Here is a 108,569-nt window from a genome sequence, read left to right as displayed (position 1 = left end):
GCGGGAAATCTGCTCGTACGGGTCTGTGGGGGAGCGGGGAGGTAACGAACCGCTCTACCCGGAAAGATCTTAATTAAGATACATGAAAATCAATTTTAGCTTCTAAACGTAACATAGGTTCGGGTGATGGCAATAAGACCTGAAAGTTTTGATCACTCTGAAATAAAATGTTAATAAGAGTTGACAGATTAACAATTTTAAACCTGCAACGATAGCTCCACTGCTAAATCGGATAGCGTTATGGGTTGGTTTTTAACGGATATTAGCATATTTTATGAATCTCAAGTGAGTTCCGGGGAGGATCTCGCTTTTTTTTGTAGTAACAGCCAAAGTTTTAATGAATAAAGACCCTTTGAAACGTATTGAAGAACTCGCGTTACCGCTTGTGGAGCAGGAAGATATGTTTCTCGTTGACATAGAACTTAAGCAGCAGGATATGAACGTTGTCTGGGTGTATGTTGACTCAGAAGAAGGTGGAGTTAACCTGAATGTATGCTCAAAAATTAGTCGCGAGCTCTCATTTCAGGTAGAAAGTGAGGATATTTTTCCGCGTTCGTATCGTCTGAATGTGTCATCGCCGGGTCTGAGTCGGCCACTGAGCGACAAACGTCAGTATGGTAAAAACAAAGGCCGGGCCGTGAAAATAAAGTATCAGCAGGATGACGAATACAAAAAAATTGAAGGAATTTTAAAAGATGTAACCGATGATTTCGTTACGATTGAAGATGAAAGCAGCCAAACAGTGACCATAGATTTTGATCAGTTAGTTGAGACAAAGATTATTCCAAAAATATAGCCGGTACCGAACACAATAAACCATCACTACCGATGCAAAACGACGTTTCTAAATTAATTATTCAGTCCTTCGCAGAGATCGCCAAAGACAAGGGGATCGACAAGGATCTGCTATTGTCAATACTGGAGGATGTATTCCGGTCGATGATTCGTAAAAAATACGACTCAGATGAAGCATTTGAGGTAATTCTTAATGCAGATCGTGGAGAGATACAAATCCTGCATATTCGTGAGGTTGTGCCGGAAGAAGAGCTGACTGATGAGGTGACAGAAATTTCTCTAAAAGAGGCTCAAAAGCAGGATCCTGACCTGGAGCTCTATGATGAGTACGCCCAGGAAATCTCGATTGCTGACTTCGGACGACGTGCAGTTACAATGGCGCGTCAGCAGCTTGCTCAAAGAATTCGTGAGATTGAAAAGGATAACATATTTGAAGATTATTCTGATCGTATTGGAGATATCGTTCTTGGAGACGTTTACCAGGTTCGCAATAACAAAGATATTTTGGTCAACCATAATGGTGTTGAGCTGTTGCTGCCAAGAAACGAGCAGATATATAAAGACCGGTACCGAAAAGGAGATACCATTCGGGCCGTCGTTGTGGAGGTGAAGCGGATTGGCGGAAATCCCACCGTAATTATTTCAAGAACATCTCCGATGTTTCTGGAACGTCTGTTCGAAAATGAAATTCCTGAAGTATTTGATGGCATCATCGAACTGATGCGGATTGCCCGTGAACCGGGTGACCGGTCAAAAGTTGCGGTTATGTCACACGATGAGCGCGTTGATCCCGTTGGTGCCTGTGTAGGAATGAAAGGAATCCGGATTCACGCTGTTGTGCGTGAGTTGCAGAACGAAAATATTGATGTAATTAACTGGACACCCGATAAGTTTGAATTTATAAAGCGGGCACTACAGCCAGCAAGGGTACTGAAAGTTGAGCTTCTTGATGACGGTAAACACGCTAATGTGCTTGTACCTGCAGATGAAGTTTCTAAGGCGATTGGGAAAGGCGGCGTAAATATTCGCCTAGCCTCAAAATTAACGGATTGCGAAATTGATGTATTCCGTGAAGTTGAAGAAGAGGATGATATCGATATCGATGAGTTTGAAGTCGATTTCGGCCCCGAAACAACCGCTTTACTGCATGAGATTGGCTGCGATACCGCCCGCGCAGTTTTAGAGCTTGATGAAGACGAGCTGGTGCGGCGGACAGAAGGTAAAATTGATAAAGAAGAGGCAGAACGTATCATTGATATCATTGCCTACGAATTTGAGGACGAACAAGATTGATCGTAACTTTCGGGATCTTTAATTTTCGAAAGCGGTTATCTGACACATTTCACTAATTATTTTTATGACGGACCAAAAGCCAAAAAAATTATTTAAAGTTGCATCAGAATTTAATGTTGCAACTCAATCTATCGTGGATTCATTGGGAGAGCATGATTTTGACGTTGCTAATCGTCCGAATACCAAGATTACTCCTGAGATGTACGAGGTGCTTTCGTCAATTTATGGCGACGACAAGGCCAAGCGAAGGGAGCATGCTGAAGCGCGGGAAGAGTACGAGAGCCGCAGAAGCCAAATAATGTCTAACCGGAATGAAAGCGTCACACTCGACAGCTTTTTAGAACCGATGGACGATCTGGAACCGGAAGAAGAGGAACCGGTTAAGGAGGAGAAAAAAGAGGAAGAGAAAAAGCCGGTAGAATCACCGGAAATGACACTCGAACCGCAGGAAACGCCTCCACCGGCTCCGAAGGAAGAAGTCGTTGAGGAGAAAGCTGAAGAGGAAGAAGCAAAAGAAATTAAAGAAGAACCTGAGGAAAAGGCTGAAGTAGAAAAAGAGCCAGAGCCTGAACCTGAGCCAGAGACAGAAGCAGAAGAAAAGCCTGTAGAAGCTGATGTAAAAGCGAAGAAGGAAGAGCCTGCTGCGGAAGAGCCTGAAAAAGAAAAAGAAGAAGCAGTTGCCGAAACGGAAGAGCCACAGAAAAAAGAGATTGTAGAAGAAGAACCTGAAGCTGAAGAAGAGATATCAGCTGCGGAAACCGAAAAAGAAGAAGATGTCTCTGCTTCTTCAACTGATGAGGAAGAAAAAGCGGAAGAGGAAGACGAGGATGAAGATGAAGATGAAGATGAGAAAGAAGAAGAAGAAATTATCCGTGGATCAGCGGGCCGGCTGAAAGGCACAAAAGTTGTAGGAAAAGTATCATTTACCTCTGATAAGTCTAAGAAAGTTAAAAAACGGAAACGACGAAAAGATCGAAAAGGTGATGAGGACGAAAAAACATCACGGAGCGGTAAATCTGATTCTAAAACTCCGGCGAAGAAGACCAAAAAATCTAAAAAACGATCGAAATCATCCAAAGTTGATGAAGAGGATGTAGAAAAGAAAATGCGCGAGACGATGCAGCGCATGAAAGAATCCGACACTGTTGGCAGCAAACGTCAAAAACGACGGAAACAACGTCGTGAGGAACGTGAGGAAGAGCAGCTGGCGCAGGACGAAATGTCAGAACTAGAAACAGAAGTTCTTGACGTTACTGAATTTATTACTGTTAGTGATCTCGCTGACCTTCTTGATGTGAAGCCAACAGACGTTATTACAACCTGTATGAATCTTGGTATGATGGTTTCCATCAACCAAAGGCTCGATGCGGCTACTATTGAGCTTGTAGCCGAAGAGTTCGGCTACGAGGTTAACTTTGTGGATGCTGATGAAGTCGTCGAAGAGATTATGGTGGAAGAGGAGGACGATCCGGAAGATCTTGAACCCCGTTCGCCCATTATTACTGTTATGGGTCACGTTGACCATGGTAAGACATCTCTTCTTGATTACATCAGGAAAGCAAAAGTTGCAGCCGGTGAGGCTGGCGGTATTACCCAGCACGTAGGTGCTTATGAGGTGAAGACCGAAGACGACAAAAAAATTACATTCCTGGATACCCCCGGTCACGAGGCGTTTACCGCAATGCGTAGCCGTGGTGCACAAGCAACTGATATTGTGATTCTTGTGGTAGCTGCAGATGATGCTGTGATGCCGCAGACTATCGAGGCAATTAATCACTCGAAAGCAGCCGGTGTTTCTATTGTTGTTGCGATTAACAAGATGGATAAGCCCGGAGCCAATCCAGATAAAATCAAGCAGCAGCTTTCCGAGCACCAGGTTATTGTTGAGGAATATGGCGGTGACACTCAGGTTGCCGAGGTATCGGCAGAAACGGGTGATGGAATTGATGATCTTCTAGATAAAGTGCTTATTGAGGCTGAGCTTCTGGAACTGAAAGCCAATCCTAATCGTAATGCACAGGGCATTGTTCTTGAATCCCGAATTGATAAAGGAAAAGGAACTGTCGCAAATATTCTTATTCAGAACGGGACGCTTAAAGTGGGTGACCCGTTTGTCGCAGGACCATGTTTCGGTCGTGTGAGGGCAATGGAGAATGAACATGGCGTACGGCTCAAAGAAGCCGGCCCATCAACCCCGGTACAGCTCACAGGTTTTGATACCGTGCCACAGGCAGGTGACCGTCTTGTTGTACCGATGGACGAGAAAACGGCAAAAGATGTGGCTAATCAGCGTCAGCAGATACGACGTGAGCAATCCCTAAGAAGGACCAAGCATCTTACGCTTGATGATCTCTCGCGCCGAATGGCCCTTGGTGAAGTATCCGAGCTTAACATTATTATAAAAGCGGATGTGGATGGCTCAATTGAAGCCCTTTCCGGTGCACTGCAGAAGTTGAGTACCGAAGAAGTATCCGTGAATATCATTCATACGGGATCGGGAGCCATCACGGAATCTGATGTCCTGCTGGCATCTGCTTCCGATGCAATTATTATCGGGTTCCAGGTAAGGCCTAGTGCAACAGCACGTAAACTTGCCGAAGCTGAAAGTATAGATATCCGACTCTTTAGTGTTATCTACGATGCTGTTGATGAAGTGCATGACGCACTCGAAGGCATGCTCAGTCCTGAGATCTCTGAAGAACTCAGAGGTATGGTTGAAGTTCGTGAAGTCTTTAAAGTATCGAAAGTGGGAACTATTGCCGGCTGTTACGTTACAGAAGGTAAAGTTCACCGCAATGATCCTATCCGGATTATTCGTGATGGTGTTGTGATCTGGGACGGAGAAATCGATTCACTCAAGCGTTTTAAAGACGATGTTAAGGAAGTTCAGTCTGGCTACGAATGTGGTATCAGCATCGTGAACTTCAATGATATCAAAGTGGGCGATGAGTTTGAAAGCTACACAATCAAAGAAGAGAAGCGGAAATTAGAAGACGCGCAATAGAGGTTTTATGAGCATTCGAACAAAAAGGCTCGCATCTGTAATACAGAAGGACCTTGGAAGAATTTTACAACAGAATTATCAGCCATCAGGTACATTTATCACCGTAACGCAAGTGCGTATGACTGACGATTTATCGATCGCAAAAGTGTACCTGAGTGTATTTACCCAGGATCGTGATCCACAGACTATTTATCAATATATTGATGATAATCAGGATCAGATCCGATACGAACTGGCAAGTAAAATAAAGAACCAGGTTCGCCGAATTCCCGAGCTGCTTTTCTTTGAAGACGACACGGCTGAATACGTCAATAAAATGGAACAGCTTTTCGCTAAAGTTCGCGAGCAACGCGGCGAAGGCGATAATTCTGACGATTAAACAGCATGGCAAAACAGGTCATACCACTTGTTGACCTGCCTGTCGTATCTAAAAATACGATAGTTGACTTTCCTGTTGATAAGTTTTCTTCCGGGGCTGCTATTCTCATCGATAAACCTTTGGAATGGTCGAGTTTTGATGCTGTACGTCACGTCAGAAATCGAATCCCCCCGAAAAAAGTGGGGCATGCAGGTACGCTCGATCCCCTTGCCACCGGCCTGCTCGTTATCTGCACGGGAAAAGCTACCCGAACAATAGCTCAGATTCAGGATGGCGAGAAGGAATACATCACCACGATAAGATTTGGTGAGTCAACTCCCAGCTATGATGCCGCTTTACCTGCGGACGATACCGCTCCCTGGAAACACATCACACCCGAACAACTGGAAGAGATAATCGATCAAAAGTTTTTGGGAACAATCACCCAATTACCTCCCATTTACTCAGCGATACGGGTGGAAGGCGAACGGCTTTATAAAAAGGCCCGTAGAGGCGAGAAGGTGAATTTACCACCCCGTCAAGTAACTGTAAATAGTATTGAGATACTGAATAGCCGTCTACCTGAACTGGATTTGAAAATCACGTGTGAGAAAGGAACCTATATCCGATCAATTGCTCACGAGCTGGGCCAGGCGGCCAACAGCTTGGCGCACGTAACCTCTCTTCGGAGAACGCGAATTGGGGGCTTTAGAGTTAAGGATGCAGTAACCCCCTCTGAATTTGATGATCAAATAAATTTTTAGAACGCTATGTCTAAACTAATCATGTTGGATGATGCCACGCGAAATTCAAATACTGTACTGACGGTAGGCACATTTGATGGTGTCCATGAGGGGCATAAAGTTTTGATAAAAGCAGTTGTAGACAGGGCAAATGAGCTTTCTGCCAGAAGTGTCATCGTTACATTTGATCCTCATCCAAGGGAAATTATCAATCCGGGATCTGACGGAATAAAACTTCTAAGCACGCTGCCCGAACGATGTGAGCTGCTCGCCGATCTTGGCATTGATGAAATGATTGTGATTCCGTTTGACCGCGATTTTTCCCTGCTGAGTTCTGAAGAGTTTATCCGGGATATCATTTATAAGAAAATTGGTGTCAGGGAGTTTATCATTGGTTACGATCACCAGTTCGGGAAAGATCGGGAGGGGACTATTGAGACGGTTAGAGCTCTTGGCGAGGAGCTAGGATTTACTGCTAACGTTATATCCCGGCAGGAAGTAGAAAACCAGACCGTGAGCAGTACATCAATCCGAAAGGCACTGCAGGAGGAGGGCGATGCAGAAAAAGCTGCGAAATTTTTGGGCCGCTATTATATTTTGCATGGCACGGTTGTTCATGGTGATAAAAGAGGTGGTAAAATTGGATTTCCCACGGCAAATATTCATACAGACCAGGCGAAGAAAATAATTCCTAAAATTGGTGTCTACGCCGTATGGATCAGGATAGATAAAACCTACCATCCGGCAATGATGAATATTGGAAAACGCCCGACATTTGATGGTGAAGACCTAACGATGGAGGTACACATCTTTGATTTTAACGACGATGTGTATGGTAAAGAAGTTCAAATACAGTTTGTAAGACGTCTGCGCGACGAAAAAAAATTCAGCGGAATTGAGGAGTTAAAAGAACAGTTAGAAAAAGACGAGGACAAGGCGAAAAAGATCTTGAAATCTAAACGCCCAAATATTGCAAAACAAGATAATTAAGCTTATTTTCTTAAGCTGTTAATTAATAGAACATTTTAGAATTCCCAAATGAGTATAAGTAAAGAAAAAATCGAAGAAGTCATCACCGAATTCGGTGGGTCTGCCGAGAATACAGGATCTACCGAAGCACAGATCGCACTGCTAACCGCGCGAATCAACCACCTGACAGAACATCTGAAGGAAAACATGCTGGATCACGCTTCCCGCCGAGGTCTTCTTAAGCTTGTAGGTAAACGCAAGAGACAGCTTACCTACCTTAAAAATACTGACATTGAAGGTTATCGTGAGCTGATTCAAAAGCTCGGTATCAGAAAATAAATTAATCAAGCACGCAGTCAACGGCGTGCTTTTTTTTTAGAACGAAGTTTGGCTATTCTCTTCGCTCTTCTAACCCTATCCATAGAATAGTTGTAAACCGAGAAAAGAACAGAAAAACATTTATGAATCCAATTAAGAAAAGTATAGAATTTGCTCCCGGAAAAACATTAACTGTAGAAACCGGTAAGCTTGCAAAGCTTGCCGATGGTGCAGTGATGGTTACAATGGGGGAAACAATGGTATTATGTACTGTTGTAAGTGCAAAAGAACCAAAACCCGGTCAGGGATTTTTCCCGATGGTAGTTGATTTAAGAGAAAGCTTTACAGCCGGTGGAAAGTTTCCCGGCGGTTTTATGAAAAGAGAAGGGCGTCCTTCGGATGGTGAAACACTTGCCAGCCGGTTGATTGATAGAAGTTTACGTCCGCTCTATCCAAGTGGTTACCTTAATGAAACCCAGTATATTTGCCAGGTATTTTCATCTGACGGGCAAAATCAGCCTGATGTTCTTGGCGCATTTGGCGCATCTGCCGCTACTCATATTTCAGAGATTCCGTTCGACGGCCCTATGTCTCAGGTAAAAGTTGGCCGCATTGATGGTGAATTCATCATCAATCCAACTATCGATGAGCTTGAAAAAAGTGACATCGACATGATTGTAGCCGGTACAGCCGACAGCGTTCTGATGATTGAAGGAGAAATGAAAGAGATCACTGAAGCTGAAATGCTTGAAGCGATTAAGGAAGGTCATAAAGCTATCGCCAAACTTTGCCAGTTCCAGGAAGAGCTTCGCGAGGAGTGCGGTGTAGAAAAACGAGAATTTGCACCTGAACCTATTGATGAACATCTCAAAGAGAAAGTTGAAGAGCATGCGGGTTCTAAACTAAAAGAGATCGTTGAAACAGGCCTCGGTAAAGAAGAATATAACGGCCGTCTCAGAGATCTGAAAAATGAAGTGATTGAAGCCATCACATCAGAAGAAGAATATGAAGATGCCGGAGGGCAAATTTCGGACTTCTTTGGCGACATGGAAAAACGAGAGTTGCGAAATATGATTCTCGAGAAAAAACGCCGGATTGATGGTCGTTCACCTGAAGATATTCGCGATATTTGGTCAGAAGTTGGTTACCTGCCGCGAGCACACGGATCAGCAATTTTTAGCCGCGGTGAAACACAGGCCCTGGTATCGGTTGCTCTCGGAACCAAACGTGATGCCCAAAGCGTAGATACTCTCTTTTATGAAGAGGACAAAACATTCATGCTTCACTATAATTTCCCACCTTATTGTGTGGGTGAAGCCGGATTCCTGCGGGGACCGGGACGTCGGGAAATTGGTCACGGACACCTTGCAGAACGTGCACTTAAAATGCTCATGCCTGAATGGGAAGAGTTTGGTTACGTTGTGAGAGTCCGTTCCGACATTACAGAATCTAACGGCTCATCTTCCATGGCTTCCGTTTGCGGTGGCTCAATGGCTATGATGGATGCCGGTGTACCATTGAAAAAACCTGTCGGGGGCATCGCAATGGGCATGATTGTCGGTGAAAACAATACCGTTGTTCTTTCCGACATCCGGGGCGAAGAAGATTTCATGGGAGACATGGACTTTAAAACGGCCGGAACTGCTGATGGAATCACTGCTACTCAAATGGATATGAAAGTAAAAGGTATCTCATTTGAGATCCTTGAAGAAGCACTTCAACAGGCACATGGCGGCAGAATGCACATACTCGAAGAAATGGCCAAAACTATTTCTGAGAAGCGTGATCAAATCTCCGAACATGCACCGCAATTTATTAACATGACGATTGATGGCGACAGTATTGGCGCCGTGATTGGACCTGGCGGTAAAGTGATTCAAACACTTCAGAAAGAAACAGATACAGAAATCTGGATAGAGGAAGATGAAGAAGGTAAGGGCCAAATAACCATTACCGCGGACTCTCTCGAAAAAGCTGAGGCAGCCAAGAAACGAATTCAGGCCGTTGCAGGTCAGCTTGATGAAGGAGCTACTTACCAGGGTACTGTGAAAGCGATCAAAGAATATGGCGCTTTTGTAGAGATTGTTCCCGGAAAGGAAGGCTTGCTTCACATTTCAGAACTCAATCACGGCCACGTGAAAAATGTTGAAGACGTATTGTCTGTTGGTGATGAGATTGAAGTGAAGCTTCTGAAAGTTGAGCACGGCGGGAAACTTCGTCTTTCAAGGAAAGCACTGCTTCCTAAACCGGAAGAAGATTAGAAGCTCGATTGCAACTTAATTTAGAAATAGCGCCTTTGAATAGAAGGCGCTATTTTTGTTTTTGTTATTAGCGATCATCACATTCTATCACCCTTGAAAATTATATTGTTTAATCGTCCAGAAGGGCATATAAAGAAAAATTATGAATAAAGTGAGCGAACTTGAGTCCGTATCAAAAACTGTACTGCCTAATGGTATGCAGATTGTATCAGAAAAAATTGAAAGTGTGAAAAGTGCAACCGTTGGCATTTGGGCAAAGACGGGCAGCAGGAATGAGTCCGATAGCCAGGCCGGAATTACCCATTTTCTTGAACATATGCTTTTCAAGGGAACTGAAAACCGATCATCCTACGATATTGCTCTTAGTATGGAATCTGTTGGTGGGTATCTTAACGCATTAACATCCACCGAATACACCTGTTACTATGCGCGCTGCCTTGATACAAAACTTCCTGTTGCGCTTGATGTACTTACCGATATGGTGAAAAATTCTACGTTCCCGGCAGAGGAACTTGAAAAAGAGAAAAAGGTGGTCATCGAGGAGATGAAAATGTACAGAGACAGTCCGGAAGACACGCTGTTTGAGGAGTTTAGCAAACAAGCGTTTGACAAACATCCGATTGGCCGTCCCGTTATTGGTTATGAAGAAGCGGTTTCCTCATTTACCAGGCAGGACCTGTTCGACTATATGGAAGAGCGCTACAAACCATCAAATCTGCTGGTTGCCGTAGCGGGAAATATAGATCATGAGGAAGTTGTGAAACTGGTCTCAAAAGTGATGGAGATTGATTCTACCGGTGCAGTAAAACCTATTGATCAGCCCCTGACAGATTATTCTCCATTTAAGAATGTAATTACCAAGCCTATTGAGCAGACTCATATGATAATGGGCCGGCGAGGCTTGTTTTATGATCATCCGGATAAATACTTACTATTGCTTGCAAATACGATTTTGGGTGGTGGGATGAGCTCAAGACTGCATCAAAATATCCGGGAAAAATATGGTTACTGCTACTCCATCGGAACCTTTAATCAGTCGTACACCGATTCAGGGCTGTTTGGTGTTTATATTGGAACAGACAAGGAGTATGTGGACCACGTAAGAGAGCTGATAACCCGTGAATTTGAACTGATAAGAGAGCAAAAAATACCGGATCAGGAGCTCGAAGAGGCCAAGGCACAGCTCAAAGGAAAACTGCTGCTTTCTCAGGAAAGTACAAGCAACAGAATGACCCGCCTCGCAAAGAGTGAGATTTACTTCGGCCGATTTGTGACACTTGATGAATTGGTTGCAAATATTAACTCTGTAACCACAGAGGATCTGCTCCAATTCAGTGAATCATTTTTTGATCCTACATTGTTTTCCGAAACAGTGTTGCTGCCTGAAAATAAGGCATAAGGCCGGGATCTATCCTCAGCCGGAGGTGATGGAATAACGCTTTATCCTCGAATAAAGAACGAATAATTAACGACCGACATTTAACAATTTTTTCATGACGACTATAAATAAGCTTTCTAACCACGAAGATGAGATTGTAACGTTAAAAGGCTGGATTTACAACAGCCGAAGCAGCAAAGGATTGCATTTTCTTGAACTCCGTGACGGCACCGGACTTTGCCAGTGTATTGTTTCGGAAGAAGAGGTCTCTGAAGACGTGTTTGAAGCTGCAGGAACACTCAAACAGGAAAGCTCACTCTCCATAACAGGGAAGGTAATAAAGGATGAGAGGAGTGTAGGCGGGTATGAACTTCACGCCACGGACCTGAAAGTTTACCAGGTGGCTGAGAATTACCCGATCACACCTAAAGATCACGGTGTAGAATTCCTGATGGAAAATAGGCATTTGTGGCTCCGGAGTCAGCGCCAGTGGGCAGCGATGCAGGTTCGAAATACGATTATCTTCTCTATTCATCAGTTTTTCCAGGAGGAAGGATTTATCCAGATGGATGCCCCAATTTTTACCGGGAATGCAGCGGAAGGAACGACTACACTTTTTGAAACTGACTATTTTGATGAGAAAGCGTATCTGACCCAATCCGGTCAGCTTTATGCCGAAGCAATGGCGATGGCCCACGGAAAAGTGTATACATTTGGTCCAACGTTTCGCGCAGAAAAAAGTAAAACCCGCCGCCATCTTACCGAATTCTGGATGATTGAACCTGAAATGGCGTTCTACGATCTTGATATGAACATGGAGCTTGCTGAAAAAATGCTGAAGTTCATTATTAAGTCTGTTCTCGAAAAGCATGAATCAGAGCTCGATATCCTTGAACGAGACAGGTCATTCCTGAAGAAAGCAGCATCGGAGCCATTCAAAAAGATTTCTTATACAGAGGCTGTCGAACAGTTAAAAAGTGATAGTACTGCAGACATGCTCGATCAGATGGAGAAGGATCGCGAGTCTGAGAAGAAAGAGATCAAACAGGAACTAGAAGAGATTAAGAAAGAACATGGTTCAGCGAAGAAATGGCGAAAAGCTCAAATCGACGAGCGAATAAAAGAGATTCACTCCCGGATTGATCAAATTGACGAGGATCTCAGGAATATTCCGGTCTGGAAAGAATCTGCTGCCAACTTTGAATGGGGCAACGATTTTGGCGGAAGCGATGAAACCATACTAACCATGCAATACGATACGCCCGTGATGGTTCACAGGTATCCGGCTGCAGTTAAAGCATTTTATATGAAGCGCGATCCCGAAGATGATAAGCTGGCACTTGCCCTTGATGTACTGGCTCCGGAAGGGTATGGCGAAATTATTGGCGGTAGCGAGCGTGAAGATAGCCTTGATGTGCTTCTTGAACGTATTGAAGCGCACGACTTACCGAAAGAAGCATTCGATTGGTATCTCGATCTTAGAAAATACGGATCTGTTCCTCACAGCGGGTACGGCCTGGGACTTGAGCGAACTGTATCATGGATTTGCGGGTTAACGCACGTGCGGGAGACAATTCCGTTTCCTCGAATGCTGGGACGTTTGCGCCCATGATACACGCTCGTATTCTTTTGTTTAGTGATTAAAGAATTGTTTTAAGTCTTCGAGTGACTTTGCTGAAGAATCTGTTGATAGCTTTACTACTAAATAGTCGTATAATTTTTCAATCGATTACTATCTGCCGATATATCACGATTTGCAAAACTCTAAGCGGATAACTAACTGTGAATGATACGTGATTCGCACGCTTAAAATAGTTATTTTACAAGGCTAATTTAAAAGTGTCTCAGACAATCCTAATGATCTTGTATCGTTTGAGAAGAGTTCCATTTTTTGAGTTTACAATTTTATTATGCCTACTTGGATACTAAATACAGAATTTAAGTTTGATGCAGCCCACTTTATCGAAGGATATAATGGTAAATGCGGGCGTATGCATGGCCACACCTATAAAGTACACATCAAAGCGAAATCTCATAAGCTGAACCCCTCTCAATATCTCGACTCACCTGACATGGTGTGCGATTTTAAAGAGCTTAAATGGGCCGCATCAGATTCAAAAAAAGGGGGGCTTGATCACTCTGTTTTAAATGATGAGCTTCCTGTGGCCACGACGGCAGAACGAATTGCAGAGTACATTCATAAAGAAACTAAACGACGAATACCTGACGGTATATCCCTGGTTGTTACGGTTTGGGAAACAGAAACAAGCTGGGTAGAATACACGGACGACGATGTATAAAATTGAACAAAAAGCAGCGCAGACAGAAACAGATATTCAGCGTTTAAATGATGTTAAATATCCGCTGGTGGAAGATTTTTACACTATTCAGGGCGAGGGTGCTCATACCGGACGACCTGCTTATTTTATCAGAACGGCAGGTTGCGATGTCAACTGCTGGTGGTGCGATGTAAAAGAGAGCTGGGATGAGGAAAAGCATCCTGATACCCGAACCGGAGACATTGTTCAGCGTGCCGTTAACAGCGGTGCGGAGTTCGCAGTGATAACAGGGGGTGAACCCTTGCTTCACAATCTTGAGGCCCTCTCAGTTCGTCTGAAACAGGAAGGTCTGGATGTCCACATCGAAACGAGTGGTTCATCACCGTTGTCGGGTCAGCTCGACTGGGTAACGCTTTCGCCTAAACGGTTCAAAAAGCCTTTAGATGAAAATTTTCCCTACGTGGATGAACTGAAAGTGGTAGTCCTGAAAAATAAAGACATTCAGTGGGCAGAAGAGAATGCAAAAAAATGTCCGTCAACCACGCGATTGCTTTTACAGCCGGAATGGGAAACGCCATCATCTATAAAATTGATTGTAGACTATGTTAAACAAAACCCCGAGTGGGGAATAAGCCTGCAGACTCACAAATTTATAGATGTACCCTGATGATTTACAAAGATTCATCTGTTCTGATAACCGGCGCCAGCCAGGGAATCGGGCGGAGCATTGCTATCACCTTTGCCGCAACAACTAATCGTCCACTTTTGCTTCTTGCCAGAAGCGAGGATAAACTCCGGGAAACGAAATACCTTTGTGAAAAAGCGGGAGCAACCCATGTTGCTTTTCTTTCCTGCGATGCAACAGATGAAGTTCAGCTTGATGCTCTTCAGATCCCGGATGAAATACCCATCCCGGGAATTATTGTAAATAACGCCGGCAGCTATCTTTACAAGAAAGTGACAGAAACATCTGCCACGGAATATCAGGAGCAGATTGATTTAAACCTGTTTACGGCGGTGAACGTCATTAATCGGTTTTTACCAGACCTGAGAAAATTTGACAGAAGTCTGATTCTGAATATTTGTTCTGTTGGAGCTCTCCAGGGGCTTGGCGAAAGCGGAGCGTACTCATCTGCAAAACATGCACTCCTTGGTTATACCCGGTCTCTGCGTGATGAACTCAAAAGTACAGATATTGGCGTGACCGCCATTAATCTTGGCCAGACGCATTCACCTTCATGGGATGAATCTGAAATGAGTCCTCAAAAGCTGATTAATCCATCGGATGTTTCTGCACTTATTGTTCAGATGACTCAGCTTTCTCCCCGAACTCTTGTGGAAGAAATTACAATTCAGCCTCAGCATGGTCGTGTTGCACCTATGTAGCTTTTTAAAGAAAGCATCCAGGCGTCGATGGAATGTTAAAAATCGGATATAAGGTCCGCCAAATTGAAGCCTCGATATTCCTCTAACCTTGCAACCTGAGTTCGTTTATTAAATCAAAAAGGAAAGATTCCCTTTTTTAATAGGGTGAACCAGGGAATGTTTATCAGATCCAGGTAAAATCCGATGGACACCCTCTTCCCAGAGAGATTCTCTTGAGCAATCTCTGCCAGCGGAAAACTTCTATTCTGATCTGATCTTGCTAAAAAATATTTAATATAATTGAAGTCAGAGGAAAATATTGATCTACTGCAGATCATTTTTCCGTCTACGTTTTAGGATACGTTTTCGTCACTGCTACTCAAAAAGGGAAGAAAGAGAAAAGTATAGAAAGTTTTTTAATGGCTTAGATAATGGTCTTTGAAAATAAAAAGGCTTCAAATAGCTTTTAAAGGAACAAATCAATTAATAGCTAAAGGAATCTGTATATGCTGACGATAAGTATTAGGTAAATACTTTAGATAATATTTTTCTGGTAACAGAATTTGGCATGGAGCTTGTAAGTATAAATACGTAGGGATGAAAGACCATATACAGTTGAAAGGCTTCAACAATAAGGTTTGTCCGAATTCCTGCCGACAAGATTTTTTAACAGGAATAGTATTGGAAGAATATCCGATTGATGGATCGGATAACTGCACTTGAGAAAGTGCATTTGAGAACACAGTAAGATCTCTCCCTTGATCGGGAGGGGTTTTTTCAAATTAGGTTAAACAAACCCATTTATTTCGTGGATCATGAAAAATATCATGAATAGTAAGATGTTCCGATTGATGGATCGGAAACTCTAAAAAATGTATTTGAGAACACAGTAAGATCCTTCCTTTGACCGGGAGGGATTTTTTATTTATATCTACTAAAAATGTGCGATAATTCATCATTAAAGTCAACAGTACTTACAGGATGAAATTGCTGACCCGTTAAAACCTCATACAGCTCTTTGTATCGCTTATAAACGCTCCAGCGAAAGGAATCGGGCAGAGTTGGTGGAGTTTGTCCTTCGTCACCCTTAAATCCTTTCTCCATAAGCCATTCCCTGAGAAATTCTTTTGAGAGTTGTTTCTGAGATTCTCCGGCTTCAAGACGCCCCTCATATCCTTCTTTATAAAAGTAACGTGACGAATCCGTGGTATGCACCTCATCGATAAGTGTTAGCTCATCGTTATACAAGCCAAACTCATATTTCGTATCCACAAGAAGCAATCCCTGCTTATTGGCTATTTCAGTTCCCCGTTCAAAAAGTGTAAATGCCTTCGATTCTATGTCCTTCCAAAGAGATTCATCTACTATCCCTTTTTTAATAATCTCCTGCGGAGATATGTCTTCATCATGACCCTCTTTTGCTTTAGTGGCAGGAGTGATGATCGGCTCCGGAAATTCCTGGTGCTCTTTCATCCCGGCGGGTAAGCTTGCCCCGCAAAGCGAGCGTTTTCCTGCTTTATATTCCCGCCAGGCGTGGCCTGTCAAATATCCCCTGATGACAACCTCCACAGGTATGGGGTCACACTTTTTTGCAATCATTACGTTTTGATGGGGTACATCAATCACGTGGTTGGGCAGAATATCCGATACAGCATTGAACTGAAATTTGGATAGAAGATTGAGTATCTGCCCCTTAAATGGAATTGCTTCTTTCATCACATGATCGAAGGCACTGATCCTGTCGGTGACCACAATCCCCAACATTTTTTCATTCAGTGCATAAACATCGCGGACTTTTCCTTGATAGGGTTCATCAAATCCTTTGCAACTTGTTTTATAAATGCAGTTGTCAAGATGGTGTTGCTTTTCGTTCTCTGAAATCATGAATTACGCTTGGTTGAACCTCGTGGGATTAAAACGGGATCAATCGTTTTCTGAACTTTATGGCTGTCATCACTCCGGATAATCTGTGCCAGCCGCTTTGTTGCCTCAACACCAACACTATACATCTTTTGGTCAACTGTTGTGAGATCGAGGTATTTAGTGAATTTGATATTGTCGTAACCCATAAGGGCGATATCATCGGGAATGCTCAATCCAAGTTTACTGATTGCGTGGTAAGCACCAATGGCAAGAGTGTCGTTTGCACAAAAAATTACTTCAGGAAACTCGCCCATTTTATCAAATTCGTAAATAGCCTCAAACCCCGCTTCTTCTGTAAATCCGGCGTGTTTTGTACTCTCACCACGTATAAAAAATTTATCCTCAACCGGCATTTTGAACTCCCGAAGAGCATCAACAAAGCCCTGATGGCGCAGAAAAGATGCCTTTGTCTTTAGGGCGGGAAGAATCATACCCATAGACTTAAATCCTTGCTTTACAACGTGTTCACCCGCCATGAAGCCACCCTTTCTGTTGTTAAGCTCAAAGTAGTTGTACATGGGATGCGAGCTGCCAATCAATACGATAGGAATTTCTGAGGACTGAAGCTGTTCGTGTACTGTATCGGTGATATCTATACTAATTGTAATAATGGTGTCTGCAGTACCCCGGTTAAAAAAGTTTTCGACACCTTCTTCTGGATTTTTTGATCCGGTATTGTAGATAACAATGTCCAGGTCCAAATCATCAATTTCATCTTTTACTCCCTTCAGAACTTCTGTGTAATAAGGAGTAGTGAACGAGGGGACGGCAATAGCCAGCATCTGTGGCTTGCGGCTGGCAAGGTTACGCGCACTAACCTGAGGACGAAAGTTTAGATTTTTGATAGCTTCATTAACTTTATCCTTAGTGGCTTGCGAAACGTTGGGAGAGTTATTAAGTACACGAGAAACTGTGGAAATGGCTACACCTGCCTGCTGTGCAACCTGATATATAGTTATTTTTTTTTGACGTGACATGTAGCTGAAGGATCTTAAGGAGAATTGATTACGATGATAACGTAAATCAGATAGTTAGTTCATTAGTTTGACAAAAATAATGAAATTATTACAAGATAAATACTTTAATTGCTAATTCTGGAACGAAAGAGTTATTTCAAAACATTCTAAATGTAGAAATTTGAATGCAAAGCCCCCAATCAGTTAGCCACTCACGTAAAATGAATAATCTATTACGTCTACCAATGTCATTGTTCAGGCCCATTTATGAAAAAACCAATTTTCATAAAGGTGTTATTACTGAATTGGATAATGATATACTCCAATCGGCATATTCGCATTGCAGGTCGATTACACGAACTCATGCCAAGACGTTTTACATGGCAACGCGATTTTTACCAAATCATAAACAACGCAGTATTTTTGCTATTTATGGGCTCTGCCGTTATTTGGACGATTTGGTGGATGAAGCTGAGGACCTCATTGACAATAATGAAATCAGTCATCTTGAGATTTACGAGCGTCTTGATTCATTTAAAACCAATCTTATTGATAGTTACAGGGGGGTTATGCAAAATGACCCTATTCTTGTTGCATTTTCCGATACACTTAAACGATACGATATTTCCCTTGAGCTTCCGCTTCTCCTTCTTGAAGGCGTGAAGATGGATCTTCAAAAAACCCGCTACAATACATTTAATGAATTGTACGACTATTCCTATAAAGTGGCATCTGTTGTTGGGTTGATGACGAGCGAGGTGTTCGGTTATACAGATAAAAAAGCCCTTGATTATGCCGTAGATCTTGGCATTGCCATGCAGCTGACTAACATTCTGCGTGATGTGGGCGAAGATCTTCGCAGAGATCGTATTTATCTGCCAGCTGATGAACTTCAAAATTACGGCATACGGCATCAGTCATTACTAAATATGGAAAACACGACTGAGTTTCGTGAGTTCATGAGTTTCCAGATTGAAAGAGCCCGCCGGTACTATTCTGAAGCGGATAAAGGTATTTCAATGCTGGACCAGGATAGCAGGCTTCCGGTCCTGCTGGCAAGAGAAAATTACAGCCGAATACTCGATAAAATTGAAGAGAACCAATACAATGTGTTTGATCAGCGTGCCTATCTGAATTCTGCCGAAAAGCTTTCAATCCTTCCAAAAGTTGTCTATAACCTGAAAATGCAGAATTGATTTAAATTCAGGAAATAATCACGCTTTTTCATCGTACATTTTTTCGACGATAAGCATGTGTGGCAGCGTTAAGACACTTATAAGAATAAACATCAGAGAGAGAAACTGATTTTCTAAATTAAACTGCACATTGATAAGCAGCAGCATGGCTAGCCCGACTATAGAAATAATTGTGAAAGGAATTGCCTTTTTGTAGAAACGGCTAACGGACAAAGACTTCCCCCGCATTTCAAAAAATTCCCGCATCTCTTTAATGTGACCGGCCGAATGCCAAAGAGCAAAATATATGGCAAATCCAATGAGAGGTCCTGTGATCAGCAAAAAAAGTATTAGCAGAAAACTGTCTACCACAAATTTAACGGCATTTTTGATGCGGCCCAAAACGAGTGCCCATACCGATATAAAAAAGTAGATACCCATAATTACAAGAAGGGAAGAGTTGGCTGAAGGCATCAGTTCAGAAAAAATAACTGTATCAATTTGCATGGCATCAGCCATTATGGGATAGGTTGTAAGGGGATCAGAAAAAATAATCAGACCAATAATCAATAGCCCCCGATTGATATAAAAAACTCGGCTGAGTGGTTCCCTCCGGTCCAGAAAATCTTCCATATCTGCCTGACCAAAGTGGTAAACTGAAATAATCAGGAAAAGAGCCATTCCGGCCTCTGGAAACAGAATCCAGAGTGCTCCTACAACAATCATTATAAGCAGATAGCTTGCATAAAAAAGCAGGTGATCTTTTAGAGTTTGATTCAGATCATAAAGTTCAGCCGCCATAATATGGTCAATGGCACCATGGGGAATACCAATAATGCCAACGGATAATATAACTATCCACAAAGCAGCTGAATCAATTGCCACCGGAAACCAGAGCGACCCCATGATGAACAGAAAGGCAGTGATGCAGGTTATCAGATTCAAAAGACGATCAGAATGCCGCATATTCTTATGCTCCTGTAATAATTCTGTGCTTCATTTTGTAGATAGCCTTGAAAAATGGAATGTAGGGCAAGGATGCAAAAATGGACAGCTCCTGCCCCAGGTGTGTATCTTCTTCAAGAAACTTCAGGATGGTATCAAAACTGTTGCGCTTAAACAGGTCGTGAAAAATTTTCTTGCAAACTTCCGGTTCTGTTTCCAGCAGGTATAACAACATTATGTCGTAAATACGAAACCGCAGCGGTGATTTATTAGATACAGGTGGAATTTCATTCTTCTCAAGTGCAGAAACAATTTTATGACAGTGGCTTTGAATTCGCGTAAATGTATACCCGGTAGATGGTTTGGTGAGTCCCCCCACGGTTCCTGTATTCATTACTCTTGAATTGTACCAGGCGGGATACCGTCTGTCTTCCATGGGAATAGCGCCTGTTTCTGTCCTTGCCACTTTATAATCATCTGGCTGGAGTGAATACCGCTCAGAAAGATGAGCCTCAATGCCAGCCTGGTATTCATCCTCTGATAGAATCTGGTCAGTAAAAAAAGTGTATTCAACAAGGGCTTTATTTTCAGAATAGGGCAGGATGTAGAAAAACGTCACACCATGTTTTTGAGACGTATCAAAATCCATCAGCATCACTTTTTCAGGGTCAAACGCCGGTTTTGTAGTTTCAATTTCTGCGCCTAAAAAATGTTGTTTCAGACTTACATCCACTTTCTGGTGGTAAAAACTTTTGGGACGAATGGCACTTTGAAAAATCCAGTCTGCTGAAAAATCTCCATTACTTGTGTGAACAATGCCATGGTCACCAATTTCTGAAAAATCCTCAATTGATGTTTCAAGTAGAGTGACGGCTGAATTTTTTTCGGCTTTCTCAAGTATGGTCTTGGTATAATCGTAGCTTCTTAAACAATGGTAGCTATAGTGACTGAGTTTTTCGCTGTATAAATTGCCAAACGCCCTTACTTCAAGTGTTTTCCAGGAGTGATGAATAAGGTCACTGTCGGGAATATTAGAATCATCCCAAAAACACCACGTCTTGTCATTTGAGGGATTGAGAGACTGATCGATCAGTAATATTTTTTTTTCATTAAGAAGGTCGGATTTCATCATGTTCCAGACCAGGCTTAATCCCGCGGCACCGGCACCGGCAATAATGTAATCGTAAGATGTACTTTCTGACATAAAGAAACCCGAAGCTTGTTAATGAATTGCGCTGAGCTCGTAACAGGTTCTGCAGAGAATAAAATTCCATTTACAAAAAATAGAGTAGTCGATTCTAATCTATGTTGTCAAGGTCGGAATAGTATCTTTTTCTCCTCAGAAATCGTTCAACGATAATCAGTTTGTCGTATACCGGTGGAGACATATCCGGTGTCCGCCTAAATACTTTTTTGAGTTGAGCACGCCGTCGAATTGCAGATGGCAGCCTCTTATAAAACCCAAAGTGTGCTTTTATAATAGCCCAGGTTTCCGCCGGTCTGAACTGAAGCAATGAACGAACACCCGCCACTCCATCAAGACATAGTCTTAAAAAGACTTTTAACCACCGATGGCTCTCAAGATTTATAGTAAGCATCAACAGGCTGTTCCGATAGTTGTAGTACACTTTTCGGGGAGATTCCATTGGCAGCGATCCACCCCCATAATGATACACGACGCTTTTCGGCTGATAACAAACCTGCAGACCGCTGTGCCACACCCGCCAGCACAAATCTATCTCTTCCATATGAAACTCGAAATCCTCATTAAAACCGCCAAGATTGTTAAAAATCTCTTTTCGGATAGCCAGTGCAGCCCCGCTTGCCCAAAATATTTTGGACTCATCGTTATATTGGCCGGTATCTTTTTCAACAGTCTCAAACAGCCGTCCCCGACAAAAGGGATAACCAAGCCAGTCTATCATCCCACCGGCAGCCCCGGCATACTCAAAATAATCGGGCTGATGGTGGCTTCGAAGTTTTGGCTGAACAACACCGGTTTCAGATTGCTGAAATGACCTATTTAAATGATCCAGCCAGTCAGGCGCAACATGCACGTCGTTATTAAGGAATAGAAGAATATCACCTTTAGCAAATTCTACGGCCCGGTTGTTGCCACCGCAGTAACCGTAATTGCGGTCAAATATAACGATCCGGCATTCAGGCGCATATTCGTTTATCCACTCTTTTGTGCCGTCGGTGGAGGCGTTATCAGCGATAATGACTTCAAATTTATCGTACGTGGTGTCTAATACTGAGGGAAGAAATGTTTTTAGGTGGTCTAGTCCGTTCCACGTAACGATAATAATGCTGAAAAAATGCTGCATTAAACAGGAGTATTAGGTCGTTATAATTTTAGGCAATTACGATTGCACCCGTCTGAAGGGTTTCATATAATCATAAAAAAAAGAAGTTTCTACCATATGAAGATAGGGCTATTATCGGATACTCATAACTACCTTGATCCGGATTTTTCAGATTACTTCAGTGAATGTGATGAAATTTGGCACGCAGGAGATTTTGGTTCAATAAAAATTGCCGAATCTCTGCGAAAGATAGCCCCAGTTATCGGCGTTTATGGTAATATAGACGGTGAAGACATTCGAAAGGAGTACCCACTCCATCAGCGGTTCACCAGGGACGGAGTTGATGTTTGGATGACACATATTGGCGGCATTCCCGGCCGTTACTGTATTCCCATACGCGAAGAGATTGAAAATAATCCACCGGATATATTTATTTGCGGTCATTCGCATATACTCAAAATTGGCAGAGATCAATCAAACGGTAAAATGTTGTTTGTTAACCCGGGTGCCGCGGGAAAGCACGGGTTTCATATCTATAGAACAGCAGTAAGATTTGATATTCTTTCGGGTGAAATCAAAAATATGGAAGTGATCAATATGGGCAAAGTGAGGGAAACAGTGTAGCTGAATGTTTTAAGATATAGCTAAAATCTTCAGTATATTTGACCCAGATTTATCACTTCATAACCCTTGATTTGAACGCATCACGTACTGTTTTACTATCCTTTAGCTTTTTTTGTCTTTGGCTTGGAAGCTGTGCCACCCCTGTTGCACCAACGGGCGGACCGCCGGACAGAACACCGCCTGAAATTATTAACACCTATCCAGAAGTGGGGGCAACGAATTTTACAGGTGATGAGGTTCGATTTGAGTTTTCCGAATTTCCCGATCGTAATTCTGTTCGCGACAATGTTACCATCGAACCCAATATAGGTATTCAGTATGAGGTTGATTTCAGCCGCAAAACGGCCATCGTTGAATTTGCCAATGAACTGCCAGAAAATACAACTATACTCGTAAAACTTGGGTCTGACGTTTCAGATACCCGGAATAACACCATGGGGTCATCATTTGATCTGGCTTTCTCAACGGGGCCTGTCATTGATGACGGTCAAATTACGGGTCGCCTCAGGGATGCAGACCTGAGTTCTGTAGAAGCCGGAGAGAGAGTCTTTCTTTTTCGGACCCCTGTCGATTTTACAGCTCAGGCAAATTATGTGGCGCAATCTGATACAAGTGGTCAAATCAATTTTTCATATCTCCGTGAAGGCACGTATAGCGCCATTTGGGTGGATGATTTAAACAGGGACAGGCGATGGAATCCGGAAAGAGAACGCGCTCAGCCTTTTCATAGTGAAACTGTTGATGTACTACAGAGCAAGGTAACCAATATCGGAACTATTTATATTCAGCGCCCCGACACGGTCTCGCCAAGGCTTGATGGCGTAGGGCTTCTCTCTGATGTACGCCTTCGGCTAAGGCTGTCTGAAGAGGTTACCTGGAGTGAAGACGCGGAACTGGCCATACTGGATTCACTTGGAGATAATTACACCACCGCATACCCGCTGTATAAAGACCTGTCAGATCCAAATATTTTATATTCACAGGCAGTTGATCCCCTGGAAGAATCGCAATTATTTGATCTCAGGCAAACCGGGTTTACTGATGAGGCGGGTAATTCTTTGCGAACCGATATTGATCTGTTTCCCGGATCGGCTGTATCTGATACCACTCAGTTGAGAATTATTTCTGATAATGCTGATGGAGGGTTATATCCTGATGAACCGTTCGAGATTGTTTACTCCAAGTTTATCGAAAATCCGGCTGTCTTGGACTCCCTGATCGTTTTTGAGGGAGAGAATGCCATGGTCGAGTACGAATTTACTGAAGTAGATAGAAACAGGTTACGCATTTTGCCTGACGGAGAATGGAAGGCGGGGGTGAGGTATCAATTTGGAGTCTGGGATCCTGATTTATTGGAAAGAAGAACATTTCAGCCTGAAATCTGGCAGCGAAATCAATTGGGTAATATCGATTTTATTCCAGCGGATGACGATACGGTAACACAGACTCATTTAATGCTGTCTGATGAGAACAATAAAGTCAGCATCGATACAGTTTATGTGGGATTCATAGAAATTACTGACATCCCGCCCGTTGAGTATACCGCAAAAATATATCGAAATACGGATGATATAGTTCCATGGAGTCCCGGAACTGTAATTCCGTTTCAGGCACCTGAACCCTATTTTTTACGACGTGACATTCCCGTACGAGAAGGGTTTACATCAGAGGTGAACGTTGAGTTTTCAGGTACACAGGCTGGCCCTCCGGAGAGCGCTCCCGCTGATACTCTTACACGTGAAGATTAGGTTTATAAATAGATTAATACAGATATAAAATGACCGACATTCTGACAAAAATATATGACGAAGCAACTCTGACCATTACAGTTATTGTAATTCTGTTGGTGATGTTTTTAGCTCAGTATTTATTGAGGCGTGCTTTTAAAAGGTTCGAAAAATCCCGCGTTCACACAGAACTGGAAGACACTACCAATTACCGTTTCCTATATTACGCCTTACTGGCGCTGATTTATGTTACCGGAATCGGGTTTGCAATCTGGAATATTCCATCACTTAAACATGTGGCACAATCGATGTTGGCCAGTGCAGGTATTTTGGCAGTTGTTGTAGGTTTTGCTGCCCAGCAGGCTCTGGGAAATATTGTCAGCGGCATTTTTATTGTGATTTTCAAACCCTATAGGATAAATGATAGGCTGACGATACAAGATACGTTGAGGGGAATTGTGGAAGATATTAACCTCCGGCACACCATTATCAGGAATTTTGAGAATCAGCGGATTATTATTCCAAACTCTATTATCAGTAATGAAATCCTGGTCAACTCAAACTATACGGATGATAAGCTCTGCAAGTTTATTAATGTTGGAATTAGTTATGGTTCAGATATTGATAAAGCCAAACAAATAATGACTGAAGAAGTTCAAGATCATCCCCTGAATATCGATGTCAGGTCTGAAGAAGATATTGAGAGCGGTGTTCCAAGAGTGATGGTTCGGGTTACGGTGCTTGGCGAATCTTCTGTAAATATCCGCGCCTGGGCCTGGGCTTCTGATCCGCAAAATGCCTTCGTAATGGAATGTGAACTTCTTGAATCAATCAAAAAAAGGTTTGATAAGGAAGGCATTATCATTCCATTCCCTCAGCGAACAATTAGTTATTTGGGGAAAAGGAGACCTGAGTCCTGAGTCCTGAGTCCTGAGTCTCACGACTTAAACCCTTTACGTCTTCATCTGATATTCCGTATATTGTGTAATCGCTTCCAAACGAATTATTAAAGAATCATATTTGCCATGTCTGACGCAGCAACCAAAGACAAACAAACAACGAAAGCCGAAACAAACGGCCAGGTTCCGCAACAAAAATATCAGCCGACCCATAGTGTTCGCTTTGTCACGGCCGCCAGCTTGTTTGACGGACACGATGCCAGTATAAATATCATGAGGCGTATTCTGCAGGCGACCGGCGCTGAGGTAATCCACCTTGGCCATAACCGGTCGGTAAATGAAATTGTGCGATGTGCTATCCAGGAAGATGCCCAGGGGATTGCGATCAGCTCCTACCAGGGCGGACACGTAGAGTATTTTAAATATATGGTCGATCTGCTGAAGGAGCACGGAGGCGAACATATCAAGATTTTTGGTGGCGGCGGTGGCGTGATTGTGCCGAAAGAGATTGAGGAGCTGCATGATTATGGGGTAACCCGAATTTTTTCTGTGGAAGATGGAAGCAAGATGGGCCTCCAGGGAATGATCAACTTTATGATGGAGGAGTGCGATTTTGATACCAATGAGATTCAAAAAGCCGATCCATCAAAGATATCAGACAAACATCATGTAATGATTGCCCGGTCCATATCTGCTTTAGAGAATGCGAACAGGGACGTACTCACCTTTGATGGAGAGGTGTTGAAGTCAGGTAACAAAACTATTCAGGACACCACGAAAACGGGTTCTATTCCGCTTATCGGCATTACCGGAACAGGCGGGGCGGGGAAGAGCTCGCTGACCGATGAGCTTATCCGCCGGTTTCTAAGCGAATTTGAAGATCTAAGCATAGGTGTGATCTCCATCGATCCGTCAAAAGTTCGAACGGGAGGTGCGTTGCTGGGAGATCGAATCAGGATGAATAGTATCGATACGGAGCGGGTGTTTATGCGGAGCATGGCCACGCGTGCGTCAAACAAGTCGATCAGCGAAGCGATCAAGGGTGCGATTGCGGTTTACCAGGCTGCTGGATTTGACCTGATTCTTGTGGAGACAAGCGGTATCGGTCAAAGCGGTACGGAGATCACAGAAATTACAGATATTCCTGTGTATGTGATGACACACGAATACGGAGCAGCCACGCAGCTTGAAAAGATCAATATGCTGGATCTTGCTGAAATTGTAGTGCTGAACAAATTTGAGAAGAAAGGATCACTCGACGCCCTCCGTGATATCAGAAAACAGATGCAGCGGAACCGGGGTGACTGGCACGTTGATCCGAAAAAGATGCCGGTTTATCCAACCATTGCTGCTCAGTTTAATGACGAAGGCGTCCATCGATTATTCAAAGCGCTGGTTGATAAGATAAATGATCACTATTCGCTCGGCTGGGAGACAGAACTATATCAGAATGCCGAACCGGCAGAAGATTTGCATACACAGGCAATTATTCCCGGCAAAAGACAGCGGTATCTCTCAGAGATCACCGAGACGATTGAAAACTATCACGAATGGGCGGAACAGCAGGTTGAGGTCGCATCGAAACTCGACCAGGTAGAGGGAACACTTCAGCAGCTCGAAAACTGGAACCCCGAAGAGAAACCGGTGATCAGCGAGAAGCTGGGTGAAATGAAGGAGCACTGGATAGAGCGGCTCGATCCGCTTCCGAAGGGAATTCTTGATGGCTGGGATGAGCTGTATAATCAGTACAAGCAGGATCAGTTTGAAGTGAAAATTCGTGATAAAGTGATCAAAAACGATCTGTATCGAGAGTCGCTCAGCGGCACGAAAGTTCCGCGTATCTCGCTGCCTAAGACGAAAAACAGCGGGGATAAACTCCGGTTTGCACTCAAAGAAAATCTGCCCGGCTACTTTCCGTTTACCGCCGGCGTATTTCCGTTTAAGCGTGAAGGGGAAGATCCCACCCGGATGTTTGCCGGTGAAGGAACACCTGAGCGAACCAACAAGCGATTTCACTATGTGAGTGAAGGCATGCCGGCCGCACGCCTCTCAACGGCATTTGATTCGGTAACGCTCTATGGTGAAGATCCCGATAATCGTCCCGATATTTACGGGAAGATTGGAAACTCGGGCGTGAGTATATGTACACTCGACGACATGAAAAAACTTTATTCCGGTTTTGAACTGACCGCACCAACCACATCTGTGTCGATGACAATTAATGGGCCTGCCCCTATGACCCTGGCGATGTTTATGAACACCGCAATTGACCAGGAAGTAGAGCGCTATCTGAAAGAAAACGGATTGTGGGATGATGCAAAGAAGAAAATTAAAGATATTTTTGAAAAGAAGAACCTGCCTCAGCCGGAGTACGGACTCGATCTGCCGGCAACGAATAACGGTTTTGGCCTTGGAACGCTTGGCATCAGCGGTGATCAGCTTGTGGATCGGGAAACCTACGAGAAGATCAAATCTGATGCCATTAGAGTAGTTCGGGGAACGGTACAGGCCGATATTCTGAAAGAAGACCAGGCGCAGAATACATGTATCTTCTCTACCGAATTTGCCCTTAAGATGATGGGTGACGTTCAGAGCTACTTTACAGAAAACGCCGTGCGAAACTACTACTCGGTTTCAATTTCAGGCTATCACATTGCCGAAGCGGGCGCCAACCCAATTACCCAGGCGGCTTTCACGCTGTCAAATGGCTTCACCTACGTAGAGTACTACCTCTCCCGTGGGCTTGATATCGATGATTTTGCCCATAACCTTTCGTTTTTCTTTAGCAACGGTCTCGATCCGGAATACGCGGTGATCGGCCGGGTGGCCCGCCGCATCTGGGCAATTGCAATGAAGCATAAATACAGTGCAAATGAACGGTCTCAGAAGCTAAAGTACCACATTCAAACCAGCGGTCGATCACTGCATGCGCAAGAGATCCAGTTTAACGATATCCGCACCACGCTCCAGGCATTAATGGCGGTATATGATAATTGCAATTCACTTCATACCAATGCTTACGACGAGGCGATCACCACACCGACGGAGGAGTCAGTCCGCCGTGCATTGGCCATCCAGATGATTATCAACAAGGAGATGGGGATGACCAAGAATGAGAATCCGCTTCAGGGATCATTTATTATCGAAGATCTGACAGACCTCGTAGAAGAGGCAATCCTGACTGAGTTCGACAGATTGACTGACCGCGGTGGTGTGCTTGGAGCAATGGAAAGTATGTACCAGCGCGGCAAGATTCAGGAAGAGAGCCTCCATTATGAGTCGAAGAAGCACAGCGGGGAATTGCCAATCATTGGCGTGAACACATTTTTGAGCGATAAGGAATCTGAAGAAGATGAGAAAGAGATAGAACTGATCCGTTCTACCGAAGAAGAGAAAAAGCAGCAGATTGAAAACCTAGAACGGTTCCAGAAAATCAACTCTGATAAAACCGGTGAGGCCCTAAAGCGTCTAAAAACTGTAGCCCGGGAAGACGGCAACCTCTTCGAAGAGCTGATGGAGACGGTAAAAGTCGCCTCACTTGGCCAGATTTCACATGCGCTGTACGAAGTAGGCGGGCAGTATCGAAGGAATATGTAATTTTGTTGATTGGTGTATTTGATATTTGTTATTGGAATGAGCCGATATGGTATTTATAGGCCTATAAATCTCTCTACATATGTCATCTGTTTCAAGCAATACCTTAAACTCTACCTGGTAACCTTCAGAAATGTGACCTTGATACGAATAGATTCGAGGCTGTCCAAAAAGAGTGTTCAAAAAAGAACTATACAATCAAACAGTCATACCGGACCCCGATCCGGTATCTCCTGTCTATATCAACGCTTGGAAATCCCGTATCAAGTACGGGATGAAACTCTTTTTGGACAGTCTCGGATCCGCACAATAAAACCGTATTAAGGCATCAAAAAAGCATGCCGCGTAATTAATAAAGGCACTTCACCTTTCCGTTTTTAATGCGCAAACGATAAACTACAAATGCGTATTTAATTCAATCTTCTGTTATTAGCAAAAACACTTAATCTTACCATCGAAGAAAGCTTTAAAGATCGGGCCAAACGGATTGCGAAAAAGCGGGGAATCAGTGTATCGCGTTTGGTTGAGCAAGCAATTGTCCGGGAAGAAGATTCAGAAGAGATTACGCCAGAACCGGGAAGTGCAGTTTACAAACTCATGAATTTGATTCCTGAATCGGAGAAATTAGATGATTATGACTATAAGAAGTTTAAAATGGAGGCGCTTAGTGAGAAATATGACTCCTCTATGAATTTTAATTGTTACTAACTTCTGCATTGATGCAATTCAAAAAAAAGCTTTTTGATATTCAGGCATAGAAAATTTTAGATTATTCTGAAAAAGGTATCATGGATGGTTTAGTAGCGGCACATAGTTTTGACGCTATTTTTTACATTCTTAGTCAAACAGCATCTCAAGAAAATGTTTATTTGGCAATTAAAGGGCTTCGAAGAACCGTTGATATTGCGAATGTGTCAAGAGGAGTTATCGATCAAGCTCTCCAAATAAAATGGCCAGATTTTGAAGATGCAATCCAATAAATAACTTAACCCTCATTATATACTTATTAGTAAATGATCCGGGTTAATGGATATTCGATTCAGCAATATATAGACAAAAAGCTGATAGAAAAGTTAAGGTGGTTTTAACTGTAACTGGGCTCTCTGTCAACGAAATTGTATGAGCTTAAGTTTTGAATATCCGAAATCTTTCAGCAAGTTAGTCAAGCAAAAAAAAAGCAAACTACTTAGGTATTTAGAAAGTCATGAACCGAATGGAAATTAGCAATATGAAAAAATATTTCTGTATAAAAACAATACTATTACTGGCTATCTGTGGTATCGTAAGTTGTTCAACGGAACAGAAAGTCCCGGAAAACAACGAAGATGTTTCGGAAAGCTCGGCAATTAGTAATTTAGACAAGTTTGATGCATACACTCAGAAATTTACAGATGCCACGTTGATTACACAAAATCATGCTACCGGGCACGTGGGTGATTTTTTCTTCACGCATTGGAAAGATGGTGGCTCTGCTTCGTTACAACTAGACACAGATGGCAGCTTTGGTGTTAGCTGGGAAGGTGGCGGTTACAATTATGTAGGTGGCCCGGGTTGGCATTACGGTGATGAGGACAGAGTGATTGGTTATCGCTTCGACGAAGAAAGTGGTGCAAGCTATATAACCTTATATGGATGGGGCTACGACGAAACCATGCCTGAATCAGATCCTGCACATTTGGTTGAATATTACGTCTTGCAACGATGGACGTATGATCCCAGCCAGAATGGTGAGTATGGGACGACCTTCATGAGTAATGGAATCGAATATTCCACCTACCGTTCAGTTCGAGAAAATAAGCCTTCTATAAATGGACCATCCACCTTCTATCAATACTGGAGTAAGCCTGCTCAGCAACAGCCACTTGAGGAGGATCATGAAATTATATTTACTGATCATGTTCAGGCCTGGGCAGAGTCCGGCTGGATTATTCCGGACATGAACAACCTGAATGCAAGTGATGACCCCACATATCAGGTCATGGCGGTTGAGGTATTCAACCCGGGTCAAGATGGGACCGCATCGGGACAGGTTTGGGATGCAAAGGCGCAATAAGATCAGGTGGATAAGATATAAGAGAATGCAAAAAACGATGGATTAAATTTCACGTTGATGTCGTTAAACTGAAAGAGTAAATTCATATAAAGTGCATTCAGAACTTTTCAAACCCGGAAGCAGACTAAAACGAAAATCTTAAGAAATTGATATCATATTTATGGACAACGACTGATTTATTCTAACTTTTTACGGACGGATGCGATAGCAAAAGCGTTAAAAGTTCAGCTCGTTTTAGTGTTTCTTCCAGAAATATTTTTTCATGATAGGCGTGCGCTCCCTCACCCACAGCACCCAGGCCATCGATAGTGGGAGAATAAAGGTTGGTAAAATTACCGTCAGAGCCCCCGCCGGATTTACCTTCCTGAAGGTCCAGGTCTAAATCCTCCCCTAAAGATTTTGTTAGCTGCCATAGCTTTTCATTCGCTTCATTTTTTTCGAGAGGTGGTCGGCCTATATCACCTGAAACAGAGATTTCAATTCCCTCAAGACCGGAATCTATATTATAAATACTTTTCTTAATAGCCTCGCCATCTTCTTTGGTTGGTACCCTTACATCAACCACGGCTTTGCTTTTTGCGGCTACAACATTGGCCCGTTCCCCGCCTTCAATTGTTCCAACATTTATACTTATTCCTTTTTCAGGTTCATTAAGTGCTACAAGCTGCTGAACGATATTTGATAGTCCAATGATTGCACTAACGCCCTTTTCGGGATCGAGTCCCGCATGTGAAGGCTGTCCCTTAATAGCAATCTCAAACTGGCCAATTCCTTTACGTTCTGTCTTTATTTTTCCATCAATACCAAGTGAGGGTTCAAGAACAAATGTTCGTTCTGCCAGCTTTGCCTGTTTTAAAATAATATCTTTAGATTCTTTACTTCCTATTTCTTCATCGGTGGTAATTAAAAAAACAGGCTGAACGTCTAAATCTTTTCCCAGAGATCTGATGGCTTTCAATGCGAAAATCATCATGGCTATTCCGGCTTTCATATCAAACACACCCGGACCACTCACAGTGTTTCCATCAACAGTGAAAGGCATTTCCTGCAGTGATCCTCTGTTCCAAACAGTATCTATATGTCCAAGTATAAGTTGTACCGGAGCTTGAGAATCAAAGTTTTGGGGCCTGCAAATGAGTTGACCAGCAGTTTGCTTACCCTCTTTATGATGAACCTCAAAATCAAGACTTTCAAAATGCCTGCTGATGATGTCCATTATTTCTGTAAAGTCAGAAGGTCTGTCGGAGGGAGTTTCCTGCTCAACGAGCAATTGAAGCAAGTTCACAAATTCTTCTTTTGTGTCCATAAAAAAGCTGTGAATTTCTCGTCCCAATTCTGTCATACCCGGTTAATTATCGTTTGAAATTTTTTGGCAACGGAAACTGGTGACTTTTTTCGATTGTGGCAAACCGGTTGGGGTGCAGGTAGGCTAATAGAGGAGATTCGTTTATAAGCTTGTCATCATTTTTATCATCGCCCTCAAGCCTCAGGGCATCCTCATGAACGTAGGCAGCGATAATTTCACCAACTATCATCTCCCATTCTCCAAATTTCCCTATGATTTCATGGAGACTGCATTCCAGCTGCAGGTAAGAATTTTCCATAAACAGCCCATCTATTTTTTTGGCATCAACCGTTGGTATAGCATCAATAATGGGTTTTTTGTCATCATTATCACGCGGCGAAGCAGCTATGCTTGTTTCTACAAGCTGATCGGGCTGGGGAAAGCTGACTGTAAAAGCACCTTCCCGTTCAATATTACGGTACGTCATTTTTCGCGGGGTACCCATAAAGCCTAAATATGGACCAAACCCCATTGGCATAGCCATATGCTTGGGTGCCAGGTTGTAACTTCCGTCCTTCTCCCGGCTGCCAATAACGATTAATGCGTGAACCATAAAAAAACGCGTCCATAAGTTAGCGTCATCTGTGATTTCGATCATGGATGAAGAGTGTGGGTCAGTCATAAGAGTGATTGATTAATTAGCGATGATTTCATCTAAATTCCAGGAACCGTCAAGACCTAAAATTTCAAGTATTTCGAAGAATATGACGGGTGGTTTTACTATTCTCAAGTTGTTTCCCTTTAGCAGCCATCGATGCATAAAAATAACCCCTTCGCTGTCCATTCGTTCACAATATGCAAGATTAATCTTCAGTGTATGGATGGCCGGTGTGAGACGACTCAGAATCATTTTTTTTGTGCGAAGATTAAAGTCGCCGCGTACGGTAATATCAAGATTTTTGGCTTCTTTCCGGGTTGTTATTGTATTCATCAGCAACAAATGTTTTTATTTTCTTTCCAAAATCAGAATAAATCTCTATAAGATTAAAGTCGATATCAGAGTAGACTTTCTGCACCCTCAAGAAATCTGCATCATAATGATAATGCGGTAACAAACCTGAATAGATAAAATTCAGCTCTGATATATTATGGAGCTGTTCAGGAGTAGCACTGTTTTCAAGGGGTAGATCGAGTAGTATTGTTTCAGGTGAATTCTCTTCCAGCCCGTCTACCAGTTCAGAGAGTTCGCTGATAAAATCATTACCGTAATTCTCTACGATAATAAGTGAAGAGTAGCTGGAGTAGTTTATTTTCAGGTCAATATCAGATGTTTCAGCCAGATGATATTCGGTCACTTTCTGAGGATCGACATTTATTCCAAGCTCATCATATGTCGCAAGAATGATATCGCTGTATTTGTCCGGAAGGTAAACTGGTTTTTTATCATGGGATGGAAGGATGGGGAGAAAATCCATCGCCATTGAAATCGGCTGTGAATAGTCTTCGTCAAAACCTTTGTACTTTACATTAACCGACGATGCAAGCTGCAGGGCTGCTGTTTTATACCCAAATTTGTTATTCACTTTCTGACTGACAGGGTGTACGGTGACGGCCTCACCAAAAAGCATCGATAAATTTTTGGATTCTGCTATCTCAATAAGCTGTTCCATCATTGAACTCATCACTCCGTTCTTTCGATATTTTGGGGACACAACCGCTTCTCCAACCTCTGCAATCCGTGAATTATCTTTGGGAATGACGGCAAAGTAACCGATGGCTTCTCCGTCGATTTTTCTGGCAATTACTCCCAGTTTATCTTTAGCCAAAACTGATTCTTCAACTTTTTTTGGCAGATACAGGTCTTCAACATTATAGGAATATCCATACGTGCGGTAGATTAGTTTGGAGATATCTTCTGCATCTTCCGGCTTGATGCGACTAACCGTAAACTCCTCAAGTTTTATAGTAGATTCCTGATCACCCTCAGAGTCCGGTTTTGTCTCACGCTGCTCTGCAGACAGTTCCAATAGTTTGTCTATATCGTGAACCTCTATATTCTTAACCAGCCTGAATTCCTTTCCCTTTTTTCCTTTGTTTATAAATGAGAATTCATCGCTGAATGTTTTTATTAGAAGAAATCCCGCACCGTCAAAATTACCTTCGGTAAGAGCATTCTGTGCATCGTAGGTATGACGGTCGGGATCAAAGGGCTCACCCAATTCCGATATAACAATTTCCACATGGGAAAAAGTGTGAAAAAACTTAATTTCAAAATTTTGATTGCTGTCATCCGGAAAGGCAAAAAGAATAATGTCTGTTACAAGTTCACTTAATGCCACAGAAAATCGAAGAGCATCTCCCGTCGTTAATCCGCAATTTACTCCCCAGCTTTGTGTAAAATCGCAAACAGGGTTGATGACTTTTTCATCAGTTGATATTTGAAATTGTGCATCCATAGCCGGTTTAAATCAGTCATTTAGAGATTTCTTGAGAAAGAACTGTAAATGTTGTTAAGTAATGCCTGCAATGATGTATTTAAGTAAATGTCTATATCAAAATCTATGACCTGTTTGGCAAGGTATTCCTTCTCAGCTAAGTCCTAAATCAAGAATTCTAAAGGAAGGAAATGCGACTCATGTTATTCCAACTTGTCAATTTGTAATTAAAAATACAATCATCTGGTGACTTTCTCTGTAGGGATTCTCCTATTTCTTGGAAAACAGCTATTAGACCACAATATGGAAGTCAGAAGCTTTTAAGAAAAGATTACGCTTCAGTTCTTAGATTATTAGCTGAAAAACAGGGTGCACTCTTCAATCAAGCCCAGATGGATGCTCTTTAATTCTTATTCTCTGGACTGCTATTGGTGTCTTTTATTTAATTTCAGTTTCCATCGCCCAGATACTTTCGGTCATTACTGTTGCTTTCTTGTTTGAAAAATGGTGAGCGCACCGGTTATGATGACCAGAACTCCGATCCATGGCTCCAGCCACTTTGTAGGAGTGGATATCTCCGGAACATCGAAAAAGGTGTATATCGTGAAAATTATTCCTGCTAACAAGATCGTGATTCCTACTACCTTCATAAACTCTCCGTTTATATTATAGTTGTTGGTATATGTTTAATCTACCATTAAAAATTTTTGATTTCACAGGAAACATTCTGCACAAATAAAATAATGTTCAAACAAGGGTTGAAAGCTTTTTTTTAAAACTGTAGTCCAGCAAAGCTCTTAGATAAACTATCTCTCTGTAAAAAACTCTACAAGCATCCATAAATCACTTTCCGTGCATGAGAAATGAATAATCAACGACAAAGAAAAAGAGGAAATAGTCGAGGTTCCTGAATCTGACTCCAATGACTGTCTCAGCCACCTTCAGTGGTAAATTTCATGAACTATCGCAGCAGACATTACCCTTGGACGAATGCTTTCTTTGGGTAAACACTTGTTACGACCATGAGTAATTATGATACATTCAACCACTAGTGCCGTTACCACTGAATTCATTAGGTATGATTCATCCTGAAATCTAATCCATTTATCCAAAACTATTACATTGCATACGTATCTTATTTACTTGTAATGGTACTAAAATCAATATTCTGAAGAAAAATCGAATGTAATTTATTTAATGATGTATCGAGGCATTAAACGACAAATGAATTGCACTATATTGAGACAAACTCGTTATATGCCATTAAATCAAATGCAGAAAGTTTGGCTCGGGAATCTTTGTACACTCACATGTACTTACATACAATCCCGTGGCACTTTCTCATCCCAGTTCTTGCTAAAAAAGCGATGCCCGTTTTCAAAAGCATCCAGCTCTGCCCGGATGTGGTAATGTGTTTTACTGCAGCTGAGTACTGTTCGGGTCTTGGTTCTAACGTGCCAGTCGCCTCGTTTGTAGCTGCGGTTCGTAATAACCTTGCCGGTTGGAGATTCGTGATCGTTTGCCACAGACGTATAATATTCAGTGGACCGTCGTTCAATTTCCAGGTCAATCTCTTCAATTTTTCGGATGCCGCTATCATTAATCACTTTTAAAGTGGATGAGTTTTCTGCTAAATCCCGTGAAACGATCCAGTTGTTTTTGGGCGATTCTATGACCGACATTTCAGGACCGACAGCGCCTTCAGGCTCATCAAACGCAATGCGGTCATCCACGTCCGGCTGAGGCTCTCTCTGTGGAAGGAATAAACTGGACTTATCGTGGTAGACACTCAATGTCACGGGTTCAGGGGACGGCCAGCAGAGTGGCCAATAGGACGTAGAGACAGAAACTCTAAGCCGGTGACCGGTGGGAAAGTTATGGGCAATACCATTGAGTTCAATACGGACCTGATATCTTTTATTAGGTTCAAGCGGCTGCGGGTTTTCATGGCTATTGCGGTGAGCTAAATTTAATAACCCAAAGGTTACGCGTGTGCTCTCACCATTTGGGGCTACATCAGATAGCCGTACAGCCGCCATGGCAAGAGGCTTGTCAACGGAGAATTCGAGGTCTACAATCGGGGAGCCGAGAATTTCAAGGGGTTCGGTCAGTACTTCTGACTCATACACAAGTGACCCGCCGTCATCTTCTCGCTGATCACCCGGCAGATCGGGCATCGCGCTGTACGAACACCATTTACCTGCAGCGAGTCCCACTGATAGCGGAGACCGAACCTGCCTGACCTTCTCTGCTTCATTGTCATGATCATCGCCGGGAAAGGTCAGGTTATTATCACTCGTAAGACGAACTGATTCATGGGTTATGCGATCTGAGGGCCATTCGTTTTCACCTACCCAGCGCCCCGGGCGTTCCTCATAACTAGTGTGAGGAGACATGGCGTCCTGCATCCAGGCACGAAGCATTGGCTCCTCCATGATGCCGGTTTCTACATCTTTCAGCCACTTATCCCACCATCTCAGTGATTCCTGTAAAAATCCGATTGCAGGTCCCGGACTTCCCAGGTGTGGGTAGGTGTGACCCCACGGTCCGATCAGCCCTAAACGGGGAACATCAAGGCCATCGAGCAGACGGAAAACGGAATTTGAGTATCCATCAGCCCATCCGCTCACGCACATTACCGGGCAGTCTATAAGGCTGTAATCTTCATTAACAGAACCGTGCTTCCAATACTCGTCTTTGCGCTGATGCTCCAGCCATTTTCGGAGCCATAAGTCGCTGTTCTCCAGGCGGTTCATCCACATATTTTTCCAGCGGTTTCCTACCAGATCAGGATCAGGCGGACAGGTCGAGCGGTCGAACATTGTGGATGCCCACGACAGATTATCTCCTAAATGACACCCACCCATGTAGTGGATATCGTCGGTATATCGATCATCGGTTGAGCAAACAGTGATCACGGATTTGAGTTCCGGCGGTTTCATAGCGGCTATTTGAAGGCCATTAAATCCCCCCCAGGAAATCCCGATCATCCCTACATTCCCCGAACACCAGGGTTGATTGGCTATCCACTGGATCGCCTGTTTGCCATCTTCAAGCTCAATAGCAAGGTATTCATCAGCTAAAATACCTTCCGATTCGCCGCTGCCCCGCATATCAATCCTGAGACAAGCGTAGCCATGACCGGCAAAATACCGATGCATGATATCATCATAAGGTCTTGTATGATCCCTCTTGCGATAGGGGATATACTCCATGATGGCAGGTACCGGCTTTTCCGGGGCAGATTCAGGCATCCAAATTCTCGCCCCGAGCCGGGTGCCGTCCTTCATTTTTATCCATACATTTTCTTTTTCGATTACATTATGCGGAAACGTTGATACCTCTTTGTAATCAGAAGCCATATTATTCGGTAGAATCTATTTTAAAATTTAACAGGTCAAAACAGCGATCTCGTTTATCGTAGAGCTTCTTTTTGTTTTCTGCTCCTAAATAAACAGAAGCAAGTTTATAGCTATAGCTATCCTGGTCGTGGAGCTCAGATAGCCGTACTCCTTCATCAACCCATATTTTAATTTCCATATCGGGCATCTCTTTCCTGATGGCTTCAAGATCATCGTCGCCGGGGACTTTTGTAATAACTCCATCGTCAAAAACACGATAATAAAATTTAGCGGCCACTTTGAAGTCTCCTTTGCGATGAGGGAACTCCGGACTCTCCCCAAGAGCTACTTCCACCATTGATTTATGATTAGGTGCACCATCTACCTTCTGAAAAGGATCGGAGTGTGACTGGGAGATCCGGGGGTTTATTTCCAGTATCCAGAAGTCGTCGTTATCCTTATCGTAAAAATATTCAATGTTAAATGAACTGTTGTCGTATCCAAAGTTTTTTAAAATCTTTGTCGAAGTTTTTTCAATGTTGGCGATAGATTTCTGGTCCAGATTGGCAGGATACTCATAACTGAAGAATGTTTCGTGATGCCGATGTCTTTTTGAATCGAAAGCACCAATAAAATCGATATTACCATTGTGAACGTATCCTTCAACTGTGGCCTGTACTCCGGGTAAGGCTTCTTCAGCAATACAATAATAGCCATCGATTCCCTTAATACTCTCCGGCAATTCAACTTTATCCAAAACATAGTTGAAGGGGTCTGCAAACCTGTGAATTTTATCTCTGATGACGGTCAATGCCTCATCAAAGTCCTTTTTGTTCTCAATTTTGAAACTTAGCTGTGAAGCAAATGACTGGATCGGTTTCAGCCAGAATGGAAAGTCGATTGAAACACTTTCATATGGGCTTGAATGAAAGGGATTTACGATATCAAATGCCGGCACTTTATCCGGAATGATCTTCTCTTGCTCAAGTCGGCCAAGGTACTTATGCTCACATTTTATTAGGGCATCAAGGGGCAGGTGAGGAAGATTATATTCCCGGGCGAGCATAGGGGTGAGACAGGTTACCGGGAAATTCCAAAATCCGACAATAGCATCAGGTGTCTCATCCATATCATCAATTTGATCCATTGCTTTGCTCATCAGCTCTGCCATGTCGTATGTCTCGCAATGCTGCAGTTCAGATACTTCTAAAATAGAATGATAGTCGTACTCCTGTGCCCCCTCAAATGCATTTAGTTTTTTTGAATTGAATTCATCAACTCCGATTACACAAACTCTCTTTTTCAAAATATGTACCTCTTAGAAGTTAATCTTGCATAAGTTGATTAGATGACATTAAAATATTTGTCATTTTATCCATTTACCTACGTAACAGTGCTTTAAAGCATATAATTCGAGTATCAATTGATCCTGTAGATGGATTTAAACTTTATGATGAAATACATACTATTTAAGTCCAATAAAAAAGTCATAAGGTCAAATATAGATCAAGAGGAGGGTATACTTTATTGATGTGAGTACTACCGCTAACTGATAAACATAAAAAAATCCGCAGCCAGGAATGACAGCGGATTTTTTAGAAAGTTGGAAACAAAATTTGGTATTAAACGGGTCGCGTCAGCAGACCCCTCATTCGTTTAGCTTCGGCAGCCTGCTGGCTGTTTGGATAGTCTTCCAGTACTCTGTCAACCATTTCGAGTGCACGATCTGTATCGCCGGCTTCTCTGAATGCTATTGCTGCTTCCATCAAATTATAGGGCGTTGTGGAATCATTAATATTCCATTCTGCGGCTTCTAAATATTTCTGCCCGGCTTCCTCAAATCGATCCAGCTCAGAGAGTATGATTGCATTCAGTGAAAGCGGCGCAACTCCCATAATACCGTCCGGCACATCGAAATTTTGTATACGCTGAAGGGCATTTTCATAGTTCCCAAGCTCATATTCAGAAACAGAAGCGTAGTAAGTTGCAAGGTTTCCGGCGCTGGTACGGGGATAGTTATTGGATATCTGTTCAAACCCGAGCGTGAAATCTTGTTCATTTCCGTAGAGGGCTGTTTCATAATTACCCTGCATGAGCTGCTCTTCAGCAATACCGAGTAGATTTTGTGCTTCCTGTTCCTGCTGGCCGGAGTACACGAAGTATCCGATGATCAATCCAATAACCAACAATAAGCCAATAGCGCCCCCGATTACAGTGGCTTTATTGTTTTCGTAGTAATACATGAACCGTGATGAATATTCAATGAGAATATCCTGTTCTAAATCTTCTTTTTTAAGTCCCTTACTCATATAAACGTGCTATCAATTATTTTTTATTACAGCTATGAAAGTTATCACTGTTTAGGGTTTTAACCAAGTGAAAAACATTTGTTAGTCCAGCCGGTGAAGAACACCATTATGAAGCTCATACACAACATCGCACCGGTCTGCTATTTCTTTCTCGTGGGTGATGAGTGCAATGGAGAGTTCCCGGTCTTCACGGAGCTCAAAAAGCTGAGCAAGGATCGATTCCGTATTGGCCTCATCAAGGTTACCAGTGGGTTCATCAGCCAGTATCATTGACGGCTCATTCATCAAGGCACGCGCCATCGAGACCCGCTGCTGCTCGCCGCCGGATAGCTGCGAGGGGCGATGAGTCAGCCGACCGTCAAGGCCAAGGCGGCCAAGCAGGGCAGAGGCCCTTTCTTCTGCTTCGTCCTCGGGAAGACCACGTATAAAACCCGGCATCATCACATTTTCTATAGCCGTAAATTCGGGCAGCAGGTGATGAAATTGGAAGACAAACCCTACATTTCGATTTCGAAGATCGGCAAGATTATCAGATTTCAAATCGTAGATCGATTGATCGCCCCATTTTACTGATCCATCGTTTGGCTGGTCGAGGCCGCCGAGAATATGAAGCAGCGTACTTTTGCCGCATCCGCTCGACCCGATAATGGCGATAATCTCTGATTTGCCGATACTCAGATTAACGTCAGTCAAGATGTCAAGGCGGCCGGACTCAGAATCGCCCTTAAAACTCTTTGCGATGTTCTGAGCCCGAAGCACAGGCTGGGGTGATGAAGTCATTCAGTTTTGTTCTGGAATTCCGGGAAAATAATCGATTGAATCTCGCTGCATTTTGCTGAGTCAAGATCAACTGTGGCAATAACGCCGCAAAGGTGATTATCTTTTTCGGCAACATGAAATCGCTGTGGTGTGCCCAGCAGGAAACGGTTGATGGATGTTTTTTTCTTCATGCCTATCACCGAGTTAAACGGGCCGGTCATACCGGCATCCGTGACATAACCCATGCCGTTGGGGAAGATTCGTGCATCGTTCGTCGGAACGTGCGTGTGTGTGCCCACCATCACAGAGACTCTGCCATCGAGCTGCCAGGCCATGGAGATTTTTTCTGCAGTAGCTTCTGCATGGAAATCAACAAAAATGATATCGGTTTCCTCTTTGATTTTTTCTATGGCCCAGTCAGATGTGGAAAACGGATCATCAATCGGCTGCATGAAGGTACGTCCTTGCAGATTCAGCACGCCGATTTTCTTATCGGTGCCAGGTATATCATAAATTCCATATCCATAGCCTGCATTTCCTTTGGGGTAGTTTAGCGGCCGCAGCAGGTTGGGGTCACTCTTCATGTAGGAGAAAATCTTCCACTTGTCAAAAGAGTGATTTCCTCCTGTGATAACATTTACGCCAAGGTCGTATAAGTTCTTTACGATTTCCCGGTTGATACCTCTTCCTTCATGGGAGTTTTCACCATTGGCAATGATGAAGTCAGGCGAGTGTTTTTCAATAAGAGGAGGCAGCATCGTGTTGAGAAAGTTTAGCCCGGCTTCCCCGACGATATCGGCAATGAAGAAGATCTTTGCTGAGTTGTTTGGCATGATGGCTGTTGGGTTTCAAAAGATGGGAAAGGTACAAAATTAAGGCGATAAGTTTGAAGATGGATTGTTTAAAGGATTGCTCATAGCACAACTACTAATCAAGTGATAAAGATAAGGATTGAAACGACTTTCAAAAGCTTCAAAAAGATGGGGGATCCCGTCCCGAGGCTTCGGGATAACTTTATAGCAGAAAAAAAGATCTCAAGCAACGTATCCGGCAACCGTAACGAAATGGCAGAGGCTTCCGGCTAACACGAATAGGTGCCAGATGCCGTGTGAAAATCGGTGCTGCGAATCGAGCGCGTAGAATATTACGCCAAACGTGTAGAACATACCACCGGCTATTAGCCAGTAGAATCCGGGTGTAGTAAGACCTTCAACAAGCGGTTCGGCAATGATAACGGCAAGCCAGCCCATCATCAAATAAATAATAAGCGGAAAAATACGATGGCCTTTACTTGGAATGAGATCAATGATGATACCCAGCGTGGCAAGCCCCCAGACGATGGCAAATATAGTCCAGCCTGTTTCGCCGCGAAGGGTGACCATTGTAAACGGTGTATATGAGCCAGCAATGAGCAGGTAAATTGAAATGTGATCAAGCTTCTGGAAGATTTTTTTAAGCTTGCCCTGGAAGCTGTGATAGAGCGTTGAAAATGTATAGAGCAGCATCAGGGTAAACCCGTAGATTGCAAAACTCGTAATTTTCCAGGCATCACCTTTGGTAAAAGCCAGGTAGAGTAGAAAAATAAAACCAACTGCGGAAAAAACGGTTCCGGCAAGATGGGTATAACTATTAAAACGCTCGCCTTTATACATACATCAATAAAACTATTTATAAACGGAATCAATTCCCTGCAAGAGATCTCAGGAAATATCTGATATTAATTTTTCCATTTCGCTGTTTACTTGCTTCATAAGTTCTCCTTCACTGTCTTCATATTCCCGAATTTCCTGTCGTAATTCAAACAGTTCACCCGCTATGCTGAGTGAGGCGAGAATCATAGCGGTTGAGTCGGGTTGATTGGTAAGCTCCTGTCGGTACAGCTTAAATTTTTCATCCACGAAATCTGCAATGCGCTTCATGCTTTCAACTTCGCCATCTTCTACCTTTAACGGTATCTGTTTCCCTAATATTGTTACTTTAATGGCTTGCATAGCTCTACTAATCGATATGTTTACTGATCTTACTAATCAGGCTCTTTACCTGGTGGCGCATCGCTATTCGTTCCGACTCGCTAATCTCCGAAAAAATGTCCCCTTGTTTTTTCTGAGCTTTTTCAAGCTTGTCAGTGAGCCGAAGATTTTCCCTTTTCAGATCCTTGTTTTGTTTCTTCAGAAGGGCAACTTGTTTGCGGATTTGGTCAAGGTAGCTCGAAAACGTTTCTTGTTGCGATTCAATGTCGGCCATGGGTGCATGTCTATGATCTTAACTTTGCATTGTAGGTACGATCTAACTGGTTTACAACTTTTTTAACTATGGGTTCCACATCGTTGATCGTCAATGTCTTATTAGAATCTAAAAAAGAGAGTCTAAATGCAATACTTTTTTTATCTTCGCCGATATTTTCTCCTTCATACACATCAAATACGTGGACTGATTTAAGCGCGGATCCCGCTTCTTCACGAATAGATTGCTCGAGATCACCCGCACGTATGTCGGAATCGACCACGAAGGCAGCATCAAAATCAAACGCGGGATATTTGGATACTTTGTTGTACCTAACATCTTCAGAAATCAGGTCAAGATCAGATAATATCGTGATATCTACTTCTGCGATGTAGGCCTCGTGATCCACATCAAACCCTTTACGGATTTTTTCATCCGCAATGGATAGACTGGCAATGGTTGTATCTCCAGTTTTATACTCAAGGGAGTAGTTATTCACAGCATGCTGGGTAATGTGATCCCGGATTCCGAGTGTTTCAAACAGGGCTTCTACGTCCTCTTTAAGGTCAAAAATAGTAAACGGTTGGGCATCACCGGTCCAGCTATCGCGAGTGCGATAACCGGAGAGTCCCATCAGCAACCGCGAGTGCTCTTTGATGCCTTCGATCCACGTTCCTTTTCCATTTTTTTCGAACACATGCCCCACTTCAAAGAACCGAAGCCTGTCTTCATTCCGATGCAGGTTAAACTTTACAGCCTTTAAAAATCCACCTGCAAGTGCCGGACGAAGGGTGGTATTTTCCTGCGACACAGGGTTCAGGGTCACCACATGTTTCGACTCATCGCTTAGTAAGTCTGCTTCTTTTTTTGATAGCAGTGAATTGGTTGAAATTTCTTTATAAGATAGAGAAACGGCAATCTTACGCAGGCGATTGTTCAGTTCTTCCCAGTCGGTCAGCGGTTCAGGTGTAACAAATGGTGATGAATCAGGCTTGGGAATATTGTTGTAGTCGAATACACGGCCAACTTCCTCAATAAGGTCAACCTCGCGGGTAACATCCGGCCTGAAATAGGGGACTACACAGCTGACCACGTCTTTATCCTTTGCAGAGGTACTGAACTCCAGTTGGTTTAAAATCTCTATGACTTCTTTTTGTGGAAGCTCAGTTCCAAGAAGATGATTGACTCTTGATGTTCGCAGGTTAACGGTTAGCTGTTCCGGTTGAACCGGATGAACGTCCGTATAGCCATCGACAATTGTACCGCCGGAAACGTCGGCAATCAGTTCTGCAGCCCGCCGTCCGGCTTTAAGCTGTATCGTGGGGTCAATTCCGCGCTCGAACCTATAGGAGCTATCGGTCTGCAGAGCAAGTCTTTTTGCGGATTTCCGGGTTGAGGAGGGATCAAAATAGGCGCTTTCAATCAGAACTGACGATGTATTGTTACTTACTTCAGACTCTTCGCCGCCCATAATGCCGGCAATTGCAAGCGGCCGGTCTCCATCACAAATAAACAATGTTCCAGCAGCAACCTTGCGAGTTGTATCATCCAGCGTGATAAACTCTTTTTTCTCATCAAAATCCCGGACCACAATTTTTTTACCGGCAATCTTATCGTAATCAAATGCGTGGAGCGGCTGGCCAATCTCGTGAAGCACAAAGTTTGTTACATCCACAATGTTGTTGATTGGGCGCAAGCCAATGGCCCGGAGCCTCTTTTTCAGCCAGTTTGGAGATTCCTGAACAGTCACATCTTTTATCATTAACGCAGCATATCGGTGACATTTCTCCGGATTTTTGATGTCAATCGAAATGTAATCAGACAGGTCTTGCTTTGATGAAGCCACTTCCTCATAAGGATGCTTCAGATCAGTTTTAAGCACGGCAGCCAGATCACGGGCCACTCCAATGTGGCAGGCTGCATCCGGCCGATTGGGGGTGAGCCCGATTTCAAGAACGGTGTCGGCTTCGGCGTCAAGTGCGTCGTTTAAAGGCGTTCCAGGCTCAAGTGAGTCGTCCAGCACCATGATGCCGGAGTGATCGTCGCTAAGCCCAAGCTCAGCCTCCGAGCAGATCATTCCTTCAGACGGTTCGCCCCGTAGTTTCACTTTTTTGATGGTAAGGAAATCGCCATCGGGAGTGGGGACCGGCATCGTTGCGCCTACCGTTGCGACAGCCACTTTTTGGCCTGCCGCTACATTCGGTGCTCCGCATATAATTTGTGATACGTCGGATCCGATATTAACATCGCAGATTTGAAGTTTATCTGCATTAGGGTGAGGGCGAACATCGTCAACATGGCCTACCACCATCTGGTCAAAGTCGTGGCCGGTTCGTTCAATTTCTTCAACTTCGAGGCCAAGAAGAGTTAGTTTTTCGGCGATGTCGTGGTCAGATAGATCGGTCTCAACGTATTGTCTGAGCCAGTTTACAGAAATTTTCATAGACTATAGAGTAAAGCTTTTAGCGTGAGCGGAGTTTTGAATTACTTGAACTGCTGGAGTACGCGAATATCATTCTCGTAAAGCGTGCGGATATCATCGATTCCGTAGCGAAGGAGTGCAATCCGGTCGACGCCCATACCAAAAGCAAACCCGGTATATTTTTCAGCATCTACGTTTACGGCATTAAATACATTGGGGTCAACCATTCCGGCTCCGAGAATTTCAAGCCACTGGCCGCCCTGTTCGTTTTCCCACCAGATATCCATTTCCATGCTTGGTTCGGTAAACGGGAAGAAGGAGGGACGGACCCTGTATTTGACGTCACTTCCGTACATCAGTTTTGCAAACATGACAAGCGTCTCTATCAGTTCGCCAAGTGTTACGTTTTCATCAACATAGAGGCCTTCTACCTGGTTGAATTGAAAGTATGATTTGGCTGTCACCGCTTCGTTTCTGTAGACCCGGCCCGGCATGATTGATCTAATGGGAAGTTCCTTATGCTTCATCAGCCGTATCTGAACGGGAGATGTGTGAGTACGGAGGACCTGGTTTTTATCAGGATGTTCATCGGATCGCCTCACAAAAAACGTATCCTGCATGTCTCGTGCGGGGTGATCGGGCGGGAAGTTAAGCGCCGTAAAGTTGTGAAAATCATCTTCGAGCTCCGGACCATCAGCGATGTTAAACCCAAGCCGCAGGAAAATCTGCTTAATCTCATTCAGTGCTTTGGTCAGCGGATGCAGTGACCCAGTGTAGCGGGGAGGCATTGGAAGGGAAATGTCATCAGATGCACCAAAAGATTTCTTTTTCTTTTTATGCAGATTTGCTTTTGCTTCGTCATATTTATTCTGAGCAAGGTTTTTCACCTCGTTCATTGCCTTCCCAACGCTGGCTTTATCCTCCTTTGGGACAGATCCCATCAACTTGAACATATCCTGTATTTTCCCGTTTCGCGAGAGAAATTCTAACCTGAAATTCTCGAGATCCTCATTATTATTAATAGTAAATGACGAAATCTCATTTTTCAGGTTCGCAATTTTTTCAATCATAGTGTTTAAAGAATTGACAGGTAATAAATTTATTTAAGCAGATTCCGGTATTTAATATCTTTGAAACGTGCAGTACAAAGAGATTCAGCAAGGTCTGTTTGAAGTCTTTAAACTGCTGAAAATACAACAGGTAAATAGTGCCCAATTATTATTCAGAAACGTCAAAGATACGGGAGATTACGCATCAAAGTGCGGAATGACTATGTGACAGAGCATTTACATGACCATTAAATATAAAAAAACCGACAGTTCAAATGAATGAAGCTGTCGGTTTAAATTTGTTCAGAAGCGTTTACTTAGAAGCTTCTTTAACAATTTCAGAAAATGTTTCGGGATCACGTACTGCGATATCCGCTAACATCTTCCGGTTGATTTCCATCTCGTTGGTTTTCATACCATGGATGAGATTTGAGTAGGTGGTTCCGTTCAACCGGGCAGCAGCATTGATACGTGTGATCCATAGCCTTCGAAAAGTCCGTTTCCGGTTTTTTCGATCGCGGTATTGGTATAACATACCTTTTTCAACCGCATTTTTTGCTACAGTATAAACGTTTTTACGTCTGCCCCAGTAACCTTTCGCCTTATTTAAAATCTTACGGCGACGGCGACGGGAAGCCACCAAATTTCTTGATCGTGGCATTTTATAACGTTTTTAAAAGTTAGTATTGAAAAAAAAATTAGATGTAAGGGAGAAGCTTATCAATCGACTTTTGATCATTTTCATGAACAAGAGTGCTTTTCCCGAGCTGATTTTTTCGTTTAGGTGATTTCTTAGTAAGAATGTGGCGTTTATAAGCTTTCTTACGCTTAAGCTTGCCGGAACCGGTTCGCTTAAATCGCTTTTTAGCACCACTGTTTGATTTCATTTTAGGCATAACTTCTTCTATTTCCTGAAAAATTAAAGATTAGAAAGATATGGATATTTAATTCCTGAATAAAGCACAGATTAATTTTTTTCAGGTGCCAAAATCATAATCATCCGCCGGCCTTCCATCGTTGGATTCGATTCAATTTTACTGACATCTTCAAGCTCTTCAGCAAGGTTTTGAAGAAGCTCTTTTCCCTGTTCTGTATAGAGCATGTCCCGGCCTCGAAATTGGACCGTCGCTTTCACTTTATCCCCGCCCTCGAGAAACTCCCGGGCATGACGAGTTTTAAATTCAAGATCGTGGTCATCGGTTTGTGGACGGAAACGAAGCTCTTTCACCTGGATAGTATGTTGCTTCTTCTTCGCTTCTTTCTCTTTCTTTTTCTTCTCGTACATAAATTTACCAAAATCGATAATTTTACATACCGGTGGTTTGGCGTCGGGTGCAACTTCTACAAGGTCAAGTTTAAATTGCTCTGCAATTTCAAGTGCACGCTCAAGGGGCACTATTTCATGTTCCTCGTCCGGACGAATGAGCCGTACTTCACTAGCTCGAATTTCATCATTGATATTCGGGCGGTCATCATTCCTTTTTCTTCGTTGTATTCTTCGTCTTGCGATAAGTTACCTCAATATTTAAATTTAATTAACTGTTATGTGTGGGAGGAAGCTGTTTTTGATTGACTTCCTCGTTTAATTTATAAATAAAATCTTTAAGTGGAAACGTTCCAATATCACCTTGTTTGTGGCGGCGAACAGAAACTGAGTCGTTATCCTGCTCATCTGACCCAACAATAATCATATAGGGTATTTTCGATGTTTCGGCGTCGCGGATTTTTGATCCGATCTGTTCACTGCGGTTATCCATTTCAACCCGCATTCCAATGGCTTTTAATTCCGATTCAACATTTGCGGCATATTCTGAATAATCTTCCGATATAGGAAGAACTTTAGCCTGTAGCGGTGCAAGCCAGAGGGGGAAGTCGCCGGCAAAGTGCTCTATCAAGATACTCACGAAACGCTCCATCGATCCAAACGGTGCGCGGTGAATAATAACCGGGCGATGTTTGTCATTGTCGGATCCAACGTACGTCAGATCAAACCGCTCAGGCATTACATAATCTACCTGTACCGTGCCAAGCTGCCATTTTCGGCCAATTGCATCCCTGATAATAAAGTCTATTTTTGGACCGTAAAAACTGGCTTCTCCTTTTGCAACTCTGTAGTCGAGCTGCATCTCATCGGCTACCTCTTTAATTTCAGCCTGTGCACGATCCCAGTATTCTGAGTTTCCACCATATTTTTTGTCATTATCATCCCGAAATGAAAGGCGGATATCGACGGGCATCCCAAACGTGTTAAAGACGTGCTGGGTCAGTTCAATAGTGTTTTTGATCTCATCTTTGAGCTGGTCGTGCGTGCAATAAATATGGGCATCGTCCTGTGTAAAGCCTCTTACGCGGGAGAGACCGTTCAATTCGCCAGACTGTTCGTAGCGATAGACAGACCCAAATTCTGCCAGCCGAATCGGAAGTTCCCGGTAGCTTCGTAAATCCGAAGAATAAATTCTATGATGATGCGGGCAGTTCATCGGTTTTAGCATGTATTCATCGCCTTCCACACCAAACGGATTAAACTGTGAATCCTGATAGTAGGGATAGTGTCCGGATGTTTTGTACAGCTCGAGGTTTGCAATATGTGGTGTTATAACTTCCTGGTAACCTCTTTTGAGCTGCTCATCACGTAAAAAGGCTTCAAGTGTTCGCCGCAGTGTCGTTCCGTTTGGCAGCCATAGCGGAAGCCCGGGGCCAACCATTTGATCGATCATATAAATTTTGAGCTGTTTGCCCAGCTTTTTATGATCACGGCGCTTAGCTTCCTCAACCTGTTCGAGGTGCTCTTTCAGAAGCTTTTGCTTTGGGAACGAGACGCCATAAATGCGCGTAAGCTGTTTGCTGTCTACATCACCCCGCCAGTATGCACCGGCAAGGCTGGTTAGTTTCACAGCCTTTACAAGTCCAGTGTGAGGGATATGGGGCCCTCTGCATAGATCTGTAAAATTACCCTGAGTGTAAAACGTAATTTCCTGGTCGTCCAGATCCTCGATAAGGTCAACTTTATACTCGTTGCCTTTCTTTTTATAATATTCTATAGCCTCAGTCTGATCAACGGTTTCTCGTTCGAATTCAGATTTTTTGCGAGCCATCTCAATCATTTTATCTTCAACCTTTTCAAGGTCTTCCTGGCCAAACGAGTGACCTCCGAAATCGATGTCGTAATAGAAGCCAGTTTCAATAGGAGGGCCTATTCCAAACTTGGCATCAGGGTAAAGTTCCTGAATTGCTTCCGCAAGAATATGGGCGGAGGAATGCCAGAAGGTATATTTTCCGTCGTCATCTTCCCAAGTGTTAATGCTTATTTCTCCGTCGGATTTGAGAGGGCGGTCAAGGTCAAGAATTGAAGCGTTAAACGTGATGCTCAGTGCGTTTCTGGCTAAACCGGTTGAAATACTTTCAGCTACCTCGTAACCGGTTGTATTTTTTGGAAATGTTTTTTTAGCACCATCAGGAAGAGTTAACGTAATAGAGTCGTTGGGCATCAGGTTTTTAAATAGCTCTTTTTAAAGAAATTAAATTTAATATATTGCGTTTATACTAATGTAAAGTATATGATAAAAATACGAAATCATTTTATAGCATTAAACTTTAATATGGACAGCCGGTACAGGGAATCGGCACATGATTAACTGATCAGACTTCATCAATACCTAAATATCTATAGAGAACTGAGAAGGCGTATTTAATGAATCATAAAACTGATGATCCATCACGACGTAATTCTTTCGACGATTTAATCGGTGAACAGCTTTTGGGCAAATGAATAATAAGGGTAATAATCAGAATGGAAAGCTCACCAGCACTTCTTTTTTTGAAAAAGAAGCCATGTTTCTCTACGATTTTAATTCTCTTCAAATCTTAGATGCAAACGAGCAGGCGCTGTTACGCTATGGGTTTAGCAAGGATGAGTTGATAGAGATGAAACTCACTGATCTTGGAGAGAAAGTCTCCCTTTCAGAACTTAATATTGAAGATGTATCCCTGGCGAATATCTATCCAGAAGAATTGTGGCGTCACTTTAACAAAGCGGGTGACAGATGGTTTGTGCAGTTTACTTTCCAGAAATTCAGGTACAATAGCCGGCTTGTGCGCATGGCGATAGCGCATGATATACATGAGATGGTGACCCAAAATTCACTTGATCTCAGGAAAATGCCCAGAGTAGATTTGATGCGAACCCAAATGCCATTTGCCTTGATAGAATGGGACAAGGAGCTGAAAGTCAGGGATTTCTCTGAGAAAGCAGAGCTGATGTTTGATACCCAATATCATGATGTATTAGGCAAGCCGATAGAGGAACTTTCATTTATAGATGAGCCAGCTATCTTTGAATTGAGGGACCAGCTGAATAATAACGACACGGGTTATTTTACATTTACATCTGAGCATACAGACAGCCGGGGAGACCAGATAGTATCTCACTGGCACAATTCAGTTATAAAAAATGATAATGGCTGTGTTATCGCTATATATTCTTTGATTGAGGATGTTACTATCCAGCAGCTGTCCGAAGATAAACTTCGTAAATCAGAGAGTAAGTTCCGGATAATGAGCGAGCAGTCGTTCGTCGGTATCTACATTCTGAGCGGAACCCGGTTTAGTTATGTTAACCCCAGAATGTGTGACCTGACCGGATATTCTGAGACTGAATTAAAAGAAAACTTACACATTCAGGATTTGATCCACCCGGATGATTTCAGCTGGATTAATCGACAAAGAAAGCAGTGGGAGCGAGAAGGAAAGGATTCATTTGAAACCAGTTTGAGAATTATATCAAAGTCCGACCGTGTACTTCATGTAAAAACGTACGGATCTGCTATAAGATACGGAGGACCTCAAAAAATTCTTGGGGTGATTACTGATCAAACAAGCCAGGTTAAAACCTTGGAAAATTACAGGTCATCCTTAGAAAGCTACCAGTCACTTTTTGATTCAATTTCAGACAGCATCTACATTCAGGATGAGCAAGGGACATTTTTAGAGGTCAATAAAGGCGTGCTTGAGATGTATGGCTATGAGAAGGATGAAATTATTGGCAAGGATCCATCTTTTTTAGCGGCCGAATCTAAAGTAGATTTGGATGAGACGATGGAGCGCTTTCAAAAAGCCCTGAATGGAGAAAGCCAGGATTTCAGATGGTGGGGAAAACGTAAGAACGGCGAGATATTTCCCAAAGAAATCAGATTATCGAAAGGCCAGTTTTTCGGCCAGGATGTTGTAATTGCGGTAGCAAGGGACATTTCGGAAACCGTGGAACGCGAAGAGAAATTACGACGAAATGAAGAGCTCTTTGAACAACTATTCAGCAATTCACCTCTGGGTATTGCGCTTCTAGACCGAGAGTCTCTGATTGTACAGGTTAACCATAGTTTTGAAGCTCTATTTGGTTATAGCAGTGAAGCCATTAAAGGTGAGAATATTGATGACCTTATTGTTCCCAAAGAGGATCTTGATGTAGCTCGTAATTTGTCTGATAGTACGGAAACGTTCACGCTGACAAAAAAACGAAGGACAAAAAGCGGCGATTTAATCGATGTATTCATCTATGGAGTGCCGGTGATGCTTGAAGGGCAGCCGATCGCCATGTTTGGCATTTATATGGATATCACTGACCGTATTGAATCGGAAGAAAGACTCAAGAAATCTCTTGAAGAGAAAAAAGTGCTTCTGGCAGAAATCCATCACAGGGTAAAAAATAATCTTGCCGTCATTACTGGATTGCTTGAACTGCAATATCACAATTTGAAAAGTGAGGAGGCGAAAAATGCCCTGCGTGACAGTCAGATGCGTATTAATTCTATGGGATTGATCCATGAAAAACTTTACCAGAATGAAACATTATCCGAAATCGATTTTGGTCAGTATATCAATGAGCTTGTTGGGGTAATCGTGAAGTCGCACAATAAGACTGATGAAGACATCAACATCAACATGGATGCCGTTCCAATAAAGCTTCCGATAAAAAAAGCAATACCTTGCGGCCTGGTGATCAATGAAATTATTACAAATTCACTTAAGTACGCTTTTCCTAAAGGACATCCGAATCCAGAGATCAGAATTGTTTTTAAGCGACAAGACGGACGGGCTACAATAGAAATTTCGGATAATGGTATTGGTCTGCCGGCACCATTCGAAGAGCTTGACACAAATTCCCTGGGCACTCTTCTTATCAAAACACTTACAAGTCAGCTTGAGGCTGATCTGCAGGTAAAATCATCTAATGGTACAAAGTATATTTTTTCGTTTGATCTTGCGAAAAAGTGAGGGTGCTTCTTTTTGAGGAGTGTATAGAAGCAGGCAGACTTCGGAAAAATAGAAGAGATTAATACAAAAAGAAATCCCCGGAGTTTCAGTGGGTTCAGGCAGATTCGAACTGCCGACCTCTGCAATGTCAATGCAACGCTCTAACCAACTGAGCTATGAACCCGTAATTTATGATCCAAAGATAGGGGGTTCGAAGGTTTAAATGCAATCAAAAAAAGAGAGTTCTTTCGGCTGAGCTTAAAGGTTTGTATTTTTCTGTTCTTTTTGAATTTCGATAAAACTTATGATTAACAGAAGAAAAGCGAGGGAAGCTGCTCTCAGGTCGTTATACGCCATTGAAGTTGGAGATAATTCTCGTGCTGAGGTATCACAACTGATCGTTAAAGATCTCCTGAAGGACGACATCGCGGGTGTATCGTTCGCAAATGAGGTTATTCTCTATACAACTGATGAGAAGAAAGAGTACGACGAAATAATTGCCAGGCATATTAAAAACTGGGAAGTTAGTCGTCTCGCCACGCTTGATAAACTGATTTTGAGAATGGCGATCACTGAATTTATTCATTTTGAACAAATTCCGACGAAAGTAACCATCAACGAGGCAATTGAACTTGCCAAATCCTACTCGACCCGCAAAAGCGGCACATTTGTGAATGGAATACTGGATGCAATCCTGAGTGATCTAACCGAAAAAGGACGCATCACTAAGAAGGGAAGAGGTTTAATTGAAACATCACGAAGTTAGATGATAAATCAAATTGTTGCTATTGGCGACGTTCACGGATGTGTGAAGACACTTAAAGCACTTTGGGAAAAATTAGAGCCATATGAAGATTATATTCACCTGTTTGTAGGTGATTACATCGACAGAGGGCCGGACTCAAAAGGGGTTATCGATTTTTTGCTGAAAGTGAAGGAAGAGCGTAAAACGATATTTTTACGCGGTAACCACGAGCTTATGCTGCTTCATGCGCTAGAACACGGGAGCACTCAAAACTGGATGATGAATGGGGGCAAAAGCACGCTGGAATCCTATGGTGAAGGTGCCACGATATCGGACATCCCTGACTCGCATATCAGTTTCTATAAGAAAACCCGCCTCTTTTTTGAAACGGAGAACTATTTTTTCGTTCATGCAGGAATTCCGCCAAATCTGACTATTGAGGAGAGTAAGGAGGATGAATCGAATCACGACTATTTTTATTGGGGACGCGAGCACCTGAATGCTTTCGAGCCGCCTTGGGAGAAAACAGTTGTATTTGGCCATACACCACAGCCTTTCCCTATTCAGCAGAATAAAATGATTGGAATTGATACGGGTTGTGTGTACAATCGGCCCGGTCTCGGAAAGCTGACAGCAGTTCGGCTGCCCGAAAAAAAGTTTATGCACCAAGTCTCATTGGACTGATCCTGGTATCACTACAAATCAAATTAATTGTTAAAACAGAGTTTTTATGAGTTTAAAATGTGGAATTGTTGGATTACCAAATGTCGGTAAGTCAACCTTGTTTAATGCATTGAGTAATGCCGGAGCAGAATCAGCAAACTTTCCTTTTTGTACCATTGATCCAAATGTTGGCCTGGTAACCGTGCCTGACAAACGGCTGAATAGATTGAAAGAGCTTGTGGATCCAAAAGAAACGGTGCCCGCTACAATTGAATTTGTTGACATCGCGGGTCTCGTGAAAGGAGCGTCTGAAGGAAAAGGAAAAGGGAATGCGTTTCTGTCGCATATCAGGGAGGTTGATTTGATTGTGCATGTAGTTCGGTGTTTCGACGACGGCGATGTGATTCATGTTGAAGGATCCGTTGCCCCTACCCGAGACATCAGCATTATCGAAGATGAGCTGATTCTTAAAGATCTGGAAACCGTTGAAAAGCGGGTTGATACTCTCAAAAAGCAATCGAAAGGCGGCGACAAGAAAATTACCGAACAGCTGGTTGTCGTTGAGCGCCTGAAGGAACACCTTGAGACAGGCAATACGGCCCGCACATTTGAGGCAGAAAAAGAGGAACGTGATATTTTCAGGGATCTGTTTTTACTGTCTAACAAACCGGTGCTTTATGCATGCAATGTGTCTGAAGACGATGTGAACACAGGGAATGACTGGGTTGATGAGGTAAAAGCAATAGCCAGTGAGCATAATGATGAAGTAGTGTCTTTTTGCGCCAAAATTGAAGCAGAAATAGCCGAGCTCGAGGAAGAGGAAAAAGAGATGTTCCTTGAGGAGCTTGGGCTCGACAGCGCGGGACTCGACCGGCTGATCCAGGCAGCGTACAGCAATCTTGGATTGATTACCTATTTTACGGCAGGCCCGAAAGAAGTACGAGCGTGGACTATCAAAAAAGGGGCCAAAGCGCCACAGGCAGCCGGAGTTATACACACCGATTTTGAGCGTGGATTTATTCGGGCAGAAACTATTGCTTTTGATGATTATTCAGAACTTGGATCAGAAAAAGCGGCCCGCGAAGCCGGGAAAATGAGACAGGAAGGAAAAGAGTACGTTGTAAAAGACGGCGACGTGATGCTATTCAGATTTAATGTGTAGAGTGATTTTAGGAAATCTGAAAATTAGTTATTTAGTGATTGGTTAATTGCCGGAGCTGAAGTCAAAAAATAGGTTCTACCGGAAATTTTGTGGGTTGATGACAAAATATGTGAATAATCGCTTAGACCATCTTCAAAATTTTCCAAGATTATGAGCCATTGCTTTTGCAGATCCTTCTCTTCGCCATCAACTGCAATGGCTCGATCAGGATGACACGGTCGTTGGTTAGTATGGGGGCGGCGTGAACACAGTCGTCATTATCAATATCGCTTTCTCATCACGCCGCCCGAAACCCCAGCCTAAAGATTGTCATTCTGAATAAAACGGTGGTTTACCGTTTTGTGAAGAATCTGTAAAAGCAACATGTTTTGTTCTATCTGATAACCGGGGTAATCTTTTGGATAACTCATCTGGTTTAATGAAACTGTGCGTAGGATTATTACAATTACCCACAAACTTTCCGGTTGAACCAAAAAATAATTTACAAATGAAATGTCGTAAGCAACCTGTCAGCCGAAGGTGCCGCAACAGCGGTACACCCACTGCCCCGAAGGGATACCTATGGGGGATCTGACAGCGTTGATTTTTGACGCTGACATCCCGAAGGTTCGGGACGGAAAAGCACCGGTAATGCAGTCAGGTCTGCATCGAGAAATGAGTAGTTATCTGTCAAGAGACGTTGTGTCGGCTGATTCTGATTCCATCATACGCATCTCTTCCTCAAATTCGATAGCATCGAGGTCTTTGAAACGAATGTCGGTAGTGTCGGCGGGAGTTTTTGACGGCTCAATCCGCTCATGGACAACCCAGGCATCGGGATATCTGTTTTTCAACATTCCTGAAAAGTGAACTGCCCGTTCTCTATCCTGAAAGTCACCTGCCCGAACTCGATAGTGGGGTGACCGAAAAACAACGTATGCATCAGGTTCGTAACCGGCAATCACTGAATCTGCCCATGCAACGAAATAATCCCTCACAGAGTCTGCTTCTGCTACATTTCGGGTACTTAACAGCTGGACCCGAAAACCAGCGTAAGGGTCAGTTTTCCGCTCATTCATCACAATCTCCTGCAAATATAGATCGGGAATGTATACCATGTCTTCAGAATAGTGATTGCTTAATTGACTGCGGGTGCTAAGCAGCAGGCGCTCAGTATTGGATAGGGATTCATTCCTGTAATCTTCTGCAAGGTTATCGGGTTCGGATGGCCTTGAATCGTCTTCGTCTGATGTTGATTCAGTGGTGGCACAGCTAATGGCCAGGAAGACCCCGCAGATAATTAAAAGTAATTTGTTAAACATTTAATACATTTTTGTTCGGTTAAACACCAACGGGGTGCCAGGTTGTTTTTATCTCCTGGAAATCCATGATGTAATAAGGATTTTCATGGGTTGGATCAGTCCAGTCAACATTCATAACGTGTCGACTGCGTTTTACGCTTAAAGCACAATTCTCATCAATTTGTTTCCGTAAATCTGCATCTTTATTAGCATTAAACACGCCGTTCAAGTCCAGATGCGCACTCAAGTGTGAAATCATTTCATTCTGGTAGCCTGTAAGTATATTCACAACTCCGCCCGGCACATCAGATGCATGGAGTACTTCACCAAAACTTACGCCAGACAGCGGATAGTTTTCCGATGCGAGAATCAGAACTGTGTTCCCTCCGGCTATGACTGGTGCCATCATACTTACAAGACCAAGCATCGGACTTTGCTGCGGCGCGATCACTCCAACTACGCCTGTTGGTTCAGGCATACTGAAGTTGAAGTGGCTGCTTGCCACCGGATTTACAGTTCCATATACCTGGCTGATTTTATCGGTCCAACCAGCGTAGTAAATCAGCCGGTCGATTGAAAGTTCAACCTCTTTTAAAGCCGTTTTCTTTTTGATATCCATGAGTTCCATTTCATGAACAAACTGATCTTTTCGGCCTTCCAGCATTTCAGCAATTCTATAAAGGATTTGTCCGCGATTGTAGGCCGAGCGGTTCTGCCAGCCCTTTTGAGCGGCGCGCGCTTTAACCATGGCGTCACGAGCATCCTTTCGCGTGCAGCGACATACATTGGCAATGGTTTTGCCGCTTTTATTCTCGAGGGCATAGGTATGGCCAGATTCGCTTCGTGGAAAGGCACCGCCCACATACGTTTTATAGGTCTTCAAAACATCGATTCGGTTACTCATAGGAATTTTATGTCAGATTCGATTATACCAGATTTACATATGGATAGAGGCCGTGAAGTCCGCCTTCGCGCCCAACGCCGCTCTCTTTATAGCCGCCGAACGGAGAGGTTGGATCAAATTTGTTGAACGTATTTGCCCAGACGACACCGGAATCCATGTTGGCACCGATATTGAATATTTTCGATCCGCGGTCCGTCCAGATGCCACTCGATAATCCGTATGGCGAGTTATTTGCTTTTTCGATGGCTTCTGATGGCGTTCTGAACGTCTGAATGGTGAGAACAGGGCCGAAGATCTCTTCCTGGACAATTCGGTTACTTTGAGATACGCCCATAAACAGTGTAGGCTTGCAAAAGTAGCCGTTTTCAGGGAGATTGTTGTTTGTTTGATACATTTCGGCACCTTCCGATTTACCGATTTCGATATACTCGTTTATGCGTTCATACTGGGCTTTCGAGTTAATTGCACCGATATCGGTATTTTTGTCCAGAGGATCACCAACAATAAGAGTTTCCAGTCTCTCCTTTAGTTTTTGGGTGAGAGTGTCAGCAATTCCTTCCTGGACCAACAGACGCGATCCCGCACAACACACATGTCCCTGGTTAAAAAAGATTGCGTTGATAATGCCTTCAATAGCCTGGTCGATGGATGCATCCTCAAAGACAATGTTTGCTCCTTTGCCGCCGAGTTCAAGCGTGTATTTTTTGTCTGTGCCGGCAACTGACTTTTGAATAATCTTGCCTACGTTCGTTGAACCGGTAAAGGCAATCTTGTCGATATCCGGATGGTTTACAATAGCTGACCCCGTTTGTCCGGCTCCGGTTACGATATTCACAACCCCATCGGGTAATCCTGAATCTCTGCAAATTTCGGCGAATTTTAGAGCAGTAATGGAGGTTGTTTCAGCCGGTTTTAGCACAACAGTATTTCCGGTTGCGAGGGCGGGAGCAATTTTCCAGGCGAGCATCAAAAGCGGAAAATTCCATGGAATGATCTGCCCGCATACGCCGAGAGATTCGGCTTTCCTTCCCGGGAATGCGTAATCCAGTTTATCTGCCCATCCGGCATAGTAGAAGAAATGAGCCGCTGCGAGTGGTACATCCACATCGCGGGATTCACGAATAGGTTTTCCGCCATCCAGAGATTCCGTAATGGCAAGATCGCGGGATCTCTCCTGGATCATGCGGGCAATACGGAAAATATATTTTCCGCGCTCCTTGGCAGGAAGTGTACTCCAGCGTTTATTGTAGGCAGCTCTGGCAGCTTTCACCGCTTTGTCAACGTCTTCTGAGGTTGCTTCTGAAATTTCAGTGAGAACCTCTTCTGTTGCGGGATTGATAGAGCTAAACGTACGTCCTTTAACAGGGTCAACAAACTCACCGTCTATGAAATGCCCGTATGACGGTTTTATATCAACTTTATCGCTGCTTTCAGGTGCACTGCTGTACTCCCAGAAAGACGCAAAATCGAGCTTTAAATCTGCGTTTGGTGATGTGGGCTTGGATGAACCATTCGTTGACTTTGTATCAGTTGTATTCTTTTGATCAGTGGTAGACATATCTATAAAATTTGGTAATCTGAATGTGCAGTTCTCATAGCTGAGCGATGAAAGACTCCGATATTAATCGTTGGAAAAATAGACACTGCTCTGGTAAACGCCGGTTTCCTGTTTTACAATCTGCATCAACAGATCATTTGTGAGTGAACTTGCTCCAAACCTAAACCATTTGTTAGACAGCCATCCTGCACCTAGGGTTTCTTTAACCAAAACGAGATACTGAAGAGCTTCTTTCGCTTTTCGAATGCCTCCGGCAGGTTTCATTCCAACCATCCGGCCGTTTTCTCTGTAGTGGTCGCGAATGGCTTCGAGCATGACGAGCGTGACGGTCTGTGTGGCTGCCGGCTGTATTTTACCGGTCGATGTTTTAATAAAATCAGCTCCTGCATGCATCGCCAGGTCACTCGCCTTTCTGACATTTGTGAGTGTTTCCAGTTCACCTGTTTCAAGTATAACTTTCAAATGTGCATTGCCACAGGCCTCTTTAACAGCGGCTATTTCGTCAAAAACATAAGTGTAATTTCCCTTTAAAAATTGACCGCGTGAAATCACCATATCGATCTCATCCGCACCTTGATCAACCGCAAATTTTACATCGTCGAGTTTGGTTTGAAGCTGAGCCATACCACTTGGAAATGCAGTGGCTACACTTGCTACTTTTACAGACGACCCGGCTACCGTTTTTTTAGCTACGGATACCATATTTGGATAGACGCAAACAGCTGCTACGCTTGGTAGATCAGGCATAGACGCGTAGGGCGTGATAGCCTTTCGGCAAAGCTGTATAACTTTGCCTTCGGAATCTTTACCCTCAAGTGTTGTATGGTCAATCATGCTGAGTGCAAGTTTCAGCCCCTGGACCTTCGATTCCTTTTTGATACTGCGTTTATTTAGCCTTGATACCCGTTCATGAACGCCGATGGTGTCAATAGGAATAGTTTGGCTAAAATCTGGGTAGGTCGTAGTGCTCATATTGTATATCGATATTTTAGTATGTCTTTGAAGGTACGGAACTTAAAAGCTGAGTAAAAGAACTTGAGAAAATTGATGCAGTACGCTGTTTTTTGCCTGAAAAGTGAGAACATGCTGTCAAAATTGAGTCATCCCGCACCCCGAAGCGGGATCTCCCATCTTTAACAGGTATGGAGTAAGCCATTGACAGGATTTACATATCGAACGAAGATGGGAGATCCCACGCCACGGCGTGGTATGACTCCATAAAAAAACCATAGGATGAGTCAACCAAAATTTGTTTGACAGTACAAAAAATAAAAACCCGACATTACTTCATAATACCGGGCTTAAAAATTCATATCCAACGAATATCCTACTCCGGTCCTGCCTCTATAATTTCTTTGGAGGCTCGCTCTTTGAACTGGTTAAAGTTTTCGGTAAACATGTCAGCCAATTCATTGGCTTTATTGTCATAAGCATCCTTGTCTTCCCAGGTATTTTTGGGGTTCAGAATATCTGAAGGAATACTGGTGATTTTTGACGGAATCGCAAGCCCAAATACAGGTTCTTCATTGTATTCCACGTGATCCAGATGGCCTGAAAGTGCTTCGCTGAGCATTTTACGGGTATGGGCTAATTTCATTCTGTGACCTTTTCCATACGGCCCACCAGTCCAGCCGGTATTCACAAGCCAAACATTTGAGTTATGAGTCCTTATTTTTTCCGCAAGGAGCTCGGCATACACGGTGGGATGAAGCGGCATGAATGGTGCACCAAAACATGCAGAGAATGTGGCCTGTGGCTCAGTAACTCCTCTTTCTGTACCCGCAACTTTAGCGGTATAGCCGCTGATGAAATGATACATCGCCTGTTCTGGTGTCAGCCTGGAAATTGGGGGAAGTATTCCGAAAGCATCTGCAGTTAAGAATACTATACTATCAGGGTGGTTTCCGCGTCCTGTTTCACTTGCATTCGGGATGTAGTGAATAGGGTAGGCACATCGCGTATTTTGTGTGAGGCTGTCATCATCGAACACGGGTTTTCTGTCTGCATCAAGTACGACATTTTCCAGAATAGTGCCGGGCATTTGGGTTGTCTGGTAGATTTCCGGTTCTTTCTCTTCTAAAAGGTTGATCGTTTTCGCGTAGCATCCGCCCTCGAAGTTAAAAATACCTTTTTCACTCCAGCCGTGTTCATCATCACCAATCAGGATTTTATCTGCATCTGCCGATAGTGTGGTTTTTCCAGTACCTGATAAGCCGAAGAATACAGCCGTTTTACCGTGTTCATCCATATTGGCTGAGCAGTGCATAGCCATCACGTCTTGTTTAGGCAAGAGGTAGTTCAAAACTGAAAAGATACCTTTCTTTACCTCACCGGAGTAGAGAGTACCGCCAATCAGAATCAATTTTTTTTCGAAATTGCAGAGGATAAATGTGCTCGATTGCGTCCCGTCAGTTTCGGGATCTGCCTGGAATTGAGGGGCTGCAAGAACTGTAAATTCCGGTTCATGATGTTTAAGATCTTCTTTATCAGGCCGGATAAACATATTGTGAGCAAATAGTGCGTGATAGGCAACCTGGCTAACAATCCGAACGTTCAGCCTGTAATCCGGATCCGCGCCCGCATATAAATCCTTGACGAAGAGATCTTTATCCGCAAGATAATCGGTCATCTTTTTGTGGAGATTATCAAATACCTCTTCGGAAACTGGTTGATTAACATCCCCCCAGTCAATGCTGTCGGATGTTGTTGGTTCGTCAACGATGAATTTATCTTGTGGTGAGCGGCCGGTATATTTTCCGGTAAGAATTCTTATCGCCATTTTGTCGGTAAGTATAGCCTCGCCTTTTTCCAGGGCGAGTTCGTATAGCTGAGACGGATTCAAATTCCAGTATACAGTCTTGGCATTTTCTAGCCCCAGATCGTCAAGTCCGATATGACTTTTGGGCTGACTTCCATAGTCGTGTTTCATGGAAAATTCTGTTATGATTTTTAAACAATTTAGAAATTTGTGCGAGCTAATATTCTCTATAAAAAAGCGCTTTTCTATTATAAAAGGGCATCTTTGACGAGTAGAAGCTATTTCATGTGATTTTGGGTTTTTCCCAAAAATTAATAGGGTCGAAATATACCGCTATTTCAATCTTTTTTACAGTGAAATCAGCGAGGAATATTTCTGGCGGCTTGGGATGGAAATCAGTTACCGGTTTCGGGAATTTGGTGAGAAAAATTCTGAGTTATCAAAGATTCAATAGCCGTTGCTCTGAAACTGGTTTTACCTTCGATACTGGATATAATTTGATGAGCCTTCTTAAGGTAGGTTTTGCCCTGATCCTTTCGGTCTGTTTTGAGATACATTTTGCCCATGGCTGCCGAGGCGAGTCCATACTCAATCGAATGGTTGGGATGAAGGTACTTCACCTGTTCATAGCCCTTTTTGATTTGCTGCTCTATTAAATCTAAATCGAAATCTTCGGTTTGATCATGCAGCCTTGATTCAGCCATTCCAATTAATGATCTGGCGATAAATGAACTTCCGTCGGGTAAGTGAGCATTGAAAATCGCGTGAACTTTTTTATAAAGAGCAAAAGCCTCATCCGTCCTGCTCCTCATCAAATAGAGTTCGGCCAAACTGAATAAATTGGTTGCTGTTTGTAGTTCATTCTCGCCCAGCAGTTCTCTATTAATCTGAATCGATTCTTCCATTAACGAAATGGCCTCATCAAATCGACCTTGGTTTCGTTTTAAAATGCCGAGGTTATTTAAAGTTAACGCTACCTTAGGGTGAGATTCCCCGAAAAGAGTGCGCCGCATGTTTAGAGATTTCGTCAGCATTTCCCGTGATTCATCAAACCGGCCAAGATTAAGCAGGAGTGAACCGAGATTGTTATAGCTCATCGCAATCTCTGGGTGAGCCGTATCATAGATTTCCAGCCGTTTATCAAGTACATCCCGATAAATTTTTTCTGCTTCAGCAAGGTTTCCGCTGGTATGCATCGTAACCCCAAGGCTACTTAAGCTGGAAAGTGTAAGCGGGTCATCCTGCCCCAGCTCTTCTCCATAAATAGTGATTAACGATCGGTAAATGTCCTCGGCCTCCTCATACTTACCGAGACGCCGGTAGATATAAGCAAGCTCTGCATTGGCTTCAGACATGGCGGCCTGTCGTTCACCCTGAATAGTATTTCTTTTGCTAAGTGCGTTTTCAAGCATTGATTGTGCTATAAACAAGTCCCCCTTCGCACTAAGGAGTATTCCCATCTGTTCATAGCTAGAGATGGTCTCGAGATTATCATCACCGAACAGCTGTATACGAAGTGCAATTGACTGCTGAAGAAGATTGGTTGCCTCGTCGTATTCGCCGAGCTGAGTCAAAATCCTGCCAAGAACTTCAAACATATTAGCCTGAATTTCTGGCTGATTTGATAAATATTTGGTTCGTTCAATACCTCGATCAAGCAAATCCCTGGCTGAAATATCACCGCCAGCGGCTTGATTAGGAGCTGCGCCCTGAAACAGATTCAGTACAAAACTTGTCACTTGCGTGGCTTTATTTGCTTCCATCTGAGCGATATCACGTTGCCGCTGAATATCGTGCGTGTAAAAAAGAGCTGAAATGAGTGCTGCTATCAAAAATGTTGCTGCTGCGGAAATAAATCCTTTGTTCCGGGCAGTAAATTTCTTTGTAATGCTAAATGCCCCGTTATCACGCGATTTTACCGGAAAATTATTTTCATAGCGGATAAGATCCTGAACCAGGTCTTCAACAGTTTGATACCGATCGTCGGGCGACTTTTGCAGACATTTTTGGACAATAGCGTCCAGATCATAATTCAATAGATTAGCTGTTTTTGAAGCAGTGGTTGACCGTGCAGCGAGAATCCTGGCTCGAGTGTCCGTCGGAAGTTCTTTAAACCGCTCGGCCAGAGACTTCGGGACTTCATTTTGAATGATGTTGACAACAATTTTCAACGGCTTTTCTTTAAGCGGCAGCGGATGAACGCCGGCAAGCAACTTGTAAAACAACACACCGAGTGCATAAATATCAGATGCAGTTGTGGCAGAAAATCCTTGAATTTGTTCCGGTGAAGCGTTTGAGTAGGAGACAAAGCGAGATTGCTCGGACTTATCAGCAGCAGGTTCATCAATATTTGAACCGTCAATCAGTTTGGCAATGCCAAAATCCATGACTTTCACTGTTCCGTTATCTGTAATAAGTATATTTTCAGGCTTCAGATCGCGGTGAATCACCAGGTTTTTGTGTGCGTATTTTGCCGCGTTGCATACAGATTTGAAGAGCTCAATGCGTTCGGCTGCCGATAACCTGTGTTGGTCACAGTATTCATCGATGGGCGTGCCGTGAACATATTCCATGATAAGGTAGGGAATATTAGTATCAGTGACGCCGCCATCATATAAACGCGCAATATTCTCGTGATTGAGACCAGCGAGTATTTGCCGCTCGCGGATAAAGTGGTCGTAAATTTCAGATTTATTTAAGCCACTCTGAATTATTTTGATGGCGACGGAGTGCTTAAACTGACCGTCGGTTCGTTCACCCAAAAAAACTGCGCCCATGCCGCCTTCACCAAGGAGAGATGTAAGCGTGTAGGAACCAATCTTATTGCCGATTAGCTCAGCATAGTTTTCAGAAAAAAGATCGTCTGATGCAATTTCATCCTCAAGTTTATCTTTCAGCAGTTTACTTGAAGAGAAAAATTGATCAGCTTTTGCCACGGATGCCAGGAATGAATAAACGTGCTGAATCAGCATCGGTCTGTTGATGCATCGTTGTTTGATGAAGGCGTGTCGCTCCTTTTCAGGAATATCCAACGCCTCATCTACAATGGCTTCAATCTTATTCCATTCTTCTGTTGTCATTCACAAACCCGAGACTTCAGACGACGCAACGCAGATTATTTAATAAGCGTCATCTTTTTCGTTAATACTGTATTACCGGCAGACAATCTATAAATATAAACGCCACTCGACAAATGACCGGCGTCAAAATTAATATTATGCGTACCGGCCTGTCGGGTTCCTTCGTCGATGGTTGCAATTAGCTGGCCTGTGAGATTATAGACACTCAGTGAAACTTCTGATGATTCGGGCAGGCTGTAGCTGAGGACTGTAGAAGGGTTGAAAGGGTTAGGGTAGTTCTGGCTTAGTTCATAGGATGTAGGAAGATTTGATGTGATTTCATCTTCATTTGAAGTAAGAAGCTCAACCTGAGCTACCTTCAACTCGTCAACAATAATACTTCCCTGCAGTTCGGACTGTCCTTCGTTATAGCTAAGCTGAATACTATCAATAAACAGTTCTCCATCCAGGTTACCGTCTCCGTTAACCCAGGCATTTGATGTTTCTTCTGTCATTTCCCAACGGACCAGCCGCCAGCCTATCCAGTTTATATCAATCCAGTCGCTGGCCTCAAGCTGATTGTTTGAATCCCGGATAACAAACCGCATCGGAGTGCCCGATCCATCACCAAATACGTATGCCAGCATCTCGTCGCCGGCGTTAAATCGCAGGCCTCCGCCTTTATAGATTCGAATCAGATATGGGCCTGCTGATGCTTCGTCCCAGCCGTAGTTTATACGCATGGCGCCGCTGCTTCCTTTTTGGCTCAGGTGATCGACGGTTTCGTGCGGCCGCCCGGTTATTTCTGTAGCAATACCACTTGTTGACCCACTTTGTTGAGGTTCCCACCAATCGGTAAGGCCCTGGTTGAAAGAGTCTATGTATCTGGGGTTAACTATCCCGTTTCCCGATGTGAGAAAACTAATAGAAATTTCGTCAGCGGTAGCATTCCCGAACTTATCTTCAACTCCCGCCGGTATGACCACGTCGTACGAGCTGGCTGCAACCAGGGGTGTGTGCGGAATGAGTTGAATAACACCGCGATCGTTTAATTCAGTATACTCTGCGGTAAAGTCGGGATCCGCAGTCGATGAAGATGAAAGTTCTACTGCCAAACCATTGATGACATCCTGATTAAGAGGTTCATTAAAAACAAGCTGAATAATATCTTCATTGAAGAAGTTGAAGCCTGAATTTATCGGGTAGCTGGTAACCAGTTGCGGGGGATCGGTATCCTGGCCCGTGGTATTTATAACAGCGGAATAGGTGCCGCCTTCTTCTCCGTCTGCATCACCGTCTAGCATGTTGTCAAACTGGTCAAGAGCCGTATCATTAATAGTGAGCGTGTACTCAGTCAGATAATCAAAATTACCGGTTCGGATACGGATTATCTGATCATTTTGCCAGCTCACTGTGTATTCAACATCAGGAGACATTACAATTGCATCTTCGACCGTCTGCCGGTTCATAGCCCTGTTAAACTCAACCAGGAGATTTTCACCCGGCATAAGGCCTTCTTCGGGGTTGTAGTACAAAGAGTCCACCACTGGGGCAAGGCTTGATAGGAGTTCGACATCGGCAAATGTAAAATCATAAGCATTTACAGATACAGTAACAGTTTCCGAAAAGTAATTTTCTGCATCAACGGTCAGCGTCAGCTCCGAATTTGGAGTCAGGCCTGAAAAGTAATAAAAGCCATTGGAGAGCTGTTCCGGATCATTTGAATATTGGTTGAAAACAGATTCGTATGTATCGGTGATATATGTATTTCCGTTTGCTGTAACAGTTGCCCCATTTATGGGTTTGCCCGTTTCCTGGTCATTTATCACACCGGAAAGAATACCAATTTCCACGCGGTCAATACTAAGATATTTCATATACGACCAGAAATGACTTTGCGCCTCAATTCTGAGGTAATCCTCATTCATATTCAGCTGATTCTGCTCCGGGTTGGTATGAAATCCGCCTTCGGACAGAATAGAAGCCATATTTGATGTTCGATTAACAAAAAGATACGGGTACTGATTGCCGGCACCATTTTGGTAGAAAGTACGATCTGCAAATGTGCCTCTTGTCCCGATTCTCATCGCGGAGGGCAAATCTACATTCATGATATCGCCCATCGCCTGTCCGCCGGTAGGCGTCTTTTCCACAATTTGATTTTGATAATTTAGCCATCCGCCCCAAAGAAACAGAGTTGAGTTTGCACTCGGGGGACCCGCATCACTGTGAACGGAGTGGTAAAAATCTGCGGCAACACTATTAGCGAAGTCGGTACGCTGCGTAAGGCTTACAATATCGGTTCCATTATCCCGCGTTAGGTATACGTCTGAAATATCGGTTTTTGTTAGCAGCATTTCCTCGAGGTGAAGGGCGATAGTCAGCACTTTTTCAGCTTCAGAAAAATTATAGATGCCCATATTCTCAGTCTGGCTGTGGCCGGGATCAATCACAACAGACCAACCATCAAAACCGGTAATTTCGGGATCCTGAGCCGCTGAAGGGGCAGCTTGAAAAATTAAAAATGATACGATTAATAGTGCGCTTAGGGATAGCTTTTTAAGTAAAATGTTTTGAAACAATTTCATCTGTAAATCTCCTGTTATTTCGTTTCAAGTTCGAGCACAAAAATGCCGCTTTCATTGGCCGCATGGAACGCAATTTTGGAGCCATCAGGTGACCAGGACGGGTTCATGGCTACCAGGCCGGATGATGTGGTGAAGTAGAGGCACTCGGAACCATCTGTTGTAAAAGCAACGATATCGGATTTGGTAATTTGATACCCATCGTCGACAGCTAACATTGCGGCAAGATGTCGGCCATCGGGTGACCATTCGGGGCGATTAGCCCGGCCCAGATCTACCACATTCGAACCATCAGTATTCATGATGTAGAGATTGCCTCCCATCACTTCAAATGCTATCCTCTGGCCGTCCGGAGAGGGTGTGGCATTTAAAAATGTTTTCCCTTCAAAGGGTACAATTGTATTGTAAGAGTCAGATTGCGCGGTTGCAACCTGGATGGCAGACCGATTATTCAGTACCACAGGCTGTACTATTTGCTCACCTGATAGTGTCTTTTTCATTCGCTGTTGAAGGCCTGATTCGAATGTTTCTACGCGATCTCTAAGAGGAAGTAAAATTTCCTGCTGATCTGCCGAAAATACAGGAACAGCCGGCATTTGATTTCGGTAGTCAGTTAGCTGCCTGGCTTCACCCGACCCCGCTGAATAAAGTTTAACAGCATGTGTTCTTCGGGGACCGTTTTGTCTGGAATGCCGTGCCAGCAGGTAATTGGAATCGTGCGACCACGAGAATCCAAATCCTACACTTTCATCATCCGTAATCTGACGGATGTTTTCACCGTTTGCTTCCGCAACCCAAAGCCCTTTTTGTTTGGCAGATGTGAAAGCAATTTTTGACCCATCAGGTGACCATTCCGGATTGATGATATCGACGCCCTCCACCTCAGCTATTCTGGAGATCTCTCCGGCAACAGGTTTTTGTGCTATTGTCAGGGATGTAAGCAATGTACCCCAAAGAGTTAGGGTAATAATCAAAAAGTAAAAAAGTTTCATAAGTGCTTTGTGCTGTATGTTTAAAATTGCAGTCAGAATTTTGTCGACATCGCCCTTTTTAAGATGACTCTAGGTTGAGGCATCAGCAGCATGTCTTCACTTTAAACTACTTTAGAATTTTGATATTGCAATAGACTTTTAGGTATGGAAGCGGTCCCAAATTTGGTGATTAAAGCGATATGTTCAGATAGAGTTTTGATAAAAAACTTCTATCCAATATTATAGGTTCAGGATAGCTTGAAAGCAGCAGGTTATAGTGCTGTTGTCAAAACTTCAAATATAAGGACTTGGTATTGAATATGGGTCAAAAGCCGCTACTGTTAACGATTCTTTTCATTTTCATTTTCAGCACTGTTGCCATGGCCCAAACAGGCCGAATAGAAGGTACTGTAGTTGAGCAAGGGACAGAAAATCCGCTGCCAGGTGTTAACGTGATAATTCAAAACACGACACAGGGCGCTCAAACTAACGTAGATGGATATTTTTCAATTAATAATGTGTCACCGGGAGTCTATACGATACGGGCAAGTATGGTTGGATTTGCTCCGGTAATTTTTGAAAATGTGGAGGTAAATATCAATGAGGTCACCGAAATTGATTTCGAACTTCGCGAAGAGATCATTGAAGGCGAGGAAATAGTCGTACAGGCTGTAATGCCGGTCGTTCAAAGAGATGTTTCATCCAGCAGAGCAAATATCAGCCGGGAGGATATAGATAATCTTCCAATCACATCTGTAAATGAAGCGATAGGTCTTCAAGCTGGAATACAAGGATTGAGTGTTCGGGGCGGAAGTTCGGATCAGCTTGGTTTTAATTTAGATGGACTGACTTTAAGGGATGAGAGAGATAACACTCCAATTACAAATATAAGTCTTACCTCAGTTGCGAATATACAGGTGCAAACGGGTGGTTTTAATGCTGAATATGGAAATATCCGATCTGGTTTAGTACAAGTTACAACAAAGGAAGGGCGTGCAGATCGTTATGAGGCTGATGCAATTATTCGATATCGACCGCCTCAGGAGAAACATTTTGGACCGTCAGTAAACAATCCCAATTCTTATTGGATACTGCCATATATAGATGATGATGTTGCCTGGACAGGAACTGATAATGGAGCCTGGGATATTTACAGGCAAGAAAACTATGATGATTTTGAAGGTTGGGATTCTGTTGCTGATCGTTTTAATGCAGATGGTAATCCGGATACCGATATAACTCCGGAAGGAGCTCAACAGGCGTTTTTATGGCAGCATCGAAAAGAAATTGGTATTACAGAACCCGATTATGATTTGGATATGACAATATCCGGCCCTGTTCCTGTTGTGAGCTCCAAACTTGGTGATCTGAGGTTTAGCGCATCTGTCAGGGAGACCCAGACAATGTACATGGTACCACTCTCACGCGATCGCTATAAGGATCGAAGTTTTCAATTCAGATTAACATCAAACCTGCAGTCCAATATTAAATTAAGTGTAAACGGGCTGTTTGGTGAGCAAACTGGAACGACTGATGAAAATAATGGCGAGCCAGGTTTTTTTACATCTGCGCAAAGCCAATCAGAAGAAATGGAGCGTGTTAGCTTTATAAGATCCCGGATTTATTCAACCGACTACTGGGCGCCTACGAAAAGAAATACAAGCAGTATAGGAGCAAAACTGACTCATTCTCTCGGCAGCAATACATTTTATGATGTATCTATCAATAGAGTGCAAAGCAGATACGATACAAATCCTGGCAGACTGAGAAACACAGATCCGGTCATATTTTTTGCCGGGAGAGGCTTTGATGAAGCTCCTTTTGGTTTTTCTCCCGATAATGCAAATGGAATAGGATCCGGTATGCGTATGGGGGTTGGGATGAGTACGTCTCGAGACAGCAGTAGTGTGGCTACATATACCGGTAAAGTTGATATGACCAGCCAGATCAATCAGAATAATCAGGTGAAAGCCGGTATCGAACTGGTGTTATCCAATCATGAAATAAATTATGCACGGGTTGACCGGGGACTCACGTCCAGCAATGTATTTTCAAAATGGTCGAACGACCCACTGAGAGGGTCTGCGTATGTTCAAAATCGGCTTGAATTCAGAGGAATGATTGCGAATTTGGGATTAAGGCTCGATTATTCAAACCCAAGAACTGAATGGTATGAATTTGATCCATATACCGATGTATTTATAGGAAGAGGCGACCAGGTAGATGAACTTTTAGAAACTGAAAAGCCAGATATACAGCTCACTTTAAGTCCAAGAATGGGTATTAGCTTTCCTATCAATGAGGACAGCAAACTCTTTTTTAATTATGGTCACTTTTATTCAATGCCGGATCCTGAAAATCTCTTCATGGTTCGCTTAGACCCTGATAATAATGTGACCAGGCTTGCAAATCCTAACAATCCACTGCCAAAAACGGTAGCCTATGAATTAGGGTACGAACACAATCTATTCGATCTGTTTCTGGCAAGAATATCGGGTTATTACAGAGATACCAGTCAGCAGCCCACGCAAATACAGTACATAGGTATTAACGATCAACCTAACTATACGGTTAGCGAACCTTTCTCGTATCGGGATACAAAAGGTGTTGAATTTACATTTCGAAAAGTCGCAGGTAGTTTAATTCGGGGTGAAATTAACTATACATACAGTGCCACTTCGGGTGGTTTATTTGGATCTTTGGAAAACTATCAGCTTGCGTCAGAACAAAGAAACTATAACAGAAGAACGGGGCCGCTGGACAATGCACAATTCAGACCTGTTCCACGTCCGTTTGCAAGGCTCTATATTGACTTTTTAGCACCTTCAGAATTTGGCCCCAGTATCGGTGACTTTTATCCACTTGGAAGCTGGACACTTAGCACTATTGGTCGATGGCAAGAAGGGATTAGTTTTTCATGGGCAGGTGGCGGACCCACAACACAGGAAACACTGAACAATGTGGTATGGAAAGATTACTGGATGTTAGATGCCCGACTAAGTCGGGAATTCAGTGTCGGAGGTGTTCGTAACATCGGTTTCTTTGTCGATATATCCAATGTATTAAATCTTCAAAGAATGAATTTCTTTACAAATGCAGGTTTTGTGGACGGGCAAGACTATAATAATTATATGAACTCCCTTCATTTACCTGCAGATGTGGTAGCCACATATGGTAATCCGGAAACATCATTAACCGGGGATGACCGCCCTGGCGATTACAGGGATTTCGGAGTAGATTTTGTACCAATTGAAGCGACCACAGATTTGCAAAATGTAACTAATGCAACTCCGCGTGCTTTGTATTGGGTATCAGGTGAAAACCAATTTTACCAATTTACTGATGGACAGTTTGTCCAGGCTGAACAAGGGTTTGTTGATGATGTGATGGATAACAAAGCCTATATTGATATGCCGAATCAAAATTTCTTCACATTTTTCAATCCCAGATCTTTCCAATTTGGCGTGAAATTTTCGTTTTAATTTCCAGGCAATTTTAAACTGTCGAATATTTGAATATGATTTTAAGCTTAAGAATTAGAAAAATAATAATACTGATTGGAATATTATCAGCCGTCTGGGCCCTTCCGACACAAGCTCAGTATTCATACAGATGGATGGATGTAGGTTCTCTGCACAACTTCTATTCAAATGGAGGAACAGAAATTGAGCAAGGGTTTATTGATGAACAGCAATCGGGTCTCCGCTGGCCTGCAATATATCAAAGCCAGGATGCACAGGCAGCCAAAGGCCTTTGGATCGGAGCAAGAAATGTTACTGATGCGAATGGAAATTCATTCCCCTTTAGAGTAGCCCATCTTGGTCCTCGTGTGAATGGTCAAAGTGTATTTTTTCCGATCGAAGATGTTATGTACTCCAAATACGATGAAACCTTTGTATTTGTAGATGATCTTCAGTCAGTTCAGAATTTTGTTGAGATAGACGAAGTTGATCCGTCTCTTCCTTCAGACAGAATGTATTATACAAAGTCTAATACATTACTGGGAATCACTGTTGAACGCACGATCATGCAGTTTAGTCAAGAATTTCACGACAATTATCATGTTATTGAGTTTGTATTTACGAACACCGGTAATGTGAATGGTGATGACGAAATTGAACTACCCAACCAAACACTCGAGGATGTTGTTTTTTATTTTCAAAATCGATGGGCACCCGTTAGGGCAACACGATTTGTAATGGGCAATGCTACCGGCTGGGGAATTAACACAATGGTCGATCGTAGAGGAGATGGTTTACGCCCGGAAGAAGAAGAAGACTTTAGGGCTCATTATGCATGGCATGGATTTTATCCTGATAGACTGGTGGAGTATGATAACATTGGAGGCCCCATTTGGGAGCCCAACACCGCACGAGGTTATCTGACGGAAGCCGATACAACAGGACGGTTGGCAGCTTACCACTTTTTAGGACGAGTTACTTTGCACGCAGATACATCACCTACCGATGCCACCGATGACCCCGGGCAACCTTCAACAATGGATGAAATTCATTCTGACGATAATTTAAACTTTCAGAATGATTCATTTAACAATGTAGTGATGCAGCAGGAATACGAGCGGATGACAGTAGGGCGAACTGCGCGTCATGCTTTTAAAGTGGAATCATCTGGCCTTCCCGGTTTTATAGAACCTTCCGGTGATCCATCCCTGGGTACGTCAGGTGGATTTTCAGCTGCAAATGGATATGGTCCTTATACTCTTGCACCAGGAGAATCTGTTAGGATTGTCGTGGCAGAAGCAGTGTCAGGAATTAGCCGAGAGCTCGCAAATGAAACCGGAGTATTATTCAAAGATGGAGAAATTACTGCAGCCGAGAAAAATCAGATCGTCTTTCAGGGCCGGGATTCTCTTTTTCAGACATTTGATAGGGCAATAGCGAATTTTGAAAACGGCTTTTCTGCACCTGCACCTCCTCCGCCGCCAGCTACCTTTAACGTAAATTCAGGAGGAGATGGCATTTTTCTTGACTGGACTTACCCATCGGGTGAAGATGCTAACATCAGTGGATTTGAAATTTATCGTGCACAATCTCAAGTAGATAGTACCTATACACTGGTTCATGAGGCCGGTCCCAGTGAAAGAACGTTTGCGGATACCGATGAAACACCTGAGCCTGCAGGCCCTCCTATCCGGGGTAGAAATTATTACTATTATATTACTGCCGTTGGTAATGCAAATAATAATGATGGTTCTGCACTTACACCTGAAAAACCTCTTAGAAGCAGCCGGTATTACACTCAAACGTTTGATCCGGCAAGTTTACAACGACCTCCCGGAGAAGCCCTGAGTGAAATACGTATAGTACCCAATCCTTACGTATCCACTTCCGCTGCAGAACTTAGGTACGATATTCAAAATTTGGAACGGGTACAGTTTTTTGAAGTTCCCGGCAAAGCTAAAATCCGTATTTATACAGAGCTGGGTGAACTTATCCGAACGATTGAACACCTCGATGGGAGTGGTGATGAGGAGTGGGATTTAAGAAATGATTCGCGGCAAAGGATAGTAAGTGGAATATATATCGTAGTGTTCGAGGACCTCGAAACCGGGGAAACTACGACAAGGAAAATGGCTGTAATATTTTAATCTAAAGAATTGAAACTGTGATAAAAAAGATACTGGTAGTTTTATCCGCCTTACTATTCACTCTGATTAGCTCATTTAGCTCTTTGGCACAGGAGAAACGTGCTCAAACTACGATGAAATTTTTAAGTACTCCATTGGATGCTCGTGCTGCAAGTATGGCCGATGCTCATACTGCTTTTCAGTTGGGGGCCACTGCAATGTTTTATAATCCTTCCTCAATGGCACAAATGGAAGAAAAGGTAAGTGTAACTGCAGGTTACCTGGAATGGATTGCAGACATTACCTATAACTCTGCAGCTATTGCCTATAGACCGTCGGATGGCAGATATGGTATTGTAGGTGCGCATCTTTCGTCGGTTGATTATGGAGATTTTCAAGAAACAATTCCCGATGGAAGTGAGAGTGGGTATCAAGACCTGGGTACGTATTCTCCATCATCCTATTCTGTTGGAATATCTTATGCTTTTCCACTATCGAGTGAATTTATGATCGGTGCCAGTGTAAAATACGTCTCGTTGGATTTGGCAAATGCAGTCGTTGGTTTTGGAAGCGGAGAAGGGGGGCTTACGAGAAGAAATTTTGATTCTAATACACTTGCCTACGATTTCGGGTTACTCTATAAGGTGGGTTTCGAGAGTTTGAAATTCGCTATGTCTGTAAGAAATTTTGCCACTGACGTAACGTTTGACAGAGAAGAAACAGAATTGCCACTTACATTCAGGATAGGCCTGTCAATGAATCTGTTTGACCTTACGGAGATTGATGACAATATGCATCAATTCAACGTAGCTGTAGATGCAAACCGTCCGAGAGATTATTACGAACAGCTGATGATTGGTGGTGAGTATAAATTTATGAATAGATTCTCACTCAGAGGTGGATATGTTTTTCCGGCTGATGAATCGAACGTTTCATTTGGAGCCGGAATCACCCAGCCAATAGGTGATAGTTCATTACAAATTGACTACTCATATACGGCTTTTGGGATCTTTGATAATGTGCAAAGAATAGGGGTCAAATTTGGGTTTTAAAACGAATCACGAAATGAAATTAGAGCATTTGAAATTTGATGTTATGAAACAATCCTTCTTGATTGTAATAGTCTTAGGTATGGTGTCCATGATTGGATGCAACGGCGAGTCCTCAAGTCTTTACGATCCAAATTATGAACCAGAACGTCCGGACCCGATTATATCAAACATAGAACCGGAAGGCGGTTGGCTGGGCGGAGTTGATGAAGTTATTATAACGGGTGAAAATTTTTCAGATGTTGAAGAAGAGAACCGAATATATTTCAATGGTGAAATCGGAACTGTAAATAGTGCAAGTCAGACTGAAATTCGAGTACGGCCTGCTGTCGTTACAGGAGAAAACGTACCTGTACGTATGGCTGTCAGAAAAGCACTAAACTTCTCAAATACGATTGAATATCAACTTGATCCGGCCGTAATACCTGCTCCCGGATCTATTGGTGAAGAAAATGTTCTTGGCATAGCTACAGACATTTCAGGAAATATCTACTATTCTTACCAGGATGGCGATGGAATACCAAGGGGAGTCCGACGTTGGAATACAGAAAACAATAGTGTTGAACAGTACATTACATCCCGCGTAGATTGGATTTCTTTAAAAGTCGGACCAGACGACTTGATCTACGCAACCAGAAACAACCGAGCCATTTACAGAGAAACAGACCAAAGAACAATAGACACTAATCCATTTGCTATAGGTGCCAATGGAGAGGCATTTCGAGATATTGACTTTGATCCGGATGATAACTTGTGGGCTGTGGGTGACAATGATAATATTTTTAGAATCAATATTACTACAGGAGCCATTGAACGGTTTCCCTTTGCAGCTGACTTGCGGGCTGTAAGATACTATGATGGAAAATTATACATGGGTGGAAGATTTGATGACGGAAGTGAGGCCGGATCTCTCGAAATCTGGACAATGGATGTAAGCGATGGGGAGGCTAATAATCCTCAACAACTTCTGAATCTCACTGAGGTGGCTGCAGTCGATTTTACTTTGTTTACGCTGACATTTGATTCCAGTGGTACGCTTTTTATCGGAGCAGATACAGGAACCGGCATTTATACCTGGAGTGAAGGTGCAGGATTGCAGGAATTTTACCCCGGACTTATAGAACCGACAGCTTACGCATTCGCCTGGCATGATAATTTTCTTGTGGCGAGTGCAACGAAATTTGATGAGGATACCCGGTTCGCTCTTAAGATTGATGTTCGTCGACAGGGAGCCCCCTATTACGGTATAGAATAGGGTGAAATTTTTAGTCATTAATAACTATTTGTAGTCAACCATCACAACAACAAACAAATAAAAGGAGTACACCTATGAAAAAAGCACTACTATTATTACTAACAATTGCATTGATGCCGATTTTGGCAAATGCACAATGGAATCCTGAGGGGAATTTTCCCGAAGGAGATACCCTTGGTGGAAACCACGGGATTGCAGTAGACGCCGAGGGTAAAATCTGGGTACACGACTTCTACGCAACCGGTTTTCTGCGAAGCGATTCCACGCAAAATGTTGTAGACGTTCGGGTCTTCAACCCCGATGGAACAGAAGTTGAGTGGTCGCCGGTACAGCAGGCAACTGTAGGGGAAACGTCACATATTTTTGTCCAGGGACGAGGAATGAGAACCGGTCCGAACGGGGATATACTTTACGCCGATGGATCTACTCTAATTCTGCTCGATCACACAAACGGCGAAGCTATTTCAATTGTACTGCCCGAAACAGGCAGTTCGCTTACAGCACCCGCCACAGATGGGGCTGGAAATGTTTACATTGCGGGAGTTGTAGGGGGTGATATTATCAAGTATGATCCCACATTGTCAACCCGTGAAGTTGTGGTTGAGGGTGTACCCGCTATTGGCAGAACAATGGAAGTATCAGAAGATGGGAACACAATTTATGTTCCGCGTTTTACTGCAAACACCATGTACGTCTACAGCCGGGCAAATGATCTTGTGCCGTATCCGACCGATCCTGATTCCGTACTGCAGAACAGCGATATAGAATCAATTGTACGCCATCCCAGCAATGGACAAATTTGGGTAAGTGCGGCGAACTATCTCCGTCCCGCCGAAGATGTACTTGCAAACTACACACCCAACGTTTGGTATGGTTACAACTCAGAAACATGGGCCCGTGAAGACAGCGTCGAGTGGGACTTTCACGGGGAGGACCCATTTGGTCCTGACCCGGAATATCTTCCTTCAGACCAGGTTCCCCGTGCAGTTGAATTCAACAACGACGGTTCTGCGATTTATATCGGTGCATTTAGAAATTCAGGTCCTGGATTTCCTGCCGTACAGTATTTCACAGGGATGGCTACGAGCGTAGATGCACCTCGCGAGCAGCCTGAAGGATATACGCTGGATCAAAACTATCCGAACCCGTTTAACCCTTCGACAACAATCGAGTTTACGCTGGGTCAGGGCGGGGCAACGACGCTGAAAGTGTATGATATTTCAGGGCGTGAAGTTGCAAGTATCCTAAGCGGACGTCAGCTTAACGCAGGGTCGCATTCTTACACATTTGATGCGAGCAGCCTGTCATCCGGAATCTATTTCTACCGGCTGAACAGCAGCGGCGTTCAGATTACTCGTAAAATGACGCTTGTTAAATAGACACAACCTTGTGTTTAACGAAAATCGGGGCTGTCCGAAAGGCAGCCCCTTTATTTAATCCTTACCTATTTATTGTTTATGAATTTGCTCAAACCACTACGATGCCTGTCGCTTCTTTTGATCATCAGTCTTTTCAGTTCAGGTATGGCAACGGCTCAAAATGCTGATGACCAGAAGGCCAAACAGGAATACAGAGGCGCCTGGATTGCCTCCGTTATAAATTTAGACTGGCCGATAAGTAAATTTGCAACAACAGAAAATCAGAAGCTTCAGATGCTTGCAATTTTCGACTCGCTGCAAAAATCAGGCTTCAATGCCGTATATCTTCAGATACGAACCGAAGGAGATGCCCTCTACGACTCGGAATACGCTCCATGGTCTTATTATCTGACCGGAGAAGAAGGTGTAGCTCCTGAACCGTATTATGATCCACTTGCTTTTGCCGTGGAAGAAGCGCACAAGCGAGGACTCGAACTTCATGCGTGGCTGAATCCATATCGTGCGGTAAGGCAGCTCACAACAGCCAAAGAAGTTGCGGGAGAATCAACTGTTGATCCTGCCATGCTATCGGTTATTGAAGGGAAATACGACAGCGATATTCAGGGTAAGAACGACCCTATATTTGACAGAGACTCAAGCCATGTTTTTTATGCTCACCGGGAATGGACAATTACGATTAATAACTATGTGTTTCTCGATCCCGGTCAGCCCGAGGTTATTCAGCATGTAAAAAATATTGCCGGTGAGATTGTGAACAATTACGACGTGGATGGTATCCATTTTGACGATTATTTTTATCCCTACCCTCCGAATCATATGACGGCGCAGTCTTCTTATAACGAGAAAGACGATAGTACCTTTGCAGCCCATCCAAGAGGGTTTACAAATAAGAGTGACTGGAGACGAAATAATATTAATCTCCTCATGCAAGAAGTTCAGGATACAGTTAAATCTGTAAAGCCGTATGTGAAATTTGGTGTGAGCCCATTTGGAATCTGGCAGAGCAGTACCCCTCCCGGTACCAGCGGGTTGAGTGCAAGAACGACTCTGTATGCGGATGCCCTCGCGTGGATTGAGGATGAATCTGTTGATTATATTGTGCCACAGCTTTATTGGGAGTTTGGCTGCTGTCAAAACTTCGATTTGCTGTCTGATTGGTGGAATGATCAAACAGGGGATAAGGTGCAATTTTATGCAGGAATCGGGTTGTATAAAAGCGATAGAAGCACGTTTAGCGGCAGTTTATACTCAGCGTCAGAAGTACCCAATCAAATCCGTTATACCCGTGATATTAATGCAGAAGGCAATGTAATGTTTCGAAGCCGAAATCTGACTGTTTATAATTCAAGGGGCATCAGGGATACATTACGAACCGATCTTTATAAAAACGGGGCATTAGTACCTGCGTTTAATAAAATTGATCTCCCCGCTCCCGAAATGCCGGTTAGTGCACAGGTTTCGCAAAATCCAATAGAAGAACAAAGTTCAGAAATAGTGCTTAGCTGGATGAAGCCTGAATACAGTGCTGAAAATGATACGCTGGTACGGTATGCAATTTATCGTACGGAAGGTGCATCTGCTCCAAGTTCAGCTGACCTGGTATCTGACCCTGATAACTTTATTGCGATCACAGGTATGGAAGAGTTTGTGGATCAGCCGGGCGATACAGAGACATCGTATCATTATGCGGTTACAGCATTTAATCGAAATAGTGATGAGAGTACACCTACAGAAGTTCTTTCGACTGGAGTTGTAACGTCTTCAGAGGGTGATTACGAACCCATTGTTCAAAATCTTCGACTTGATCAAAATTACCCTAACCCTTTTAATCCATCCACAAACATTGCGTTTCAACTCCCTGAAAGCAGTGATGTGAGTCTGAAGATTTATGACATGGTTGGACGTGAAGTAGCTGTTCTGATTAATCGTCAGATGAGTGCTGGCTCTCATACTGCCACATTTGATGCCAGCAATTTACCAAGCGGTATGTATTTTTATCGGTTGGAAACGGCTACAGGTTCGCTGTCAAGAAAAATGACGCTTATAAAATAGCCTTAAATGTTCTGATGACTGCGGGACATGACTTTGTCCTCTGTTTCGCAGTTACTATTAAGGGTTTATCAATTCCCAGAAGTTGTCTTAATGATTCCATGGAAATTTAATCCTGTAATGATTAGCCTATCCCAATTTAATTAATCTATTATCCGTAGCTATGAAAAGATTAGCACAGATTTACATCCCGTTCTTTACAGGATTATTTCTATTGGTAAGTTCTCTCGTTGCAGAAGCACAAATTCAGCCTGAGCAGGTAGATACCCTGTACGACGCCCAGGTTGCGCCCGGGATGTTTCATACCGAGTACGAAATCAGGCGAGTGCCATGGCGAATCCAGGTTCTTCGAATGGATACTGATTCCCAGCCAATGGAGTTTCGGACGGTAAAAGCTAATAACCGGATTACAGGATTGCAGGCTCCCTCCAAAATGATGGACGCACTTGCTAACGACAGTGTATTTGTTGTAGCGGGAGTTAATGGAGATTTCTATGGATCTGGCGGCGTTCCTGTCAATGCCCAGGTGATTGATGGAACACTCTTGAAGAGGCCTTATCCCCGTGAGTTAATTGCATTTGATGAGTCATTTAAACCGTTTATTCAAACTACGTCATTTAGTGGATCGGTTAGTATTGATGGAATTGAAAATAATGTGAATGGAATCAATGAATCTCGAGGCGAAAATCACCTGACCGTTTATAACTCCTATTTTGGTAGTTCAACCGGGACCAATACGTTTGGTACAGAAGTGGGGGTCAGGCTAATAGAAGATCCGCTGGTAAACCGTGCGACAAAGGCTGTCGTAGAAACAGTTGAATCTCAGCAGGGGGATATGGCGATAGGATCTCACCGCATGATTTTATCGGGCCATGGTACGGCATCAGGTTTTTTAGAAGCACTATCGGTTGATGATACATTATCCGTTCAGTTAAATTTAAATCCGCTTGATCAGCCCGTAATAGAAGCTATCGGAGGCAGTACACAGTTTATAAAAAACGGGGTTGTTGACAGTAACTGGGAAGAGAGACATCCAAGAACAGCCGTTGGTTTCTCAGCCGATTCCACAGAAATGTATTTTGTAGTTGTTGACGGGCGCCAGGATCATAGTGTTGGTATGAAGCTTAGTGAGCTTGGTGAATTTTTAGTTATGATTGGTGTGGATCATGCAATCAATCTTGATGGCGGCGGATCTTCAGCGATGGTTATTCAGGATGAAGTTGTGAACATTCCCTCAGACGGCGGCAGACAACGTGCTGTGGCAAATGCATTGTTTGTAACGATACCTGATCCCGGAGTAGGCAGCATACAGGGAATTCAGACCAGACCGGGAACAAAGAGTATATTTTTGGGAGAGGATATAGATATAAGTGTTTATCAATACGACGAGTTCTACAGAAGAGAATTAGTTGATACGTCCGATGTTCGGTTTACGGTAGATGAATCGATCGGTACTATCTCTAATATGGGGAAATTTTCTGCAGTGTTTGAACCTGCTGAAGGATATGTTTATGCGGAGTATAATGAATTTATTGATTCTACAAGAATTGAAGTATTGGGTGTTGGTGAGCTGGATCTGAGCCCTGAACGCTCTACCATCGATACAACCATGAGTTTTAGCGCATCTTTTTCAGTAAAAGATGTGGATGGCCTTTCACAGGATGTGGACCGGAAACGAATTAGCTGGTCACTCACTGATGAAAATGTTGGAAGCATAAATGATGAAGGCATGTTTATTCCATCTTCCCCGGGCTCTGTAGGGGTGATTGGGGCTATTGGCGGCACGGCCGATACTGTTTGGGTAGACGTTAAGCAATTGGAGGGGTACAATAATCTCACTAATTTTTCCGATTCAGATTTTTGGCAATTATCTACAGAAAATCTTCCATTAGAAAACGTTTCTGTTATACAAATGGACAATGGCGGATTGGAAGTACAGTATTCGCTTCCTTCACAAGATGACCGTGCTGAAATTCATTTAAGTGGATCATTATCAACTGAAGGGGTGCCAGAGTCTTTGAATATTGAAAACTCCGGTGACGGAAAAGATTACATTTTATTTGTTGATATAGAAAATCCCGAGGGCGGGCGTTATAGAATGGGACCTCAGCGGCTGGCAAATCATACAGAACCGGAGGTAATGGAGTTTATTTTTGATGATTTCTGGGCGAACAGGATAACACCCGGTGCATCATACTATTTTCCGTTTTCCATTGAGGCTTTTGTTTTGCAGCTACCGTTAAATAGCAGCGGTGAAGCCATGGATGGTTACTTTCGTTTTCATGAGGCAGGTGTTGTCTATTCAGAAACTGGTGTTTCTACAGAAGATCCGGTGAATAGAGAATTGCCTGAATCTGTAACACTGAAACAAAACTATCCCAATCCGTTTAATCCCACTACGGATATCCAGTTTTCGATACCGGAGAGAATGAACGTGAAGCTTGAAGTTTTTGATTTGATCGGACGGCGTGTAGCTTTGCTGGTTGATGAGACTCGTTCTTCCGGCAATCATCAGGTGACCTTCAATGCATCTCATCTTGCAAGCGGTGCGTATCTCTATCGGCTTCAAACCGAAACAGCAACAATCACAAAGAGTTTAATGCTCATCAAGTAGATTTCTTTTGTTATTGACTTCGTCAGTTTAACTTATTTGCATTAGTTTCACTGAAGGAATATTCAAATATCTTATATTGAATTCTCAATACCATTGAATTCAACTATTCATATATGAGCAAGCCTATCCGTCTCTCCTTAATACAGCATTCATACAAATCCAGTCCCGAAAAAACTGTTCAGGAAGTAACGACACACATCCGAACGGCTGCATCTGATGGAGCACAGATCATTTGCCTGCAAGAACTTTTTAATACCAAATACTTTTGCAGTTCGGTAGACCAGCAAAACTTCTCTCTTGCTGAATCGATACCCGGCCCTACAACTAATAAACTAAGCAAACTGGCCGCAGAGCTCTCCGTTGTGCTGTTAGTCCCAATCTTTGAGAAGGCCGCTCCCGGACTTTATTTCAATTCATTGGCGGTAATTGATGCAGATGGCAGTCTGCTCGGCAAATACAGGAAGATGCATATTCCGGAAGATCCCGGCTTTCATGAGAAATACTATTTTACGCCCGGAGACCTGGGATATCGTGTTTTTGAAACGGCATATTGTAAAATCGGAACGCTGATCTGCTGGGATCAATGGTTTCCTGAAGCGGCCCGGCTTACCGCGCTAAAAGGTGCCGACCTTATTGTTTATCCTACGGCCATTGGTACACTTCATGAGGAGAGAGATGCGGAAAAAGAGCAGTTTACCGATGCCTGGAAAACAATTCAGCGGAGCCATGCCATTGCCAATGGATGTTATGTTGCCAGTGTAAACAGAGTAGGGAGTGAAGAAGCAGCTCGGTTCTGGGGCGGATCTTTTGTAGCCGGCCCATTTGGAGAGATTATAACTGAAGCGGGAGAAGAGGAGGGAATTGTTTCAGCAGAGATTGATCTGTCAGTTCTTGAGCCACAACGTCAGACCTGGCCGTTTTTTCGGGACAGGCGGGTCGATAGCTATGATGGTATTACAAAGAGGATGGGGTAGGTCGAACCCCTCGACTGTCGATTGCACCGCAGGGATCACTTTGTGGCTTCTTTCGACTGTCGAGTTGATGGGGTCGGAACCTGGAACTCGTCAGACGACTGAGAGTTGTGGGGCCTTGGTTTTATCTTTCCTAAAGTCGTCAGACGAGCGGGATCCCTCGACTGTCGATTGTTTCTTTCGACTGTCGAGTTGATGGGCGGAACCTGGAACTCGTCAGACGACTGAACACTTAAAATCCTTAGGTTGGTGGGGGCTGTTGCAGGGAACTCGTCAGACGACTGAACACTTAAAATCCTTAGGTTGATCTTTCCTAAAGTCGTCAGGCGAGGGGGATGCCTCGACTGCCGATTGTAGTTTTCGGCTGTCGGGTTGATGGGGGCGGAACCAGGGAACTCGTCAGACGACTGAACACCTAAAATCTTTGGGTTTATCTTTCCCAAAGTCGTCAGACGAGGGTGACCTTCAATCAACCTTTCTCGTGCTGATATTTTCCTTATCTTTACCATCTGAAATTTTAATAGCACATTTTTAATTATCTGAAATACGCATGAGTTCATACGATCCATCTGCAATTGAACCAAAGTGGCAATCTTACTGGCTAAAGAATAAAACGTTTAAAACCCGTAAAGACGAGGGCAAGCCAAAGTATTATGTGCTTGATATGTTTCCCTATCCAAGCGGGTCTGGACTGCATGTAGGTCACCCGGAGGGATATACGGCCACCGATATACTTGCACGTTACAAGCGTATGAACGGATTCAATGTGCTTCATCCGATCGGATGGGATGCATTTGGATTGCCGGCTGAGCAATATGCTGTAAAAACAGGGACACACCCGCGAACAACCACTGAAAAAAATATCAATCGATTCAGAGAACAGCTTCAAATGCTGGGATTCTCATACGACTGGGATCGTGAAGTGAACACCACCGATCCTGACTACTATAAGTGGACGCAATGGATTTTCCTTAAGCTGTACGATAAAGGGCTGGCTTATGAAGAAGAAGCCCCGGTGAACTGGTGTCCTGAACTCGGTACTGTATTGGCCAACGAAGAGGTGATTGACGGAAAAAGTGAAGTTGGCGGTTTTCCCGTGATCCGAAAACCGATGCGACAGTGGGTGCTTAAAATCACCGAATATGCGGAAAAACTACTCGAGGGATTGGATGATCTTGAATGGCCGGAATCAACCAAAGAGATGCAGCGGAACTGGATCGGGCGGTCAATCGGGGCTGAAATTGAGTTTCCGGTAGCTGACCACGATGAAACAATCAAGGCGTTTACGACTCGTCCCGATACGCTTTTTGGTGCCACCTACATGGTGCTTGCCCCGGAACATCACCTGGTCCGGGACATAACGGTGAGCGACCAGCGAAAAGATGTTGAGGAGTATGTACAAAAAGCCGGCCTGAAGTCCGATCTCGAGCGGCAGGAAGAGTCAAAAAAGAAAACAGGAGTGTTTACAGGCGCTTATGCCATCAACCCGGTCAATGGTAAGGAGATCCCGATTTGGGTGGCTGATTACGTGCTGGCTCATTATGGGACAGGTGCAATCATGGCGGTGCCGGGACAGGATCAGCGGGACTGGGAATTTGCCAAAACGTTTGATCTGCCGATCATACGTACCGTGCAGCCGCCGGAGGATTTCGATGGCGAAGCGTATGTGGGAGAAGGCAAAGCGATTAACAGTGATTTCCTGAATGGCCTCGACATCACAGAGGCTAAAGAAAAAATGATCAAATGGCTTGAGGCAAATGGAGCCGGAACAAAAAGTGTGAACTATAAACTGCGTGACTGGCTTTTTTCACGACAGCGCTACTGGGGTGAGCCATTCCCGGTGATTCATGTTGATGGCGAGCCTAAACCGCTTCCTGAAAGCGAACTGCCGGTTGTGCTTCCTGAGATCGACGATTATCAGCCCACAAAGACAGGGGAACCGCCGCTTGCCAAGGCCGAAAGCTGGGTAAAAACGACTGACCCCGAAACAGGTAAAGACGCGCTCCGCGAAACAAACACCATGCCTCAGTGGGCGGGATCTTGCTGGTATTATCTGCGCTATATCAGCCCTGAATTTAATGGCGGGCCGGTTGAAAAAGGTGAGGAAAAATACTGGATGCCGGTCGATTTGTACGTCGGCGGATCAGAGCACTCAGTGCTTCACCTGCTTTATGCGCGGTTCTGGCATAAGGTTCTGTATGATTGCGGTCTTGTGTCGACCAAGGAGCCGTTCCAAAAACTTGTGCACCAGGGGATGATTCTGGGCGAAATGGAATACGTAGCTTTTAAGCACAATGGAGCACACGTGTCAGCCGAAAAAGCTGAAGAACTCGATGATGTGGAGCGGGTAAAGGTATCTCAAAGTGATGTCGAAAAAAGAGGCGAGAACTTTTACCTGAAAGGAACAGAATTCCAGGTAGAATCACGCGCGCATAAAATGTCTAAATCGCGTGGAAATGTCATTAACCCCGATGATGTCGTGGAACAGTACGGCGCGGACTCACTTCGTCTATACGAAATGTTTATGGGACCTCTTGAGCAGGTGAAACCCTGGAGCACAAAAGGGGTTGAAGGGGTGAATCGATTCCTTAGCCGTGCCTGGCGAATGATTGTGGGTGATCAGGATGAGGCGGCTCTGTTAGATAAAGATGCCAAGGTGGCGCCTGAGCAACTGAAAGTACTGCATGAAGCGATCAAAAAAGTAACGGATGATATTGAGAATATGCGGTTCAATACCGCTATCTCAGCTTTGATGATCTTCGTAAATGAAGCGCGTCAGTGGGATGCGTTGCCTTTATCGATTGCGAAACCGTTTGTAAAACTACTGTCACCGTTTGCTCCCCATGTAGCGGAAGAGCTATGGTCGTATCTGGGAAGCGATCAAACGATTGCATACGAAGCTTGGCCGGAGCTCAATGAAGAGTATCTGATTGAAGATTCCATTTCGTATCCGGTACAGGTGAATGGAAAGGTTCGGGCCAATATTGAAGTTTCGGCTGATAAGGCAAAAGACAAGGAATTTGTTATAGCTGAGGCAAAAAAGCAGGAGAATATCCAAAAATACCTGGATGGATCTACGATCATCAAAGAGATATTTGTACCGGAACGGATTATTAATTTTGTTATTAAGCCCGGCTAATTTATGAAAAGACGGAAAGGATAAGCCTGATGGGTGAAAAACCAGATCCTGATCAGATCGACGATATCATCTTTAAAGCAAAGGATATCCGACCGGAAGAACCGGATACGCCATTGCTGAAAGACTATCGCTTTCATGCTGTTATTGTCATTCTTCTGACTGCAGCACTTGTTATCTCCTCCTGGTTGCGGTAGTCGCGTATGGAATAATTCTCAAATGATCAGCTACATTGTATTGCTAATTTATCAAACTTTCTTCTCCTTTATGTTGTGAATCAGAGAATATTCTGTTTTATTGGTGAAGCGCTCTTTCATCCTGCTTTTTTGCATGCTCGGCGCAATAAACGTGTATTTTGATGCACGAAATAATATGTTATGGAAGGGCTTACAGTAATATACCAAATCTAAATTTTCGTAAAATGGGTACTAACCGGAAGAATGATTTAAACAGGTGCTCATTTCTTAAAAAAAAGGGAGTTGCGTCTGCAGCTATGACCGGCGTACTTTTTCTTGAAAAATCCAATCCCCGACATGTTAAGCGGCTTGCCCAAAAAGAATTTCCTGCGGCGTCTAAAAGTGCCAATGATAACATCAATATTGCTCTTATCGGTGCCGGCTTGATGGGGCAGGGAGATCTCAATACCGCTCTTCAGCATGATGGTGTTGAAATGGTGGCCGCCTTTGACCTGTACGACCATTTTGGTTTCTTCTTTGATGCAATTCGCAATGGCACACCTCTTACACAAAATGGTACATTTGGCCTGCGTGGATGCGGTTCTGCGCTTCTCACCAATATTAGTTACCGAGAAAACAAAATAGTAAACCGGAATCCTCAAACGATGGAGATTGCATGATAACAGTGGTAGATTTTGAAATGCAGGCAGGCATAAACGATTGTAGATTTTTAAACGATTAACGTACATTACTTTTATTATGAAACATACATTCTACTACTCATTCACAATAATTGCTGCAATGGCTACCCTTTTCTGGAGCTGTTCCGGCGACGTTTCTGCAACCAATGAATCTGATACCATGAATTCTCTTTCGCAACAAGAAATAAACGATGGCTGGCAACTTCTGTTTGATGGAGAATCAACAGAACACTGGCGCGGATACGGGATGGATGACTTTCCTGAAGAAGGGTGGATAATTGAAGATTATGCTCTTGTTTTTCGTGCACCTGAAAGCGGATTATCCGGCTTGGATATCATCACAAAAGAAACGTACTCAGACTTTGAACTGACCCTCGACTGGATGATATCTGAAGGCGGAAACAGCGGTATTTTTTACCATGTTTTGGAACAGGATCGTGCCATTTACTGGTCGGGCCCTGAATTCCAGATTCTCGACAATGTAAATCACCCCGATGCATCGCAGGGTGTAAACGGCAACAGAAAATCGGCATCACTGTATGATTTGATTCCCGCCCAGCCCCAAAACACAAATCCATTCGGTGAGTGGAATAGTGTACGGATCGTTTCCAACGGCCCGGTTATTGAACACTGGCAGAACGGTGAAAAAGTTGTTGAGTTTGAGCGATGGAATCAGGAATGGTTCGATATGCTTCACAACAGTAAATTCAATTGCTACCCCGAATTCGGAGCCATTCGAAACGGACATATCGGCTTGCAGGACCATGGCGATGAAGTGAAATTCAGAAATATTAAAATTCGAGAACTCTAAAAGTATACTAGTGTTATGTCGAATTTGAAATGTCGTAAACAACCTGTCAGCACCCACTGCCCCAAGGGATCCCTCTGGGGGATCTGACAGCGTTGGTTTTGACGCTGACATCCCGGGGGTTCGGGACGGAAAAGCCCCGAGGGATCGGGACCAGAAAAACACCCGGCACCGGGAATGCTGTCAGGTCTTTATCCGGCAAATGAGAATTAACATGACACTATACGATTTTGAGCATGATTAAGTCATGCCATTGTAAATCCCATAATTAAAGATACACTACTTATGAATTTGAATATCAAAGCCCAAGAAGCAAATACCTACGACGCGATTGTTGTAGGGACTGGAATTAGTGGCGGCTGGTCAGCCAAGGAACTCACTGAAAATGGCCTGAAGACCCTTGTTTTAGAGCGCGGGCGCGATGTAAAGCATGTTGAGGATTATCCCACGGCAACTCTCGATCCATGGGAACTGCCACGGGCAAATCAAATTCCTGCGGAAGAAAGAAAGCACTACCAAAAGCAGATGCGCACCGGCTATACAATTCGCGAGTCAACGAAGCACTGGTGGATTAAAGATACTGATCAGCCATACGAAGAACGGAAGCGCTTTGACTGGATACGTGGGTATCACGTAGGCGGGCGATCGATCATGTGGGGCAGACAAAGCTACAGGCTGTCCCAAATGGATTTTGAAGCGAATGCAAAAGAAGGAATTGCCATTGATTGGCCCATCAGATATGAAGATATCGCTCCGTGGTATTCGCATGTCGAGAAATTTGCCGGAATCAGTGGCGAAGCGCTCGGACTTCCGCAGCTGCCTGACAGCGAATTTTTGCCGCCCATGAAATTGAACTGTGTCGAGGAAGAACTCAAAAAGACGATGGCTGATGATTTTGGCCGTGTATTGACGATAGGCCGGAATGCGAATCTTACGCAACCTCATAACGGACGTGGAAAATGCATGTATCGAAACCTTTGCAGCCGAGGATGTCCATACGGTGGATATTTTAGCAGTAATGCGGCAACGCTCCCTGCAGCCGCTGCAACCGGAAATATGACGCTAAGGCCGCATTCAATCGTAAATGAAGTTATTTATGATGAGGAAACGGGCAGAGCATCCGGGGTTCAGGTAGTTGATACGCAAACCGGTGAGATGTACGAGTATTACGCAAAAGTAATTTTTCTGAATGCATCTACCGTGGGATCAACTGCTATCATGCTAAATTCAAAATCTGATCGGTTCCCGAACGGGCTGGGTAACGATTCCGGCGAGCTGGGGCACAACATGATGGATCACCATTTTCGTGTAGGTGCCAATGGGGTTTACGAGGGAAAGGAAGATCAGTATTATTGGGGGCGTCGTCCATCAGGCTTTTACATTCCGCGTTATAGAAATCTCAATGGCAATGATCGTAATTACATTCGAGGGTTTGGATACCAGGGCGGAGCAAGCCGGGAAGGCTGGGAACGAGGCGTACGTGAACTGGCCATCGGGTCTGAACTGAAAAATCTCGTATCGGCTCCGGGTAAATGGACCATGGGTATGACTGCTTTTGGCGAAATGCTCCCTGACCACAGCAACAGAATGTGGCTGAATTACGACGAAACTGACAAATGGGGACAACCGGTTGTTGTCTTCGACGTGGAGTTTAAAGAGAATGAGTTCAAAATGCGTGAGGACATGAAGAATGACGCAGCCGAAATGTTCGAGGCCGTTGGATTAAAGAATGTAACAACATTCGATGATCCCGGTGCCCCGGGATTAGGTATCCATGAGATGGGAACGGCAAGAATGGGTCGCGATCCAAATACATCTCTTCTCAATGGATGGAACCAGATTCATTCTGTGCCAAATGTTTTTGTCACTGACGGTTCTTGTATGACCTCAGCGGCCTGCCAGAACCCGTCATTGACCTACATGGCATTGTCAGCAAGGGCAGCCAATTACGCAGCAGAACAACTTAAAAAAGGTGAATTGTAATGAGTACAGATAACAAAATTGACAGAAAAGAAGCGATAAAACGTGCAGGCCTTCTGCTTGGAGGAGTTGTGTTTGCTCCCAATATTCTGGGTGTACTGAACGGTTGCACAGCAACACCGGGTGACTGGACCCCAACACTATTCTCAAATGACCAGGCACGTCTCGTAACGGCTCTGGCAGATGTTATTCTGCCGGCCGATGACTCACCTGCCGCCAGTGAGGTGGGTGTCCCGCAATTTATAGAAACAATGGTTGATGAGGTGTACTCTGAGGTTCAACAGCGAGAATTTCTCGAGGGTCTGGATAAATTTGCCGACGACTACAGGGCTGACATTCAGGCTGAATTTTTCGACGGCGATGACACTGAAAAATATGACTTTACATATCATCAAAATCTTTTGGCGGTTGAAGAAGATCCCGCCAGAAATCCTTTTATTCTTACGTTCAAGGAACTCACGCTTCTTGGTTATTTCACATCTGAAGCGGGAGCAACTGAAGTACTTAGATACGAAAAGGTTCCAGGTGCTTACGAAGGATGTATTCCCTACGAGGACGTGGGGAAAACATGGGCAACAAGCTGATAGGTAATATTTTAAGGCAGTCGCATTTTACTTTGCATCAGTTTCATATTGTTGGAAGGGGTGATCATCGATAGTGGTTAGTTTTATCTCCCACTGTTATCGGAATCCTAAAGCAGGCGGTCTTCAATGGCAAACCCATGAGTTTGCAGTTCCGCTGGCAACGGTTTATCTGAATGTGGTGACCTTCCCGCCGCTTGATAAATCCAGCTACATCAGCAATTGCAGGTGGCACCAATAATTTTATAGTTAACAGTAGCGTGGGGCTAAATCTAAATAGTACCGCGTTGGAAAGAAACATTAATTCCTGGAATCTGCTCAGCACGTATAGTGTACATTAGCAAATTCAGAGCACTTTTTTCCGGCATGATTGAGACAGCATCTGCAAATAATATGTGCTTAATTGCGACAATTAAGTACGTCCCATGAATTTAGAATGTACTTTTCAAAAAGACTCTCTTATTGATCAGAAAAACGCAGTTTTTGGTGTCTGTTCACAAGATTTGTTGGTACATTCACAATAGCTGGTTATACCTGTGGATGACCACAAAACGGAATGTATATTTATATAATAATTATATAAGATTTTAAAGATTTATCCTGTTGATGAAGATGTTTGCCATGAGAATACCAAGCCTGTTGATTGCCACCGTAAGTGGTTTACTTTTTCTGATTAGCTGCGGGGGAGATGATACTGTAAGTACAGATGATGAAGCCTATCGGACAGCGGTATCGGACTTTTACGTCAGCCTTGCCGCCAGCCAGACCGAAGAAGCCCGGTTCGCATTTAACAAAATGAATGATGTAGCAACGGCTTTTCCACAGGAGCCGGCCGCCTGGGCTAATCTTGGCGTAATGGCAATGCGGCAGGGAAACTACGAACTTGCCGACGAGCGGTTTGAACAGGCGAGAAACCGGGCTCCGCAAAACAGTAGCATTCTCTTTTTGTCAGGTATTTTTGAAAGCAGGCAGGGTAATATTGATGCTGCAATAGATTATATGAGATCTGCTTTAGAGGCTGATCCCGATAACAACCGGATTCGGTTTGCACTGATTAATGAACTTGAGCGCCAGGATGATGTGTCGAATGCGGAAGAGATCCTCACCCGGATTGAAGATCTGTTCAATGAAGTTCCGCTAAATCAGGCGGTTCAGTTTGAAACAGCCCGTATCGCCGCAAAAGAACGCAACACAAGGCTGTTGCGAGAAGCTGTTCAGGCGATGGCCGGTAACAGCGACCGATGGCCTGAAGAGGCAAGAGAACTGTTTGAGGTTATAGAGTCGGCGGCTGAAGAGGAGGAGTTTTCCGATCTCAATTTTGAGCTTACATTTCTTAGAAACGCCGTAGAGCCTACGCCGGCATTTCAGGCAGACCTCCGGAATATTCAGCTTGAACCGAACCAGGTCGGCTTTCTGATAGACCGGTTTATTGTTCTGCCACAACCCCGGTTCAGAGCCGCCGAACCCGATCCCGGGATTACATATTCTGACTTTCAAGAAAACAATCTTCCGGAGCGGTCCCGCTTCATGAAGTCTGCCACGCTTCTTGAAGATCGGCCGCCATTCCCTCTCTATATGGAAAATAACAACCTTGTACTCGATGAAGAGGTTCGGCTACCAATGCCTGTTTCAGCTGATTCGGATAGGATTTCCCCTAATGTTATGGCTGAAATTGATTTTAACTACAACTTCAGAAACGACATCGCTTTTGCAGGTAGTGAAGGGTTTATGTTTTATCGCCAGGAAGAAGATCAATCCTTTACAGACATTACGTCAACGCTTGGGCTGTCAGCCAACATCATAAACGGGAGTTACCACGGAGTCTGGCCTGCAGATGTAGATCTCGACGGGGATCTTGACCTTGTTTTAGCAGCCCGAAACGACATGCCATTTGCACTTCGTAATAATTCGGACGGCACTTTTACCCGGATTAATCTTTTTGATGACATGACTGAAGCCGTTGATTTCCTATGGGCAGATCTGGACGATGACGGAGACTCAGACGCGCTGTTTCTTACAGGTGAAGGAGATACTGAACTTTACCGTAATCAGAGATCGAGCATGTTTACATCTTTTGCAGATTTACCGGGGACCGGAAATGTAAACTCATTTACGGTATCTGATATTGATGCAAACGGAACGTTCGATATCCTTCTGCTAAACAAGGATGGGTCTGTAAGCCGGCTTGAGTACGACCAGGACAAAGATAACTGGGATTTGATGCCGCTCATCAACGTGGAGCAGGCGGGTACACCGGCAGAGCCGGCATCTATATATTCCGCGGATATTGATAACAACGGGAGTTTGGATATTGTCATCTCGTCACTTGCCGGAACCGACATTTGGCTGAGCAATAGCGATATTGAATTTAGCCGTATTAACGGCCTCGATTTACCGGGTGGAGTTACATCTGTGTTCGACCTCAGCGGTAACGAAAGGCTTGATTTTATTGGAATTGATGCCGATGGACAGATCTTTCAGAAAGTGAATTCCGGTACCATGAACTACAATGCCCGATTTATTCGTGCACGTGCATCGGGGCCGGAAGGCGATCAGCGCATCAACTCGTTCGGTATTGGCGGGGAGATGGAGATACGAACAGGACTTCTTTATCAAAAGCAGCTCATTAGTTCGCCAATTGTCCATTTTGGACTTGGCGGATTTGAAGAGGCCGATATGCTAAGAATCATCTGGCCGAACGGATCGGTGCAGGCTGAATTTGCAGAGCTGGGGATGGGGTCCACTATTTTCAATGAGCAAATTCTGAAAGGATCCTGCCCATGGCTCTTCACCGATAGCGGTGAGGGCATGGAGTTCATCACCGATATTCTCTGGCGGTCACCGCTTGGCCTGCGAATTAACGCTCAGGAGACGGCCGGCGTCATTCAAACGCTGGATCGCGTAAGGATTCCTGGCGATTTGCTTCAGCCGAAAGACGGCCTCTATGATGTTAGAATTACCGCGGAACTTTGGGAGACACACTTTTTTGATCATGTAAGCCTGGTGGCCGTTGATCATCCCACAGATAGTGATATTTTTGTTGATGAGCGGTTTGTCTTTCCCGCCCCGGACCTGTCAACCAAAGCTATGACAAAGCCTGAGCCTGTCACCAAAGTTACAGATCAAAACGGTTTTGACTGGACAGAAACGGTCTCGGCTACCGATGGATCCTACATGATGCCGTTTGAAAAAACCAGCTACCAGGGAATTGTGAAGGATCATTTCATTGAGATCGAGTTGGGTGATGACATACCGGCAAACGAATCGCTGTATCTGGTTGCATCAGGATGGCTGCGGCCTACAGATAGCTCGATTAACCTTGCCATCAGCCAGGGTGACCGACAAGGTCCTTCAGGACTCCGGGTTGAAGTATCCGACGGAAGTGGCGGATGGGATATGCTTCACGAAAATTATGGCGTACCTGCAGGTAAAACGAAATCAATATTGCTTGATCTGGATGGGGCATTTACCAATGCAGATGACCGAAAAGTCCGGCTTCACACCACCTCAGAAATATATTGGGACTCCATACGGTGGGCCATAGCAATTTCCTCAGATCAGATCACGGAGACAGAACTCGTCTCCAAAAAAATGGATTTGAGATACAGGGGATATTCGGAATGGGTGAGAGAAGATTCAGTGTCTCCCATGCTTCCTGTCTACGATGAAATTTCATCATCACACCAGCGATGGCGTGACCTGATGGGATATCACACACGGTTTGGTGATGTGAGTGAACTTCTTGGTGAAATAGATGACCGGTATGTGATTATGAATGCGGGCGACGAAATGCAGCTTGAATTTGAGTACCCCGGAGAGCCGGCTCCCGGCTACACGAGAAGCTTCGTGTTTGTGTCGGACGGATGGGTAAAAGACGGGGATTACAACACAGAGGCATCTAAAACCGTTACACCATTGCCGTTTCACGGCCAGACAGATTATGAATATGGAACCAACCGTAATTTAACCGAAGACCCCGTTTATAAACGCCATAAAGGCGACTGGGTTAATTTCCATACGCGGTTTGTAACTCCGGACCCCTTTAGAACTGCGTTACTATTTGATCGTGAATAAATGGAAGCTAATTTCAATTAGTATTTTTCAGGGTTAGGAAAAGAAGTTTTCCCTAATGAGGTGTGACTTTATTTATTATTTATTTATCGTACTCAGTTACAAGAAAATGCAAGTATGAATAAACAACGAATCATTCAGATTTTTGTCATTCTGTTTTTTGTGAGCCTTTTGCTGGCCCCCGCAGCGATGAAACAGTTTGAAAACTGGCGAGCTGAAGAAGCTCCGGCCGATGCAGATGCTATTGTCGACCGGTACGGGTTTTATCTCAGCGAAGTCTCAGAAGAAATTGGCGTAGACTTTACCCACGTTCGTCCTGAGCTGGATTCAAAAATTGAACATATCAATCCTCAAATTGCCTCGGTAGGCGCTTCTGTTTCGGTATCCGATGTCAATAACGACGGCTATCCGGATTTTTACCTTACCAATAGTGAATACGGAACTGCAAACGCGCTATACATCAACCAGGGTGACGGCACGTTCTCTGACAGAGCGCAAGAGATGGGTGTGGCTGATCTGAATATTGAAGGAACTGGCGTTTCGATGGGCTCGGTTTGGGGCGACATCAACAACGATGGTTTTGAAGATCTCGTGGTGTACAAGTGGGGGCGGCCTGAACTATTTTTGAATGAATCGGGTACCCGGTTTTCCCGCATTACCGAGACAGCAGGCCTGCCGGGTTGGATGAACGCAAACACAGCGGTGTGGCTAGACTACAACAGCGACGGGAATCTTGATCTTTTCATCGGTGGCTACTACCACGAGGATATCGATTTCTGGAATCTGACCACGACTCGCATCATGCCGGACAGCTACGAATATGCGACGAATGGCGGACGTAATTATCTGATGAAAAATAATGGTGATGGCACATTCAGCGACGTGACCGAAGAGACCGGTCTGCTTGATACCCGGCGCTGGACACTTGCAGCATCTGCTGCGGATTTGAATGGATCGGGTTACAGCGATCTTGTGCTCGCCAATGATTACGGCGTAGATGAGTTGTACATCAACCAAAAGGGCGAACGGTTTGTAAATGCAAGCGAGAGTGCCGGTATCGGATTTATTCCAAAAAGCGGAATGAGTGTCTCTTTCGGCGATGTGATGAACCGTGGTGAATTGAGCATCTACATCACAAATATATCTGAAGCGGGAGTTTTAATGCAGGGCAACAATCTCTGGGTTCCGTCTCGGAGATCTGGCGGAGATGATCTTGAGTTTCAAAATCTGGCGGGAAATTTGGGTATAGAGATAGGCCAGTGGGGCTACAGCGGCAAGCTGCTTGATCTGAATAACGACGGAAACCTTGATCTTTACGTGGCAAATGGATTTGTGTCTGATGAGCCGAATACCGATTACTGGTACGACTACACAAAAGTTGTGGGCGGGAACAGGAATGTGATTATCGATGCGACAAACTGGCCTGCGATGAACGGGCGAACGTTCAGCGGATACCAGACCAATAAAATTTGGATGAATGACGGGGCGGGTCGCTTTCGCGAGGTATCATCAGCCGTGGGCGGCGCGCTCGATCTTGATAGCAGGGCGATTGCCGCGGCCGATCTGGATTTAAATGGCACGCTTGATCTTATTGTAGCCAATCAAAACGGTCCGGTAAAAGTGTACAGAAACAGGGTGAACCAAGAACATAACTGGATCTCTTTTAATCTTGAGGGAACCGCCAGTAATAAAAGTGCCATCGGGGCGACTGTTCGCCTGGTGTGGGATGACAGTCAGAAAATTAAGGAGGTTAGCGGTGGTGATGCATTCAGCAGCCAAAGTCAGCGAGCCGTTCATTTTGGCCTGAAGGAACTGCAAAGTGTTGACCAGGTGGAAATCCGATGGCCGTCCGGAACAATTCAAACTTTGGAAAACCCCGACATCAACATGATCCATACCATAACTGAACCCCGGGATGCATGAGTAAAGCAGTGACGACAGGATTTTTTAACACCGGTATAACCATTCCAAAGCAATATTTCGCACCGCTTCTTATCACAGGAATTCTGCTTGCAGCTCACATCTCGTTCGGGATTCTTGATAGCTATCAAAAACTGCTGACCGCCATCCTGTTTGCGGTTATTACCGAACTTGTTTTGCACCGGGTGGTCACCGGGAAATACAGAAATTTAAGCAGCGCATATGTGTCGGGTATCAGCGCGGGAATTCTTGTGCGATCTCCGCTTTTCTGGCCTTTTGCACTATGCGCGGCAATTTCCATTGCATCAAAATACGTGCTTCGCTACAAAGGCAGGCACCTGTTTAACCCGACAAATTTTGGTGTTGTGGCCATTATATTTATAGCATCAGACAGCGCTGCGGTTTTGAGCATCCAGTGGGGAAACAATATGTGGGCGATGCTTGTCATCTGGGTCGTTGGATTGATCTCGCTCTGGAAGATCAACCGCCTCAATATTACACTTACGTATATCAGTTCATTTGTTGTTTTTGCGTGGGTTCGCAGTTTCATAACCGGAGACCCGTTCCTGGCTGAAGTTGCTCCGCTCACCGGCCCGATGTACCAGCTATTCGCACTGTTTATGATGACCGATCCGAAAACGACGGTCAAAAGCAGGATGGGGCAGAATATTGTGGCTTTTTCAATTGCCCTGCTTGAAATGTTCCTGAGATTAAATGAGGCGGTGTACGCTCCATTTTACGCTTTGTTTATCATAGGGCCAATTGCGCTGATCATTGAAGATCAATTTTATCAGCGTAAACTAAAGAGCCAGCCATCCGATGAGATTTCTGAAAAGGATACGGTGATGAGCAAACAATCGGTTGCATGACTTTTACGTTATTTTTGGTTACCAAATGATGGGAAGTAAATTTTTTTATTGGTTTATTGGGAAAAAGTCCCCTCTTTTTTAAGGAGGGGATTTCCCCGTAAGGGATCCGGCGGAAGGGGTGGTTTAAGTATTTACTATTCTAAGCCAATGGTCACATGTAGAAAAAGAAATCACAATACAACCACCCCCGGCCCATCCTTGTAAGGAGGGGAAAATATTTTAGCCTGATTCATGGTTAAACTCAGGTTCTAACTTTTATAACTTTTATCTGTTTTAATGAAGTCTATCAAACAAGAGTTTACAGTACCGTTTTCGTACAACGTGGAATTCACGGAAAATCTGTTTGACCCGGCCAACACCCTGTTTGCTGATACGGTTGATTCCAAAGGTTCAGACCCGAAACCGACCATTTTGTTTGTGTTTGACAGCGGCATGTATGATTGTCAACCGAATTTGATGCGTGACATTTCTAACTACACACAGAAGCATTCGGGTAGATTTAGTGTCGTTTCCGAGCCGGTCATTATTCCGGGCGGGGAGCGGTCAAAAAATGATCCCAAACACGTTCAAATGATTCTGGACGCGATTGAAAGCGCGGATTTGGATCGCCACTCGTACGTTGCAGTGATTGGCGGCGGGGCGGTGACTGATACAGCCGGTTACGCGGCTGCAATAGCTCATCGCGGCATTCGCCTCATCAGAATTCCAACCACTGTTCTGGCTCAGAACGATGCGGCCGTTGGTGTGAAAAACGGTGTAAACGCATACGGGAAAAAGAATTTTCTCGGCACCTTTGTGCCGCCGGTTTCGGTTCTTAACGATTTTTCATTCCTGAATACACTCGACGATCGTCAATGGCGGGCAGGTATATCTGAAGCCGTGAAAGTAGCACTTATTAAAGATGCCGATTTTTTTGAGGAGCTGGAGGCGAATGCAAAAGCGCTGAATATGCGCGATAAAGACGCAATGTCCTCACTCATTTACCGCTGTGCCGAACTTCACCTGGAGCATATATCAACGTCAGGAGATCCTTTTGAACGGGGATCCTCACGGCCGCTTGATTTCGGCCACTGGGTGGCGCATAAACTGGAACAACTTACAGATTACCGGCTGCTACACGGAGAAGCCGTTGCCATTGGCATTGCCCTGGATACCATTTATTCACAGCTTTTGGGATATATTTCTGAAGAGGAGTGCACCCGCATTCTTGATCTTTTCAGGGCATGCGGATTTACCTTGTACATTCAGGAACTCGAACAACATCTCGATCATCCTGAGAAAAAAGAGTCGGTCTTGCACGGCTTGCAGGAATTCCGGGAACATCTTGGGGGTGAACTTACCATCATGCTGCTTGATGAAATTGGCAGGGGAGTGGAGGTTCACGAAGTGGATCTGCCTCTTTACAGAAAAGCTATTGATACTCTCCGAACCAACGAAAAAGAACTGGTTTGAACCATCTCATTTAATGAAGTTACCTAAATATCCGTACGCTCATTTTTCCTACTGCTCGAATATCCACCCGGGAGAAGAGTGGGCCGACCATTTTGATCAGATAAAACAACATCTTCCCGAACTAAAATCACGGCTTTCACCCGATTCATCCTTTGGAGTTGGGTTGCGGCTGTCGGCAAAGGCGGCATCACAGCTCAAACGAAAATCTGAACTCGACCGGTTTCGGACCTGGCTAACCACCGAGGATCTATATCTGTTCACTATGAACGGTTTTCCTTATGGCAGCTTCCATGGCGAGCGGGTCAAAGACAATGTATACGCCCCTGACTGGACGGCTCCCGACCGGCTGTTGTATACAACAGATTTGATTGAGATCCTCACAGAGCTTCTGCCCGGCGGGATTGATGGCGGAATATCAACATCACCGGTGTCATATAAATATTGGGAAAAGGCTGCATCGGGCACAGACGATATTTTTGCTATCGCCACCATCAACCTGGCCCGCGCTGCCCGCCGCATGCACAAAGTATATGAACAAACCGGTAAGCAAATTCATCTCGACATCGAACCTGAACCAGATTGTTTGCTTGAAAATGGGACTGAAACTCTGCAGTTTTTCAAAGAATGGTTGTTTCCGAAAGGTTCTGATTTTCTGCAAAGTGAGTTTAGTTATTCAAAATCTAAAGCGGAAGAGATTCTAAAAAAGCATATCACTGTCTGCTACGATACGTGTCACTTTGCCCTGGAATATGAGCATGCGAAAGACGCGATTGATGCATTCAGGAAAGAAGGAATCAGAATTGGAAAAACGCAGGTAAGCTCTGCACTAAAAGTCGACTGGACACGACCCGGCCTCTCAGTCCAAAATGTGCTGTCCCGTTTAAAAACATTTGATGAGCCGGTCTATCTTCACCAGGTAATTGAACTAAGAAAAGACGGATCATTTCAGCAGTATCGAGATTTGCCACAGGCACTGGGAGCGTTTGATGAATCCGCTGCAAAAGAGTGGCGAATTCATTTTCACGTTCCGCTCTTCCTGGATGAGTTTGAAGAGCTTCATTCAACCCGTGATCATATTGAGCAAGCACTTCCTTATCTGCTTCAAAGCAGTAGGTGCACACATTTTGAAATCGAAACCTATACCTGGGAAGTTCTGCCGGAACGCTTCAAGACGAACCTGACAGACTCCATCGAACGGGAGTACAGGTGGATGCTTGGACTTGTGGCGGGTTAGATAAAAAGTTTGAAAATTGGTTCCTGCAGGAAAGATTATGGGCAAACATAAAAAATTCTTTATATGTTTTTTACACAGTCTCACGAAGCCGTTTGGATTATTAAGCAGTTAAAAGCAGTCAGTTATGTTGTTTGATAAAACAAAATATGTTGGTTTTACAGATTCTTCACAAAACGGAAAAACACCGTTTTATTCAGAATGACAACGATTCGGCTTAGGTGCATGGGCGGCGTGATGACAATGTGATATTTAAATAAAGACTTATGCGCCCACGCCGCCAGTGCACTAATTAATGAGTATGTCATCCTGATCAAGCCATTGTAGTTTATGGCGCAGAGAAGGATCTGCAAAAACGATGGATACAGGTGTTACCATGAGTACATTAAGCGTTCGATTACCTGAATCACTGCATAAAAAATTGAAAGAGCTCGCTGAACAAGAAGGCGTTTCCATGAATCAGTTTATCACATTGGCGGTTACCGAGAAAATGTCGGCTTTGTTAACAGTAGATTATCTTAAAGAGCGTGCAGAAAGAGCCGACGAACAGACGTTTAAAAATATTATGGAGCAGGTTCCTGATGTAGAGCCGGAAGAGTATGATAAATTATAAACGGAATCTTAACGACTAATTTAAATAGAACCGGAAAAAGTCATCGGATGAGTTTTTTGAAAAATCTAGTCCGGCGGGATTTATATACTATCTAAAAATGACTCATTCGATGACTATCTCGATTTCGGCATCAAACCTTTGACATCAAATTACTATGTAGAAGATCAACCAAATGTTTGATAGTTTATAAGTTTTAATTTGAAGCCACCCATGAACAGAACTGCAGTACTCAACGTCGTTGGATTAACGCCCGAATTGATTGGTGATCACACTCCCAATCTCAAAAAATGGTTTGATAGTGGAACAATGACGCCGGTGGAGTCGATGCTGCCGGCTGTCACCTGTTCGGTCCAGGCCACGTATTTGACCGGCGTGATGCCAAATGAACATGGTATTGTGGGCAACGGATGGTATTTCCGGGAAATGGATGAAATTAAGTTCTGGCGGCAATCAAACAAGTTAGTTCAGTCTCAGAAAATATGGGAGCGTCTCAAGGTGGAGAATTCTGATTTTACCTGTGCCAACCTGTTTTGGTGGTACAACATGAATTCCACGGTTGATTATCTCATCACACCGCGGCCAATTTACCGGTCAGACGGAGTAAAGATTCCGGATGTGTACACTAAGCCCGACACTCTTCGGGATGAACTTCAGGCAAAACTGGGTCAGTTTCCACTGTTTAATTTCTGGGGGCCAAACACAAAAATTGAATCCAGCGAATGGATTGCCGATTCTGCTATTTACACCGAAAATGAATATTCACCGACGCTCTCACTGGTTTATTTGCCTCATCTCGATTATAACCTTCAGCGGGTAGGGCCGGGTCATCCTGATGTAGCAAAAGACCTGGAAGAGATCGACCGGGTGTGCGGGAAACTTCTCGATTTTTACGAAGAGAAGGGCATCCGTGTAATTGTTTTGTCTGAATACGGAATTGACGCGGCCGACCGGCCTGTTCACCTAAATCGTGTGCTGCGCAAAGAGGGCTACATCACCGTGCGGGAAGAGATGGGCGGCGAAATTTTGATTCCCGGTACCAGCCGTGCGTTTGCCGTGGCCGATCATCAAATCGCACATATTTATATTGAAAACACAGATGACATCCCCCACATAAAGAAACTAATTGAACAGGTTCCGGGTGTTGACCGAGTGCTGGGCGAAGAAGGCAAAAAAGAGTATAAGCTCGATCACCGGCGATCCGGCGAACTCGTAGCCATCGCGGAACCTGATGCCTGGTTTACCTACTATTACTGGCTCGATGATACCAAAGCCCCGGATTTTGCGCCCACGGTAGACATTCACACAAAGCCGGGTTACGATCCTGCTGAACTGCTTATTGATCCGGCTATCCGGCTGCCGATGGTGAAAGCCGGTTTGCGGCTTCTGCAAAAGAAACTTGGCTTTCGTTACAAGATGGACTTAATTCCCATTGACGGTTCGGGCGTGAAGGGATCTCACGGCAGAATTCCTGATTCACTTGAAAAAGGCCCGCTTGTGGCTACTCATCAAACCAACCTGCTGGACGGAGAATCCATCAAGCCAATTGATATTTATGATCTTATATATCGGCATGTAACACAGTAGCCTGTCTCGAAACACCCGTTACTTAAGTTTTCACTTTCTGTTTACTTTCTATTTATGACGCAATTCCCAAGAATTCGACCGGTCATCGCCATCCTTATTTTATGGGCAGTTTTGATGACAGGATGCTCAACAGACGAACCCACTCAGTTTTCGCTGCTTTCACCCGCGGAGACAAATATCGATTTCAGAAATGATATCACAAGCACGCGCGATTTCAACATCGTGAACTATATGTATTTTTATGATGGGGCTGGTATTGCGGCGGGTGACGTCAATAACGACGGGCTAACGGATCTTTTCTTTGTTGGAAACGAGGTTAATAATAAACTTTACCTGAACCGCGGAAATTTTGAATTTGAGGACGTGACTGAAACGGCCGGAGTTGCCGGCGATGAAGGCGCCTGGTCAACCGGTGTAACGATGGCGGATGTGACCGGAGACGGATTTCTTGATATGTACGTCAGCCGCGTAAACTACCTGAACAAATCAGGCGCTAACCAGTTTTTTGTCAATAATGGCGACGGCACATTTACCGAGAGGGCAGAAGAATACGGGATCGATTTTGAGGGATACTCTACCCAGGCCGTCTTTTTTGATTACAACAACAGCGGCCGGCTCGATCTGTTTGTACTGAATCAATCGTTTCACAGTGAGCGATCATACGGCCCTGCAGATATTCTTCGAAATCAGCAGGACCCCAAAGCGGGCGACAGGCTCTTTAGAAACGATGGCGGCACCTTCACGGATGTGACTCAGGAGGCTGGCATTATAAGCAGCAGCCTGGGTTATGGCCTTGGCGTGGCCGTGAGCGATATCGACCTGGATGGCGACCCTGATATTTATGTAGGAAATGATTTTCACGAAAAAGATTACCTTTACATAAATAATGGAGACGGCACATTTACCGAGTCGCTTTATGATTATATCGGCCATACAAGTAATGCGTCGATGGGAAATGATATTGCTGATGTGACCAATGACGGCTACCCTGATATTATCTCGCTCGATATGATGCCGGATAATCACGAGTCTTTCTTAAGGTCAGGCGGCCCGGACCTGGTTGTGGTTGAGGAGACAAAAAAGAGTTTTGGTTTTGGTAACAAAAACGCCCGGAATACGATGCAGATTCACCAGGGGTTGACGCCAGAGGGCGAGCCGTTTTTCAGTGAGATGGCATTCACGCTTGGCATGGCCCGAACCGACTGGAGCTGGGCATCGCTGCTGGCCGATTTTGATAACAACGGGAAGAAAGATCTGTATGTCACAAACGGCATGGTTCGCAGGCCAAACGATCTGGACTATGTCAGGCGTGTTGGAAATATCAGGGACAGAAGTACGGGCGACAGGATTTCGGAAGAGGAGTTCGAATCAATTCAGTACATGCCTGAAATTTATACTCCCAATTATCTTTTCCGGAATGATGGACAATTAAGCTTCACAGATGTATCTGATGAGGCCGGGCTGGGGCAACCATCTTATTCAAGCGGGGCTCTCTACACTGATTTGGATAATAACGGCATGCTTGATCTTGTGGTCAGTAATGTGAATATGGAACCCTTCATCTACAAGAATAACAGTGAGCCGGATTCAACCCGTAACTTTCTTAAAATTGAACTGGATGGAAGTGAATTCAACAAGACGGGCATCGGTAGTAAAATCATCGCTTACGAAGGTGGGCAGGAATTTTATATTGAACAAATGCCGACAAGAGGGTTTCAGTCATCCGTCGATCCAATCCTTCATTTGGGCCTGGGCGGGAACACGTCACTTGATTCACTGCTGGTAATCTGGCCTGATGGGAAACATCAAACCATTGAAAATGTAGATGCTAATCGACAATTATATCTGATTTACAGTGAAGCTGGTGGCTCATTTAGCTACGATCGCCTGCACAGGAATTACGATTCTGCCATGTTTGCAAAGGTCGATGATATGCTGCCACCCGGCATGGCGCATGTAGAAAATGATCACAGCGACTTTTCTCAAGAACCTCTGATACCTTATTACATCAGCACTGAAGGTCCTGCAATTGCGGTTGGTGATGTGACCGGAAACGGGCTGGATGATATTTATATTGGCAGTGCTCATCGTGAAGCGCCAAAACTTTACCTGCAAGACTCAGCCGGGGAATTTACACTGTCGAACGGTGATCTGTTTGAAGGAGAAGCTTTATATGAAGATGTTCACACCATTTTCTTTGATGCAACAGGAAATGGCCTCTTGGATCTTTATGTAGTTAGCGGCGGTGGACAACTTTTTCAATCGGGCGTTGCCCATCGCGACAGGCTTTATATAAATGAAGGCGGCGGAGAGTTTTCCAAATCAAAAGATCGTCTGCCGGATCTCCAGGTGAACGGGAGCGTGGCGGCTGCTTCTGATTTTGACGGAGACGGCGACCTGGATCTGTTTGTGGGAGGACGATCAAAACCCTGGAATTACGGCCAGTCTCCCAAGCATGCAATTTTGAGAAATGACGGGTCAGGTCACTTTGAGGATGTGACATCAGACATCGCACCCGGTCTTGAAAATATTGGGATGATTACAGACGCAACCTGGACAGATTTTACCGGGAATGGCAATCCGGACCTGGTAGTTGTCGGGGAGTGGATGCCAATCACTGTATATAAAAACAATGGTAATTCGTTTGAGAATATCACGACAGATCTCGGTCTCGACCAATATTCCGGGATGTGGCAGTCCATTGCGACAGGTGACCTGAACGGAGATGAATCAGTAGATCTTATTGCCGGGAACTTTGGAACCAACAGCAGAATGCAGGCGAGCCCTGAAAGTCCGATGTCGCTTATTATTAAGGATTTCAACGATAACGGGTACACATCCGGATTGGTCACTATCCAAAGCGAGGGCAAAGAGATGCCTTTCGAGCAGCTTGATGAAATACTGCAGGAGTTTCCGGATCTCACACAAAATATTTCAAGCTATCAAGATTTTGCAAGCCGGTCGGTGGAGGAGCTGTTTGGAAGTGATGCACTAAGTGGTGCGCAAATAAAATCAATCACGGAACTGCGTTCGGTTGCCATATTAAATCGCGGTGACAATCAGCCCGAAGTAGAGCCGATGCCGGTTGATGCGCAGTCATTTCCGGTTAAAACCATCTGGGTTTTAGATTCCGAGAGCCCTGAAAAACAGCTGCTACTGGGTGGTAACCATTATGGCGTAAAGCCAAGCTACGGCGGGCGTCAGGATGCAGGTTACGGGCTGCATCTCGCATATTCTCCTGTTAATGGATTTACGACCAAAACCCACCAGGAAAGCGGATTTTTTGTTGAGGGAGAGATGAGATATATTCATCCGGTTCGTATTGGCGATGGTGGCGAGAATTATCTAATTGGCTTGAATAATGGCCCGGCAGAACTCTATATCCGACGCTGACTACAAATGGAAATCAAAATATAATGTTAGGTAAAATGACATCAATAATTAAAACGACATGGCTTTGGATTTTTGTGATTATGCTGCTTTCAGCTTGCGGAGAAGTTGAGGGAGAACGTGGTCAGGACTTGCAAAACGTTCACTCACTTCCGATGGAGTCTTTGTCGCTTGAAGACCTGGAGGCGTTCACAAACCCTGCAAAAAACTGGATGGTTGCACATGACGTACAATCGGATTACACAGGTGAGTCTGATTTAACAACGATTGAAGGCACCGGCGCTATAGTAAATATGCCGACATCTGGCGAAAACGGTAATTTGTTAACGGAAATGGAACACGGAGATATTGAACTTTCTCTCGAATTTTTGGTCCCAAAAGGATCCAATTCGGGACTCTATTTTCAGGGACGATACGAGCTTCAAATCCTTGACAGCTGGCGCAAAACGAATCCGATTTTTTCTGATGCCGGAGGTATTTATGAGCGCTGGAACGATGATTTGCCTGATGGCGATAAAGGATACGAAGGAAAGGCTCCGGCGGTAAACGCAAGCCTTGCCCCGGGGCTCTGGCAGGAATATCGGGTCATGTTTCGGGCACCTCGATTTAATGAAGCGGGCGATAAAATTGAAAATGCCCGGTTTGAACATGTTTACCTGAATGGTAAACTTATACATGACAACGCGGAACTAACCGGACCCACACGCGGAGCAATTTCTGAAAATGAGACAGAAACAGGTCCTCTGATGATTCAGGGCGATCACGGACCGTTGGCGTTTCGGAACATCAGGTATAAACTCTACGAACAAACAGATTCTTTGGAACTATCACCTATCTCGTACAAAGTATACGATTATAACGGTGACAGAACGCCAACAACCTTTGATGAACTTGAACTGCTCAAAGAGGGTACAACCGATTCGTTTAACGTGGCATCCGTCAGCCCAAAGAGTGAACATTTTGCAACCCATTTTTCTGCAGACCTGAGTGTGCCGGTTTCCGGGGAGTACCTGTTTGAAACTCAGATGGGAAATGGCGGGAATCTTTATATAGACGGCGAGCTGATCCTAAAAAATACGGGAGAGCTGGAGGGCATCCGTCCGGGCAAAATTATTTACCTGGATGAAGGAACACATCAGCTTGAAATAGCACATTTCCAGGTCAAGTGGAACACCCACGCCGTGCTTTACTATGAAGGTCCGTTCATGGAAAAACGAACGCTTGCGTCAAAGGCACCGTGGGGTGATGATGGCGGGACTGAGCCTTTAACCGTTAATCGTTTGTCTGACCGCCCCGAAATTATTGGCGGATTCACCAATTATAACGGTAAAAAACGTACACATACACTCTCTGTGGGTTTTGATGAGGGCATGCACTACAGCTATGATCTTCAGAACGGTGCTCTACTAAAATTCTGGCGTGATCCGTTTGCGGACTTATCCCAAATGTGGGTCGATCGCGGATACGAACAGCTGTTGATGCCGATGAACGCGGCTGTTGAAGATATGTCGGGGAGTCCTTTATTGATTTCTGATGCAGGAGGCGACTTGTTCAACGAAAATAACAGTGTCAAAGAATATCAGCTTAACTCATCGGGCGAACCTGTCTTTCATTCTGGTTATGAAGGCGTGACTGTTACGGATCATATTCGTCCGGATGAAAATAACCAGGGCTTTATTAGATCTCTCAGTTTTAGCTCAGAAGAAGCTGTGGAGAATGCATCCGCAAGAATAGCACAAAGTCATACAATCGAAAGATTATCCGATACATTATACCGAATCGGTGGCAGGTATTATATTGAAATGATAACTAACGCGGAAAATGAGCTGACTACCGTTGAGACAGACAATTCAGGGATGATGCTTTCCCTGCCGGTGCTTCAGAATAGCGATCAAACCGACATTCAATACCGACTGATATGGTAGGCCGGTATTTGAAAATGAGTTGTTGAAGGTTGATTTGATCCATGAAAATAAGTGGCAAATCAAAATAGTCATAAATGTAGATCTGAAAATAGTTTGGTGTAAACATAATAAATCATATGAATATGGAAATTTTCAATACGGATAAAAAATGTTCTTGTGTGTCAACTATAAGATTGCCGGGAAGAGTCACAATCTTTATGCTGGCTGTTGTTATACCAGTGTTAGCATCCGCTATCATCAAAACTGTATCAGCTCAAACGATTCAGGAAGAGGAAGCGCAGTTCTATTCTATATCAACCCTTCCCATCCCTGATGACATCAAACTGGAAGCGAGCGGACTGGCGTTTAATGAAAACGGAGACCTTGCCGTTACCACACGCCGTGGTGAGGTTTGGATGATTGAAGATCCCTCAGGCTCAAATCCTACATTTCAGCGGTTTGCCCAGGGGTTGCACGAGCCGCTTGGAATTGCTTACAAAGATGGCTCCTATTTTATCGCACAGCGG

The 108,569-nt window shown here is 44.0% G+C and carries 82 protein-coding genes and 1 tRNA gene (1 of these 83 only partly in view); 49 read left to right on the top strand and 34 right to left on the bottom strand.

Features of this window, described 5'->3' with window-relative positions:
- Window positions 1-337 precede the first annotated feature (337 nt).
- The 13 genes from rimP (at window position 338) to AABW11_RS13930 (ending at window position 14,784) form a co-directional block, all read left to right on the top strand.
- Complete coding sequence (gene rimP, locus AABW11_RS13990) at window positions 338-796, top strand: ribosome maturation factor RimP (RefSeq protein WP_340105739.1); 459 nt, start codon at window positions 338-340, stop codon at window positions 794-796.
- 32 nt (window positions 797-828) lie between these two features.
- Window positions 829-2,088, top strand: coding sequence for a transcription termination factor NusA (gene nusA / locus AABW11_RS13985; RefSeq protein ID WP_340105738.1), 1,260 nt, complete (start codon window positions 829-831; stop codon window positions 2,086-2,088).
- Between the two features lie 64 nt (window positions 2,089-2,152).
- Window positions 2,153-5,092, top strand: a complete 2,940-nt coding sequence (gene infB / locus AABW11_RS13980) for a translation initiation factor IF-2 (protein WP_340105737.1) — start codon at window positions 2,153-2,155, stop codon at window positions 5,090-5,092.
- Window positions 5,093-5,099: 7 nt separating this feature from the next.
- Window positions 5,100-5,471, top strand: coding sequence for a 30S ribosome-binding factor RbfA (gene rbfA / locus AABW11_RS13975; protein WP_340105736.1), 372 nt, complete (start codon window positions 5,100-5,102; stop codon window positions 5,469-5,471).
- A 5-nt stretch (window positions 5,472-5,476) separates the two neighbouring features.
- Window positions 5,477-6,214 (top strand): tRNA pseudouridine(55) synthase TruB, encoded by a 738-nt coding sequence (gene truB, locus AABW11_RS13970; protein ID WP_340105735.1) that lies wholly within the window; start codon window positions 5,477-5,479, stop codon window positions 6,212-6,214.
- Between the two features lie 6 nt (window positions 6,215-6,220).
- Window positions 6,221-7,183 carry a bifunctional riboflavin kinase/FAD synthetase gene (locus AABW11_RS13965; RefSeq protein WP_340105734.1) on the top strand — a complete coding sequence of 321 codons (963 nt, stop codon included), beginning with the start codon at window positions 6,221-6,223 and terminating at the stop codon, window positions 7,181-7,183.
- A gap of 48 nt (window positions 7,184-7,231) precedes the next feature.
- A complete protein-coding gene (gene rpsO, locus AABW11_RS13960) occupies window positions 7,232-7,501 on the top strand; it encodes a 30S ribosomal protein S15 (RefSeq protein WP_340105733.1) in 270 nt (89 codons plus the stop codon).
- Window positions 7,502-7,623: 122 nt separating this feature from the next.
- The gene (gene pnp / locus AABW11_RS13955; RefSeq protein WP_340105732.1) at window positions 7,624-9,741 is read left to right on the top strand and encodes a polyribonucleotide nucleotidyltransferase; all 2,118 of its coding nucleotides are present in this window, start codon (window positions 7,624-7,626) and stop codon (window positions 9,739-9,741) included.
- Window positions 9,742-9,883: 142 nt separating this feature from the next.
- Window positions 9,884-11,140 carry a M16 family metallopeptidase gene (locus AABW11_RS13950; protein WP_340105731.1) on the top strand — a complete coding sequence of 419 codons (1,257 nt, stop codon included), beginning with the start codon at window positions 9,884-9,886 and terminating at the stop codon, window positions 11,138-11,140.
- A 94-nt stretch (window positions 11,141-11,234) separates the two neighbouring features.
- Window positions 11,235-12,731 (top strand): asparagine--tRNA ligase, encoded by a 1,497-nt coding sequence (locus AABW11_RS13945; RefSeq protein WP_340105730.1) that lies wholly within the window; start codon window positions 11,235-11,237, stop codon window positions 12,729-12,731.
- Between the two features lie 298 nt (window positions 12,732-13,029).
- Window positions 13,030-13,419 (top strand): 6-pyruvoyl trahydropterin synthase family protein, encoded by a 390-nt coding sequence (locus AABW11_RS13940; RefSeq protein ID WP_340105729.1) that lies wholly within the window; start codon window positions 13,030-13,032, stop codon window positions 13,417-13,419.
- Window positions 13,412-14,065 carry a 7-carboxy-7-deazaguanine synthase QueE gene (locus AABW11_RS13935; RefSeq protein ID WP_340105728.1) on the top strand — a complete coding sequence of 218 codons (654 nt, stop codon included), beginning with the start codon at window positions 13,412-13,414 and terminating at the stop codon, window positions 14,063-14,065. Before AABW11_RS13940 ends, AABW11_RS13935 begins: the two co-directional genes overlap by 8 nt.
- Window positions 14,065-14,784: an SDR family NAD(P)-dependent oxidoreductase gene (locus AABW11_RS13930; protein WP_340105727.1), complete on the top strand. Its 720-nt coding sequence runs from the start codon at window positions 14,065-14,067 to the stop codon at window positions 14,782-14,784. Before AABW11_RS13935 ends, AABW11_RS13930 begins: the two co-directional genes overlap by 1 nt.
- A 900-nt stretch (window positions 14,785-15,684) precedes the next feature.
- On the opposite strand, the gene AABW11_RS13925 is transcribed toward AABW11_RS13930, so the two are convergent.
- Both AABW11_RS13925 and AABW11_RS13920 read right to left on the bottom strand, forming a co-directional pair.
- Window positions 15,685-16,647, bottom strand: coding sequence for a phosphoribosylaminoimidazolesuccinocarboxamide synthase (locus AABW11_RS13925; RefSeq protein ID WP_340105726.1), 963 nt, complete (start codon window positions 16,645-16,647; stop codon window positions 15,685-15,687).
- Window positions 16,644-17,663 (bottom strand): LacI family DNA-binding transcriptional regulator, encoded by a 1,020-nt coding sequence (locus AABW11_RS13920; protein ID WP_340105725.1) that lies wholly within the window; start codon window positions 17,661-17,663, stop codon window positions 16,644-16,646. Before AABW11_RS13920 ends, AABW11_RS13925 begins: the two co-directional genes overlap by 4 nt.
- Before the next feature lie 164 nt (window positions 17,664-17,827).
- Here AABW11_RS13920 and AABW11_RS13915 point away from each other — a divergent pair, with 164 nt between their 5' ends.
- Window positions 17,828-18,838, top strand: a complete 1,011-nt coding sequence (locus AABW11_RS13915) for a phytoene/squalene synthase family protein (RefSeq protein WP_340105724.1) — start codon at window positions 17,828-17,830, stop codon at window positions 18,836-18,838.
- An 18-nt stretch (window positions 18,839-18,856) separates the two neighbouring features.
- Here the strand turns inward: AABW11_RS13915 and AABW11_RS13910 are convergent, their stop codons facing one another.
- The 3 genes from AABW11_RS13910 to AABW11_RS13900 form a co-directional block, all read right to left on the bottom strand.
- A complete protein-coding gene (locus AABW11_RS13910) occupies window positions 18,857-19,783 on the bottom strand; it encodes a Brp/Blh family beta-carotene 15,15'-dioxygenase (protein WP_340105723.1) in 927 nt (308 codons plus the stop codon).
- A 4-nt stretch (window positions 19,784-19,787) separates the two neighbouring features.
- Window positions 19,788-20,966 carry a lycopene cyclase family protein gene (locus tag AABW11_RS13905; RefSeq protein ID WP_340105722.1) on the bottom strand — a complete coding sequence of 393 codons (1,179 nt, stop codon included), beginning with the start codon at window positions 20,964-20,966 and terminating at the stop codon, window positions 19,788-19,790.
- A gap of 94 nt (window positions 20,967-21,060) precedes the next feature.
- The gene (locus AABW11_RS13900) at window positions 21,061-22,089 is read right to left on the bottom strand and encodes a glycosyltransferase family 2 protein (protein WP_340105721.1); all 1,029 of its coding nucleotides are present in this window, start codon (window positions 22,087-22,089) and stop codon (window positions 21,061-21,063) included.
- Between the two features lie 96 nt (window positions 22,090-22,185).
- Here AABW11_RS13900 and AABW11_RS13895 point away from each other — a divergent pair, with 96 nt between their 5' ends.
- The 7 genes from AABW11_RS13895 to AABW11_RS13865 all read left to right on the top strand — a co-directional run bounded on the left by AABW11_RS13895 (window position 22,186) and on the right by AABW11_RS13865 (window position 30,965).
- Complete coding sequence (locus AABW11_RS13895; RefSeq protein WP_340105720.1) at window positions 22,186-22,692, top strand: metallophosphoesterase family protein; 507 nt, start codon at window positions 22,186-22,188, stop codon at window positions 22,690-22,692.
- A 71-nt stretch (window positions 22,693-22,763) separates the two neighbouring features.
- Window positions 22,764-24,440: an Ig-like domain-containing protein gene (locus AABW11_RS13890; protein WP_340105719.1), complete on the top strand. Its 1,677-nt coding sequence runs from the start codon at window positions 22,764-22,766 to the stop codon at window positions 24,438-24,440.
- 29 nt (window positions 24,441-24,469) lie between these two features.
- A complete protein-coding gene (locus AABW11_RS13885) occupies window positions 24,470-25,339 on the top strand; it encodes a mechanosensitive ion channel family protein (RefSeq protein ID WP_340105718.1) in 870 nt (289 codons plus the stop codon).
- Window positions 25,340-25,444: 105 nt separating this feature from the next.
- Entirely contained in the window at window positions 25,445-28,915 is a 3,471-nt protein-coding gene (locus tag AABW11_RS13880; RefSeq protein WP_340105717.1) for a methylmalonyl-CoA mutase family protein, read from the top strand.
- A 420-nt stretch (window positions 28,916-29,335) separates the two neighbouring features.
- On the top strand, window positions 29,336-29,620 hold the full coding sequence (locus tag AABW11_RS13875; protein ID WP_340105741.1) for a DUF6364 family protein: 285 nt from the start codon (window positions 29,336-29,338) through the stop codon (window positions 29,618-29,620).
- A gap of 53 nt (window positions 29,621-29,673) precedes the next feature.
- Window positions 29,674-29,892: a hypothetical protein gene (locus AABW11_RS13870; RefSeq protein WP_445263778.1), complete on the top strand. Its 219-nt coding sequence runs from the start codon at window positions 29,674-29,676 to the stop codon at window positions 29,890-29,892.
- A gap of 248 nt (window positions 29,893-30,140) precedes the next feature.
- Window positions 30,141-30,965 (top strand): glycoside hydrolase family 11 protein, encoded by an 825-nt coding sequence (locus AABW11_RS13865; RefSeq protein ID WP_340105715.1) that lies wholly within the window; start codon window positions 30,141-30,143, stop codon window positions 30,963-30,965.
- 181 nt (window positions 30,966-31,146) lie between these two features.
- On the opposite strand, the gene AABW11_RS13860 is transcribed toward AABW11_RS13865, so the two are convergent.
- From AABW11_RS13860 to thrS, 19 genes are all read right to left on the bottom strand, one after another.
- A complete protein-coding gene (locus tag AABW11_RS13860; protein ID WP_340105714.1) occupies window positions 31,147-32,271 on the bottom strand; it encodes a M20 family metallopeptidase in 1,125 nt (374 codons plus the stop codon).
- Window positions 32,272-32,317: 46 nt separating this feature from the next.
- A complete protein-coding gene (locus AABW11_RS13855; RefSeq protein WP_340105713.1) occupies window positions 32,318-32,932 on the bottom strand; it encodes a flavin reductase in 615 nt (204 codons plus the stop codon).
- 12 nt (window positions 32,933-32,944) lie between these two features.
- Window positions 32,945-33,241, bottom strand: coding sequence for a hypothetical protein (locus AABW11_RS13850; RefSeq protein WP_340105712.1), 297 nt, complete (start codon window positions 33,239-33,241; stop codon window positions 32,945-32,947).
- Window positions 33,201-34,706 (bottom strand): GNAT family N-acetyltransferase, encoded by a 1,506-nt coding sequence (locus AABW11_RS13845; protein ID WP_340105711.1) that lies wholly within the window; start codon window positions 34,704-34,706, stop codon window positions 33,201-33,203. Before AABW11_RS13845 ends, AABW11_RS13850 begins: the two co-directional genes overlap by 41 nt.
- A gap of 458 nt (window positions 34,707-35,164) precedes the next feature.
- Window positions 35,165-35,335, bottom strand: a complete 171-nt coding sequence (locus AABW11_RS13840; protein WP_340105710.1) for a hypothetical protein — start codon at window positions 35,333-35,335, stop codon at window positions 35,165-35,167.
- Window positions 35,336-36,001: 666 nt separating this feature from the next.
- Entirely contained in the window at window positions 36,002-38,047 is a 2,046-nt protein-coding gene (locus tag AABW11_RS13835; RefSeq protein ID WP_340105709.1) for a CocE/NonD family hydrolase, read from the bottom strand.
- 1 nt (window position 38,048) lies between these two features.
- Complete coding sequence (locus AABW11_RS13830; RefSeq protein WP_340105708.1) at window positions 38,049-39,332, bottom strand: ATP-grasp domain-containing protein; 1,284 nt, start codon at window positions 39,330-39,332, stop codon at window positions 38,049-38,051.
- A 316-nt stretch (window positions 39,333-39,648) separates the two neighbouring features.
- Window positions 39,649-40,335 carry a tetratricopeptide repeat protein gene (locus tag AABW11_RS13825; protein ID WP_340105707.1) on the bottom strand — a complete coding sequence of 229 codons (687 nt, stop codon included), beginning with the start codon at window positions 40,333-40,335 and terminating at the stop codon, window positions 39,649-39,651.
- Window positions 40,336-40,416: 81 nt separating this feature from the next.
- Window positions 40,417-41,115, bottom strand: a complete 699-nt coding sequence (locus AABW11_RS13820; RefSeq protein ID WP_340105706.1) for an ABC transporter ATP-binding protein — start codon at window positions 41,113-41,115, stop codon at window positions 40,417-40,419.
- Entirely contained in the window at window positions 41,112-41,927 is an 816-nt protein-coding gene (locus tag AABW11_RS13815) for a TIGR00282 family metallophosphoesterase (RefSeq protein ID WP_340105705.1), read from the bottom strand. The genes AABW11_RS13820 and AABW11_RS13815 overlap by 4 nt, the downstream gene beginning before the upstream one ends.
- 201 nt (window positions 41,928-42,128) lie before the next feature.
- On the bottom strand, window positions 42,129-42,746 hold the full coding sequence (gene trhA, locus AABW11_RS13810; RefSeq protein WP_340105704.1) for a PAQR family membrane homeostasis protein TrhA: 618 nt from the start codon (window positions 42,744-42,746) through the stop codon (window positions 42,129-42,131).
- 48 nt (window positions 42,747-42,794) lie between these two features.
- Complete coding sequence (locus AABW11_RS13805; protein ID WP_340105703.1) at window positions 42,795-43,085, bottom strand: cell division protein ZapA; 291 nt, start codon at window positions 43,083-43,085, stop codon at window positions 42,795-42,797.
- A gap of 7 nt (window positions 43,086-43,092) precedes the next feature.
- Window positions 43,093-43,338 (bottom strand): hypothetical protein, encoded by a 246-nt coding sequence (locus AABW11_RS13800; RefSeq protein ID WP_340105702.1) that lies wholly within the window; start codon window positions 43,336-43,338, stop codon window positions 43,093-43,095.
- A gap of 10 nt (window positions 43,339-43,348) precedes the next feature.
- Window positions 43,349-45,760 (bottom strand): phenylalanine--tRNA ligase subunit beta, encoded by a 2,412-nt coding sequence (pheT, locus tag AABW11_RS13795; RefSeq protein WP_340105701.1) that lies wholly within the window; start codon window positions 45,758-45,760, stop codon window positions 43,349-43,351.
- A gap of 41 nt (window positions 45,761-45,801) precedes the next feature.
- Window positions 45,802-46,809: a phenylalanine--tRNA ligase subunit alpha gene (gene pheS / locus AABW11_RS13790; RefSeq protein WP_340105700.1), complete on the bottom strand. Its 1,008-nt coding sequence runs from the start codon at window positions 46,807-46,809 to the stop codon at window positions 45,802-45,804.
- Between the two features lie 292 nt (window positions 46,810-47,101).
- Window positions 47,102-47,449, bottom strand: coding sequence for a 50S ribosomal protein L20 (gene rplT / locus AABW11_RS13785; protein ID WP_340105699.1), 348 nt, complete (start codon window positions 47,447-47,449; stop codon window positions 47,102-47,104).
- 37 nt (window positions 47,450-47,486) lie between these two features.
- Window positions 47,487-47,684 (bottom strand): 50S ribosomal protein L35, encoded by a 198-nt coding sequence (rpmI, locus tag AABW11_RS13780; RefSeq protein ID WP_340105698.1) that lies wholly within the window; start codon window positions 47,682-47,684, stop codon window positions 47,487-47,489.
- Between the two features lie 71 nt (window positions 47,685-47,755).
- Complete coding sequence (gene infC / locus AABW11_RS13775; RefSeq protein ID WP_340105740.1) at window positions 47,756-48,283, bottom strand: translation initiation factor IF-3; 528 nt, start codon at window positions 48,281-48,283, stop codon at window positions 47,756-47,758.
- 40 nt (window positions 48,284-48,323) lie between these two features.
- Window positions 48,324-50,276 (bottom strand): threonine--tRNA ligase, encoded by a 1,953-nt coding sequence (gene thrS, locus AABW11_RS13770; protein ID WP_340105697.1) that lies wholly within the window; start codon window positions 50,274-50,276, stop codon window positions 48,324-48,326.
- A gap of 277 nt (window positions 50,277-50,553) precedes the next feature.
- Here thrS and AABW11_RS13765 point away from each other — a divergent pair, with 277 nt between their 5' ends.
- Window positions 50,554-53,058: a PAS domain S-box protein gene (locus AABW11_RS13765; RefSeq protein WP_340105696.1), complete on the top strand. Its 2,505-nt coding sequence runs from the start codon at window positions 50,554-50,556 to the stop codon at window positions 53,056-53,058.
- Between the two features lie 89 nt (window positions 53,059-53,147).
- Here AABW11_RS13765 and AABW11_RS13760 read toward each other — a convergent pair.
- A tRNA-Val gene (locus AABW11_RS13760) sits at window positions 53,148-53,221 on the bottom strand.
- 120 nt (window positions 53,222-53,341) lie between these two features.
- Between AABW11_RS13760 and nusB the strand changes: the two genes are divergently transcribed.
- Genes nusB through ychF form a run of 3 tightly spaced genes read left to right on the top strand, consistent with a single transcriptional unit; the run spans window position 53,342 to window position 55,607 of the window.
- On the top strand, window positions 53,342-53,803 hold the full coding sequence (gene nusB, locus AABW11_RS13755; RefSeq protein WP_340105695.1) for a transcription antitermination factor NusB: 462 nt from the start codon (window positions 53,342-53,344) through the stop codon (window positions 53,801-53,803).
- Window positions 53,804-54,466 carry a metallophosphoesterase family protein gene (locus AABW11_RS13750; RefSeq protein WP_340105694.1) on the top strand — a complete coding sequence of 221 codons (663 nt, stop codon included), beginning with the start codon at window positions 53,804-53,806 and terminating at the stop codon, window positions 54,464-54,466.
- Between the two features lie 46 nt (window positions 54,467-54,512).
- The gene (gene ychF, locus AABW11_RS13745; RefSeq protein ID WP_340105693.1) at window positions 54,513-55,607 is read left to right on the top strand and encodes a redox-regulated ATPase YchF; all 1,095 of its coding nucleotides are present in this window, start codon (window positions 54,513-54,515) and stop codon (window positions 55,605-55,607) included.
- A 662-nt stretch (window positions 55,608-56,269) separates the two neighbouring features.
- On the opposite strand, the gene AABW11_RS13740 is transcribed toward ychF, so the two are convergent.
- The 8 genes from AABW11_RS13740 to AABW11_RS13705 form a co-directional block, all read right to left on the bottom strand.
- On the bottom strand, window positions 56,270-56,908 hold the full coding sequence (locus tag AABW11_RS13740; protein ID WP_340105692.1) for an SPOR domain-containing protein: 639 nt from the start codon (window positions 56,906-56,908) through the stop codon (window positions 56,270-56,272).
- Between the two features lie 19 nt (window positions 56,909-56,927).
- Window positions 56,928-57,791, bottom strand: coding sequence for an aldehyde dehydrogenase family protein (locus AABW11_RS13735; RefSeq protein WP_340105691.1), 864 nt, complete (start codon window positions 57,789-57,791; stop codon window positions 56,928-56,930).
- A gap of 22 nt (window positions 57,792-57,813) precedes the next feature.
- Window positions 57,814-59,349, bottom strand: coding sequence for an aldehyde dehydrogenase family protein (locus tag AABW11_RS13730; RefSeq protein ID WP_340105690.1), 1,536 nt, complete (start codon window positions 59,347-59,349; stop codon window positions 57,814-57,816).
- A 63-nt stretch (window positions 59,350-59,412) separates the two neighbouring features.
- Complete coding sequence (deoC, locus tag AABW11_RS13725; protein WP_340105689.1) at window positions 59,413-60,321, bottom strand: deoxyribose-phosphate aldolase; 909 nt, start codon at window positions 60,319-60,321, stop codon at window positions 59,413-59,415.
- 355 nt (window positions 60,322-60,676) lie between these two features.
- Window positions 60,677-62,278, bottom strand: coding sequence for a phosphoenolpyruvate carboxykinase (ATP) (pckA, locus tag AABW11_RS13720; protein WP_340105688.1), 1,602 nt, complete (start codon window positions 62,276-62,278; stop codon window positions 60,677-60,679).
- 224 nt (window positions 62,279-62,502) lie between these two features.
- On the bottom strand, window positions 62,503-65,187 hold the full coding sequence (locus AABW11_RS13715) for a serine/threonine-protein kinase (RefSeq protein WP_340105687.1): 2,685 nt from the start codon (window positions 65,185-65,187) through the stop codon (window positions 62,503-62,505).
- Window positions 65,188-65,222: 35 nt separating this feature from the next.
- On the bottom strand, window positions 65,223-67,754 hold the full coding sequence (locus AABW11_RS13710) for an N-acetylmuramoyl-L-alanine amidase (RefSeq protein ID WP_340105686.1): 2,532 nt from the start codon (window positions 67,752-67,754) through the stop codon (window positions 65,223-65,225).
- 14 nt (window positions 67,755-67,768) lie between these two features.
- Window positions 67,769-68,743 carry a hypothetical protein gene (locus AABW11_RS13705; RefSeq protein WP_340105685.1) on the bottom strand — a complete coding sequence of 325 codons (975 nt, stop codon included), beginning with the start codon at window positions 68,741-68,743 and terminating at the stop codon, window positions 67,769-67,771.
- Between the two features lie 299 nt (window positions 68,744-69,042).
- Here AABW11_RS13705 and AABW11_RS13700 point away from each other — a divergent pair, with 299 nt between their 5' ends.
- From AABW11_RS13700 to AABW11_RS13665, 8 genes are all read left to right on the top strand, one after another.
- Complete coding sequence (locus AABW11_RS13700) at window positions 69,043-72,204, top strand: TonB-dependent receptor (RefSeq protein ID WP_340105684.1); 3,162 nt, start codon at window positions 69,043-69,045, stop codon at window positions 72,202-72,204.
- A 35-nt stretch (window positions 72,205-72,239) separates the two neighbouring features.
- Window positions 72,240-74,330, top strand: coding sequence for a hypothetical protein (locus AABW11_RS13695; protein ID WP_340105683.1), 2,091 nt, complete (start codon window positions 72,240-72,242; stop codon window positions 74,328-74,330).
- A 17-nt stretch (window positions 74,331-74,347) separates the two neighbouring features.
- A complete protein-coding gene (locus AABW11_RS13690; protein WP_340105682.1) occupies window positions 74,348-75,361 on the top strand; it encodes a PorV/PorQ family protein in 1,014 nt (337 codons plus the stop codon).
- 43 nt (window positions 75,362-75,404) lie between these two features.
- Window positions 75,405-76,613, top strand: coding sequence for an IPT/TIG domain-containing protein (locus AABW11_RS13685; RefSeq protein ID WP_340105681.1), 1,209 nt, complete (start codon window positions 75,405-75,407; stop codon window positions 76,611-76,613).
- 74 nt (window positions 76,614-76,687) lie between these two features.
- A complete protein-coding gene (locus tag AABW11_RS13680) occupies window positions 76,688-77,992 on the top strand; it encodes a T9SS type A sorting domain-containing protein (RefSeq protein WP_340105680.1) in 1,305 nt (434 codons plus the stop codon).
- A gap of 78 nt (window positions 77,993-78,070) precedes the next feature.
- On the top strand, window positions 78,071-80,044 hold the full coding sequence (locus tag AABW11_RS13675) for a family 10 glycosylhydrolase (protein WP_340105679.1): 1,974 nt from the start codon (window positions 78,071-78,073) through the stop codon (window positions 80,042-80,044).
- Between the two features lie 160 nt (window positions 80,045-80,204).
- Window positions 80,205-82,655, top strand: a complete 2,451-nt coding sequence (locus tag AABW11_RS13670; protein WP_340105678.1) for a phosphodiester glycosidase family protein — start codon at window positions 80,205-80,207, stop codon at window positions 82,653-82,655.
- A 113-nt stretch (window positions 82,656-82,768) separates the two neighbouring features.
- Window positions 82,769-83,629 (top strand): carbon-nitrogen hydrolase, encoded by an 861-nt coding sequence (locus AABW11_RS13665; protein WP_340105677.1) that lies wholly within the window; start codon window positions 82,769-82,771, stop codon window positions 83,627-83,629.
- Between the two features lie 35 nt (window positions 83,630-83,664).
- Here AABW11_RS13665 and AABW11_RS13660 read toward each other — a convergent pair whose 3' ends face one another.
- Window positions 83,665-84,069 (bottom strand): hypothetical protein, encoded by a 405-nt coding sequence (locus AABW11_RS13660; protein ID WP_340105676.1) that lies wholly within the window; start codon window positions 84,067-84,069, stop codon window positions 83,665-83,667.
- A 107-nt stretch (window positions 84,070-84,176) separates the two neighbouring features.
- On the opposite strand from AABW11_RS13660, the gene leuS reads away from it, so the two are divergent.
- The 16 genes from leuS to AABW11_RS13580 form a co-directional block, all read left to right on the top strand.
- The gene (leuS, locus tag AABW11_RS13655) at window positions 84,177-86,765 is read left to right on the top strand and encodes a leucine--tRNA ligase (RefSeq protein ID WP_340105675.1); all 2,589 of its coding nucleotides are present in this window, start codon (window positions 84,177-84,179) and stop codon (window positions 86,763-86,765) included.
- Between the two features lie 29 nt (window positions 86,766-86,794).
- Entirely contained in the window at window positions 86,795-86,959 is a 165-nt protein-coding gene (locus AABW11_RS13650) for a hypothetical protein (protein ID WP_340105674.1), read from the top strand.
- A gap of 224 nt (window positions 86,960-87,183) precedes the next feature.
- Window positions 87,184-87,618 carry a hypothetical protein gene (locus tag AABW11_RS13645; protein ID WP_340105673.1) on the top strand — a complete coding sequence of 145 codons (435 nt, stop codon included), beginning with the start codon at window positions 87,184-87,186 and terminating at the stop codon, window positions 87,616-87,618.
- A gap of 79 nt (window positions 87,619-87,697) precedes the next feature.
- Window positions 87,698-88,450, top strand: coding sequence for a 3-keto-disaccharide hydrolase (locus tag AABW11_RS13640; RefSeq protein WP_340105672.1), 753 nt, complete (start codon window positions 87,698-87,700; stop codon window positions 88,448-88,450).
- A 282-nt stretch (window positions 88,451-88,732) separates the two neighbouring features.
- Complete coding sequence (locus tag AABW11_RS13635; RefSeq protein WP_340105671.1) at window positions 88,733-90,430, top strand: GMC family oxidoreductase; 1,698 nt, start codon at window positions 88,733-88,735, stop codon at window positions 90,428-90,430.
- Entirely contained in the window at window positions 90,430-91,011 is a 582-nt protein-coding gene (locus tag AABW11_RS13630) for a gluconate 2-dehydrogenase subunit 3 family protein (protein ID WP_340105670.1), read from the top strand. Before AABW11_RS13635 ends, AABW11_RS13630 begins: the two co-directional genes overlap by 1 nt.
- 603 nt (window positions 91,012-91,614) lie before the next feature.
- On the top strand, window positions 91,615-95,082 hold the full coding sequence (locus tag AABW11_RS13625; RefSeq protein WP_340105669.1) for an FG-GAP-like repeat-containing protein: 3,468 nt from the start codon (window positions 91,615-91,617) through the stop codon (window positions 95,080-95,082).
- 114 nt (window positions 95,083-95,196) lie between these two features.
- Window positions 95,197-97,002: a CRTAC1 family protein gene (locus tag AABW11_RS13620; protein WP_340105668.1), complete on the top strand. Its 1,806-nt coding sequence runs from the start codon at window positions 95,197-95,199 to the stop codon at window positions 97,000-97,002.
- A complete protein-coding gene (locus AABW11_RS13615) occupies window positions 96,999-97,868 on the top strand; it encodes a hypothetical protein (protein ID WP_340105667.1) in 870 nt (289 codons plus the stop codon). Before AABW11_RS13620 ends, AABW11_RS13615 begins: the two co-directional genes overlap by 4 nt.
- Window positions 97,869-98,144: 276 nt before the next feature.
- A complete protein-coding gene (locus AABW11_RS13610; protein WP_340105666.1) occupies window positions 98,145-99,320 on the top strand; it encodes a 3-dehydroquinate synthase in 1,176 nt (391 codons plus the stop codon).
- Window positions 99,321-99,333: 13 nt separating this feature from the next.
- Entirely contained in the window at window positions 99,334-100,554 is a 1,221-nt protein-coding gene (eboE, locus tag AABW11_RS13605) for a metabolite traffic protein EboE (RefSeq protein ID WP_340105665.1), read from the top strand.
- A 373-nt stretch (window positions 100,555-100,927) separates the two neighbouring features.
- Window positions 100,928-101,164, top strand: coding sequence for a YlcI/YnfO family protein (locus tag AABW11_RS13600; RefSeq protein ID WP_340105664.1), 237 nt, complete (start codon window positions 100,928-100,930; stop codon window positions 101,162-101,164).
- 210 nt (window positions 101,165-101,374) lie between these two features.
- The gene (locus tag AABW11_RS13595; protein ID WP_340105663.1) at window positions 101,375-102,748 is read left to right on the top strand and encodes an alkaline phosphatase family protein; all 1,374 of its coding nucleotides are present in this window, start codon (window positions 101,375-101,377) and stop codon (window positions 102,746-102,748) included.
- Between the two features lie 54 nt (window positions 102,749-102,802).
- Window positions 102,803-106,141: a VCBS repeat-containing protein gene (locus AABW11_RS13590; protein ID WP_340105662.1), complete on the top strand. Its 3,339-nt coding sequence runs from the start codon at window positions 102,803-102,805 to the stop codon at window positions 106,139-106,141.
- Window positions 106,142-106,176: 35 nt separating this feature from the next.
- Complete coding sequence (locus AABW11_RS13585; RefSeq protein WP_340105661.1) at window positions 106,177-108,063, top strand: family 16 glycoside hydrolase; 1,887 nt, start codon at window positions 106,177-106,179, stop codon at window positions 108,061-108,063.
- A 158-nt stretch (window positions 108,064-108,221) separates the two neighbouring features.
- A protein-coding gene (locus tag AABW11_RS13580; protein ID WP_340105660.1) for a plastocyanin/azurin family copper-binding protein crosses the window boundary here: on the top strand, window positions 108,222-108,569 show its beginning. Its footprint extends 1,632 nt past the window's final position; only the first 348 of its 1,980 coding nucleotides appear in the window; the start codon lies at window positions 108,222-108,224; its stop codon lies off the right edge, out of view.

It is taken from the genome of Rhodohalobacter sp. 8-1, assembly GCF_038150125.1.
In the GTDB taxonomy this organism is placed as follows: domain Bacteria; phylum Bacteroidota; class Rhodothermia; order Balneolales; family Balneolaceae; genus SW132.
This window is presented reverse-complemented; position numbering and strand designations above follow the sequence as displayed.

Coding starts and splice junctions, on each gene's coding strand:
- AABW11_RS13630 (WP_340105670.1), top strand. CDS start 90,430: ATGAGTACAGATAACAAAATTGACAGAAAAGAAGCGATAAAACGTGCA.
- leuS (WP_340105675.1), top strand. CDS start 84,177: ATGAGTTCATACGATCCATCTGCAATTGAACCAAAGTGGCAATCTTAC.
- AABW11_RS13610 (WP_340105666.1), top strand. CDS start 98,145: ATGAAGTCTATCAAACAAGAGTTTACAGTACCGTTTTCGTACAACGTG.
- AABW11_RS13740 (WP_340105692.1), bottom strand. CDS start 56,908: ATGTTTAACAAATTACTTTTAATTATCTGCGGGGTCTTCCTGGCCATT.
- AABW11_RS13915 (WP_340105724.1), top strand. CDS start 17,828: ATGCAAAGCCCCCAATCAGTTAGCCACTCACGTAAAATGAATAATCTA.
- AABW11_RS13645 (WP_340105673.1), top strand. CDS start 87,184: ATGGGTACTAACCGGAAGAATGATTTAAACAGGTGCTCATTTCTTAAA.
- AABW11_RS13905 (WP_340105722.1), bottom strand. CDS start 20,966: ATGTCAGAAAGTACATCTTACGATTACATTATTGCCGGTGCCGGTGCC.
- AABW11_RS13585 (WP_340105661.1), top strand. CDS start 106,177: ATGACATCAATAATTAAAACGACATGGCTTTGGATTTTTGTGATTATG.
- AABW11_RS13675 (WP_340105679.1), top strand. CDS start 78,071: ATGAATTTGCTCAAACCACTACGATGCCTGTCGCTTCTTTTGATCATC.
- AABW11_RS13705 (WP_340105685.1), bottom strand. CDS start 68,743: ATGAAACTTTTTTACTTTTTGATTATTACCCTAACTCTTTGGGGTACA.
- AABW11_RS13845 (WP_340105711.1), bottom strand. CDS start 34,706: ATGGATGCACAATTTCAAATATCAACTGATGAAAAAGTCATCAACCCT.
- AABW11_RS13800 (WP_340105702.1), bottom strand. CDS start 43,338: ATGGCCGACATTGAATCGCAACAAGAAACGTTTTCGAGCTACCTTGAC.
- AABW11_RS13880 (WP_340105717.1), top strand. CDS start 25,445: ATGTCTGACGCAGCAACCAAAGACAAACAAACAACGAAAGCCGAAACA.
- AABW11_RS13670 (WP_340105678.1), top strand. CDS start 80,205: ATGAAAAGATTAGCACAGATTTACATCCCGTTCTTTACAGGATTATTT.
- AABW11_RS13685 (WP_340105681.1), top strand. CDS start 75,405: ATGAAACAATCCTTCTTGATTGTAATAGTCTTAGGTATGGTGTCCATG.
- AABW11_RS13925 (WP_340105726.1), bottom strand. CDS start 16,647: ATGATTTCAGAGAACGAAAAGCAACACCATCTTGACAACTGCATTTAT.
- AABW11_RS13930 (WP_340105727.1), top strand. CDS start 14,065: ATGATTTACAAAGATTCATCTGTTCTGATAACCGGCGCCAGCCAGGGA.
- AABW11_RS13640 (WP_340105672.1), top strand. CDS start 87,698: ATGAAACATACATTCTACTACTCATTCACAATAATTGCTGCAATGGCT.
- AABW11_RS13950 (WP_340105731.1), top strand. CDS start 9,884: ATGAATAAAGTGAGCGAACTTGAGTCCGTATCAAAAACTGTACTGCCT.
- AABW11_RS13595 (WP_340105663.1), top strand. CDS start 101,375: ATGAACAGAACTGCAGTACTCAACGTCGTTGGATTAACGCCCGAATTG.
- infB (WP_340105737.1), top strand. CDS start 2,153: ATGACGGACCAAAAGCCAAAAAAATTATTTAAAGTTGCATCAGAATTT.
- AABW11_RS13600 (WP_340105664.1), top strand. CDS start 100,928: ATGAGTACATTAAGCGTTCGATTACCTGAATCACTGCATAAAAAATTG.
- AABW11_RS13850 (WP_340105712.1), bottom strand. CDS start 33,241: ATGAATACAATAACAACCCGGAAAGAAGCCAAAAATCTTGATATTACC.
- AABW11_RS13650 (WP_340105674.1), top strand. CDS start 86,795: ATGGGTGAAAAACCAGATCCTGATCAGATCGACGATATCATCTTTAAA.
- AABW11_RS13860 (WP_340105714.1), bottom strand. CDS start 32,271: ATGGACACAAAAGAAGAATTTGTGAACTTGCTTCAATTGCTCGTTGAG.
- AABW11_RS13885 (WP_340105718.1), top strand. CDS start 24,470: ATGACCGACATTCTGACAAAAATATATGACGAAGCAACTCTGACCATT.
- ychF (WP_340105693.1), top strand. CDS start 54,513: ATGAGTTTAAAATGTGGAATTGTTGGATTACCAAATGTCGGTAAGTCA.
- AABW11_RS13615 (WP_340105667.1), top strand. CDS start 96,999: ATGAGTAAAGCAGTGACGACAGGATTTTTTAACACCGGTATAACCATT.
- rpsO (WP_340105733.1), top strand. CDS start 7,232: ATGAGTATAAGTAAAGAAAAAATCGAAGAAGTCATCACCGAATTCGGT.
- AABW11_RS13965 (WP_340105734.1), top strand. CDS start 6,221: ATGTCTAAACTAATCATGTTGGATGATGCCACGCGAAATTCAAATACT.
- AABW11_RS13590 (WP_340105662.1), top strand. CDS start 102,803: ATGACGCAATTCCCAAGAATTCGACCGGTCATCGCCATCCTTATTTTA.
- AABW11_RS13765 (WP_340105696.1), top strand. CDS start 50,554: ATGAATAATAAGGGTAATAATCAGAATGGAAAGCTCACCAGCACTTCT.
- AABW11_RS13865 (WP_340105715.1), top strand. CDS start 30,141: ATGAAAAAATATTTCTGTATAAAAACAATACTATTACTGGCTATCTGT.
- AABW11_RS13835 (WP_340105709.1), bottom strand. CDS start 38,047: ATGGCTTCTGATTACAAAGAGGTATCAACGTTTCCGCATAATGTAATC.
- AABW11_RS13750 (WP_340105694.1), top strand. CDS start 53,804: ATGATAAATCAAATTGTTGCTATTGGCGACGTTCACGGATGTGTGAAG.
- rplT (WP_340105699.1), bottom strand. CDS start 47,449: ATGCCACGATCAAGAAATTTGGTGGCTTCCCGTCGCCGTCGCCGTAAG.
- AABW11_RS13700 (WP_340105684.1), top strand. CDS start 69,043: ATGGGTCAAAAGCCGCTACTGTTAACGATTCTTTTCATTTTCATTTTC.
- rimP (WP_340105739.1), top strand. CDS start 338: ATGAATAAAGACCCTTTGAAACGTATTGAAGAACTCGCGTTACCGCTT.
- rpmI (WP_340105698.1), bottom strand. CDS start 47,684: ATGCCTAAAATGAAATCAAACAGTGGTGCTAAAAAGCGATTTAAGCGA.
- pheT (WP_340105701.1), bottom strand. CDS start 45,760: ATGAAAATTTCTGTAAACTGGCTCAGACAATACGTTGAGACCGATCTA.
- AABW11_RS13940 (WP_340105729.1), top strand. CDS start 13,030: ATGCCTACTTGGATACTAAATACAGAATTTAAGTTTGATGCAGCCCAC.
- AABW11_RS13625 (WP_340105669.1), top strand. CDS start 91,615: ATGAAGATGTTTGCCATGAGAATACCAAGCCTGTTGATTGCCACCGTA.
- AABW11_RS13710 (WP_340105686.1), bottom strand. CDS start 67,754: ATGAAATTGTTTCAAAACATTTTACTTAAAAAGCTATCCCTAAGCGCA.
- AABW11_RS13900 (WP_340105721.1), bottom strand. CDS start 22,089: ATGCAGCATTTTTTCAGCATTATTATCGTTACGTGGAACGGACTAGAC.
- AABW11_RS13820 (WP_340105706.1), bottom strand. CDS start 41,115: ATGACTTCATCACCCCAGCCTGTGCTTCGGGCTCAGAACATCGCAAAG.
- AABW11_RS13920 (WP_340105725.1), bottom strand. CDS start 17,663: ATGTCACGTCAAAAAAAAATAACTATATATCAGGTTGCACAGCAGGCA.
- AABW11_RS13715 (WP_340105687.1), bottom strand. CDS start 65,187: ATGACAACAGAAGAATGGAATAAGATTGAAGCCATTGTAGATGAGGCG.
- pckA (WP_340105688.1), bottom strand. CDS start 62,278: ATGAAACACGACTATGGAAGTCAGCCCAAAAGTCATATCGGACTTGAC.
- thrS (WP_340105697.1), bottom strand. CDS start 50,276: ATGCCCAACGACTCTATTACGTTAACTCTTCCTGATGGTGCTAAAAAA.
- AABW11_RS13665 (WP_340105677.1), top strand. CDS start 82,769: ATGAGCAAGCCTATCCGTCTCTCCTTAATACAGCATTCATACAAATCC.
- eboE (WP_340105665.1), top strand. CDS start 99,334: ATGAAGTTACCTAAATATCCGTACGCTCATTTTTCCTACTGCTCGAAT.
- AABW11_RS13910 (WP_340105723.1), bottom strand. CDS start 19,783: ATGCGGCATTCTGATCGTCTTTTGAATCTGATAACCTGCATCACTGCC.
- AABW11_RS13695 (WP_340105683.1), top strand. CDS start 72,240: ATGATTTTAAGCTTAAGAATTAGAAAAATAATAATACTGATTGGAATA.
- AABW11_RS13935 (WP_340105728.1), top strand. CDS start 13,412: ATGTATAAAATTGAACAAAAAGCAGCGCAGACAGAAACAGATATTCAG.
- AABW11_RS13840 (WP_340105710.1), bottom strand. CDS start 35,335: ATGAAGGTAGTAGGAATCACGATCTTGTTAGCAGGAATAATTTTCACG.
- nusB (WP_340105695.1), top strand. CDS start 53,342: ATGATTAACAGAAGAAAAGCGAGGGAAGCTGCTCTCAGGTCGTTATAC.
- pnp (WP_340105732.1), top strand. CDS start 7,624: ATGAATCCAATTAAGAAAAGTATAGAATTTGCTCCCGGAAAAACATTA.
- truB (WP_340105735.1), top strand. CDS start 5,477: ATGGCAAAACAGGTCATACCACTTGTTGACCTGCCTGTCGTATCTAAA.
- nusA (WP_340105738.1), top strand. CDS start 829: ATGCAAAACGACGTTTCTAAATTAATTATTCAGTCCTTCGCAGAGATC.
- pheS (WP_340105700.1), bottom strand. CDS start 46,809: ATGATTGAAAAAATTGCGAACCTGAAAAATGAGATTTCGTCATTTACT.
- deoC (WP_340105689.1), bottom strand. CDS start 60,321: ATGAGCACTACGACCTACCCAGATTTTAGCCAAACTATTCCTATTGAC.
- AABW11_RS13620 (WP_340105668.1), top strand. CDS start 95,197: ATGAATAAACAACGAATCATTCAGATTTTTGTCATTCTGTTTTTTGTG.
- rbfA (WP_340105736.1), top strand. CDS start 5,100: ATGAGCATTCGAACAAAAAGGCTCGCATCTGTAATACAGAAGGACCTT.
- AABW11_RS13635 (WP_340105671.1), top strand. CDS start 88,733: ATGAATTTGAATATCAAAGCCCAAGAAGCAAATACCTACGACGCGATT.
- AABW11_RS13815 (WP_340105705.1), bottom strand. CDS start 41,927: ATGCCAAACAACTCAGCAAAGATCTTCTTCATTGCCGATATCGTCGGG.
- AABW11_RS13855 (WP_340105713.1), bottom strand. CDS start 32,932: ATGACTGACCCACACTCTTCATCCATGATCGAAATCACAGATGACGCT.
- trhA (WP_340105704.1), bottom strand. CDS start 42,746: ATGTATAAAGGCGAGCGTTTTAATAGTTATACCCATCTTGCCGGAACC.
- AABW11_RS13895 (WP_340105720.1), top strand. CDS start 22,186: ATGAAGATAGGGCTATTATCGGATACTCATAACTACCTTGATCCGGAT.
- AABW11_RS13945 (WP_340105730.1), top strand. CDS start 11,235: ATGACGACTATAAATAAGCTTTCTAACCACGAAGATGAGATTGTAACG.
- AABW11_RS13735 (WP_340105691.1), bottom strand. CDS start 57,791: ATGAGTAACCGAATCGATGTTTTGAAGACCTATAAAACGTATGTGGGC.
- AABW11_RS13730 (WP_340105690.1), bottom strand. CDS start 59,349: ATGTCTACCACTGATCAAAAGAATACAACTGATACAAAGTCAACGAAT.
- AABW11_RS13680 (WP_340105680.1), top strand. CDS start 76,688: ATGAAAAAAGCACTACTATTATTACTAACAATTGCATTGATGCCGATT.
- AABW11_RS13805 (WP_340105703.1), bottom strand. CDS start 43,085: ATGCAAGCCATTAAAGTAACAATATTAGGGAAACAGATACCGTTAAAG.
- AABW11_RS13825 (WP_340105707.1), bottom strand. CDS start 40,335: ATGAGTAAGGGACTTAAAAAAGAAGATTTAGAACAGGATATTCTCATT.